This window comes from Pseudomonas sp. MDT1-17 (assembly GCF_054898105.1).
This window is the reverse complement of sequence record NZ_JBUBVM010000001.1, coordinates 802,596-917,938: the sequence shown is the minus strand read 5'-3', so window position 1 is coordinate 917,938 and position 115,343 is coordinate 802,596. Positions and strand designations below refer to the sequence as shown.

The 115,343-nt window shown below is 58.9% G+C and carries 84 protein-coding genes, 2 pseudogenes and 1 riboswitch (2 of these 87 cut by a window edge); of the genes and pseudogenes, 24 read left to right on the top strand and 62 right to left on the bottom strand.

The genetic code is table 11. The annotated features are described in order from the left end of the window. From hflC to ACYZTX_RS03980, 9 genes are all read right to left on the bottom strand, one after another. A protein-coding gene (hflC, locus tag ACYZTX_RS04020) for a protease modulator HflC (RefSeq protein ID WP_056746351.1) crosses the window boundary here: on the bottom strand, positions 1–113 show its start. Its footprint begins 757 nt before the window's first position; 113 of the gene's 870 nt are visible here — the first part of the coding sequence; its start codon is at positions 111–113; its stop codon lies beyond the left edge, outside the window. After that, positions 113–1,285, bottom strand: coding sequence for an FtsH protease activity modulator HflK (gene hflK / locus ACYZTX_RS04015; protein WP_462033049.1), 1,173 nt, complete (start codon positions 1,283–1,285; stop codon positions 113–115). Before hflK ends, hflC begins: the two co-directional genes overlap by 1 nt. Before the next feature lie 96 nt (positions 1,286–1,381). Continuing rightward, a complete protein-coding gene (gene hflX, locus ACYZTX_RS04010; RefSeq protein ID WP_462033048.1) occupies positions 1,382–2,683 on the bottom strand; it encodes a ribosome rescue GTPase HflX in 1,302 nt (433 codons plus the stop codon). A 12-nt stretch (positions 2,684–2,695) separates the two neighbouring features. Then, positions 2,696–2,956 (bottom strand): RNA chaperone Hfq, encoded by a 261-nt coding sequence (gene hfq / locus ACYZTX_RS04005; protein ID WP_007902656.1) that lies wholly within the window; start codon positions 2,954–2,956, stop codon positions 2,696–2,698. 93 nt (positions 2,957–3,049) lie between these two features. After that, positions 3,050–4,021: a tRNA (adenosine(37)-N6)-dimethylallyltransferase MiaA gene (gene miaA, locus ACYZTX_RS04000; RefSeq protein ID WP_462036983.1), complete on the bottom strand. Its 972-nt coding sequence runs from the start codon at positions 4,019–4,021 to the stop codon at positions 3,050–3,052. Beyond that, a complete protein-coding gene (gene mutL / locus ACYZTX_RS03995; RefSeq protein WP_462033047.1) occupies positions 4,021–5,931 on the bottom strand; it encodes a DNA mismatch repair endonuclease MutL in 1,911 nt (636 codons plus the stop codon). The genes miaA and mutL overlap by 1 nt, the downstream gene beginning before the upstream one ends. Next, entirely contained in the window at positions 5,928–7,355 is a 1,428-nt protein-coding gene (locus tag ACYZTX_RS03990; protein WP_462033046.1) for an N-acetylmuramoyl-L-alanine amidase, read from the bottom strand. The genes mutL and ACYZTX_RS03990 overlap by 4 nt, the downstream gene beginning before the upstream one ends. Next, on the bottom strand, positions 7,356–7,826 hold the full coding sequence (gene tsaE, locus ACYZTX_RS03985; protein ID WP_084319345.1) for a tRNA (adenosine(37)-N6)-threonylcarbamoyltransferase complex ATPase subunit type 1 TsaE: 471 nt from the start codon (positions 7,824–7,826) through the stop codon (positions 7,356–7,358). Then, positions 7,814–9,313: an NAD(P)H-hydrate dehydratase gene (locus ACYZTX_RS03980; RefSeq protein ID WP_462033045.1), complete on the bottom strand. Its 1,500-nt coding sequence runs from the start codon at positions 9,311–9,313 to the stop codon at positions 7,814–7,816. The genes tsaE and ACYZTX_RS03980 overlap by 13 nt, the downstream gene beginning before the upstream one ends. 63 nt (positions 9,314–9,376) lie before the next feature. Here ACYZTX_RS03980 and queG point away from each other — a divergent pair, with 63 nt between their 5' ends. Then, complete coding sequence (queG, locus tag ACYZTX_RS03975) at positions 9,377–10,456, top strand: tRNA epoxyqueuosine(34) reductase QueG (protein ID WP_462033044.1); 1,080 nt, start codon at positions 9,377–9,379, stop codon at positions 10,454–10,456. Between the two features lie 15 nt (positions 10,457–10,471). Here the strand turns inward: queG and ACYZTX_RS03970 are convergent, their stop codons facing one another. The 5 genes from ACYZTX_RS03970 to orn form a co-directional block, all read right to left on the bottom strand. Then, positions 10,472–15,187, bottom strand: coding sequence for an RHS repeat domain-containing protein (locus ACYZTX_RS03970; protein ID WP_462033043.1), 4,716 nt, complete (start codon positions 15,185–15,187; stop codon positions 10,472–10,474). Between the two features lie 59 nt (positions 15,188–15,246). Then, positions 15,247–16,236, bottom strand: a complete 990-nt coding sequence (locus tag ACYZTX_RS03965) for a hypothetical protein (RefSeq protein WP_462033042.1) — start codon at positions 16,234–16,236, stop codon at positions 15,247–15,249. Between the two features lie 266 nt (positions 16,237–16,502). Continuing rightward, entirely contained in the window at positions 16,503–20,531 is a 4,029-nt protein-coding gene (locus ACYZTX_RS03960) for a dermonecrotic toxin domain-containing protein (protein ID WP_462033041.1), read from the bottom strand. A gap of 105 nt (positions 20,532–20,636) precedes the next feature. Further along, positions 20,637–21,248, bottom strand: a complete 612-nt coding sequence (locus tag ACYZTX_RS03955; protein WP_462033040.1) for a trimeric intracellular cation channel family protein — start codon at positions 21,246–21,248, stop codon at positions 20,637–20,639. A 92-nt stretch (positions 21,249–21,340) separates the two neighbouring features. Then, the gene (orn, locus tag ACYZTX_RS03950; protein ID WP_008035288.1) at positions 21,341–21,883 is read right to left on the bottom strand and encodes an oligoribonuclease; all 543 of its coding nucleotides are present in this window, start codon (positions 21,881–21,883) and stop codon (positions 21,341–21,343) included. Positions 21,884–21,990: 107 nt separating this feature from the next. Between orn and rsgA the strand changes: the two genes are divergently transcribed. The 4 genes from rsgA (at position 21,991) to ACYZTX_RS03930 (ending at position 25,089) form a co-directional block, all read left to right on the top strand. Further along, a complete protein-coding gene (gene rsgA / locus ACYZTX_RS03945) occupies positions 21,991–23,022 on the top strand; it encodes a small ribosomal subunit biogenesis GTPase RsgA (protein ID WP_074873186.1) in 1,032 nt (343 codons plus the stop codon). A gap of 211 nt (positions 23,023–23,233) precedes the next feature. Further along, positions 23,234–23,641, top strand: coding sequence for a TIR domain-containing protein (locus ACYZTX_RS03940; protein WP_462033039.1), 408 nt, complete (start codon positions 23,234–23,236; stop codon positions 23,639–23,641). 3 nt (positions 23,642–23,644) lie between these two features. Then, on the top strand, positions 23,645–24,604 hold the full coding sequence (locus ACYZTX_RS03935; protein ID WP_462033038.1) for a caspase family protein: 960 nt from the start codon (positions 23,645–23,647) through the stop codon (positions 24,602–24,604). Further along, on the top strand, positions 24,604–25,089 hold the full coding sequence (locus ACYZTX_RS03930; RefSeq protein ID WP_462033037.1) for a toll/interleukin-1 receptor domain-containing protein: 486 nt from the start codon (positions 24,604–24,606) through the stop codon (positions 25,087–25,089). The genes ACYZTX_RS03935 and ACYZTX_RS03930 overlap by 1 nt, the downstream gene beginning before the upstream one ends. Before the next feature lie 228 nt (positions 25,090–25,317). Here the strand turns inward: ACYZTX_RS03930 and ACYZTX_RS03925 are convergent, their stop codons facing one another. The 5 genes and pseudogenes from ACYZTX_RS03925 to motA all read right to left on the bottom strand — a co-directional run bounded on the left by ACYZTX_RS03925 (position 25,318) and on the right by motA (position 30,078). Further along, positions 25,318–26,079: a hypothetical protein gene (locus tag ACYZTX_RS03925; protein WP_462033036.1), complete on the bottom strand. Its 762-nt coding sequence runs from the start codon at positions 26,077–26,079 to the stop codon at positions 25,318–25,320. Continuing rightward, the gene (locus tag ACYZTX_RS03920; RefSeq protein ID WP_462033035.1) at positions 26,073–27,221 is read right to left on the bottom strand and encodes a hypothetical protein; all 1,149 of its coding nucleotides are present in this window, start codon (positions 27,219–27,221) and stop codon (positions 26,073–26,075) included. Before ACYZTX_RS03920 ends, ACYZTX_RS03925 begins: the two co-directional genes overlap by 7 nt. A 296-nt stretch (positions 27,222–27,517) precedes the next feature. Next, positions 27,518–27,786 (bottom strand): annotated as a pseudogene (locus ACYZTX_RS03915) (hypothetical protein). A gap of 408 nt (positions 27,787–28,194) precedes the next feature. Continuing rightward, positions 28,195–29,223, bottom strand: coding sequence for a flagellar motor protein MotB (motB, locus tag ACYZTX_RS03910; RefSeq protein ID WP_462033034.1), 1,029 nt, complete (start codon positions 29,221–29,223; stop codon positions 28,195–28,197). Between the two features lie 3 nt (positions 29,224–29,226). Continuing rightward, positions 29,227–30,078, bottom strand: a complete 852-nt coding sequence (gene motA, locus ACYZTX_RS03905; RefSeq protein WP_462033033.1) for a flagellar motor stator protein MotA — start codon at positions 30,076–30,078, stop codon at positions 29,227–29,229. Positions 30,079–30,244: 166 nt separating this feature from the next. On the opposite strand from motA, the gene ACYZTX_RS03900 reads away from it, so the two are divergent. From ACYZTX_RS03900 to asd, 3 genes are read left to right on the top strand one after another with little or no spacing between them, the layout of a single operon-like run. After that, positions 30,245–31,783 carry an HDOD domain-containing protein gene (locus ACYZTX_RS03900; RefSeq protein WP_462033032.1) on the top strand — a complete coding sequence of 513 codons (1,539 nt, stop codon included), beginning with the start codon at positions 30,245–30,247 and terminating at the stop codon, positions 31,781–31,783. A 42-nt stretch (positions 31,784–31,825) separates the two neighbouring features. Then, on the top strand, positions 31,826–32,641 hold the full coding sequence (locus ACYZTX_RS03895) for a rhodanese-like domain-containing protein (protein WP_462033031.1): 816 nt from the start codon (positions 31,826–31,828) through the stop codon (positions 32,639–32,641). A gap of 18 nt (positions 32,642–32,659) precedes the next feature. Beyond that, positions 32,660–33,520 carry an archaetidylserine decarboxylase gene (gene asd / locus ACYZTX_RS03890; RefSeq protein WP_462033030.1) on the top strand — a complete coding sequence of 287 codons (861 nt, stop codon included), beginning with the start codon at positions 32,660–32,662 and terminating at the stop codon, positions 33,518–33,520. A gap of 55 nt (positions 33,521–33,575) precedes the next feature. Here asd and ACYZTX_RS03885 read toward each other — a convergent pair whose 3' ends face one another. Further along, positions 33,576–33,977, bottom strand: a complete 402-nt coding sequence (locus ACYZTX_RS03885) for a lectin OAA family protein (protein WP_462033029.1) — start codon at positions 33,975–33,977, stop codon at positions 33,576–33,578. Between the two features lie 200 nt (positions 33,978–34,177). On the opposite strand from ACYZTX_RS03885, the gene ACYZTX_RS03880 reads away from it, so the two are divergent. After that, the gene (locus ACYZTX_RS03880) at positions 34,178–35,956 is read left to right on the top strand and encodes a molecular chaperone (protein ID WP_462033028.1); all 1,779 of its coding nucleotides are present in this window, start codon (positions 34,178–34,180) and stop codon (positions 35,954–35,956) included. Positions 35,957–36,059: 103 nt separating this feature from the next. Here ACYZTX_RS03880 and serB read toward each other — a convergent pair whose 3' ends face one another. Then, the gene (gene serB, locus ACYZTX_RS03875) at positions 36,060–37,274 is read right to left on the bottom strand and encodes a phosphoserine phosphatase SerB (protein ID WP_008153333.1); all 1,215 of its coding nucleotides are present in this window, start codon (positions 37,272–37,274) and stop codon (positions 36,060–36,062) included. Between the two features lie 135 nt (positions 37,275–37,409). On the opposite strand from serB, the gene ACYZTX_RS03870 reads away from it, so the two are divergent. Continuing rightward, the gene (locus tag ACYZTX_RS03870; protein ID WP_462033027.1) at positions 37,410–38,939 is read left to right on the top strand and encodes an AhpA/YtjB family protein; all 1,530 of its coding nucleotides are present in this window, start codon (positions 37,410–37,412) and stop codon (positions 38,937–38,939) included. Positions 38,940–39,171: 232 nt separating this feature from the next. Here the strand turns inward: ACYZTX_RS03870 and ACYZTX_RS03865 are convergent, their stop codons facing one another. The 9 genes from ACYZTX_RS03865 to ACYZTX_RS03825 all read right to left on the bottom strand — a co-directional run bounded on the left by ACYZTX_RS03865 (position 39,172) and on the right by ACYZTX_RS03825 (position 48,585). Further along, on the bottom strand, positions 39,172–39,885 hold the full coding sequence (locus ACYZTX_RS03865; protein ID WP_462033026.1) for a PqiC family protein: 714 nt from the start codon (positions 39,883–39,885) through the stop codon (positions 39,172–39,174). A gap of 176 nt (positions 39,886–40,061) precedes the next feature. After that, entirely contained in the window at positions 40,062–42,329 is a 2,268-nt protein-coding gene (gene parC, locus ACYZTX_RS03860) for a DNA topoisomerase IV subunit A (RefSeq protein ID WP_462033025.1), read from the bottom strand. A gap of 7 nt (positions 42,330–42,336) precedes the next feature. Beyond that, entirely contained in the window at positions 42,337–42,861 is a 525-nt protein-coding gene (locus ACYZTX_RS03855; protein ID WP_462033024.1) for a retropepsin-like aspartic protease family protein, read from the bottom strand. Next, positions 42,858–43,847: an esterase-like activity of phytase family protein gene (locus ACYZTX_RS03850; RefSeq protein ID WP_462033023.1), complete on the bottom strand. Its 990-nt coding sequence runs from the start codon at positions 43,845–43,847 to the stop codon at positions 42,858–42,860. Before ACYZTX_RS03850 ends, ACYZTX_RS03855 begins: the two co-directional genes overlap by 4 nt. Next, positions 43,847–45,751 (bottom strand): DNA topoisomerase IV subunit B, encoded by a 1,905-nt coding sequence (gene parE, locus ACYZTX_RS03845; protein WP_462033022.1) that lies wholly within the window; start codon positions 45,749–45,751, stop codon positions 43,847–43,849. Before parE ends, ACYZTX_RS03850 begins: the two co-directional genes overlap by 1 nt. Before the next feature lie 54 nt (positions 45,752–45,805). Beyond that, positions 45,806–46,414, bottom strand: a complete 609-nt coding sequence (locus tag ACYZTX_RS03840; protein ID WP_462033021.1) for a YqiA/YcfP family alpha/beta fold hydrolase — start codon at positions 46,412–46,414, stop codon at positions 45,806–45,808. A 186-nt stretch (positions 46,415–46,600) separates the two neighbouring features. Further along, on the bottom strand, positions 46,601–47,416 hold the full coding sequence (gene cpdA / locus ACYZTX_RS03835; RefSeq protein ID WP_462033020.1) for a 3',5'-cyclic-AMP phosphodiesterase: 816 nt from the start codon (positions 47,414–47,416) through the stop codon (positions 46,601–46,603). Between the two features lie 108 nt (positions 47,417–47,524). Further along, entirely contained in the window at positions 47,525–47,977 is a 453-nt protein-coding gene (locus ACYZTX_RS03830; protein WP_008153350.1) for a DUF1249 domain-containing protein, read from the bottom strand. Next, positions 47,968–48,585, bottom strand: coding sequence for an NUDIX domain-containing protein (locus ACYZTX_RS03825; RefSeq protein WP_462033019.1), 618 nt, complete (start codon positions 48,583–48,585; stop codon positions 47,968–47,970). Before ACYZTX_RS03825 ends, ACYZTX_RS03830 begins: the two co-directional genes overlap by 10 nt. A gap of 229 nt (positions 48,586–48,814) precedes the next feature. Here ACYZTX_RS03825 and ACYZTX_RS03820 point away from each other — a divergent pair, with 229 nt between their 5' ends. Further along, positions 48,815–49,561: an RsiV family protein gene (locus ACYZTX_RS03820; protein WP_462033018.1), complete on the top strand. Its 747-nt coding sequence runs from the start codon at positions 48,815–48,817 to the stop codon at positions 49,559–49,561. Here the strand turns inward: ACYZTX_RS03820 and cytX are convergent. After that, positions 49,530–50,822, bottom strand: a complete 1,293-nt coding sequence (cytX, locus tag ACYZTX_RS03815; RefSeq protein WP_462033017.1) for a putative hydroxymethylpyrimidine transporter CytX — start codon at positions 50,820–50,822, stop codon at positions 49,530–49,532. The genes ACYZTX_RS03820 and cytX overlap by 32 nt on opposite strands. A 146-nt stretch (positions 50,823–50,968) precedes the next feature. Further along, positions 50,969–52,858: a phosphomethylpyrimidine synthase ThiC gene (gene thiC / locus ACYZTX_RS03810; RefSeq protein WP_462033016.1), complete on the bottom strand. Its 1,890-nt coding sequence runs from the start codon at positions 52,856–52,858 to the stop codon at positions 50,969–50,971. Positions 52,859–53,022: 164 nt separating this feature from the next. Beyond that, positions 53,023–53,128: riboswitch (TPP riboswitch) on the bottom strand. A gap of 191 nt (positions 53,129–53,319) precedes the next feature. Here thiC and ACYZTX_RS03805 point away from each other — a divergent pair. Continuing rightward, entirely contained in the window at positions 53,320–54,753 is a 1,434-nt protein-coding gene (locus tag ACYZTX_RS03805) for a TolC family outer membrane protein (protein ID WP_462033015.1), read from the top strand. Between the two features lie 117 nt (positions 54,754–54,870). Here the strand turns inward: ACYZTX_RS03805 and waaA are convergent, their stop codons facing one another. Both waaA and ACYZTX_RS03795 read right to left on the bottom strand, forming a co-directional pair. Next, positions 54,871–56,148, bottom strand: a complete 1,278-nt coding sequence (waaA, locus tag ACYZTX_RS03800; RefSeq protein WP_462033014.1) for a lipid IV(A) 3-deoxy-D-manno-octulosonic acid transferase — start codon at positions 56,146–56,148, stop codon at positions 54,871–54,873. Next, the gene (locus ACYZTX_RS03795) at positions 56,141–57,061 is read right to left on the bottom strand and encodes a LysR family transcriptional regulator (protein WP_462033013.1); all 921 of its coding nucleotides are present in this window, start codon (positions 57,059–57,061) and stop codon (positions 56,141–56,143) included. Before ACYZTX_RS03795 ends, waaA begins: the two co-directional genes overlap by 8 nt. A gap of 103 nt (positions 57,062–57,164) precedes the next feature. Between ACYZTX_RS03795 and ACYZTX_RS03790 the strand changes: the two genes are divergently transcribed. The 4 genes from ACYZTX_RS03790 to ACYZTX_RS03775 all read left to right on the top strand — a co-directional run bounded on the left by ACYZTX_RS03790 (position 57,165) and on the right by ACYZTX_RS03775 (position 60,683). Further along, positions 57,165–57,497 carry a DMT family transporter gene (locus tag ACYZTX_RS03790; RefSeq protein ID WP_008004867.1) on the top strand — a complete coding sequence of 111 codons (333 nt, stop codon included), beginning with the start codon at positions 57,165–57,167 and terminating at the stop codon, positions 57,495–57,497. A 200-nt stretch (positions 57,498–57,697) separates the two neighbouring features. Continuing rightward, on the top strand, positions 57,698–58,873 hold the full coding sequence (locus ACYZTX_RS03785; RefSeq protein WP_462033012.1) for an NAD(P)/FAD-dependent oxidoreductase: 1,176 nt from the start codon (positions 57,698–57,700) through the stop codon (positions 58,871–58,873). Continuing rightward, positions 58,870–59,682, top strand: a complete 813-nt coding sequence (locus ACYZTX_RS03780) for an aldo/keto reductase (RefSeq protein ID WP_462033011.1) — start codon at positions 58,870–58,872, stop codon at positions 59,680–59,682. The genes ACYZTX_RS03785 and ACYZTX_RS03780 overlap by 4 nt, the downstream gene beginning before the upstream one ends. A 32-nt stretch (positions 59,683–59,714) precedes the next feature. Beyond that, positions 59,715–60,683 carry a metal ABC transporter ATPase gene (locus ACYZTX_RS03775; protein WP_462033010.1) on the top strand — a complete coding sequence of 323 codons (969 nt, stop codon included), beginning with the start codon at positions 59,715–59,717 and terminating at the stop codon, positions 60,681–60,683. 119 nt (positions 60,684–60,802) lie between these two features. On the opposite strand, the gene hldE is transcribed toward ACYZTX_RS03775, so the two are convergent. Together hldE and msbA are read right to left on the bottom strand one after the other, a co-directional pair. Continuing rightward, positions 60,803–62,224, bottom strand: a complete 1,422-nt coding sequence (gene hldE, locus ACYZTX_RS03770; RefSeq protein WP_462033009.1) for a bifunctional D-glycero-beta-D-manno-heptose-7-phosphate kinase/D-glycero-beta-D-manno-heptose 1-phosphate adenylyltransferase HldE — start codon at positions 62,222–62,224, stop codon at positions 60,803–60,805. A gap of 171 nt (positions 62,225–62,395) precedes the next feature. Beyond that, positions 62,396–64,198 carry a lipid A export permease/ATP-binding protein MsbA gene (gene msbA, locus ACYZTX_RS03765; RefSeq protein WP_462033008.1) on the bottom strand — a complete coding sequence of 601 codons (1,803 nt, stop codon included), beginning with the start codon at positions 64,196–64,198 and terminating at the stop codon, positions 62,396–62,398. Between the two features lie 115 nt (positions 64,199–64,313). Here msbA and ACYZTX_RS03760 point away from each other — a divergent pair, with 115 nt between their 5' ends. Further along, positions 64,314–64,955, top strand: coding sequence for a BUD32 family EKC/KEOPS complex subunit (locus ACYZTX_RS03760; protein WP_462033007.1), 642 nt, complete (start codon positions 64,314–64,316; stop codon positions 64,953–64,955). Between the two features lie 42 nt (positions 64,956–64,997). On the opposite strand, the gene ACYZTX_RS03755 is transcribed toward ACYZTX_RS03760, so the two are convergent. From ACYZTX_RS03755 to glnE, 16 genes are all read right to left on the bottom strand, one after another. After that, on the bottom strand, positions 64,998–66,146 hold the full coding sequence (locus ACYZTX_RS03755; protein ID WP_462033006.1) for an O-antigen ligase domain-containing protein: 1,149 nt from the start codon (positions 66,144–66,146) through the stop codon (positions 64,998–65,000). A 4-nt stretch (positions 66,147–66,150) separates the two neighbouring features. After that, the gene (locus ACYZTX_RS03750) at positions 66,151–66,918 is read right to left on the bottom strand and encodes a glycosyltransferase family 2 protein (RefSeq protein ID WP_462033005.1); all 768 of its coding nucleotides are present in this window, start codon (positions 66,916–66,918) and stop codon (positions 66,151–66,153) included. A gap of 39 nt (positions 66,919–66,957) precedes the next feature. Then, positions 66,958–67,914 carry a glycosyltransferase family protein gene (locus tag ACYZTX_RS03745; protein WP_462033004.1) on the bottom strand — a complete coding sequence of 319 codons (957 nt, stop codon included), beginning with the start codon at positions 67,912–67,914 and terminating at the stop codon, positions 66,958–66,960. Next, positions 67,911–69,341, bottom strand: coding sequence for a PIG-L deacetylase family protein (locus ACYZTX_RS03740; RefSeq protein ID WP_462033003.1), 1,431 nt, complete (start codon positions 69,339–69,341; stop codon positions 67,911–67,913). Before ACYZTX_RS03740 ends, ACYZTX_RS03745 begins: the two co-directional genes overlap by 4 nt. A gap of 8 nt (positions 69,342–69,349) precedes the next feature. Further along, positions 69,350–70,246 carry an antimicrobial resistance protein Mig-14 gene (locus ACYZTX_RS03735; RefSeq protein ID WP_462033002.1) on the bottom strand — a complete coding sequence of 299 codons (897 nt, stop codon included), beginning with the start codon at positions 70,244–70,246 and terminating at the stop codon, positions 69,350–69,352. Beyond that, a complete protein-coding gene (locus ACYZTX_RS03730; protein ID WP_462033001.1) occupies positions 70,246–71,376 on the bottom strand; it encodes a glycosyltransferase in 1,131 nt (376 codons plus the stop codon). The genes ACYZTX_RS03735 and ACYZTX_RS03730 overlap by 1 nt, the downstream gene beginning before the upstream one ends. Continuing rightward, entirely contained in the window at positions 71,360–73,117 is a 1,758-nt protein-coding gene (locus ACYZTX_RS03725) for a carbamoyltransferase family protein (RefSeq protein WP_462033000.1), read from the bottom strand. The genes ACYZTX_RS03730 and ACYZTX_RS03725 overlap by 17 nt, the downstream gene beginning before the upstream one ends. A gap of 227 nt (positions 73,118–73,344) precedes the next feature. Beyond that, the gene (locus ACYZTX_RS03720) at positions 73,345–74,223 is read right to left on the bottom strand and encodes a DUF3800 domain-containing protein (protein WP_462032999.1); all 879 of its coding nucleotides are present in this window, start codon (positions 74,221–74,223) and stop codon (positions 73,345–73,347) included. Between the two features lie 208 nt (positions 74,224–74,431). After that, positions 74,432–75,883, bottom strand: a complete 1,452-nt coding sequence (locus ACYZTX_RS03715) for a lipopolysaccharide kinase InaA family protein (RefSeq protein ID WP_462032998.1) — start codon at positions 75,881–75,883, stop codon at positions 74,432–74,434. Then, positions 75,883–76,635 carry a lipopolysaccharide kinase InaA family protein gene (locus tag ACYZTX_RS03710; RefSeq protein WP_462032997.1) on the bottom strand — a complete coding sequence of 251 codons (753 nt, stop codon included), beginning with the start codon at positions 76,633–76,635 and terminating at the stop codon, positions 75,883–75,885. The genes ACYZTX_RS03715 and ACYZTX_RS03710 overlap by 1 nt, the downstream gene beginning before the upstream one ends. Next, positions 76,632–77,366 carry a lipopolysaccharide kinase InaA family protein gene (locus tag ACYZTX_RS03705; protein ID WP_462032996.1) on the bottom strand — a complete coding sequence of 245 codons (735 nt, stop codon included), beginning with the start codon at positions 77,364–77,366 and terminating at the stop codon, positions 76,632–76,634. Before ACYZTX_RS03705 ends, ACYZTX_RS03710 begins: the two co-directional genes overlap by 4 nt. Then, a complete protein-coding gene (gene rfaP / locus ACYZTX_RS03700) occupies positions 77,366–78,172 on the bottom strand; it encodes a lipopolysaccharide core heptose(I) kinase RfaP (RefSeq protein ID WP_462032995.1) in 807 nt (268 codons plus the stop codon). The genes ACYZTX_RS03705 and rfaP overlap by 1 nt, the downstream gene beginning before the upstream one ends. Beyond that, positions 78,172–79,293 carry a glycosyltransferase family 4 protein gene (locus ACYZTX_RS03695; protein ID WP_462032994.1) on the bottom strand — a complete coding sequence of 374 codons (1,122 nt, stop codon included), beginning with the start codon at positions 79,291–79,293 and terminating at the stop codon, positions 78,172–78,174. The genes rfaP and ACYZTX_RS03695 overlap by 1 nt, the downstream gene beginning before the upstream one ends. Further along, positions 79,293–80,354 (bottom strand): lipopolysaccharide heptosyltransferase I, encoded by a 1,062-nt coding sequence (gene waaC / locus ACYZTX_RS03690; RefSeq protein ID WP_462032993.1) that lies wholly within the window; start codon positions 80,352–80,354, stop codon positions 79,293–79,295. Before waaC ends, ACYZTX_RS03695 begins: the two co-directional genes overlap by 1 nt. Position 80,355: 1 nt before the next feature. Continuing rightward, complete coding sequence (waaF, locus tag ACYZTX_RS03685) at positions 80,356–81,390, bottom strand: lipopolysaccharide heptosyltransferase II (protein WP_461976400.1); 1,035 nt, start codon at positions 81,388–81,390, stop codon at positions 80,356–80,358. Positions 81,391–81,716: 326 nt separating this feature from the next. Beyond that, positions 81,717–84,656, bottom strand: coding sequence for a bifunctional [glutamate--ammonia ligase]-adenylyl-L-tyrosine phosphorylase/[glutamate--ammonia-ligase] adenylyltransferase (gene glnE / locus ACYZTX_RS03680; protein ID WP_462032992.1), 2,940 nt, complete (start codon positions 84,654–84,656; stop codon positions 81,717–81,719). A 383-nt stretch (positions 84,657–85,039) separates the two neighbouring features. On the opposite strand from glnE, the gene aceE reads away from it, so the two are divergent. The 5 genes from aceE to msrA all read left to right on the top strand — a co-directional run bounded on the left by aceE (position 85,040) and on the right by msrA (position 95,005). Further along, a complete protein-coding gene (aceE, locus tag ACYZTX_RS03675) occupies positions 85,040–87,685 on the top strand; it encodes a pyruvate dehydrogenase (acetyl-transferring), homodimeric type (protein WP_462032991.1) in 2,646 nt (881 codons plus the stop codon). 11 nt (positions 87,686–87,696) lie between these two features. Further along, complete coding sequence (gene aceF, locus ACYZTX_RS03670; protein ID WP_462032990.1) at positions 87,697–89,661, top strand: dihydrolipoyllysine-residue acetyltransferase; 1,965 nt, start codon at positions 87,697–87,699, stop codon at positions 89,659–89,661. Positions 89,662–89,931: 270 nt separating this feature from the next. Then, complete coding sequence (locus ACYZTX_RS03665; protein WP_462032989.1) at positions 89,932–91,326, top strand: alkaline phosphatase D family protein; 1,395 nt, start codon at positions 89,932–89,934, stop codon at positions 91,324–91,326. Positions 91,327–91,593: 267 nt separating this feature from the next. Continuing rightward, the gene (locus ACYZTX_RS03660) at positions 91,594–94,287 is read left to right on the top strand and encodes a sensor domain-containing phosphodiesterase (RefSeq protein WP_462032988.1); all 2,694 of its coding nucleotides are present in this window, start codon (positions 91,594–91,596) and stop codon (positions 94,285–94,287) included. Between the two features lie 70 nt (positions 94,288–94,357). Further along, positions 94,358–95,005 (top strand): peptide-methionine (S)-S-oxide reductase MsrA, encoded by a 648-nt coding sequence (gene msrA / locus ACYZTX_RS03655; RefSeq protein ID WP_462032987.1) that lies wholly within the window; start codon positions 94,358–94,360, stop codon positions 95,003–95,005. 111 nt (positions 95,006–95,116) lie between these two features. On the opposite strand, the gene ACYZTX_RS03650 is transcribed toward msrA, so the two are convergent. From ACYZTX_RS03650 to putP, 8 genes are all read right to left on the bottom strand, one after another. Further along, positions 95,117–95,953, bottom strand: coding sequence for a 23S rRNA (adenine(2030)-N(6))-methyltransferase RlmJ (locus tag ACYZTX_RS03650; protein WP_462032986.1), 837 nt, complete (start codon positions 95,951–95,953; stop codon positions 95,117–95,119). Between the two features lie 285 nt (positions 95,954–96,238). Continuing rightward, positions 96,239–96,556: a hypothetical protein gene (locus tag ACYZTX_RS03645; RefSeq protein WP_462032985.1), complete on the bottom strand. Its 318-nt coding sequence runs from the start codon at positions 96,554–96,556 to the stop codon at positions 96,239–96,241. A 360-nt stretch (positions 96,557–96,916) separates the two neighbouring features. After that, positions 96,917–97,315, bottom strand: coding sequence for a hypothetical protein (locus ACYZTX_RS03640; RefSeq protein ID WP_462032984.1), 399 nt, complete (start codon positions 97,313–97,315; stop codon positions 96,917–96,919). 50 nt (positions 97,316–97,365) lie between these two features. Continuing rightward, positions 97,366–97,782: a hypothetical protein gene (locus tag ACYZTX_RS03635; RefSeq protein ID WP_462032983.1), complete on the bottom strand. Its 417-nt coding sequence runs from the start codon at positions 97,780–97,782 to the stop codon at positions 97,366–97,368. 10 nt (positions 97,783–97,792) lie between these two features. Beyond that, positions 97,793–102,580 (bottom strand): RHS repeat-associated core domain-containing protein, encoded by a 4,788-nt coding sequence (locus tag ACYZTX_RS03630; RefSeq protein WP_462032982.1) that lies wholly within the window; start codon positions 102,578–102,580, stop codon positions 97,793–97,795. After that, the gene (locus ACYZTX_RS03625) at positions 102,580–103,317 is read right to left on the bottom strand and encodes a DUF4123 domain-containing protein (protein WP_462032981.1); all 738 of its coding nucleotides are present in this window, start codon (positions 103,315–103,317) and stop codon (positions 102,580–102,582) included. Before ACYZTX_RS03625 ends, ACYZTX_RS03630 begins: the two co-directional genes overlap by 1 nt. Further along, the gene (locus ACYZTX_RS03620; RefSeq protein ID WP_462032980.1) at positions 103,307–105,325 is read right to left on the bottom strand and encodes a type VI secretion system Vgr family protein; all 2,019 of its coding nucleotides are present in this window, start codon (positions 105,323–105,325) and stop codon (positions 103,307–103,309) included. The genes ACYZTX_RS03625 and ACYZTX_RS03620 overlap by 11 nt, the downstream gene beginning before the upstream one ends. A gap of 365 nt (positions 105,326–105,690) precedes the next feature. Continuing rightward, on the bottom strand, positions 105,691–107,175 hold the full coding sequence (gene putP, locus ACYZTX_RS03615; RefSeq protein ID WP_462032979.1) for a sodium/proline symporter PutP: 1,485 nt from the start codon (positions 107,173–107,175) through the stop codon (positions 105,691–105,693). A gap of 464 nt (positions 107,176–107,639) precedes the next feature. Here putP and putA point away from each other — a divergent pair, with 464 nt between their 5' ends. Together putA and ACYZTX_RS03605 are read left to right on the top strand one after the other, a co-directional pair. Next, entirely contained in the window at positions 107,640–111,590 is a 3,951-nt protein-coding gene (gene putA / locus ACYZTX_RS03610; RefSeq protein ID WP_462032978.1) for a trifunctional transcriptional regulator/proline dehydrogenase/L-glutamate gamma-semialdehyde dehydrogenase, read from the top strand. A 218-nt stretch (positions 111,591–111,808) separates the two neighbouring features. Continuing rightward, entirely contained in the window at positions 111,809–113,611 is a 1,803-nt protein-coding gene (locus tag ACYZTX_RS03605) for an acyl-CoA dehydrogenase (protein WP_462032977.1), read from the top strand. Between the two features lie 133 nt (positions 113,612–113,744). Here ACYZTX_RS03605 and ACYZTX_RS03600 read toward each other — a convergent pair whose 3' ends face one another. Beyond that, the gene (locus ACYZTX_RS03600; RefSeq protein WP_462036982.1) at positions 113,745–114,476 is read right to left on the bottom strand and encodes a methyl-accepting chemotaxis protein; all 732 of its coding nucleotides are present in this window, start codon (positions 114,474–114,476) and stop codon (positions 113,745–113,747) included. A gap of 135 nt (positions 114,477–114,611) precedes the next feature. Beyond that, positions 114,612–115,343 (bottom strand): annotated as a pseudogene (locus ACYZTX_RS03595) (HAMP domain-containing protein); its annotated part runs 294 nt beyond the window's last position; the annotation flags it as partial.

Below are 115,343 nucleotides of genomic sequence, written 5' to 3'. Positions count from 1 at the left end.
CCGAACTGCAGCAGCACCGCACGCTCGGTCTGAGCCACGATGTAGAAGCAGTTCCAGGCTGCGATCGCCACGACGACGCCGACAATAAGGGCGATCAGCGATTTATTGCTCATCAGCGACTCTCCCTGGTACGTGCTGGCTGTTGCTGCAGATCAGCTGCTGCACGCGCGCTCGCTTCATTGCTGGTGGCTGCCGCGCCGGTCACAGAAGTACCGGTGCTACGGCCACTCTCGACCATTTTGTCCAGCGGCAAGTACAGCAGATTGCTCTGGCCATTCTTGTTGCCGGTCACGAGAACCTTGCTGGTATTGCTGAAGACTTCCTGCATGGTGTCCAGGTACAGACGCTCGCGGGTGACTTCGGGTGCCTTGCGGTACTCGGCGACCAGCTTGGTGAAGCGATCGGCCTCACCCTTGGCGCGCGAGACGGTTTCGTCGCGGTAACCATTGGCATCTTCAAGGATGCGCTGGGCTTGGCCACGGGCTTCCGGCACGACGCCGTTGGCATAGGTTTCAGCCTGGTTGCGCGAACGCTGCTCGTCTTCACGGGCGCGGATCACGTCATCAAAGGCTTCCTGCACTTCACGCGGTGCCGCTGCGCTCTGTACGTTGACCTGAGTGACGGTGATACCGGTGCGATAGGTATCCATGAAGCGTTGCAGACGCTCCTTGATTTCGCTGGCCATCAATTCACGACCTTCGGTCAGCACCTGATCCATCGCGGTGGAACCCACCACATGGCGCAAGGCACTTTCCGTCGCGTGCTGCAGGCTGATTTCCGGCTGATCAACGCTCAGCACGAAGTCCTGCAGATTGCTGATCTTGTACTGCACGGTCAGCGGCACTTCGACGATATTCTCGTCTTCAGTCAGCATTTGACCCTGCTTGGTATAGGCACGCTCACGCGTGACGTTTTCCAGGTACTTGCGATCAAGCGGCGGGAAATAGATGTTCAGGCCAGGGCCGACGGTTTCGTAGTACTTGCCGAAGCGCAGCACCACGGCCTGCTCCTGCTCGTCGACTACGTAGACCGCGCTGTACAGCCAAACAGCCGCCAGCACGACAAGGCCGATGCCAAGAATGCCGCCGAAGCCGCCACTCTTGCCCGAACCACCGCCATCATCACCACGTTTTTTACCACCACCGAACAACCCGTTCAGGCTTTCCTGCAGCTTTCGGAAGGCCTCGTCGAGATCCGGTGGTCCCTTGCGGTCGCCGTTATTGCGGCGCTTGCCACCCCAAGGATCCTGATTATTCGAGTTGCCACCCGGCTCATTCCAAGCCATAGCGCTCTCCATCTGATAAAGCAAAGACGCACCCACGGCGCGCCGACCAATGCTACAGAATGCCTGTGACCGCGGCACAACCGCTTTCTCAGGCTTTTATTGCAAAGTGTGTTGCTCGATAAACTCCGTCGGCACAACGCCTTCACGGCTGACCAGTCGATTGAGCTCCGAGCGCGGCAATCTAACGGCCAGCAAGCTGACACCTTCTTCGTCGTGTTCTTCTTTCTGTACCACCCCCAGCTCGAAAAACTGTGCACGCAGTCGCGCAAAACGCTGAGGCAAGCGCAAGGTACCGACAAACAAATCACCGCCCAGCAACTCGGCAATGGCTTGTTCAAGCAATTCCAGACCGCTGCCATCACGCGCCGACAACCAGACCCGCTGGGGCTTGCCGTTTTCATCGCGCTGGATTTGTGGCTCAACGCCTTCAAGCAAATCGAGTTTGTTATAGACCTCGAGGATCGGCAAGTCCTGGGCACCGATCTCGCCCAGCACCACCATCACCTGTTCAATCTGCAACATGCGATCCGGTTCGGCCGCATCAATCACGTGCAACAGCAGGTCGGAGTTGCTCGACTCTTCGAGCGTAGACCGAAATGCCTCAACCAGTTTGTGGGGCAAGTGGCGTATGAAACCCACAGTGTCGGCCAGGACAATCGGCCCCAGGTCGTCCAATTCCAGACGGCGCAAGGTCGGATCCAGCGTGGCAAACAATTGGTCAGCCGCGTACACATCGGATTTCGTCACGTTATTGAAGAGCGTGGATTTACCGGCGTTGGTATACCCAACCAGAGACACGGTAGGAATGTCAGCACGCGAACGACCGCGTCGGGACTGTTCGCGCTGACTGCGCACTTTTTCCAGCCGGCCCTTGATCTGTCGCAGGCGAACCCGCAGCAAACGGCGGTCGGTTTCCAGCTGGGTTTCACCCGGGCCACGCATGCCGATACCGCCACCTTGACGCTCAAGGTGGGTCCAACCACGAACCAGCCGGGTGCTCATGTGGTCAAGCTGGGCCAGTTCGACCTGGAGCTTGCCTTCATGGGTACGGGCACGTTGGGCGAAAATATCGAGAATCAGACCGGTGCGGTCGATCACGCGACACTCGAAAACACGTTCGAGGTTACGTTCCTGACTGGGCGTGAGGATGTGATTGAAAATCACCAGATCGGCCTTTTCGGCATGGACCAGGTCGCGTAGTTCCTCGACCTTGCCGCTGCCAATCAGGAATTTGGCGGTTGGCCGATGACGCGGCACGTTAAAAAACGCAACGGTCTCGGCGCCGGCCGAATTAGCCAACTCCTGAAACTCCTGCGGATCTTCGCGCGCCTCAGGGTCCTGTCCATCCAAGTGAACGAGGATTACTCGCTCACCACCACCGTGGCGCTCAAAGAACAAAGGAGACTCCTATCAGGCGTTACCTGGCTCAGCGTCACCTGCTTCGGATTCGGTTGCGCTAGGCAGACGAATTGGACGAACCGGCACCACTGTAGAGATAGCGTGTTTGTAAACCATCTGGCTGACGGTGTTTTTCAGCAGGATAACGAACTGGTCGAAAGACTCAATCGTACCTTGCAGTTTGATCCCGTTGACCAGGTAGATGGAAACCCCCACTTTCTCTTTACGTAAAGTATTCAAGTAAGGGTCTTGTAGCGAATGCCCTTTTGACATGTGCCGCACTCCTTTAAGGATTCAATATAAAAAATAGGTAAAAAATGGCTTGTGGCCGTCACACCCCCAAGGATAGACGGCAAATGCAAGGACTCAGCTCAATATGGAGATGGTCCCCAGGTATTTCAAGGCGCGCGGCAGATTGTCGCAATCCAGGCTGTCCAACCAGTGTAAATCAGCCCAACTGCGCAGCCAGGTGAACTGGCGCTTCGCCAATTGGCGCGTGGCAATGATTCCACGCTCCTGCATCTCGGCTTGCGTCAGCTTGCCATCCAGGTAGTCCCAGACTTGTCGATAGCCTACTGCACGTATAGACGGCAACCCGGCATGCAGGTCACTTCGCTTACGCAGGGCTACGACCTCGTCAATGAATCCCTGTTCCAGCATATTCGTGAATCTTTGTTTAATTCGCTCGTGCAATACCTGACGATTTGCCGGAGCAATGGCCAAGTTCGCGACAGTATAGGGCAATTGTTGCAGTCCCGAGGCGGCTGCTTCAGTACTTTGCGCAGATTGTCGCAACCTTAGTGCAGTCATGCTCTGACCGCTAACGCGATAAACTTCCAGCGCTCGACTGAGTCGCTGCGGATCGTTCGGATGAATACGCGCGGCGGATTCCGGATCGATGACCGCCAATTGATCGTGCAGGGCTTGCCAGCCAAGGCGTGCAGCTTCTTCTTCAATCTGCGCGCGAACGTCCGGATCGGCCGCCGGCATGTCTGCCAGACCTTCAACCAAAGCCTTGTAATAGAGCATTGTGCCGCCCACCAGCAGCGGAATTTTTCCCCGCGCGGTGATCTCGGCCATGGCGTCGAGGGCATCACGACGGAAATCTGCGGCCGAATAGCTCTCTGCCGGGTCGAGAATATCAATCAAACGGTGTGGAAACTCGGCCAAAAGCGCTTTGGAAGGCTTGGCGGTGCCGATGTCCATGCCACGGTAGACCAGCGCCGAATCGACGCTGATCAGCTCGCAAGGCAAGACTTTGGTGAGTTCAATGGCCAGGTCGGTCTTGCCGGCCGCGGTCGGCCCCATCAGGAAAATCGCAGGAGGGAGCTTGTTCATCAACGACCGCGCAAGAACAGTTTGTCCAGATCGTCCAGGCCCAGTTGGGTCCAGGTCGGTCGGCCATGGTTGCATTGACCGCTGCGCTCGGTGTTTTCCATGTCGCGCAGCAGACCGTTCATTTCCGGCAGGGCCAGACGCCGATTCGCACGAATCGCGCCGTGGCAGGCCATGGTGCCGAGCAGTTCGTTCAGGTGGGCCTGAATCCGGTCACTGGTGCCGTATTCCATCAGGTCCGCCAAGACGTCGCTGACCAATCGATTGGCTTCAGCCTGCTTGAGCAGTGCCGGGATCTGCCGGATCGCCAGGGATTCCGGACCCAGACGTTGCAACTCAAAGCCCAGGCGCTGGAACCACGCGACGTGTTCTTCGGCGCAATCGGCTTCACGCTGACTGACCGCCAGGGATTCCGGCACCAGCAGCGGCTGGCCGCTCAGGCCTTCGCTGGCCATGGCGATTTTCAGGCGCTCGTACATGATCCGCTCGTGGGCGGCGTGCATGTCCACCAGCACCAGGCCCTGGGCGTTTTCCGAAAGAATGTAGATGCCTTTGAGCTGCGCCAGCGCGTAACCCAGTGGCGGAACATCGTCCTGCCCGGCTGGAAGTGCGACAGCATTCGCTTCTGGCAACGGCGCAAAGAACTCACGGTAGGCCGCCTGAGCTTCAGCCGCAGGCACACCCGACTGAGGCCGCGGCGAGTACTGATATTGATAACCGGCGCCCGCGCCCGAGCCTGCCGGCGTAATCAACGACGGCTGGGCCTGAGGCTGTTCCAGCAAGGCATTGGCCGCCAGACGCATTTCGCCCTGCGGACCGAACTCGCCAGCATCAATGCCCGAGGGTCTAACGATGGCGGTCGCCACCGGCGCGGCCAAATGATCTTCCGGCCGCACATCGCCCAAGGCGCGGTGCAGGGTGCCATAAAGGAAATCGTGAACCATGCGCCCGTCACGGAAGCGCACTTCGTGCTTGGTCGGGTGCACGTTGACGTCGACGCCCGCCGGATCGACCTCGAAAAACAGCACGAACGTCGGGTGCCGCCCGTTGAACAGCACGTCGCGATAGGCCTGGCGCACCGCGTGGGCCACCAGCTTGTCGCGTACCGCACGGCCATTCACAAAGAAATACTGCAAGTCGGCCTGACTGCGGTTGAACGTCGGCAAGCCAACCCAACCCCACAAATGCAGACCATTACGCTCGATCTCGATCGGCAGCGCCTGCTCGAGGAAACCCGAACCGCAAATCGCCGCCACACGCCGGGCACGGGCCGCGTCGTCATGGGCTTCGTGCAGGCTGAGGATGGTTTTGCCGTTGTGGCGCAAATGGAACGCCACATCGAAACGTGCCAAAGCCAGACGTTTGATCACTTCTTGCAGGTGATCGAATTCGGTTTTTTCGGTCTTGAGGAATTTGCGCCGCGCCGGGGTGTTGAAGAACAGGTCGCGCACTTCCACCGACGTGCCCACCGGATGGGCCGCCGGCTGCACGCGAGGCGCCATGTCCCGGCCTTCGGTTTCTACCTGCCAGGCCTGATCGGCCTCTTTAGTGCGCGAGGTCAGCGTCAGGCGCGCCACGGAGCTGATCGAGGCGAGTGCTTCACCGCGAAAGCCCAGGCTCATGACCTGCTCGAGGTCTTCCAGGTTGCGGATCTTGCTGGTGGCGTGACGCGCCAAAGCCAGCGGCAAGTCATCGGCGGATATGCCGCTACCATCGTCGCGAACCCGCAGCAGCTTGACGCCGCCCTGCTCCACATCGACATCGATGCGCTTGGCGCCGGAGTCGAGGCTGTTTTCCAGCAGCTCCTTGATCACCGAGGCCGGACGCTCAACCACCTCACCAGCGGCAATCTGGTTCGCCAGTCGCGGGCTGAGCAGCTCGATGCGAGCCGTGTTGGTCAGCACCTGGTTCATTCCTTGGCCGCCAGTTCAGTGCCGGGGATGGTCAAGTGCTGACCGATCTTGAGCTCATCACTCGACAGTTTGTTAGCGCTGCGCAACGTGGCCGGAGACACCTGATATCGCACGGCAATCATCGCCAGCGTCTCGCCGGGGTTGACCCGATGGTCGCGCGGACCTTGTGCGATCCCACCGGAATCACGCAGCCAGGCAATGTAGGTGCCTGGCGGTGGGTTTTGCTGGAAGAACTGGCGCACGCCGCTGCTGATCGAACGCGCCAGCGCCTGCTGGTGGTTCGCTGCAGCAAGCTTGGAAGCCTCGTTGGCGTTGGAGATGAATCCGGTTTCCACCAGGATCGATGGAATATCCGGCGACTTCAGCACCATGAACCCGGCCTGTTCTACGCGCTGCTTATGCAACGGCGTGACGCGGCCAATGTTGCTAAGAACCTTTTGGCCAACGTTAAGGCTGGACGTGAGGGATGCCGTCATCGACAAATCGAGCAGCACCCCCGCCAGCATGCGGTCCTTGTCGTCGAGGCTGACGTTGCCGGCACCGCCGATCAAGTCGGAACGGTTTTCGCTGTCGGCCAGCCAACGGGCCGTTTCCGAGGTAGCACCGCGATCAGACAGGGCGAACACCGAGGCTCCGAAAGCAGCCGCCGAAGGTGCGGCGTCGGCGTGGATCGAGACGAACAGGTCGGCGCCCTTCTTGCGGGCGATTTCGGTACGGCCGCGCAATGGGATGAAGTAGTCGCCGGTGCGGGTCAGTTCAGCGCGGAAGCCTTTCATGCCATTGACCTGACGCTGAGTTTCGCGGGCGATGGCCAGCACCACGTCTTTTTCACGCTGGCCGCGAGAGCCTGAAGCACCCGGGTCTTCGCCGCCGTGGCCGGCATCGATGACCACAATAATGTCGCGCTTGCCGGCCGGTGCGGGCGGCAGCTTCACCGCAGGTTCCACCGGCGTGACCGGTACCGGGGCTACCGTCGCAACGTTGGTCGGCGCTGGAATTGGCGCGGCGGCGGCAGCGTTATCGAACAAGTCGACCACCAGGCGATTACCGTACTGGGCGTTTGGCGCCAGGGTAAAACTTTTCGGCGTCACGGCTTTTTTCAGGTCGATGACCACCCGCAGGTCGGTCGGCGTACGTTGAGCCGAGCGCATGGCGGTGATCGGAGTGTTCGAGGAGTTGACGTTCAGCGGCGCCCCAAGAGACGCGCCATTGATGTCGATGACCAGCCGATCCGGTGCGGTCAGGGTGAAGACGCTGTGCTGGACAGGCCCTGTCAGGTCGAACACCAATCGCGTGTTGTCCGGAGCCCGCCACAGGCGAACGCTGTTGACCTTCGTCTCGGCCACAGCGTCGACGGTCACCGCCAAAAACAACAATCCTACGGCAGCTACCATCGCGCGAAAGCGCATACCTAACCCCATCATTTAATTGGATTCCAATGCCAAAGCGGCACACCACGACTCGCCACGCGAGCCCTGGGACAAAATTTTCAGCGAACGCCCGCTGTCTTGCGGGCTAATGGTAATGGTCAGGTCGGGCTTTGGCAAAAAGCCTGCACCCTTTCGGGGCCATTCGATCAGGCACAAGGCGTCATCTTCGAAGTAATCGCGGATGCCGAGGTACTCCAGCTCTTCCGGATCGACCAGTCGATAGAGGTCGAAATGGAAGGCCCGGATGTCGCCAATCTCGTAGGGTTCGACCAGGGTGAAGGTCGGACTTTTCACCGCGCCGACATGTCCCAGCCCCCGGATGATGCCCCGCGACAGCGTGGTTTTCCCCGCCCCCAGATCCCCTTCCAGAAAAATCAGACCGTGCCCTTGAGTGGTTTTTGCGATGCGCTCGCCAAATGCGGTCATCGCCTCTTCATCAGCCAGGTACAGGGTTACTTCAGACACGGTGCTTGCTCCTCCAACAACTGACGAATGGCTGGAATCAGATCACTGGCCGCCAGCCCACGGCCCATTTTACTTTGTTGCTCGCCGGCATTGGCGTGCAGCCAGACGGCGAGGCAGGCGGCGTCGAACGCCTCCATGCCTTGAGCCAGCAATGCGCCAACCAGTCCGGCCAGTACGTCGCCCAAACCGGCGGTGGCCATGGCCGGATGCCCCTGATGACACAACGCCAGGCGCCCATCAGGGCTGGCGATCAGGCTGCCGGCGCCTTTCAAAATGACTACAGCTGTGTATTTTTTGCTCAACGCGTGAGCGGCTGCAGGACGATCAGCCTGCACCTCGGCAGTCGATATTCCCAGTAGCCGCGCCGCCTCGCCAGGATGCGGTGTGATCACGCAGTCCTTGGGCAAATTCACACGCTCTTCAGCCAGCATATTTAACGCATCAGCGTCCCAGACTTGCGACAGCGGCGCATTGGCAGCCGCCGACAAAAGACTGCGCCCCCAGGAAGCCTGACCTAAGCCTGGGCCGACAACCAGCACGGAAACCTTTTGAAGCAGCCCCATCAGTTGATTGGCCGACGAAGTACCCAACACCATGGCTTCGGGAATTCTCGCCAGTGCGGCAGGAACATGTTCGCTGCGAGTTGCGACGGACACCATCCCGGCACCGCTGCGCAGGGCACTTTGCGCGCTCAGCAGGATGGCGCCGCCAAAGCCGCGATCACCACCGATTAGCAGGACGTGGCCGAATTGGCCTTTATGCGAAGTGGGAGGTCGAGCCGCCAGACGCGGCACGTTACCGGGCGTCAGGCGACGGGCAGTGGCGGCGACCCCGTTGAAAGACTCGGGGGAGGCTTGCAGATCATTGAAAACCCGTTCGCCAACCAGATCCGCAGCGTCTCCGGTGAAAAGACCCAACTTCAAACCAATGAAGGTGACGGTTAGATCAGCTCGAACGGCAGCGCCGAGCATTCGGCCGGTATCAGCGCACAACCCCGAAGGGATATCGATGGCCGCAATTGGCAGCTCACTGGCATTGATCGCCGCGATCACGCTGGCGTAAGGCTCTCGCACCTCTCCCATCAGACCGGTACCGAGCAAGGCATCCAGCACGATACCGCGCAACTCCGAATGTGCGTTCCAGGCTTGAACCGCGACACCCTCGGACACGGCCTCGGCATGGGCCAATGCCGCGTCGCCTTGTAAACGCTGGGGATCACCCGCCGCCAACACCCGCACGTGCCAGCCAGCACGTCGCGCCAGCACGGCGACCAGATAACCGTCGCCGGCGTTATTGCCGTGGCCGGCCACAACGCTTAACTCGTTCGCCGTCGGCCAATGACGGACCAGCGCGCGCCAGGTCGCCCGCGCCGCGCGCTGCATCAATTCGAAGCCCGATGTACCGGCCGCGATCAGGCTCGCATCCAGGGCTCGGACTTGCGCGGCGCTGTACAGCGCGTCGGGTAAATCATCTTTAGTCTGCGGCATGCGTCTTCGGGCTCCGATGTCTGGCAGAATTATACGCACCTCAGCTCCGGTTTCTCTCGCCTCATGCCCGCTATTACCACAGACCTGCCCGCCCTCGCCCAATCTATCAAGGACTGGGGCCGCGAGCTGGGCTTTCAGCAAGTCGGCATCAGCGGTCTGGATCTGGCCGAGCATGAACAGCACCTGGAGCGCTGGCTCGCGGCCGGCTACCACGGCGAAATGGAGTACATGGGCGCCCACGGCAGCAAACGCTCACACCCGGAAGAGCTGGTGCCCGGCACGCTACGGGTGGTTTCCCTGCGCATGGACTACCTGCCGGGCGATACCGAAATGGCCAAACGCCTGGCGCAACCTGCAAAAGCCTACGTCTCGCGCTACGCCTTGGGCCGCGACTACCACAAATTGATCCGTAAACGCGTGCAACAACTGGCGGAAAAAATCCAGGCCGTCATCGGCCCGTTTGGCTATCGCGCCTTTGTCGACAGTGCGCCGGTGCTGGAAAAAGCCATCGCTGAAAAGGCCGGCCTGGGCTGGATCGGCAAAAACACCCTGGTCCTGAATCGCAAGGCCGGCAGTTACTTCTTCCTCAGCGAACTGTTCGTCGACCTGCCGCTGCCCATTGACCCGCCTCATTCCACCGAACATTGCGGCCGCTGCACCGCATGCCTCGACATTTGCCCGACCAATGCCTTCGTCGGCCCCTATGTGCTGGACGCCCGGCGCTGCATTTCCTACCTGACCATCGAACTCAAAGGCGCGATCCCCGAAGAGTTGCGGCCGCTGATCGGCAACCGGGTGTTTGGCTGCGATGACTGCCAGATCGTCTGTCCGTGGAATCGCTTTGCCCGTCCTTCCGGTGAAAGCGATTTCAAGCCCAGGCATAATCTGGACAACGTTGAACTGGCTGAATTGTTTATGTGGAATGAGGACAAATTCCTGAGCAATACCGAAGGCTCACCGTTGCGGCGTGCCGGTTATCAGAGTTGGTTGCGAAATCTTGCCGTGGGGCTAGGAAATGCGCCTTCAACGATTCCAGTGCTGGAAGCGTTGAAGGCGCGACGGGAGTATCCGTCGGAGCTGGTGAGGGAGCACGTGGAGTGGGCGTTGCAGCAGCATGCCGGCCGGCAGACACCCACTTTGTAATTTGCGCTCCAGTAATCAGGTGTGCCCGCCGATTCCCATGATTCGCACCTCCCTATTGTCTTTGAAAATGGCGAAGGTAACTCGCTCGCTTTGGCTGATCCTTATCTGCCATTGATTGGTGCTGCCAAACTGCTTAAATTTAGGGTCGTCCAAGAGCCCAGCAGCCTCTTTGGGATGAAGTCCTGCATCCAGACCGTCTCTAAACTTTCCCCAGTTGTTCTTTGCAGTATCTGCCATAGCGTCAGCAACCGATTCGTCGCCCATGCCTGTACGTGTCCATTTCTTTGGAGCAACGCGCTCGGCACTGGCCTCGGCGTTCTGCGCCTTCGCCGCCTTTTTGGCGCCTTTGCCTTTGATGATCGACGGTGGTTTAGCCGCCTTTGCTTTTGTGGGCATATAATATTGAACCGAAGTCGCACCGGGCTTACCGATCAATCCTTTGTCGACGGCACGCAGTCCCGCCACCCTCAAACCGCTGGCCGCAGACGCAACGCCGACCGCCAGACTGGCCCACCCCAGAATCTCAGCGACCTCCGATCCAGGATCCAGGTGTTCAATAACACCGGCAGCCACACCCAGGCCCATGGAAACGAACGCTAGCGTCATGCTTGCTATTGCCAACGGCGTCGCAGCCCCCATAGTTGCTACGGTGATTACAAATCCGAGAATGGACAGTCCGATTCCGACCAAGTCTTGCCAGGCGTGGCCGGTTGGATCCACCCGGTTAATCGGATCCCCTCCACAATAGGCATAGGGATTCAATCCACCCGCGCCGAATGGGCTCATGCTGTCGGGACTCAGAAAACGCATCAGCCCAGGGCTGTACGCGCGATAGCCGTTACCCAACAGATACAAACCCGTCAACCGATCCAGTTGCTCGCCATTGAATCCCAGCAAACTGAACAGCCCGCCTTCCGCCGGTCGATGCCCATAGGGGCTGTAGGCGAAATGACGACTTTGTTGTCCCGCTACCTCCATCAGCACACTCTGTTGTTGATCGACGCCCAGCAGATGAATGGCGGCGTCAGCCCCCTTGCGTTCCTGTCCCAGCAAGATGCCCGTCGGACGTAACAAGGTGCAGGTATCAGTACCGCAAGTTTCGTTGATCACCCGACTACCTCGATAGAAGCGTTGGGTGGCGATCCCCGTCGGCTGCGACATCTCGACCAGTTGATCCCGGGCATCGTATTGGTAGCTGCGGATTACGCTGCCAACGGCGCTGGCCACTTCGGTCAGGCGCCCCAGCGCATCGTAAGCAAGTCGACGCTGCTGCTCGTCCTGAATCAAATGACCGTTGTCGTCATAGCGCAACACCACGGGCGCCGGATAGTCGGCATGACTATTGCGGATGCCCGTCAATTGGGTCGGATCGTTCGGGCTGTACTCAAATGATGCGACGTTAGTGCCGCCAGGGAAATCGGTCTGCAACGTCAGGATGTTGTCGAACGCATCAAACACGTACGTCTGCCGAATGATCTCATTGCCCTGGGCATCCAGCGGTCGCTGCGTGCCACGGCATGAATACTCGCTGAGACGGCCGCGCGAGTCATAGGCGAAAAGCTCGCTACGCAAGACTTCCTCCCCCTGCCACACAGTTTTTTGCGCCAATTTGCCTGCCAGGGTGTAGCTCGATGACAGGACGCGGGTGATGCCGCCACCGGCTTCGAACGTACGCGACACCTCACGGCCAAGATCATCGTAGGCCAGCCGGGTCACCAACGAGCCTTGACCCTCGGCCGCTTGTGTATCAATGGTCTCCAGCTGCCCCAAGGCATTGTAGGCGAACGTGGCTTTGAGCAAGCGTTGTTCGAAGGATCGCGGACGTCCCGCATCGTCGTAATCGGTTTTGTGTTCCTCCCCCAGCACGTCGGTGCAGGTGAGCGGTCGGCCGCCCATCGAGTGGGTATAGGAGACACTCTTCCCCTTCTCCTCTGCGAACTTCGATGTCTCACGCTTGAGGCGCCCGGAAGGGTAATACTCGAGCCGGGTTTCGCGATTGCCCTCGACGCAATTGATCAACTTACCGTGCCGAGGATGATAGTCATAACTGGCCTGCAGCCCGGTGGCCTGTCGCTGCTTCAGCCGCCCTAAATTACGCTCATATTGAAACTTGATCTGTTCGCCGCCTGGCCTCTTGTTCCAGGCCGGTAGACTGAAACCGGCCTCGTATCCCGCCAAGGTCATGCGCCCCCCGCAGGTGCTCTGAATCAGACGCCCTAGGCCATCAAACTGTTGCTTACCCAGCGTGCGCCCGGCCATCGTGATCTCAATCGGCAGCGATTCATGGCTGTGGTCCGCGTACTTTGTCTGCACGCGATTACCATCGGGCAGAATGCTTTGGGTAAGTCGGTTGAAGACATCATATTCATAAGCCGTACGGTTACCGAGCGGGTCAGTTTGCACAACACTGCGGCCCAGACCATCGTACTCATAAACTCGCTTGCCCTGGCTCTGGTCGGCGGTATCGAACTGTTCGACGTGGTCTGGCTTACCGAAGGCGTTGTATTGGGTAACCGTTTTGCCCATGCCTTCCTGCCAGGTTCTCTCCCGCCTGCTGACCGGGTCAAAATCACGGTGCTCGTGGCGACCATCGGGGTGAATCGTGGTTTTAACCTGCCCCCAATCATCAAAAACGAATCCTGTGATCAACACTCGCTTCTGGCCAGGCCACCAGTCAGTCACTGCTTCGCCGGTCATTTGCCCAAGCCGGTCGTACTTCGCGGCGTACACCTGGCGAAATTCACCTTCAGCCGATTGATCGACGTCCTGATCCTCGATCGCGATCACTCGTCCAAGGCCGTCGTAATAACTCTTCTTCTGTACGCCGTTGACGTCCCTGCCGAGTGTCATAGCCGCAGCGCCAGACGCTTTGGCCTGCTCATAGTGCGTACTGCTGGTGGCTTCGAATGCGCTGCCTGGGGCGACCTTCTCGCTCAACACGCGACCGAGACGGTCATAGGTGAAGACGACGTTGCCTTTATCCTCATCTTGCTCCGAAAGCTTGTACCCATTGATGGCCGAAAACCTCGTTATCGAAGTCCGACGGGTGTCGTCGAAGCCGACCTGAACCGCTTGAACATCGAGCGTCGAGTCATTGAGGGTGTATTGAAATTTGGTAGCGGATGCCTGACCGTTTTGGCTGATGGTTTGCGTTTTCAACAGGCCGTGACGCTGGGCGTCAGTTGCCGAATCGATATAGTCCAGGTGGGTCTGTGAACGCAGGATGTCACCATTAGCGGTTCGCTCATACAACGCTTGCTGCGCAAGGACCACATCACAACCCGGCGCGCCAACTTCCCCAAGCATTTCATAGCGAAGACGAAGCACTAAGGTCGCGGCATCGGCGAAACCCGTTGCAGGCTGTACGGTTCTTTGTTTCTCGAAGCGCACGAATCCCAACGGATCGGCGGGACACCCTTCGCCACCGCCGGCGGGATAGAACTCGGCCAGGGTGACAACCCCCGACGGCGCGACATGCTTGAGGAGGTTGCCCGAAGCATCGAACTCGGTTGTGGTCGTTTCCTCAAGGGATGCACGAGTCTTGCGATTCTCATAGCGCTGGATTTGCACCTTGGGCATACCGAACTGCGCGGGCTGCTGATCAAAGCGTTTGCCTGGCTCAAGGTGATATTCGATCGATTGGGACGTCACACTTTGATTGCAGGTCGTCACTTGCGAGACCAGCAAATGGTATTGGTTGTAAGTGCGTTTGATGGAACGGTGCACCTTGGCGCCATCCATCATCGTTTCAATGGAGGAATACTGATAATTCGACGAACTCTGATAAAGCGTATCGCCTTCCCGCGACCAACGGATATCGTTGTCCTTGAAGCCAAGGAAATTGGCCTCTGAAAAAGTGTAATTGGTGATTATTGCCGGCTGCTTCTGGCCCGGGAACAGGGTGTGAGAAATGACATAAGGCAGCGCCTGCACCGGCCCATCGGGGGGGAAGCGATGACCATCATCCTGGTAACTGATCAGCTCTCGGGCACCCAGAGGCGAGTTGACCTGGGTCAAGCAATCAAGGCCAGCGACCTGCTCGTAGATCAACGACCAGATGCCACCTTCCGGTAAATGAATCGACCTCACTTCATCGTTAGTCAGCTTCAACGTAAAGGTCGTTGCGCATTCCGTACCTGGATATAGATCCAGGGATATCTGCCCGGATGTGCGGGAAATACTCAGCAGCGTCCGGCTGGCATCCCGTACCGTCGACAAGACCGGCTCGCCATTGATAGCGGTGTAATCCAGCATCATCGCGGCGCCATTGGCGGCGACGATCTTCGTCGGTAGCGCCACATCACTACCGGGGTACACCTTCAACTCTTCACGCAAGCCGCTTTTGTGCACAATTTCAAAGATGCCCGGGGAGGGACGCAATACCTTGAGTGTCTCCAGCTTCAACTCATCAAATACCAGACGCGTGGACGTCTGCCTCGCCTTGTAACGCCCCCCTCCTGATAACTGGAACATGCCACTGGCCACGTCGTAACTGGTCAATGACATCGACCACCCCTTACCAAACCCGCTGTCGCCGCCCTGGAGCGGGCTGTAGAAAAGCCCGATTGGCAGGGATGGGCCATTGGCGGAACCAGAGGTTATTTCACCCAATGTCAAAGCGCAGCCGTACATCCCCGTACGAGGATCGACACCGCCAGCCAGAAACTCTTCAAAATTAAACGCATTGGAATGAATATTTGCCTGTTTGACCGTCATTTGTAATCCTTTCAAATACGACAACCTACTTGGAATCGATTAGTTCTGAACCCACATCCTGGGGAAAAACACCCTCACCCTTTACGCAGTAAAAATTCGCCCTTCTCTATATCGATCGTCACCGACAAGCGATGGGTACTACCAAACTCATCCAAAACGGTAAAAAAGAAATCTTCCAACCTGACTTGCTCGCCCGTGTATTTATAGGCAGATGGAATGCCCTTGCAAGCAACCAGCTCTCCTTCACGCTGCTTAACCGGAAGCTTAAAGCCAATAATTTCCACAGCCTTGCCCAAGACTGGCAACATGACACCGGTATAGGACTTCGGAGCCGGGTGGGACAAAACCAATCCGGTGTAGCAAAACCTCATTGGATAAATACCCGAACCTTCATACTGATCCGTATGCCAATTTACCAATTTGACCTGCAACCCATTCAAGTACAGGCCCAAGTCATATCGATACAACGTGGCACCATAAAATGCCCCTTCGATTCGTTGCCGCTTCCAGCTAAATTGATCTGCGCTATAGGTCGGAACTCGCTCTGCCACAATCACGACACTTTTATTTATCTTTGAACCGTCCGGATTAACGGTACCGTTGCTACGATAGACCCTACCCTGCACTGTCACTTCGGCGGCAATTTGCATTGTTTCTTCGTTCGAACAAGAGACCCAAAAATCAATTGGGGTACCGGTATTGTTGCCGCCCCCTGGGGCGTAAGTGGCCCCAGGCATATTGTGGGTATAACTGTTTTCAAAGGGCGCCGAGTTCCAACCCGTCAGTGGCTCACCTGTGTACACTTCCGTGCTCAACGGCTGACCATCATGATATTGAATCAGTCGTGTGGAAATGAGGTCGGGATAATACGTAAGCGGCACAGGTATTCCCGATCCGTCATCAACGGCTTCCACGAATACCCGCACCCGGACTTGCATCCTGCCGTTGGCAAAAATTCTTCTGAATTCGATACCTGGGGCTTCGAAGCGAACGTCCAGGCGCGAAACACGCAGTGATCGCTGGATGGTCGCTTCTTCTACAGTACTATTACTCGCATTATTCATAAAACTGTCCTTTGCATTGATCATTCAATTATTTATTGATTGGCCTTGCCCTGCCTGGCCAATTATTAAACGCGCAATGTCCCCAACATCGCGAGCCCTGAAAGATCAATAGCAAAAGCCACCCTCTACTTCAATAGGCCAATTTGAGCAACAAATGAAACACCTACCCCCCTCTTACAAGCAACTAGTTTCAGGTCATGTCAAGGAAATAACGCCAAACACTTTTATCGCATTTCATCTTCAAGCCCGACCAATAGCAAAACTCATCATTCATCATCGGAATCCTCACTTAAACTGTCCCTCCCGCTGTCATCTGTTTCAGTATCATCATCCGAATCACTTCCACTGACATCTTCGCCCTCTGCCTCAAAGTGAATCAATAGTTTTCTATCGAGACTGTAATTCTCGTTATATGCAGCAATACGTCCCCTGGATGATTCGCTTAGTGGATTATCAATAAAGTTATAACTGACGTTTCGCGCATCATCGAGCTCGAACAAATCATCCGGCAGTTCCACTATATGATTTCCAGTCAAATCGGCGTGACGCAGCTTTTCCAGATCAAACAAACCTTCCGGTACTCGTTTCAAATCAGTGCGACTTAGTCTGAGCGTTTCCAGATTTTTCATGTGTCCCACAAATGGAGCGACACCCAAAGGGTTGTCGTCTAAATCCAACTCTTCGAGCCCGTCCATATGCGCGAGCCCTTCCGCAGACGCTTCATCCAGTCGCAAGTTGCAATTATCCAGGTTGAGTACGACCAGTTCGCGCATACGGAAGGTTTCGACCGGAAATGCATCCAGCCGAATTCCTCTGATAGTCAGATACTTCAGGCTGGAAAAACCATTAAGAAAGTTACCCGCACGCAGATAAGGGCTGCTGTTGACCAACAGAAATTCGGAAATATGACTGAAATTTGCCGATAGTTGAGGCAGGCTGCCGATGATGTCGACTTTGGAAAAAAAGCGCTCCGTTTCGAAACGATTATTCTCTGTAAGCCGCCGACTCCAACTCGCCCGCACGACCTCAGTGAACAAAGCTCTTCGCTGTCTCTGTACGCTGGATTCTTCGAGGGTCAGAACCTTCCCTGATACCGGATGAGTTGCAGGTACGTCGGCTGTCCAGGTTTCCAGCTCATTGACCAACGTGACGTACTCGTTTTCCAGACGCGCAATGGACAGCAAGGGATCACCCGTCAATCGCTCACGACGCAGGGTCGCCACCTCCTCCTCGGACAGCGTCGGATAAAGCGCTTGAAGGCGTTGCTCGATGGAGCGCACGAGCTCCGGCACGAAATCGCCGCCCCCCAACAGGTAACCAGAACGCCCCACCGCCAGGCCCATGGGCGAGCGGGCGCCGGGCTCCAGGGGTGGTTGCTTCAGCAATACCCTGAGTTGCGAACGCGATGGCAGCGCTTGTTGTCGGATCGCCTGCTTGAGCCCGTTGCCCTGCCCCACATGCGGAAGTCCCAACGCCTGCCGTTGCGCATCCGGAAGCGCATGTATCACCGCAGCGTACAGATCGCCGAGCCCATGCAGTTCCATGCCGAAGCCATCGTGGGCTTGGTACTGTCTGCCTAGCCTGACCAGGACCTTTCGAATTGGCGCGTCAGTACGACCGATGCTGTCCAGCAATGCCCCATCAAATTGCCCGTCACGCACCTCTATGCGAATGTCAGATGACCATCCACGCAATGTTTCGAGCATGTGCAAGGCCAATTTATCGCTATCGGGACCGGCGACCGAATCCAAATAGAGCCCTTCACACGCCCGGCTGAGACGAACCTCGCGCAGGTAAAACAACGCTTCATGCGCCATTGACTGAGTCAGTCCCGGTTTGTTTTGCATGTGCACACGATCGGCCGCACTCGCATTGCGCCACAGCTCCTGGGCGATGGCTTTCGGCAGATCGGGGAAAATCCGTCGCATTTGCTGGATGGGTTTATCACTGCTCGGTTCAAACGAATCGTCAAGCGCCTTGAACAACGCGCTTCGATCCTGCTCTGCCCAACTCACCATCCTTGCCCGCAGCCGGGCGGAGCGCGCATCAATCCCTGGCAACGTGTCGCCAAACGCCGGGCTTTCACCCAGGAGTTCTTTGAGCGTCGCATCGTCCAGCGACTCCACGGCGCCTGAAACCAGATCGCCGCTGCGTAACCACCCTTGCGGCACGCTGACGCCCTGCGCCCGCAACAGTTGCGCCTGCAGCCGCGGATCTGCTTTGGTGTAGACCGCCGGATCGGAGTTTTGCATTTGCGCGATGAATGTCTGTATTCGCTGATCAAGTCTGAATCGCCGAAGGGTGTCTTCGAGTAAGGCTGGCGGACGCCGGGCATGCACGTGCATGTCACGCAGCACGGCCTCATCAATACCGCTCACCGCCAGAATGCGTGCAGCGGTGGCATCAGAGAATTCGGCAACTGAATGCCCCAGTCGGCGAAACAGCTGTGCGCCTTGCCATTCCATGGGTCGCTCGACTTCGTGCGCCCAGGCGCCGACACCGTTGTGGGTGAGTCGCGGCTGGTAGGCATCGGGCCTGTCGGGGTGACGGATGCGATAACCCTCATCGAACGCCCCGGCCTCGATTTCGTAGACTCTCCTCTCCAGCGGCAGCAACGTTGTCCCCGCGTGCCGGTGCAAACCGAGTTCGTCGGGTGGCGAATCGATCGGTAGAGGCAGCGCATGTTCGTAAACGCTCAGGTCTGGATTCCACAGGCGTTGCTTGCCTGCGCCGGCATCAACGATTTTCAGGTTTTCGATAAAGGCAGAGGGTTTGATCGCGAGCAGTTTGCCGAGCACCACGCCACCGACCGCAAACACGCTCAACTGTGCGACGTTTTCAGCAATTGACTGCAAATGAGCGGAAGCCTCGATCAATTGCCCCTCGGACCAGTCGAGAATTCCAGTGAAGGTATCGTCGAGCAATTGATACGCGGTGTAGGCCAGCATGAGTTCGCCCAGAAAAGGCACGAACGGCAGGACCACCAACGTCGCCACCTCAACAACAGTAGTGGCGACATTTTGCAGCCTGTCCCATTGCTCCCAACGGGATTTGCGATCTTCCTGCGCGGTGGACACCGCTATGGTCTGCGCATCATTGAGGATTTTGTTGAGCTTGGCTTGATACAGCCAAGTCCACACATCTCCCTGACCGCTCTGTACTTGCAGCCTGAGAATAGGGCGTGCAGTCGGAACCGTACGCCAGGCTGGACGTGGGTCGCCGGGCTCATGCTGGTGCCAGACCACCTTGCTCAGTGCATCGTTGAGCAACGTAAAAAAATTGCCGCGTTGGTCATGAGCGACAAACTGTGCAAAAAAACGCTGATACGCGGGAGCACGTAGCTGGCGCACCAGTTCTGCCGCGAACTCGCCGGTGGAAGCGTAGGCCTTCAGAGGGTGTTCAGGGTCATGGGGGACGTAGGCGATGAGCGGTACAACGTCGCTGGCGTGCTCCAGATCCGCAGCGAAAAGGACAATTCCGGTCAACGTCGCCCCGAGGATGCTCAATTGATGAAAATGCTGCGTTTTCCCGGCAAACAGCGGATTCTGCCCACCGGCGAGCAGCCCCGACAGCATGTTCCGGGCACCTTCGTCGATGTCTCCCTTCATGTGTGCAAGAAGGAGGCTGGCCCGCAATTGATCCTGCTGGCTGGTGATCACCTGATGCACCAAGCGCGTCTTGGCTGCCGCTTTTTTTGGCAACAGAAGCGCTGCAAGGCGTTGTTGGTACTGGCCGCCAATATCAAGACGACGGCACAGCGAGGCGAATGCCGCAATGGTCAAACGAGGTGTTAGCGAAAGAACATCGAACTGTCCGCTTGCAGTCGGCTCAGATATAAAACATGAAGCGCCGTCGAAGTAACCCGCTGCCGTTTCTTTGCTTTCAAAGTTGTGCAAGGCGGCTTCAAGCAGAGAAATGGTTTTGACTTCGTAACCACGAACCAGTCCTTTGGGGATATAGAGCCGCAGGCACGTTTTTCTGACATCCAGCTCAAGCCCGAACTGGCTTTTTAAAGCCTGGCGCAATAACGGTTCCGCGAATTGTTGAACATCGGCTAGGGTGGCAAGCAAATGGTCCACCGTACTTTGCGACGCCCAGCTGCGGGCGATTGCCTGCTTCAAAGCTTCATGGCTGGCGGTTGACGCTGAGCGATACCAATTGGCAATCGATGGCCGGACCTCTTTCAACGCCCGGCGCCTGGCGGCGGGAGCGCCAGTCAGCCAAGAGGGGATCTTTTCTTTTATGAAGTTTTCGTGGAATTCCCGGCGGGTTAAATCAGTTAATAATTCAGACATACAAATGACCCACAAACATTGATGAGTTCATAGGTTATTGAATAATTTACTCAACAAAATCTAAATATGTACCGCCGTTACAACTTCATTTATTGTCAGGTATTCTTACTGTTCATCGTTATAAACGAACTTCGGCATTTCCCAATGGAAACGGATCGCCAGCAAGCGCAACAGGAAGCCGCCGAACAAGGTGATCAGAATCGACTGTTCAGCGGGTAATTGCAGGTAGATACAGAGCAGATAGCACCATGCCGCGGCGAACGAGACGCTGGCATAGAGTTCGCGGCGGAAGATCAGCGGGATGTCGTTGCAGAAGATATCGCGCAGGATGCCGCCGAAAACCCCGGTGATCACGCCGCTGACAGACGCCACCAGCATGCCGTGGCCCATTTCGAGGGCGGTCATGCAGCCGATCAGGGTGAATGCCACCAGACCTACGGCGTCGAGCACCAGAAACAGCGAACGCAGATGCCGCATCCAGCGCGCAGCGAACACCGTGAACATCGCCGCCACCGAGGTCAGTACCAGGTATTCCGGGTGTTTGACCCACGTCAGCGGGTAGTGCCCGAGCAACACGTCGCGCACCGATCCCCCGCCGAGCGCTGTGATGCACGCGATCAGCACCACGCCAAACCAATCCATCCCGCGACGTCCGGCAGACAAGGCGCCAGTCATGGCTTCGGCGGTGATGGCGATCAGGTAAAGCATCAGCAACATGGTGGCGGTCCTTGCAAGAAGGCGCGCAGTCTAGCCATTTAGGGACGGCATCAAAAGAGGGCATTGCACAATCCGTGCAGCCCTCAATTCCATCAGAACTTGATGAAATGCTTGCGGTAATGCTGCAGCTCGGCGATCGATTCGCGGATGTCGTCCAGGGCCAGGTGCGTGCTGCCCTTTTTGAAGCTGTCGCGCACGTCCGGGGCCCAGCGTGCGGCCAACTCTTTCAGCGTCGAGACGTCAAGGTTGCGGTAGTGAAAGAAGCTTTCCAGGGATTTCATGTGGGTATAAAGGAAGCGGCGGTCCTGGCAGATGCTGTTGCCACAGATCGGCGACTTGCCCTTCGGCACCCATTTCTCCAGGAAGGCGATGGTTTCGGCTTCGGCTTCGGCCATGCTGATACGGCTGTCGCGCACCCGTTGGGTCAGCCCCGAGCCGCCGTGTTGACGGGTGTTCCACTCGTCCATGCCGGCGAGGATCTCGTCGCTGTGATGGATGGCGATCACCGGACCTTCGGCCAAGGTGTTCAGGTCACTGTCGGTGACAATGGTGGCCATCTCGATGATGACGTCGGTATCAGGGTTCAGACCGGTCATTTCCAGGTCGATCCAGATCAGATTCTGCGGGTTTTGCATGTGTCGGCTCCTAGGCAATGCTGCGCAGTTTAGCCTAGGCCGGTGGCCGGGCGTGCTAAACTCGCGGCCGTTTTACCTAATCGCTGCATTCTTGATACGGAACACCCATGGCCAAACGCCAACTCAATCGTCGTCAAAACTGGCGCATCGAAAAGATTCAGGGCGAGCGCGCTGCCCGCGCCGCCAAACGCGAGTCCTCGGCTGTCGAGGCACTTGAGGGTGGCGACCTGGGTCCGGAACAGACGGGCCTTGTGATCGCGCACTTCGGTGTGCAGGTCGAAGTCGAAGCCCTCGATGGCGATTTGGCCGGTCAGGTGTTCCGCTGCCACTTGCGCGCCAACCTGCCTGCGCTGGTAACCGGCGATCAGGTGGTCTGGCGTGCCGGCAACCAGGGCATCGGCGTGATCGTGGCGCAACTGCCGCGTAAAACCGAACTCTGCCGTCCGGACAGCCGTGGTCAGCTCAAGCCTGTAGCCGCCAACGTCGACATGATCGTGATTGTCTTCGCGCCGCTGCCCGAGCCTCACGCTAACTTGATCGACCGTTACCTGGTCGCCGCCGAGCACGCAGGGATTCGTCCGCTGTTGCTGCTCAACAAGTTCGACCTGATCGACGAGCAGAACGCCCCGGCGTTGAATGCCTTGCTGGCGGTTTACCGCACGCTGGGTTACCCGGTGCTGGAAGTGTCGGCGCACCACGGCAATGGCATGGAGCAATTGCAGGCACAACTGGACGGGCACATCAGCGTGTTTGTCGGCCAGTCCGGCGTCGGCAAATCTTCGTTGGTCAACACCCTGTTGCCTGAAGTCGAAGCCCGTGTCGGCCCGCTGTCCGAGTTGTCCGGCCAGGGCACTCACACCACCACCACCGCGCGGTTGTTCCACTTCCCCGGTGGCGGTGAGCTGATCGACTCCCCGGGTATCCGCGAATTCGGCCTGGGCCACGTGAGCCGCGCCGACGTCGAAGCCGGCTTCATCGAGTTCAATGACCTGATCGGCACCTGCCGCTTTCGCGACTGCAAGCACGACCGCGAGCCGGGTTGCGCCCTGCTCAAGGCCCTGGAAGAGGGTCGCGTGCAGCAGCAACGGATGAACAGCTACCGCTCGATCATCGCGAGTTTGCCGGAAACCAGCTACTAAACAGATGCGCCTACCGCCCCGACACTGAAGGGGCGGAGGGTCATCGGTTACGCCCTACAAATCCCCCCACCAATTAAACGTCAGATATTTCTGAAAGACTTGCGTGCGTCTTCTGTAAGGACGTTCTCTTTATTGGCGCCCACCTTGTGACACCCCGCCAAGTGCCTACATTCAAGCCCTCTGCGCACTCCTGCGTCTACGAGGGATATCGATGCAAACCTATCACCTGTTCATCAGCCACTCGTGGAATTACGCCCACACCCACGAAGACCTCGTGCCCCTGCTCAAAGCGCAGCCGGGTTTCGCCTTCAAGAACTTTTCGGTGCCACCGCATAATCCGATACTCGACGCGCCCACCGACAAGCAACTCGAATCTGCCATCGAAGACAAGATCCGCCCCTGCTCCGCAGTGTTAATCATGGCCGGCGTGTATTCGACGTACAGCAAGTGGATCAACAAGGAAATCGATATCGCCAAGCGCATGGGCAAGGTGATAATCGCCATCAAGCCGTTTGGCGCGGAGCGGATTTCCACGGTGGTACGCCGGGCGGCGCACGCGGAGTGTGCGTGGAACACCAACAGCATCATCAGTGCCATTCGCACTCACGCGGCGGGTTGAAACATGCGCAAGGGACTGTTCATCGGCATTAATAACTACAGCCATGTTTCGCAATTGAGTGGTTGCAACAACGACGCGATGGCCATGGCTTCGGTGCTGAAAACCGACGCAAATGGCGATCCGAATTTCAAGAACCTGGTCCTGACCTCCGCCGAGGATTATCTGAGCCGTGAAAAGCTCGAAGGGCATATCCAGGAATTGTTTTCAGGCGATTGCAGCGTTGCACTGTTGTACTTCGCCGGTCACGGCAACTTCGACGTTGATACGGACGAAGGCATGCTGATCCCCCAGGACTACAAATCCGCCAAGGATGGAATTCGCATCAGCGACATCCTGAACTGGGCGACCAACGCCGTAAAAATCAAAAACAAAGTGATTATTCTCGACTGCTGCCAGGCGGGCTCGGCGGGCGAAGTGCGGGCGCTACGCAGCGAAAGCAGCATGGTGTGCGAAGGCATGACCATCCTCACCGCGTGCAAAAAGGAAGAGCCTGCAATGGAAGGCGCCAACCACGGCGTCTTCACTGGGCTGTTGCTGCAAGCCCTGCACGGCGGCGCCGCAAACATATTGGGAAAGATTACCCCCGGCAGCCTCTATTCATTCGTCGACAACGCTCTCGACGCGTGGGAACAGCGCCCGGTGTTCAAGACCAATGTGTCGCAGTTCATTTCATTGCGAGAAGTCTCGCCGCTGATCCCCAAAGAGATTCTGCGCAAACTGCCCGACTGGTTCGAAGAGGCGGAATCAATGTTCGCCCTCGACCCCAGCTACGAACCTACCGAAGCGACATTCGACCCAGAGCACGGCGAAATCTTCTCCCAACTGCAAAAGTGCAACCGCCACAGCCTGATCGAACCGGTGGACGCCGAACACATGTACTACGCCGCCATCCATTCCAAAGGATGCCGTCTTACCGCCCTCGGCGCCTATTACCGCGAACTCGCGATCAAGGGACATTTTTGATGCCAGTGTTTATCAGCTACCGCCATAACGATCGGCCCCACGCCATCGCCATCAACACCCGTCTTATTCAGGCCAACATCAAGACCTACTTCGACGTGCTGGATCCTGAATCACAGACCACTGACGACATCACCGGGGTCATCACCCGCAATATCACCGCGTGCACGCATCTGATAGCAGTGGTTTCGGAAAAGACCGCGCTGTCGTGGTGGGTGCCATTCGAAATCGGTGAAGCGACCATCAGTAACCGACGGATCTGCTCATTCAAGACAGAGCCGGCGAAACTGCCACTGTACCTCGATAAATGGCCAAAGCTCAGCACCGACAAGGATCTGGAGTTTTTTATTGATGCCTATCGAGAAGAAGTGGCGAGCAAACGTTCAATGACGCTGGATTCGATCAACGAATCCCTTTACGGTACCTACAGACGCAATGCCGAGCAGTTCCACGACCAGCTCAAGAACCGCATCCGACGCGGTTTCTAACAGGCGCAAAAAAGCCGCGATGATCGCGGCTTTTTTTGGTCTGTTGTCTCGTCCTGAATAAGGTTTACACCTTCTGACTTCATATCAGGCAGGTGATGCTGTTGAACAGTAACTGCCCGGCCAGCACACCTTACGTCCCAAAACCTGTGTTACAGAGCCCTATTAATGGCCACATAACAGAATTTACGCACGCTACCAGCGCTAGTGATCAGTTGCAAAAAACACGAATTAATTGAGCCTGAAGGCTTCTTGAATGGTCTTGATCAAGCGGTCGCCATCCACCCCTTTGTAACCTTGAGGGTTTGACGCAAGCTCAGAGGGCACTTGGTTGAGAAATGACATCAAATCGAGAGCCATTCGTTCAGGAAGCTTAGTCATTCCTTCTGTAAGAGCGACAGAAAGTAAAATCACATCTCTGAAGTGTTTATTGATATCACGACTATCCACTCGTACGCCGTTCTCGATTTGCGCCTTCTTGTTAAGCCAGGCATGGGCTTTGAGCGGAACGAGCCTGTCGACCCCTATGTGACTGATTTCTTGGGTGTGGTCGACGCCGGCCAGGAGAAAGTTGTAATACTCATCATCAAGGATGATCGCAGAAAGGCTTGCAGCCTGGTCTTCTACGGGGATTCTGGTCATTCGGGTCGCCTCTTCGTGCTCCAGGCCATCTGGGACACGAGAAAAAAGCTCGATCTGAACTGGAAAAGATTTGTCCTCAGGATTCTGGAAACGATAGAAAACAGGGGAGCCCCCTTCACCGTCTCCATTTTGACGAATGTCATATCCGCCGTCCTTGATGAACTTCCAGAACTGCCCTACGAACTCACGATTGAGGGCCTCAACGACCAGCACGACATCCAGATCCTTGGTGGCTCGAAAAGGCTCATCCAGAAGTTCCATGGTAATGGATGCTGCCACTCCGCCAATCAGAACGTAGCTGCCCTGGTAGTCTTTGAAATACTCTCTAAACCGGTCGATGCCCACTACCATTTCACGTTCTCCATCATTTCATCCAAACACATTTGCACCCGGTCATCATGCTCATCCTTGAGACTCAGGTAGAGAGAAAATGGGTCTACAGTCCCAGTGGCTATGTTGCTATGCAGAGGGTCATAGCTCCAAAACTGGATGCAGCACGCTGCATGGTTTTGCGGCACCTCGTAATAAGGGGATGTGGTCTCAAATTTCGATTTGGCCGTCTTTGAGCCCCAAAAACCGAACTCTTCCCCATATGCCGTATCCATCTTCCAGCGGTGATCGGACTGAGCGAGCTCTCTAATGTGATCGAACCGCGCAGTTGTCATTGCGAAGCTAGGTACTTTGGGATTGGCGAGAAGGCTCATCTCTGCCAGAGCCGCCTCCCCCGCCAGCAGCATTGGGGTGTCAAACGCCTCAGGAATTGCATTTAACCAAAGCGTTTTTTTGACCGGCGTACGCATGTAGTCTTTCGCCATTTCCCAAGTCTCCTTGGGAGACAAGTGAAAAAAGATCACAGCTTCACCCATTTCCTTTCCAGGCCGAACGATGTCGAAGTCGTTCAGCTCTTTGATGGCTCTGGTGACGGTCATTTTCGCGTAGGTAAAGGACTTCTCGAACGTAGAGCGAGTGGTCAGTAGCCGGGGCTGCCACCCTTTAATCAAGAATTGAATAAGCATGGATTGGGTGGCGGGACTCAGAACCTGAGGTTTTTCCAGGCGCTGCCTATAGTATTCACGCAAATCCATTCCAAATGCAGGAAGGTAAAGCTGGTTTCCTGGCACGATGAACTGGACGCCCTTCTCGACCAGTCGCTTTCTGTCATAGCTCGGGAGCGTGTCTGTGACGAAGATCATGAGGTCGCCGGCTTCGGGCGACTTCTTCGCCAGCAGGTTGTTGATTGCCTGCATATGCTTGGCGATATCAGCAATGCTAGCTTCCCGCTGTGGACGTTCCTTCAGGATGAGGCACTTGGCGCCCAAGATTTCCGTGACGAAAAACTCGTATCGGTCACGCAGCGCATACGGAAGGATTTTGACGCTCTCCCACGGTTTTAAGCGCAGCTTCAGGCCAAGCACGCTCTCTACATAGACCTTGAGCTCGATCAGGTCACGCCTCTCATGAAGGTCGTGGTCGTAGCTGGTAAAGTCAACCATGGTCATTCTTCCGTATCACGATTTCATCACGATATCAGATGGTCTGATAGCGTGCAAAATTCCTGATATTCCATTGCGAATTTTGATATCGCTATGACGCGAGATAAGAGATTGGGATCGAGTGAGAGCGTCCACCACGCACGCGTTGGCGCATTGTTACCCGCTTGTTGAGGCTAAAAAGGTGTCCACTTAAATAGGTGGACACCATCGCCCTAAGCGTTGGAATCAAGCAGGCAGGTTGGCCAGGCTCGAGCTTAAGTGAACTGAATTGCGCGATGATCTTGGCTTTCTGATCTTCAGCGTGCAGTTTTTTCCAGCGTCCAACCCAGCACATCCAAGGCATCACAGCCGTCCTGGATCAACATGTGTGCAGCATTGGCGAATGCTCCAGGTCGTGTCCTTCGGCGTCTTTGACGCACAAGCAGGTGACGCTGTTAAGCAGATTACGCGCGGCTTTGAGTCGGTGGACGGCGGTTTCAAGAAGATCGGAAGCGCGGGCTTCGGTGTCGATGTATAGCGTCGGGCCGACGCTGAAGTTGCCTTGGAGCGGGTGGAATTTAGGCATGGCTTGAATCTCATCTGATAGGTGAAGCTCCCACCCTTTCGCGGCTAAACGAATTAGGTGGTAGCTGTGCGCGGGTTTAGCCGACCGGACAGATGACCCGGTACACCCGAAGGTGTCCCACGCACAGCCACCATAGACATGTAGTTGCCAGGCAGCAAAAAGCGCCGCGATTATACGGGCGCTTGTGCATCATCTGATACGACCGGCTAAAGTCGATCACCGATTCGTCGGCGACGGACAAACTATAGGCGAGCCTTAAGCGAAGAAAAACCCGGTTTATACGTCTCGGAGACTTCCTACACCTTTCTCGTACATGCCTCATACCTTGATTTTTACCGCCATCAGACGGATATAGATACATTCTTACAGGCACAAAAAAGCCGACATCGCTGTCGGCTTTTTTATGGGTCACTGCTTGGGTGGTTCCGCCGGTTTCGGCGCCGGGTGATCAAACAGATTCAACCGCTCACGAAGCTCATGCGCCGGCAACGGTTCTTTATCCGCCGGCAACGCGTTCGGGTCGGCCGGAGTGGCGGGCACTTCGCCCGGGCCACCCTGCCCTTGCGTCGGTTCTGGCGCCGGTTCCGCACCTTGCGAACCTTCGATGGCACGCTGGGCTTTCTTGGTCAGCACCACGATGTCGATACGGCGATTAACCGGATTGAACGGACTCTCACGATCGAACAACGCCGACGAAGCATAACCGACGACGCGCGCCACCTGCGCATCCGGATAACTGCCGGCGATCAGCGCACGACGTGCAGCGTTGGCCCGGTTGGCCGAGAGTTCCCAGTTACCAAAGTCACCGGTGCCCGTGTACGGCTTGGCATCGGTGTGGCCGCTGATGCTGATTTTGTTCGGCACTGCTTTAATGGTGTCAGCCATGGCCAGCAGGATGTCTTCGAAGTACGGTTTCAGACGGGCACTGCCGGAGTCGAACATCGGACGGTTTTCGGCGTCCACGATCTGGATGCGCAAACCGTCCGGCGTGATCTCGAACAGGATCTGGTCTTTGAATTTCTTGAGTTGCGGGTTCTCTTCGACTTTGTTCTGCAGTTCTTGCAGCAACAGCTCGAGACGTTCCTTCTCGACCTGCTCGGCCATGCCCTCAACCTGCTCGGTGTCGATGGTCACCTTGTCTGGCTGCGGCTGAGATTTCACCTCGGGGTTGAGGGTGTTCTCCGGCGCCAGGGTCGGTGAGCCGCCCAGGTCGATGATGTACGGCGTGCCGCTTTCCGAAAAGCCGACCGGGTCCTTGAAGTAACCGGCGATGGCGATTTTCTGTTCGGGTGTTGCGGTGGACAGCAGCCACAGCACCAGGAAGAACGCCATCATCGCCGTCGCGAAGTCCGCGAAGGCGATTTTCCAGGCGCCCCCGTGATGCCCGCCGGCGATGCGCTTGACGCGCTTGATGATTATCGGCTGGTTATTTTCCATGGCTTAGCGACCGCGAACCGCTTGTTCCAGCTCAGCAAAGCTAGGACGGTGCGCCGGGTACAGAACCTTGCGGCCGAACTCTACCGCCAGCGACGGCGGCATGCCGGAAGCGGAAGCGACCAGCGAGGCCTTGATGGCTTCGTAGACGTTAAGTTCTTCCTTGGCATCGTGGCCCAGGGAAGTGGCCAATGGGCCGAAGAAGCCGTAGGCGGCGAGAATACCGAAGAAGGTACCGACCAGGGCTGCACCCACGTGCAGGCCGATGGATTTCTGGTCGCCTTCGCCCAGGGAGGCCATGGTCACCACGATACCCAATACCGCCGCGACGATACCGAAACCAGGCATGGCGTCGGCAATCCCGTTTACCGCGTGGGATGGATGCTCGAGGTCTTCCTTGAGACTGTAGAGTTCCATGTCGAACAAGCCTTCAAGCTCATGGGGAGCCATGTTGCCGGAGGACATGATGCGCAGGTAATCGCAGATGAACGCGGTCATGCGCTCGTCTTTGAGCACGGCCGGGTACTTGGCGAAGATCGGGCTCGCGGAGGCATCTTCGATGTCGCCTTCGATGGCCATCATGCCTTCGCGACGGCTCTTGTTGAGGATCTCGTAGATCAGGCCCAGCACTTCCAGATAGAACGTGTGGTTGAAGCGCGAGCTGAACATGCCCAAGGACTTCTTGAGCACGTGCATGGTCATGTAACTGGGGTTGGCCTGCAGGAATGCACCGAGAGCCGCACCACCAATAATCAACACCTCGAAGGGCTGAATCAGGGCGGCAATTTTGCCGTGGGAGAGCACGTATCCGCCGAGCACGCTCGCGAATACGACGATGATGCCGATTATTTTAGCCATAGGTAGGGGAGCACTTACTGAGTCGGGTTCAAGGTCATATTCGGAAGTTAAAAAATCTCTTCTTCTACTTATCGGCAAAACTGCGCCAGACTATAGCCAGTTCAGGCGAAAAGCCAATTTGGCCCGCTCCGGGCATAGGTAATGCAGACGATGATCGCGTCCAACCATGGCTAACGAAACGAACGTTCCCACTCCAAAACCGACCACTCTCGAAGGCTGGGTCAAGCTTCTCGATGGCGTGCGCCTGCCGGTTCCGCAAGCCAGTCATGACCGTGTCTGCAAGGCCATCGCCAACAGCCGCAGCTCCCTGCGCGACATCGCCGAACTGATACAGGACAGCCCCGCGCTGGCCTTGAGCGTGATTCGCGAAGCCAACCGCCACACCCATGGCAGCATGACGGAACCTGCGGAAAACCTTGAGGTGGCGATCAATCGCCTCGGCTTGAAGCGCACCGAAGAGCTGCTCGCCCGCCTGCCCGCCGAACCTCAGTCCGACATCCCGGTTGCCCTGCGCCAGTTGCAACTGATCAGCCAGCACGCGACTCAACAGGCCAACGGTTTTTTCGCCAGTCGCCTGGCCCGGCTGTGGCAGGACATTCACTGGGGCAGCCTGCTGTTTCTTTCGCCGCTGTGGCCGATGGCGTTGACCCATCCGCAGTTGCTTGAAGAGTGGGAGCTGCGGGTCATCCATAAAGGTGAATCCGCGAGCAAAGTCGAAAAGCAATTGTTCGGCGTGCGCCTGCTGGATATCTGCCAGGCGCTGGTGGACATCTGGCGCCTGCCGATCTGGGTGCAGCAGGGTTATCGGCTGCTGCTCAACGAGCAGCGCGAGCTGGTGAAAGTGCTGCGCATCGCTCGCGACAGCGATCATCCATTACGCCAGCAGAACCGCCTCGATGACGATCCGACCCTGCGCCGCTGGCTCAATCAACCGGCCAATACGGTGCTGCTGGCCAACGGTCTGGCGCTGTCGGCACAACATGCCTGGGACAACCCTCACAGTGAACGCTGGCAGTACCTGACCAGCCTTTACCTGCAAATGCCGATGGATGCAGTTCAGCAGCAGTTGCACCAACAGGCCGCCAACAGCGCCCGCCATCATGCCATGCCAGACCTCTGGCACCCGGCCGTGTCACTGATCTGGCCGTGGGGCACGAACCGCGTCCACGCCGGTTTGCTGCCGGCCCCGGCGCCGACCGCCGAAGACCTGGCGAAGTGGCGCAGGCAGTGCGCCGAGTTGCTGGTGGAGCCGAGTCGCTTCACCAATGCCATGCACTTGACCACCTCCGCCCGGGACGCTTTGGTTGCTTGCGGCATGCGTCGGGTGATGATCCTGATGGCCGACCGCACTCACGCCAATTTGCGGGTGCACCAGACGACCGGGCTGCCAAAAGAAGCGGCTGGCCTGAATTTCGTCGTCAGCCAGAGCACCGTGCTGCAACGCCTGCTCTCGCAACAAGCCCAAGTGCGACTGACACCGGACAACAATTCGCAATTTTCGGCGCTGTTGCCGGCCAGCCTGCGCTCACAGTTCGGTGGCGAACACCTGCTGCTACGCTCACTGGTCAATAATGGCCGGGTCATCATGATTGTGGTGGCGGATCAGGGCGGCGGGCCGTTCTCGGAAATCACCGTGCAAGCCTTTGGCAAAACTGCGCAGTGCATCGAAAAGGCCCTGCATAGCTTTAGCACCCGTGGCCAATAAGGCTGCGCTACAATCCTCCCCTTTGTGCTCTGGAGACCTCACATGTCTGACTTCTCTGGCTTGGCGCTGGTCATCGAGCCGAGCGACTTGCTCGCCCGTCTCGACGCCCGCGAACTGATTCTGGTGGACCTGACCAGCAGCGCCCGCTATGCCGAAGGGCATATCCCCGGTGCGCGTTTTGTCGATCCGAAACGCACGCAACTCGGTCAGGCGCCTGCGCCGGGCCTTATGCCGCCGCACGCGGCACTCGAAGCGTTGTTCGGCGAACTGGGCCATAACAAGGACGCGGTCTACGTGGTCTATGACGACGAAGGCGGCGGTTGGGCCGGGCGCTTTATCTGGCTTCTGGATGTCATCGGCCACCGCAACTACCACTATGTCGATGGCGGCCTGCATGCCTGGCTGGCAGAAGGTTCGCCCATGTCGATCCAGATCCCGCCAGCGGTTGGCGGCCCGGTTGCGTTGACCCTGCACGACGAACCCACTGCCACCCGCGAGTACCTGCAAAGCCGTCTCGGTGCCGCCGACCTGGCGATCTGGGACGCACGCGGGCCGCTGGAGTTCTCCGGTGAGAAAGTCCTGGCGGCCAAGGCCGGGCACATTCCCGGCGCGGTCAATTTCGAATGGACCGCGGGCATGGATCAGGCGCGCCACCTGCGCATCCGCACCGACATGCCGCAGATCCTGGAAAAACTCGGGATCAGCAAAGACAAAGAAGTGATTACCCACTGCCAGACTCACCACCGTTCTGGCTTCACCTATCTGGTGGCCAAATCCCTCGGTTATCCGCGGGTCAAAGGCTACGCCGGTTCCTGGGGCGAATGGGGCAACCATCCCGATACGCCCGTAGAGATTTAAGGTTTTTAAGGACAGTTAATGAATAAGCGTTTGTTTATCCTCAGCCAATACCTGCTGCCCCATCACCTGCTGTCGCGACTGGCCGGCTGCATTGCCGAATGCCGTGTGCGCTGGTTCAAGAATGCCTTCACCGCCTGGTTCGCCAAGCGTTATCAGGTGGACATGTCGCAGGCGCTGGTCGAAGACCTGACCGCCTACGAGCACTTCAATGCGTTCTTCACTCGCGCCTTGAAGGACGGCGCCCGCCCGCTGGACGAGACGCCAGGCGCGATCCTCAGCCCGGCAGACGGCGCGGTCAGCCAACTCGGCCCGATCGAACACGGTCGCGTGTTCCAGGCCAAGGGCCACAGCTTCAGCGTGCTGGAATTGCTGGGCGGCGACGCAGCCAACGCAGCGCCGTTCATGGGCGGCGATTTCGCCACCATTTACCTGTCGCCGAAGGACTACCACCGCGTGCACATGCCGCTGGCCGGCACCCTGCGCGAGATGGTCTACATCCCGGGCCGGATTTTCTCGGTCAACCAGACCACCGCCGAAAACGTTCCGGAACTGTTCGCCCGCAACGAGCGTGTGGCGTGCATTTTCGACACCGAGCGCGGGCCAATGGCCGTGGTGCTGGTGGGTGCAATGATCGTGGCGTCGATCGAAACCGTTTGGTCCGGGCTGGTCACGCCGCCAAAACGCGAGCTGAAAACATTCCGCTACGACGAAGCTGCCCGTGCGCCAATCCATTTGGAGAAAGGTGCAGAACTGGGTCGGTTCAAACTGGGTTCGACCGCTGTCGTGCTGTTCGGGCCTGATCAAGTGAAGTGGGCTGAGGAACTGGCGGCCGGTTCGCCGGTGCAGATGGGCCAGGGCATGGGCCTGCCAAAAGCCTGATCCCTGATCCGAACCCCGCGAACGTCTTCGCGGGGCCGGACATTCGGTGGTGCCGTTACTCTATCTGTCCGCGGAAGCCTATCGGCCCTTCGTTGGCGTAGGTATTGGTGCCACTGAGGTTTTTCCCTCCATCACTGGAGGTCACGCTCAACGCCACAACGTTCTGATTATCACGGCCTCCGATGACCCATTTACCACCCGGATGCCACGGGGCATCGTTGCCGCCCCACTGATTTTCAACGTTGTACTGGTTCTGGCCCGTGCGCTGAGCCTTGAAGCCAATGGGACCTTCACCCGCATACGTCATGGTGCCGGTGAAGCTCTTCCCGCCATCGCCCGATTTGATCTCGATCGCGACAACGTTCTGGTTGTCCCGTGTGCCTAACGTCCAGTCTCCGCCCGGATGCCAGGGTGCCGAACTACCGCCCCATTGATTTGCTACTACATATCTAGACATAAACTTCATCTCCTTGAAGTTACAAAGAGACCTGCCCGGCGTAGGCAGCAGGCCGTACGACTGTGCGTATCCAGTCGCACGACTGTCAGATTAGTAGTACAACCGAATGGCACTCGACTGACAGACAAACGGTAGAAACCCATAGCTGCTACAGTCAGGTCATTCACTGCCCCTTTCCCCGGTTGGAGTTTTTCCACGGCATGAATGAGACCAGCCCCCACCTGCTGCTGCGCGCGCCCATCCCGATGCAGGCGCGCCTGTCGATCTGTGAAGCCACACCGCGCGACCTCAAGCGCTGGATCGCCAATCTGCCCAAAGCCAATATCGGCGAGACTGCTCGCCAGCTGTATCAAGGCTTAAGCGAACTCAACCAGCTACTCACGCCCAGCGACAATCGCCTGCAATTGCTCGAACTGCTGCGCCCCGAGGTGTATTACGTCTGCAAACACCTAGAGCGGCATTTCCTGCATCAGTCGATCGTCCTCGACGAGCGTTCCCGCAAGATCGCCAATCTCTGCCAGGCGCTGCAAAGTCACTTGGCCATTGGTTATAAACAGATCGTCGTGCGCATCACACCGAAATTCAGCAAGGACCGTGCGCCGCTGCTGACCCAGGCGCTGCAACGGGCGATCCACTGCCTGAACGGGCCACTGATTCGCTCGACTAAACTCTATTGCCCGGTGCCGGAAGGCCTGTGGCTGGAGCTGCATCAGCTCTACCGGATCGCCTGCACACACCGGCTCCAGCATCTCAGCCTGCGCGATGAGCTGGCCAGCCAGACGCAAAACCTGAGTATCGAACAAACATACGTGGTCGCCTTGCTGTTGGGCGCCTCGCGCTGCAACCAACTGCGCCAGAACCAGATTGCCCGGGTGGCCGAGGTGCTGGAGCCCTGGAGCCAATGGATCAAGCTGCAACCCGGCACACCGTCCACCGGACTGTTTGCCATCGCGCCCAACCTCGACACCGGTCCGCGTTACCGCGCCAAGTTCCGGGCCGAGCAGCAAGAGAGTTTGCTGGGCATCGATCCGCAGCCTCTGGTCGCGGCCATCGAAGGGCACTTGCAGAAAACCGACAGTTCATCGCCGCTACCCGTACCGTCGGAGCTGAGCCTCGACACGCTGCAACACCTCAGCGCTGCGTGGGGCCAGACTGCCGAGCGCAGCTTCCAGCGTACCGTCGGCCAAGGCACGTTGACTTTGTGCGTGGGCATGAGCGCGCTGCACTTTTATCTGGGTGGGCAACGCTCATTCAGCGACCTCCTGAAAAACCACGGCGCCCGGCCTGCACAATTTTCGGCGACGCCTGTCACAGGCAGGGAAAAGGACCAATGGCACCAAGCCTTCGACGCCGCCCCCCAAGGCACTGCGGACGCTCTGCTGCCCTACGAAGAGATCGAATACCCGCAACTGCTGAACGACGACAGCCACGAGGCATCCGACCGCAATCAGCATTTCCCGACTTATGTCCTGTCAGTGATCAATCACAGCCCCGGTGGTTACTGCCTGGCTTGGCCCGGCGCAGTGCCTGCCGAGTTACAGGCCGGTGAGATGGTCGGCATCGAGGACGCTGCCGCTCAGGGTTGGAGCATCGCGGTGGTACGCTGGATCCGCCAGGTGCGCGGCGGTGGTACGCAGATGGGCATCGAGCAGGTTGCGCCCTTCGCCGAGCCCTGCGGCCTGCAACTGGTGCGCAGCCGTGATGACCACAGCCAATACCTGCGCGGTCTGCTGCTGCCACAAATCAGCGCCATCGACCTGCCGGCCACTTTGCTCGCACCGCGTCTGCCCTTTCAGGAGGGCAACAAGATCATGATCAATACCAACGGCGAGGAACGCAGGGCCGGGCTGGATCGGCGGCTGGCGAGCACCAACAGCTTCAATCAGTTCGCTTACTGTCCACTGGAGACAGCCAAAAACGACAACGCCGCGGTGAGCGGCGCTGAGGAGAATTTTGATTCGTTGTGGAAGTCGCTTTAACCGGGGGCCACAAAAGCAAAAGATCGCAGCCTGCGGCAGCTCCTACAAAGGAATATGCGTTTCCCTGTAGGAGCTGCCGCAGGCTGCGATCTTTTGATCTTTCTTAGAGCTGCCCGTCGCGATCCCGAAAGCCCAGCAGATACAGCACGCCATCCAGCCCAAGAGTGGAAATCGCCTGCTTCGCCGACTGCTTCACCAGCGGCTTGGCACGGAACGCCACGCCCAACCCGGCAATCGCCAGCATCGGCAAATCGTTGGCGCCGTCGCCAACGGCGATGGTCTGCTCCAGACGCAAACCTTCCTTGTGCGCCAGTTCCTTCAGCAGATCCGCCTTGCGCTGCGCATCAACAATCGGCTCAACCGCCACGCCGGTGACCTTGCCGTCGACCACTTCCAGTTCGTTGGCGAACACATAGTCGATACCCAGCTTGGCCTGCAGTTGCTTGGCGAAGTAGGTGAAACCGCCCGACAGAATCGCCGTCTTGTAGCCCAGGCGCTTGAGTTCTGCGAACAGGGTTTCGGCACCTTCGGTCAGGCGCAGGGAGGCGCCGATCGAATCCAGCACGCTGACGTCCAGCCCTTTGAGCAAGGCCAGGCGCTCCTTGAAGCTGGCGCGGAAGTCCAATTCGCCGGCCATCGCCCGTTCGGTGATCGCAGACACCTGATCGCCCACACCGGCAGCCTTGGCCAGTTCGTCGATGACTTCGGCTTCAATCAGCGTCGAGTCCATGTCGAACACGGCCAGACGACGGTTGCGGCGGAACAGCGAATCTTCCTGGAAGGCGATGTCGACGTTCAGTTCTTGAGCGACGCTTAGGAATTCGGCCCGCAACGCTTGCGGATCAGCCGCTTCACCACGCACGGAAAACTCGATGCAGCCCTTGCCCTGATCGGCCGGGGTGTCCAGCGGCATGCGCCCGGACAGACGATCGATGTGGTCGATGTTCAGGCCATATTTGGCGGTGATCGAACTCACGGCCTGCAATTGCCCGGCGGTCACTTTGCGGGTCAACAGGGTCACGATGTGGCGTTTTTTGCCCTGATTGCCGACCCACTGCTGGTAATCCTCTTCGGACACCGGCGTGAAACGCACCTGCTGATCGAGCTTGTAAGCCGTGAACAGGATGTCCTTGAGCACCGACTTGCCTTGCTCGGTGTCAGGAATTTCAACCAGGATGCCGAACGACAAGGTGTCGTGGATCACCGCCTGACCAATGTCGAGAATGTTCACACCACCCTGGGCCAGAACGCCTGTAATGGCCGCAGTCAGACCCGGACGGTCGACTCCCGTGATGTTTATCAGGACGATTTCGCGCAAGGCGCACCCCCGCAAGTGGAAAAAAACCGCATTCTACCCACTTTCAGTGACCATCGGGCACCGTGAGCGCTTTGACGGTCTAGGGCCTGTCGCTATACTGCGCGTCAACTTCACGGACAAAAGAGCCGAGCTCAAGTGAACCGGCCCACGCCAGTAAAAACCGATAACTTCTTTCTGCTGATCTTCCGTGCACTGCGCCACCGCCGTGTACCGATTGCATTACGCATCGCCAGCCATAACGTAATCCTGGTCGCTCTGGCCCTGGTGATCTATGCCTGTGTGATGGGTTTGCAGTTCAAGCAGGCCATGCACGAGCAGGCGGATGCCCTGGGCGAGAGCCTGACCACGCAGACCGCCACGTCCGCCACGGAGCTGTTGGTGTCCAACGACATCCTCAGCCTCAACGTGCTGCTCAACAACCTGACCAAAAACAAGTTGGTGGCCCACGCTGCCATTTACAGCGTGGATAACCGCATCCTCGCCGAAGCCGGTCAGCGGCCCAAGCACAGCCTGTTGGGCGAAGCCGAAGGCATGTACCAGAGCAAGATCACGTTTCAGGACGTGACCGCCGGGCAACTGCGCATCAGCCTGGACATGGATCAGTTCCAGCAGCCGATGACCATCAGCCTGCAAAGCATGGGCATTTTGAGCGCGATACTGCTGGCGTTGTCCCTGGCACTGAGCCTGCGTCTGGGTCGGCACATCTCCACTCCGCTGCTGCAATTGCGGGTGTGGCTGCGCAATATCGACGAATACACCCCGGCCACCGAGCGTCAGGATGAGATCGGTGACCTGGCTCGCCAGCTGCACGCCAACTTCGCACCTGAGCCGGCCGAGCCGGAACCGGAGCCTGAACCCGAGTTCGACGACAGCGATTACGAAGACACCGACGAGCCATCCTTCGAGGTGCGCAATCTGCGTGACCCGAGTTTCGATGAAACCAAGCCTGTGGCTGGACTCAAACCTGCGCCGCGGCGCAGTGTCAGCACTGTTGAAGACGATGATGACGACGACGATGCATTTGCCGATTTGCGTGATGAATCGGCCGACGTTGCGCCTAAACCGGTAGCAAAACCGGTGATCTCGAACGTGCCACAGCACAGCGCCGTCCTGGCCGTGCAACTGGGCGCTCAAGATCAGCTGCGTCGGCTGCCCCGCACACGCCTGGAAGAACTGCTCAAACGCTACCGCGATTGCCTCGACCAGGCCGCATCGCTCTATGAGGGTGAACTGCATAGCCTGAACGATGGCAGCACGCTGATGGTGTTCCACACCGAAGACAGCGGCGACGACTACCTGACCAACGCCATCTGCTGCGGTGAGTTGTTGCGAGCTCTGGGCCATCAACTGCAGATCGAAGTTGCCGACAGCGGCATTACCCTGCAATTGCAACTGGGCCTGACCCTCGGTGACGAGCTGTTCGGCCTGACCCAGATTGATCTGCTGCTGACCGAAACCGCTCAGGATGCGCTGGCCTTGTCGCAACACAGCCGCAACCTGCTGCTGGTGGAGCGCAAGATCGGTGACGACGCACTGATCCGCCAGCGTGCGCGGATCCGCCCGATCGCAAGCCCGGAAGGCGCTTGCTGCGTAGAGCGACTGATGGAGCCTTATCCATCGATGCTCGAGCGGCAACTGGCGCGGATGCATGAACGCAGGGCGTAAATAGCCCAGTTAATAAGAAGCCCGCACACGAGTGATCGTCTGCGGGCTTTTTGTTGCCTGTCCTGACGCCTTCGCGAGCAGGCTCGCTCCCACAGGAGATCTCGGCTACCCACAAATCTCCTGTGGGAGCGAGCCTGCTCGCGAAGAGGCCACGTCAGGCACTGAAGATCTCCAACCCGCAGAAACAACAAAGCCCGCATCAATGCGGGCCTTGTGTCGAATCAATCCAGGTTTAGAACCTGAACACTTCCATATCGGTGCGGATCGGCGACGCCATCGGGATCTTCGGCTGCTTTTCCTGTTCAGCCGCCGGAGCCACAGGCTTGGCAGCCGGTTTTTTTGGCGCTTCGGCAATCGGTGGCTGATTAGCCAGCGGTTTGAGCGCTACCGACAACTGCTCGGCCAGACGCTGCAGCAATACACCCTGAGCCTGAACCTGAGCCGCCGTGCCACCGGCATGCTGTTCCTGCAGGTGAATGATGCGGTTATCGCGAACCTGGCCCCGACGGTCGATCAGACGCCATTGCGCATCAAGGATCGCCGGTTGCGATTCGCCCGAGTCCAGGCGAGTAATCGTCAGCAGCACCTGGACATCCGGCGTGAAGCCGATGGTCGCAGGCGCCAGCACAACGCGCTGGCTGTCCAGATGACCCGCTACCTGACGCAGCAATAGCTGATCGATGTCGGAAGACAAGCTACCCGCCCAACGACCGTCAAGCGATCCCTGCAGGCTGCCATCGGGCTGTCGCTGCAACAAGGTTTCGCGTTGCAGGTAATCCGCAAGCGTTACCGGGCCCAGCAAAACCGCCATGCCCGCGCTTTGCGCAGGCTGAGCCGGACTTCCACTGTCCAGTTGATACAGCGACACCGGTTGGTGAACGCTGCAACCCGCCAGGCCAAGAACGCCAGCGAGCATCAAAATAAAAGGAAGGCGCAGAGCAGTCATCGTTCCGTCCAGGTGGTTGCCACAAGGCTAACCACAGTGAAAATACTCAATAAATATGAAGAACGCTCGGCCACGCCGGCGCTTGAAAGGCCATATCATCCGTGAATATGCGTTCCGACTCCAGCGCCAATGCGTCGATCTACGCGTTAAATCGTAGATCGAGGCCTCTAGGACGCTTAATTGAGGTTTTCGACGAGCAGCGCATCTACCCTCTGAAAGCCACGTGGCAGTTTGTTACCACGACGTCCACGCTCACCTTTATAGTGTTCGAGGTCGTCTGCTTTCAGTGACAAGGTACGTTTTCCGGCCTGCAGCACCAACGTGGCGCCATCCGGCAGTACCGCGATGTCCGTGACATATTCTTCGCGACTGGCCACACGCTCACCGTTAATCCCGATGATCTTGTTGCCTTTGCCCTTACCTAATTGTGGCAGATCGCTGATCTTAAAGATCAGCAGGCGACCTTCGGTGGTCACCGAGGCCAGCCAATTGTTCTCGCGATCCGTCACCGGGCGCGGAAGAATGACCTTCGAGTTGTTCGGCAAGCTCAACAACGCCTTACCGGCCTTGTTCTTGGCCTGCAGGTCTTCACCCTTGACCACGAACCCGTAACCGGCGTCGGACGCGATCACATACAGCGAATCGTCTTCCGGCATCAGCACGCATTCGAAACTCGCCCCTGGCGGCGGCGTCAGACGACCGGTCAGTGGTTCACCCTGGCCGCGGGCCGATGGCAGCGTGTGTGCGGCCACCGAATAGCTGCGGCCGGTGGAGTCGATAAACACGGCGAACTGGTTGGAGCGACCGGGCGCCAAAGCCTTGAAACCATCCCCGGCCTTGTAGGAAAGCCCGGTGGCGTCGATTTCATGCCCCTTGGCAGAACGAACCCAGCCTTTTTCCGACAGGACGACGGTCACTTTCTCGTTCGGCAGCAGGTCGTGCTCGGTCAGGGCCTTGGCTTCGGTGCGCTCGACGATTGGCGAACGACGGTCATCGCCGTAGGTTTCGGCGTCCTTGATCAGTTCGGTGCGTACCAGTTTTTTCAGCTTGGCTTCGCTACCCAGCAGGGCTTGCAGCTTGGCCTGTTCCTTGAGCAGTTCATCCTGCTCGGCACGCAGCTTCATTTCTTCCAGTCGTGCCAACTGACGCAAACGGGTGTCGAGGATGTAGTCGGCCTGAATTTCGCTGAGAGCGAAACGTGCGATCAGGGCGGCTTTCGGGTGCTCCTCGGTGCGGATGATGTGAATCACTTCATCCAGGTTGAGGTAGGCGATCAACAAACCGTCCAACAGGTGCAGGCGACGCTCGACCTTGTCCAGACGGAATTGCAGGCGTCGACGCACGGTGTTGACGCGGAACTCCAGCCATTCCACCAGCAACGCCCGCAGGTTTTTCAGCTGCGGCTTGCCGTCCAGACCGATGATGTTGATGTTGACCCGGTAGCTCGACTCCAGCTCGGTGCTGGCGAACAGGTGCTGCATCAGCGCTTCGTGGTCAAAGTTTTTCCGCGCGCCCGGAATGATCACGATCCGGCACGGGTTTTCGTGGTCGGACTCGTCTCGCAGGTCAGCGATCTGCGGAGCCTTGGACGGCTTGGCCTGCATCATGGCCGCGATCTGCTCCAGCACCTTGGCGCCCGACACCTGATGCGGCAGCGCGGTAACGATGATGTCGCCGTCTTCAATGTGGTAAACGGCGCGCATGCGCACCGACCCCTTGCCGGTCTCGTACATTTTCAGCAGATCGGCGCGGGGCGTGATGATTTCTGCTTCGGTCGGGTAATCCGGGCCCTGGATGTGCTCGCAGAGCTGTTCGACCGTGGCTTTGGGCTCATCAAGCAAACGCACGCACGCTGTCGCGACTTCGCGCAGGTTGTGCGGCGGTACGTCGGTGGCCATGCCCACGGCGATGCCGGTGGTGCCGTTGAGCAGGATGTTCGGCAACCGCGCCGGCAACACCAGCGGCTCATCGAGGGTGCCGTCGAAGTTCGGGCCCCAGTCCGCAGTACCCTGGCCCAGTTCGCTGAGCAGCACTTCGGAATAACGCGACAGCCGCGCCTCGGTGTAACGCATGGCGGCGAAGGACTTGGGATCATCCGGCGCCCCCCAGTTACCCTGGCCGTCGACCAGCGTGTAGCGGTAACTGAACGGCTGGGCCATCAGGACCATGGCTTCGTAGCAGGCCGAATCGCCGTGCGGGTGGAATTTGCCGAGCACGTCACCGACGGTACGCGCCGACTTCTTGTGCTTGGAATCGGCGTCCAGCCCCAACTCGCTCATCGCATAGATAATGCGCCGCTGTACCGGTTTCAAGCCGTCGCCGATATGCGGCAAGGCACGGTCCATGATCACGTACATGGAGTAGTTGAGGTAGGCATTTTCGGTGAAGTCAGCCAGTGACCGGCGTTCTACACCGTCCAGGCTGAGATCAAGGGAGTCGCTCATGCGGGCCTCATTGGTTCGTTGTCTGGCGCAGCAGCATGGTGCCACCGCGCTGGGTAAATTCAAGTTTGTTCAGCGCGCTCATTCCGAGCAGCACTTGTTTGCCATCCAGGCCTGGCACGACGAGGGCGCGCACATCACGCAGCACAATGTCGCCCAGTTGCAGCCGGTCAATGCGGGTCCGATAGCCCTGGGTCAGCCCATTGGCCGTGCTCAGGGTCACCCCGAAGCCTTTTTCCAGTTTCAGCCGTTCGGCCATTTCCGCCGGGACTGACACGTCGGTCGCTCCGGTATCGAGCATGAAATCCACCGGCTGGCCGTTGATCTGGCCGCTGGCGACGAAGTGCCCCTGATTGTTGCTTGCCAGTTTCACTTCGATAAAACCTTCACCCTGCTCCGTGCTGACCACGACATTAGGGTTCTGCTGATGCGCTTCCCACTGGCCGAAAAACCGTGTGGCCAGAAACAGGGCCGCGCACCAGGCCAGCACCATCAACACTCGACCGGCGCGTTTGCCCGGTGGCTGCTGACTCATGGCTTGGCACTCCAGCCACCTTCTGGCGCGGCAAAGCGCCAGACGATCGGGCGTTTCTCGCCATCGGCGCGGGCATCGTTGTTGTTGTCGGTACCGATCCACGCTCCCTCGGCGTCGATAACCAACGCTTCGGTCAGGCCGTAGGGATCTGAATAACGGCGATGCGCCTGCAAGGCTTCATCGGCAAACGACCAGCAGCGCTCGACCTTGGCCGTCACCGAATCACGGCGGCAGATCTGGTAAGCGTTGCGTTCAAGGGTGAACAGCTTGCCGTCGAACAGCGATAGATCGGCAAAGTCCCGAGAGACCGCTTTGGCTCGGGAAAACCGCGCCGGCTGCATTTCTTTCCCCGCTTCGCTCACCAACACGCAACCCCCATCGCAATCCCAGACCGTCTGTTTGCGCTTGATCAGCAGCAACCCACGACTCTGACGCTCGGCGGCGAGCCATAACTGATCACCCGCCGGATTGATCGCCAGGCCCTCCAACAGCGCATTGAAATGCAACAGCATGCCACTGGCCCGTGCTTCGCGGACCAGCATTGGAGAGATTTTTAGCCAGGACGTCGGCCCAACGGGCGGCACCTGCAGAACCGCCGCATGGGATTCGCTGACGATGTAGCGATTACCTGCGCTGTCGCAGGCGATGCCTTCAAAATCCAGATCCCCGCCCCGGACAAACGACGCCACCCAGGTCCGAGAACGCAGCCCCCAGGGCAAACCGCTGTCTGGCACCGCAGGTACGCCGATGCCCACGGTTTCCGCCTGCCAGACGGTATCACGGGTATCGAGGCGGTAAATCTGATCATCATCGCGATCGGACACCGTCCACATATCCTTGCCACACTGGGCCAGCCCCGACAGGTTGCCGCCGCGCATACCGTCAACGGGATGCTCGGACAACAGGCGCAGTTCCGGTAGCGGTTCGGCAAACGCCGTCACCGAGGTCAGCAGTAACGCACACGCCAGGGCAAAGCCAACCCGCATCAGCCAAGAACCTCGGCCAGGTTGCCTTTGGATTCCAGCCAGGATTTACGGTCACCGGCGCGTTTCTTCGCCAGCAGCATGTCCATCATTTCTGCTGTAGCGTCGTAATCTTCAAGCGTCAGCTGCACCAGGCGCCGAGTGTTCGGGTCCATGGTGGTTTCGCGCAGCTGCGGCGGGTTCATTTCACCCAGACCTTTGAATCGTGTGACCTGCGGCTTGCCGCGTTTCTTCTCGGCCACCAGACGATCGAGAATGCCATCGCGTTCGGCTTCGTCCAGGGCGTAGTAAATCTCTTTGCCCAGGTCGATGCGGTACAGCGGCGGCATGGCGACGTAGACGTGACCGGCATCCACCAATGGGCGGAAATGCTGGACGAACAACGCGCACAGCAAGGTGGCGATGTGCAGACCGTCGGAGTCGGCGTCGGCGAGGATGCAGATCTTGCCGTAACGCAGCTGGGCGATGTCCGCCGAGCCTGGATCGACACCGATGGCCACGGCGATGTTGTGCACTTCCTGGCTGGCCAGCACTTCACTGCCGTCGACTTCCCAGGTGTTCAGAATCTTGCCGCGCAACGGCAGGATCGCTTGAAACTCTTTGTCCCGCGCCTGCTTGGCCGAACCGCCAGCGGAGTCACCTTCCACCAGGAACAGCTCGGAACGCATCGGGTCCTGCCCGGCGCAGTCAGCGAGTTTGCCCGGCAATGCCGGACCCGCAGTGATGCGCTTGCGCTCAACCTTCTTGCTGGCCTTCAGACGACGGCCGGCATTGTTGATCGCCAGTTCCGCCAGCAGCATGCCGGTTTCCGGGTTGGCGTTAAGCCACAGGCTGAAAGCATCTTTGACCACACCGGAAACGAACGCGGCCGCTTCACGGGACGACAGGCGCTCTTTGGTCTGGCCGGAGAATTGCGGCTCCTGCATCTTCATCGACAGCACGAAAGCGATGCGTTCCCAGACGTCTTCCGGCGCCAGTTTCACGCCACGAGGCAGCAGGCTGCGGAATTCGCAGAATTCGCGCATCGCGTCGAGCAAGCCCTGACGCAGACCGTTGACGTGGGTACCGCCCTGCGCCGTCGGGATCAGGTTGACGTAGCTTTCCTGAACGCTGTCGCCGCCTTCCGGCAACCACAGCAGGGCCCAATCGACCGCTTCTTTGTTACCGGCCAGGCTGCCGCAGAACGGTTCGTCCGGCAGACGCTCGAATCCGTTGACCGCGTCCACCAGATAGGAGCGCAGGCCGTCTTCGTAATGCCATTCGACTTTCTCGCCGGTGGCCTTGTCTTCAAAACTGACCAGCAGCCCCGGGCACAGAACGGCCTTGGCCTTGAGCACGTGCTTGAGGCGGCTGATGGAGAATTTCGGCGAATCAAAGTACTTCGGGTCCGGTGCGAAGAACACGCTGGTACCGGTGTTGCGCTTGCCGACGGTGCCGATCACTTCCAGTTCGGTTTGCTTGTAACCATTGGCGAAGGTCATCTGGTATTCGTTGCCGTCACGCTTGACGCGCACCCGGACTTCGTTCGACAAGGCGTTGACCACGGAAATACCTACCCCGTGCAGACCGCCGGAGAACTGGTAATTCTTGTTGGAAAACTTGCCGCCCGCGTGGAGCTTGGTGAGGATCAGCTCGACGCCCGAAACGCCTTCTTCGGCGTGGATATCCACCGGCATGCCACGGCCGTCATCGCTGACTTCCAGGGAGTGATCGGCGTGCAGGATGACCTGCACCGACGTCGCATGCCCGGCCAAGGCTTCGTCGACGCTGTTGTCGATGACTTCCTGGGCGAGGTGGTTCGGCCGACTGGTGTCGGTGTACATGCCGGGGCGTTTGCGCACCGGGTCGAGGCCCGAGAGGACTTCGATGGCGTCTGCGTTATAAGAGCTAGCGCTGGGAGTGGCCATGGGGTCTCGTCGTCCGCCTGTAAAAAGAGTGTTCTGTGAAAAAGAGGCGACGACTCACAGTGCTGTGAAATCGATCGCCTGATACAAATCTGCGCCGATACCGGCGAAACTCAGCATTGCCGGAAGTTGCTCGGCAAAACCCTGGAAACTATGGTCGCCGCCGGCCTGGATGCGCAAGGCACAGGCCCGGTAGTACTGCTGGGCGAGGCGGTAGTCCAGCGTTTCGTCGCCGGTCTGCAACCACACCTGATACCGCTGCGGGTCCTGGGGCGCCGGCACTTCCAGCTCGGCCAGGGCCGTCACGTGGTCGTGGGTCAATTCCCATGCTTCATCGGTATACAGGTTTTTCTGCGCCCCCAGATACCCGTCGAACATCCGGTGCGGGCTGACGGCAGGGTTGATCAACAGGGCCTTGAGGCCATGGCGCTCGGCCAAGTGAGTCGCATAGTAGCCGCCGAGTGAGCTGCCGACCAGCAGTGGCCGTCCCAGCTCCTCAATCGCCTTGTCTAGCTGACCGATGGCCTCACGGGGATGGTGATGCATGGCCGGAACGCGCAACTGATCGCTCAAGCCCAGACGTTCCATCACATTGATCAACTGACAGGCCTTTTTGGAGGCAGGCGCGCTGTTGAAACCGTGGATATATAGGATCGAACCGGACATTTGAGCTCCCTGTGCGTCGGGTAAAGAGGCGCAGTTTACAGGGTGTCGGGGGAATCGGGGATATCCGTGGAACTCGCGTCGTCATTGTGGACGCCTTCGCGAGCAAGCCCGCTCCCACATTGGATCTGTGATCGACGCAACTCCCCTGTGGGAGCGAGCCTGCTCGCGAAGGCCGCACCACAAAATTCAGTAACCGTCGGAACCGTAATCAACCTTGAAATCAAACCCGGTGACGCGCTCCACACCGGTTTCAATCTGACCATCCGGCAACAACCGCAACCACCGATACCCCGGCGCCTGGTCACTGACCTTGAAATCATCACTGCCCGGCTCGAACTGAATACACGTCGAAGGCGAAGCAATCAGCCGCACGCCATTGCGAACCTGGTCGATCTCTTGATGCACATGCCCCCACAAAACAGCGCGAACCTGCGGAAAACGATCGAGCACTGCAAACAGCGTCTCAGGATTACGCAACCCAATCGGCTCCATCCACGCACACCCGATCGACACCGGATGATGATGGAAGCACACCAGATGATGCCGCTCCGGCGCCTCGCTCAACGAACGGGCCAGCAACTGCAGCTGCTCATCCTGCAAATACCCCGGCACCGAACCCGGTACGGCCGAATCGAGCAACGTGACGCGCCAGTTACCGACATCCACCACCGGCTCCAGCAACGCACTCTGCACGGCCGCTTCGGCCATGATCTGCGGCTCATCATGATTGCCGGGAATCCAGCGCGCCGGCGCATCGAGCTGCCGGGTCAGGTCGCGAAACAGCTGATACGACTCCAGCGTCCCGTCCTGAGACAAATCACCGCTGGCGATGATCAGATCAATCTGCGGCTGCTGAACCCGCACCAGCTCGATGACCTTTTGCAGACTGTCACGGGTATTCATGCCCAACAACGTCCCGTCCGTCTCGGCAAACAGATGACTGTCGGAGAGTTGCACCAGCAACGCCGAATCGGCGGTGGTTAATGTGGATACGCTCGGCAAGGCGTTCTCCCAGGGCTGAATCACGGGATTGGATGAGTGCCGCAATTATGCTGGGGGACGATCAAAAGGGGAAACCTGTGAACCTGACGCAGTTCACAACTAGTGCACTCAGCGAACAACCGCGTACTCATGCCCACACGCCAGACAATGGCTGAGCCATTCACCCAGGAACATATTCAGCTGGGCCTTTTCGTCCGGCTGATGCATTGAGGCATTCGGGTAAGGATAGATGCCGCGAAAGCGTCGCGCATGTTCGGCGCTGACCACTTCGGCCATGCACGCGTCGTGATAGACCTGCACTTCCAGTTGCGGCACTGGCAGCCACGGCAGGCTGTGTTCCTGGCGCACTTGCAGGGTCGTGGTGTACGGGCAGACCTGCAGCACTTCGAGGGCCAGCACGCCGAGCATCTGGTCGCCGTGGGTCACGGCAATGCGCCGTGCCTCCGGTTCATTGCGCATGTCCGGCAGCAGTCGCATCAGACGCGCGTAGTTGGCCTCGCAGGAGGCTTGCAACCCCACAAGGTCGACCCGATAGCGATCGCGCAGTTTGTTTACGACCATAACCCCCTCACTTCAACGCGGTTCAAAGCTAACCATTGCAAGGCAATGATGCTGGCCGCGTTGGCAATTCGTCCGTCGCGTACGGCCTGCAGGGCATCTTCGAAGGCCCAGACCGTGACGCGGATATCTTCTGCTTCTTCCTCCAGCCCATGCAGCCCGCCGACCCCTGTACTGTCGCAGCGCCCCAGGTACAAATGCACGAATTCATTGCTGCCGCCCGGCGATGGAAAATATTGGGTCATCGGCCAGAGCGCCCCGAACACAAGCCCAGCTTCCTCCTGCGCTTCGCGGTGAGCAACTGCTTCCGGTTCTTCATCCTTGTCGATCAGACCGGCGACCAGTTCGATCAACCATGGATTGTCGGTTTTACCCATGGCGCCGACGCGAAACTGCTCGATCAACACCACTTCGTCACGCTGCGGATCGTAAGGCAGTACGCATACCGCATCGTGGCGAACAAACACTTCACGATTGATCTCGCGACTCATGCCCCCGGCGAACAATTCGTGGCGCAAGTGCACGCGATCGAGCTTGTAGAAGCCCTCGTAGCACTTTTCGCGCCGAACGATATCAACGGCGGTCGGAATGGCGTTGGCAAAATCAGTCATGACTATCCTCTTTACTGCAAATCCGTTACGAGGCTCCTTTTTGTTACTTGCAACCTCGACTTCGCGCCATCCTAACGCGCCTTCGGCGTTTGATGCAGCCCCTTTCCAGACAGCGGGATAGACGGCAGGGCTGTAAACAACTCTAATTAGCTTAGTGGCGAACTGATTACTCCGCTGACAGTCGAAGCGGGTAACTTTTTCGCCTTTCCCTGTTTTATGAAGGACGCCCATGTCGCTTTTTAAAATCGCCTCCGTGGCCGCAATCGCCCTGACTCTGGGCGCGTGCCAGAGCCTGTTCCAGCCCAACTACCGGACGCCGCTGGAAACCACCCGCGATGCATCGGAACAGTTGAAACCGGGCTGCACCACGCCTGATTGCCCATTGGTAAACATTGATACGCTGCGCTTCCCAGACGAACCGCAGTTGGACGGCATCCTCGAAAAACGCCTGCTGCAGATGACCCGCACCTCGCCCGACGCCCCGGTGGCGCCGACGCTGGCAGCGTATCGCGAGCAATTTTTGAGCAGTGCCGGCCCGCGCCACAGCAGTTACCTGCAAGCCAAGGTACGTGAGCAGCATGACGGCTTGGTGATCGTTGAATTCTCCAGCTACCTGGACACCGGCGGTGCGCATGGCACGCCGGGCCGCAGCTTCATCAACTACTCACGCCAGCAACACAAGGTGCTGACACTGTCGGACATGTTGGTGCCTGGCCAGGAAGAGGCATTCTGGAAAGCCGCGCAGGTAGCGCACAACAGCTGGCTGATCAGCACCAAGCTCGATCAGGAGCCGGAGTTCGTGAAGCAGTGGCCGTTCCAGAAAACCCAGAACGTGGCACTGACCTACGGCGGGGTGATCCTCAAGTACGAAGTGAGCACCATCGCGCCTTACGCGCTGGGTCACGTCGAACTGAAGATCCCTTACCCTCGCCTGAACGGCATTCTCAAGCCCGAGCTGTTTCCTGGCCGTAACTGAAGGTCCGACCCAGAATCAGCTGCAGCAGCCCTGCCAGAATCAACGCCGGCAGGGTTGCGCCGATGTCCGGATACAGATTAGCCAGCAAATGATAGGTACTCACCCCGCCCAACCAGGCGAGCAACGCCGGCCAGCGCAATGCGGCTGACGCCAGGCGAGCACCGCGCTTGCGCAGGATGAAGTGATCCACCAGCACCACGCCGAACAGCGGCGCAAACACCGAACCGATCAATAGCAGGAAGTTCTGATACTGGGCCAACGGCGCCAGGCACGCGATCAGCGTGCAGATCACGCCGATGGCCAGCGCCAGATGCTCAACCTTCAAGCGCAGCAAAATCCCACTGGAAACCGCCGCCGAGTGAATATCGGCAAAGGCATTTTCCGACTCATCCAGCAGGATCAGCAGCAGCGGAATCCCCAAACCGGCACCGGCCAATGCCAACAGCAAGGCATTCACTTCGCCGCTCGGTGCGAATGCCAGAGTGTAGGCCACGCCCAAACTCATCAACCAGAAGTTACCGATAAAGAAACCAACAGCGGTGCCGCCAAACACGTTTTTCGCACGCTTGCCGAAACGCGAGTAGTCGGCAATCAGCGGCAACCACGACAGCGGCATGGCGATGGCAATGTCGAAGCCCACGGCGAACGACATCGAACCGTCACCGGCCTGCGCCCACAACGCGGCCAGATCGGCTTTGGCGAACAGGTTCCAGGTCAGCCAGATGCACGCGGCCAGCAGCAGCCAGATGCCCCACTTGCGCAGGATCTGCCGTACGAACGTCAGCGGGCCGCTGATGGCCAGCAAGGTTGCCAAACCACCAAAGAACACGGTCCAGAGCAGCGGATTCGACAGCAGACTGCCTTCACTGAACGCCCGCGCGCCGAGCAGACTGGCGGCGTCACGCATGACGATAATTTCGAACGAGCCCCAACCGATCAGTTGCAGCAGGTTCAGCACGGCCGGCAGGCTCGCGCCTTTTGCACCGAGGCTGAGTTTGAGCGCGGCCATCGACGACAGACCGGTGTCGCTGCCGATCACGCCAACGGCAGCCAGCAACAGAACGCCAACCAAGGTGCCGAGAAAGATCGCCAGCAACGAGCCGGACAGGCCCAGACCTGGCGCGAGCAATGCACCGGTCTGCAGGACCATCAGGCCGATGCCGAGGGAGAACCACAGGGAAAACAGATCGCGGCCGCCGAAGACACGTTTGTCTGTGGGCACCGCGATATCGGGGGAATAAGTGCTGGGTTGAATGCTCAAGGTGTTATCTCAGAGGGACATTTGTTGTTTTTCGATCTTCGCGAGCAGGCTCGCTCCCACACTGGATCTGTGTCGTTCACAAATCCCTGTGGGAGCGAGCCTGCTCGCGAAAGCGGCGGTGCAGGCACCGCCGACCTCAGGTCAGATCAAACCTTCTTGTAAAGCTGACTGCCTTCCTGTTTGAACCGCTCGGCCTGTTCCGCCAATCCCTGGGCAACTTCGGCGTCGACGGTTTCGATCCGCTGGTTGGCCGCGTATTCACGGACTTCCTGGGTGATTTTCATCGAGCAGAATTTCGGCCCGCACATGGAGCAGAAATGCGCGACCTTGGCCGAATCTTTCGGCAGGGTCTCATCGTGATACGAACGCGCAGTGTCCGGATCAAGGCCCAGGTTGAACTGGTCTTCCCAACGGAATTCGAAACGCGCCTTGCTCAAGGCATTGTCGCGGATCTGCGCCCCCGGATGCCCCTTCGCCAGATCGGCGGCGTGAGCGGCGATCTTGTAGGTGATGATCCCGGTCTTCACGTCATCCTTGTTCGGCAGGCCCAAGTGTTCCTTCGGCGTCACGTAGCAGAGCATGGCGCAACCGAACCAGCCGATCATCGCCGCACCAATCCCTGAGGTAATGTGGTCGTAGCCTGGCGCGATGTCGGTGGTCAGCGGGCCGAGGGTGTAGAACGGCGCCTCGTCGCAGCATTCCAGCTGCTTGTCCATGTTCTCTTTGATCAACTGCATCGGCACGTGGCCCGGGCCTTCGATCATGCACTGCACGTCGTGCTTCCAGGCGATCTTGGTCAGCTCGCCGAGGGTTTCCAGCTCACCGAATTGTGCAGCGTCGTTGGCGTCGGCAATCGAGCCCGGACGCAGGCCATCGCCCAGCGAGAAGCTGACGTCGTAGGCCTTCATGATTTCGCAGATGTCTTCGAAATGGGTGTAGAGAAAGTTCTCTTTGTGGTGCGCCAGGCACCACTTGGCCATGATCGAGCCGCCACGGGAAACGATCCCGGTCACGCGTTTGGCGGTCAGCGGCACGTAGCGCAGCAACACGCCAGCGTGGATGGTGAAGTAGTCGACGCCCTGCTCGGCCTGTTCGATCAGCGTGTCGCGGAACAGCTCCCAGGTCAGGTCTTCGGCAGCGCCGCCGACTTTTTCCAGGGCCTGGTAGATCGGCACCGTACCGATCGGCACTGGCGAATTGCGGATGATCCACTCGCGGGTTTCGTGAATGTGTTTGCCGGTGGACAGGTCCATGACCGTGTCCGAACCCCAGCGAATGCCCCAGGTCAGTTTCGCCACTTCTTCTTCGATGGACGAACCCAGTGCGCTGTTGCCGATGTTGCCGTTGATCTTCACCAGGAAGTTACGGCCGATGATCATCGGTTCCAGTTCGGTGTGGTTGATGTTGGCCGGAATGATCGCGCGACCGCGGGCGATCTCTTCTCGGACGAATTCGGGGGTGATGATTTTCGGCACGCTGGCGCCGAAGCTGTAACCGGCGTGTTGCTGATCCAGCAGGCCAGCGGCACGAGCCACTTCAAGCTTCATGTTTTCGCGGATGGCGACGTATTCCATCTCCGCGGTGATGATGCCTTTGCGGGCGTAGTGCATCTGGCTGACGTTGGCACCGGCCTTGGCCCGGCGCGGGTTGTTCACGTGAGCGAAACGCAGCTTGGTCAGCTCCGCATCGGCAAGTCGTTCCTGGCCGAAGTTGGAACTCAGACCCGGCAGACGCTCAGTGTCGCCACGGGATTCGATCCACGGCGAACGCACATCGGCCAGGCCTTTGCGCACGTCGATGATGACGTTGGGGTCGGTGTACGGGCCCGAGGTGTCGTAGACCACCACCGGCGCATTGATCTCACCGCCGAAGTCGGTCGGGGTCACATCAAGGCTGATTTCGCGCATCGGCACGAGGATGTCCGGGCGAGTGCCCTGAACATAGATTTTTTGCGAGCGGGTAAAAGGCTGAACCGATTGCTGATCGACCTTGGCCGAGTCACTCAGGTTGGTTGCAATTTTTTGTTTTGTAGTCATCACGGGCTCTCCAGACACATCCAGGCAGTGGATTTTTTGTCGGAGCGAACCTGTAATCGAATGGACGCACGGGCGCTGGGGAAACCAGCAGTGCTGTGCTCAGTGCTCGAGGGGTGTTCGATTGTCGAACAACATCCCGGACGAAGCACAAGAGGACTCGCCGGGTGACGAGAAATCTTGTTCCCTACGCAGGCGCTAACCTGATCAGGTTCAACGGGATCCGAAATTATTCGATCTCAGCCTCATAGCAAGGCACCCCGACAAGAACCCGGCCAGTCTAGACACAACTGGCAAAGAACGCCAACACCGCGGTAACCACCATGATGAATGGCGCAATTACAGGATTGTTGCCATGCGCATGCCCAACTACACTCGCAACCCATGTCCCGCCTTGACGCTGTGCGGGCTGCACCGTACCTTTGGCGCTCAAATTATCAGCGTAATTTTTTAGGGATCGCCTCATGCTGCGCAAACTCTCACTGGCCCTTGCCGTGTCTTGTGCGTCCAACGGAATGGCCTGGGCAGCAGAAGCGCCCTTATCGACCAAGAACGACCTGGTCAGCGTGTACCAGGAAGCCAAGGACAACAACGCTGACCTCGCCGCCGCCGTCGCCCAATATGGCGCGCAGAAAGAAGTCGTGCCTCAGGCTCGCGCCGGGCTGCTGCCGAACCTCTCCGGCGGTGCCGAAGTGGCCAACGTGCGCACCTCGATTGATCAGCCCTCGGCGACTGCCAACCGTAGCGCCCATTCCTATCAGGCGACACTGGCCCAGCCACTGTTCCGCGCCGATCGCTGGTTCCAGTTCCAGGCCGCCAAGGACGTCAACGAGCAGGCCGCGCTGCAACTCTCGGCGACCGAGCAGAACCTGATCCTGCAAACCGCCAATAGCTACTTCAACGTCTTGCGAACCCAGGACAACCTGGCCTCTACCAAGGCCGAGGAAGCCGCGTTCAAGCGCCAGCTCGACCAGTCCAACGAACGCTTTGACGTCGGCCTTTCGGACAAGACCGATGTGCTGCAGTCGCAAGCCAGTTACGACACCGCACGTGCCAATCGCATCGTCGCGCAGCGCCAGGTGGATGATGCCTTCGAAGCCCTGATTACCCTGACCAACCGACAGTACAACTCGATTTGGGGCATTTCCCATACCTTGCCGATCCTGCCGCCCGCACCGAACGACGCCAAGGCTTGGGTCGATACGGCCGCCAGACAGAACCTCAATCTCCTGGCCAGCAACTACGCCGTCAGCGCCGCCGAGGAAACCCTCAAGCAGCGCAAGGCCGGCCATGCGCCAACCCTCGACGCCGTGGCGAAGTACGAGAAAGGTGACAACGACGCGCTGGGCTTCAGCAACCCGAACGCCTTCGGCCAGCCTTACGGTGGCAATGTCGAGCAAACAACGGTTGGCCTGCAACTGAACATCCCGATCTACAGCGGCGGTCTGATCAACTCCCAGGTGCGCCAGTCGTATGCACAACTGGACCAGTCCGAGCAGCAACGTGAATCCCTGCGCCGGCAAATCGTCGAGAGCACGCGCAACCTGCACCGCGCGGTGAACACCGACGTCGAGCAGGTACAGGCGCGCAAGCAATCGATCATCTCCAACCAGAGCGCGGTGGAAGCGACCGAAATCGGTTATCAGGTAGGCACACGAAACATCGTCGACGTGCTGGATGCGCAGCGTCAGCTGTACACCTCGGTGCGCGACTACAACAACACTCGCTACGACTACATCCTCGACAACCTGCGCTTGAAGCAGGCCGCCGGCACCTTGAACCCGGGGGATTTGCAGGACCTGTCGCGTTATCTCAAGGCTGATTACAACCCCGATAAAGACTTCCTTCCGCCGGACCTGGCCAAGGCAGCGGCGGAGCAGCTCAAAGCCAGACCGTAAAAAGCAAAAGATCGCAGCCTCGTTTCACTCGACAGCTCCTACAGGATGAATACAAATCCCGTGTAGGAGCTGTCGAGTGAAACGAGGCTGCGATCTTTTTATTTCAAGCGACGCGATCTAACGATCGATCAACCGCCCCAACCCATCCAGCAACCGCTGTAAAGCACCCTGATTGGTACGCATCACTTTCAGCCCCGCCTCCGCCATCCGCTGCGCATCCCGTGGCAACTCGAACAGCCGCTGCACCGCCAGCGCCAGACCTTCGGCATCTTCTACTTCCTGTAACGCCCCGGCACTGCGCAACTGCGCGGCGATTTCGAGGAAGTTAAACAGGTGCGGCCCACTCAACACCGGTTTGGCCAGAGCCGCCGGTTCCAGCAGGTTGTGCCCGCCGTTCGGTACCAGACTGCCGCCCACAAAAGCGCTGTCAGCCAAGGCATACAGAAACAGCAACTCACCCATGGTGTCGCCCACCAGCACCGAAGTCTGCGCAGTGACCGGGTTGCCAGTGGACCGACGCACCGTGGCGAAACCCTGTTGCTGACACAACTCGAACACCGAATTGAATCGCTCTGGATGACGCGGTACCAGAATCAGCAACGCATCGGGATGATTGGCCAGCAACTGGCGATGAGCCGCCAGCACTACCTCGTCTTCGCCTTCGTGGGTACTGGCAGCGATCCACACCGGACGTTCCTGGGTCTGCCATTGCATACGCAACTCGGCGGCACGCTGCAGCAGTGCCGGGTCGATGGTCAGGTCGAATTTGATCGAGCCGGTCACTTTGACCGTTTCCAGGCGCGCACCCAAATCGCGGAAGCGCTGGGCCTCGGCCTCGGTCTGCACCGCGAACAGGCTCATTTCGGCGAGCATCGGCTGAGTCAGTTTGCCGAAGCGGCCATAGCCCTTGGCCGAACGTTCGGACAGTCGCGCATTGGCCAGTGCCACGGGAATCCCGCGCCTGGCGCATTGATGGATATGGTTCGGCCAGAGCTCGGTTTCCATAATCACCGCCAGTTTCGGCTGGACCCGATCAAGGAATCGCTTCGCTGCGCACGGCAAGTCGTAAGGCAAATAGCAGTGCTGGATGCGCGGCTCATTGGCGAACAGCGCCTGGATGCGCTCCGAACCGGTCGGGGTCATGCAGGTCACGGTAATGGGCAACTGTGGATAACGTTGCAGCAAGGCGCGAATCATCGGCGCCGCGGCAATGCTTTCGCCCACCGACACCGCATGCACCCAGATACCACCGGGCTTCATCACCGGCAGTCCAAGGGAGAAACGTTCGCCAATGCGCTTGGCATACGCCGGCGCCTTGCGCGCCCGCAGCCAAAGCCGAATCGCTACCAATGGCAGCCCCAGGTAAAACAGCGCGGTATAGAGAGTTCTATTCATGGCGGCGGAGTTTATCGGTTTTTTCGCCGATCGCCTGCAAGTGCACGGCAAAACGTTCCGCCAACCAACGCGCCGCCGGCCCCAGAGGTTCATCGCGGCGCCAGACCAGTTCCACCACCAGCGCTGGCGGGGTCCATTCGCTGACCAGCTCGACCATCAAATCCTGATACGCGGGGTACTGCACCACGTGGCGCGGCAGCCAGGCCCAGCCGAGGCCGCGCACCAGCCATTCAGCCATCACGTAAAAACTGTCGGCCCGCCAGACTTGCGGGCTGGCGGGCTCGCTTCCGGGATAAACGCTGGACTGTGTAGACATCAGCAGCTGTCGATGCTGCGCCAGTTGCTGACAGTCGACCTGAGCCTGTTTCGCCAGTGGGTGGCCGACGCCGCACACCGTGACCATTTCGACGCTGCCCAACACCCGCCGCTCGAGCGCTTCGGGAATCTGGTCGTGATAAAACAGCAGCCCCAGATCGGCCCGACGCTCCACCAGTTTGCGCGCAACATCGCCCTGGGCGGCGCTGGTCAGCTGCACTTCAAGGCTGGGAAATTGCTGAGCCAGGGCTTCGAAGCTTTCGATAATCGGTTGATAGGGCATCGCCTCATCCTGAGCCACACGCAAACGCGCCTCCTGGCCGCGCATCATGGCCAGCGCCCGACCGTTAAGGCGTTCGCATTGGCGCAGCACTTCCCGCGCCTCGTCCAGCAATGCGCTGCCGGCCTCGGTGAGTTTCGGCTGGCGGCCGCTGCTGCGGTCGAACAGGCTGATGCCCAGGTCCTCTTCCAGCAGCGCAATCGAACTGCTGACCGCCGACTGCGCCTTGCGCTGATCCCGCGCCACGGCAGAAAACGAACGCTGTTCCGCTACGCTGACAAACAGCCGCAGCTGCTCCAGATTCCATTGCATATTCATGGCTCAACCCATCTTCAGAACAGATAGGTAATGACTTTACCGCATCTGGAGAATCTCTAGAATGCCGACCTCAGAAAGCAACACTTCACACGAGGATGCACCTATGACCGCTTACTACTACCTGGCCATCGCCATCTGCGCCGAAGTGATCGCCACCGTTTCGATGAAAGCGGTCAAAGGCTTCAGCACCCCACTGCCGCTGTTATTGGTCATCGTCGGCTACGGCATCGCCTTCTGGATGCTCACGCTGGTGGTGCGCAGCGTTCCGGTAGGTGTCGCTTACGCGGTGTGGGCGGGAATGGGGATCGTGATGGTCAGCGTTGCGGCGCTGTTCATTTATGGGCAGAAACTGGATGTGCCGGCGATGCTGGGGATGGCGCTCATCGTACTGGGCGTCGTAGTGATCCAACTCTTCTCCAAAACCGCCGGGCACTAAGACCTGGAATACGATCCATTGTGGGAGCGGGCTTGCTCGCGAATGCGGTGTATCAGGCAACATTTGTGTCGACTGGCACACCGCATTCGCGAGCAAGCCCGCTCCCACAAGGTTTTGCATTTGCCCTGTTGATCACCAACAAATCCCCTCTTCTTCGAGTCTGTATACTGCGTCCTCGTCTTGAACACTGAGGTCGCTGCATGCCATCCGTTATTTCCACCGACGTTCTGATTGTCGGCGCTGGTGTCGCCGGCCTCTGGCTGAATGCGCGCCTGCGCCGCCAGGGTTTTTCGACCGTGTTGGTGGAAAGCGCCAGCCTCGGCGGCGGACAGAGCGTGAAGTCCCAGGGCATCATCCACGGCGGCGCCAAGTACGCATTGCATGGCGCCCTGACCGGTGCATCGGAAGCCATCGCCGACATGCCTCGGCGCTGGCGTGAAGCCCTGGCCGGTGACGGCGAGCTGGATCTCAGCGGCGTGCGCCTGCTGTCCGAAGCCCATTACCTCTGGTCCCCCGGTACGATCGCCGGCAACCTCACCAGTTTTTTCGCCAGCAAAGCGGTGCGCGGTCGCGTCGATCAGGTCAAGGGCGAGCAACTGCCACCTGCCCTGCAAGACAAGCGCTTCAAGGGCAAGGTTTATCGTCTGGCGGAACTGGTGATCGACGTGCCAAGCCTGATTCAGCGCCTCGCGGATCTGGCGGGTGATGGTTTGCTCGCCGGTCAGAAAATCGAACCGTTGCTGGAAGGTGGTGTTCTGGTCGGCCTCAAAGTCGACGAGCGCGAGATTCGCGCCCAGCGCATCGTGCTCAGCGCCGGTGCCGGCACAGCGACGCTGCTCGAAGCACTGGGGTTGAGCCAGCCGGCCATGCAACGTCGGCCACTGCACATGATCATCGCCAAAGGCCCGGGCCTCAAACCGCTGTACGCCCACTGTCTCGGTGGCGGCACCAAACCGCGCATGACCGTCACCACCCACCCGGCGGCCGATGGCCAATGGGTCTGGTACCTGGGCGGCGATATCGCCGAAGCCGAAGGTGTCGCTCGCGAACCAGCGGCACAAATCGCCACGGCGCAGAAAGAACTCGGCCAGTTGCTGCCATGGATCGACCTGAGCACGGCGCAATGGGCGACCTTGCGAGTGGATCGCGCCGAGCCGCTGCAATCGGGGCTGACTCGCCCCGACAACGCGTTTCTTGCCGAAGAGGGTCGGTTGCTGGTCGGTTGGCCGACCAAACTGGCCCTCGCGCCGGACTTCGCCGACCGGGTGATCGCCTCCTTGCAGCGCGACGGCATCCAGCCAAGCCAATCGGCGCCACTACCCGACCTGCCAAAACCACCAATGGGCATTCCAGCCTGGGAGCAACTGCTGCCATGAGCGTAAAGACCTTGCACGACCTGCATCGCCCGCTGGGCAGCACCGGCCTGCTGGTTTCGCCACTGGGCCTGGGCACCGTAAAGCTCGGCCGTGACCAAGGCGTGAAATACCCCAACGGTTTCCAGATTCCCGATGACGACGAAGCGCGGATGCTGCTCAAACTCGCCCGCGACATGGGCATCAACCTGATCGATACCGCGCCGGCCTACGGTCGCAGCGAAGAACGCCTCGGCCCGTTGCTGCGGGGTCAGCGTCAGGATTGGGTGATCGTCAGCAAGGTCGGTGAAGAGTTTGCCGACGGCCAGTCGAGCCACGATTTCAGCGCCGCTCACACGCGATTGTCGGTGGAGCGCAGCCTGCAACGCCTGGAAACGGATTTCATCGACCTGGTGCTGGTGCACTCCGACGGCAACGACCTGGCGATCCTCAACGACAGCGAAGTCTATACGACCCTCGCGGCGCTGAAGAGCGAGGGCAAGATTCGCGGCTTCGGTTTTTCCGGCAAAACCGTCGAAGGCGGTTTGAAGGCTCTGGAACAGGGTGATTGCGCGATGGTCACCTACAATCTGAACGAGCAGAACGAGAAGCCGGTCATTGACTATGCTGCTGCTCACGGTAAAGCCATTCTGGTCAAAAAAGCCCTCGCCAGCGGCCACGTGTGCCTGAGCCCGGGCGTGGACCCTGTGCGCGCCAGCTTCGAGTTGTTGTTTGAACATCCGGGTGTTGCCAGTGCTATTGTCGGGACCATTAATCCGCTGCACCTCGCCCATAACGTTGCGACCGTTGCCCAGGTCCTACGTAGAAACTGATGCCGCCCACGCGGCCTTAAGCAGGAGCCGACATGCCGCGTACGCTCATAAGAAAGAACCCGAGCAACTTCAAGACCCTGCCGTTATTCGTCGAAGCGACTCCCGAAGGCCTGAGTTATCAAAGCGTCGGGATGCCGCTCAATTTCTCCCAGACTCTGCAACGTCGCCGCCCGGTGACGGTAGCCGACACTCAGCGGTTTTCGCTTGACCTGGCCAATCTCGGGGTCTCTGTGCGCCTGACCCTGCATTGGCAGAATCGCGACTACTGGGTGTTGGTCCGTCAGCGTCGGCAGGATCGTGGCGATGTAGTGCTCAAGCTGATCTCCGGTTATGTGCCGGCCCATGAGCTGAACCTGCCGCTGCACACGGCGATCCAGGAGATTGCCGAAGAGTGCCTGTTGGAAACGCCGGAAGGCTGGCTCGGCGGTCGCTTCAACGACACCTGGCTGCCGGCGCCCTACTCGTCCGCCCTGCATTATCGCGAGGCGTTGCCGTTTCGCCTGACGCCGCTGTCTGGTTCGGCGCGGCCAGTGCGTTGCGCCAAGATGCAGCTGATTGAACGCCCGTGGGCTTACGTGCATTTGCCGACGGCCTCGCTGCAATTGATCTATGACTTGCGCCTGGACGTGCCCAAGGAAGCCAAATCCTTGAGTTTGTTTCACGTCGACGAACGATTGGAAGGCGATCAACTGGTGGCCCGCCTCGATCGCAAACGCCCCGATCTGTATTTAATGCCACTGCAGGACGGCCAGCCGATGGCCGAGCTGTATACCTTGAAGAAAGATCAGCTGTACCCGGCGAGTACTCGCGGGTTGTACCTGGCAGAGAGTTTTGCCCAGCAGGAAGGCTGGCTGGTGCGGGACGAGCGAATTCGCTGGAAGGATTGGGTGCGGCAACAGGGTTTGAGCCCGCTGGGGAAGGATTCCGGATTAGCACGGTTGCGGGGGAAGGCGAAGCAACTGCTGAAGAAAATCGTGCCGCGTAAAAAAGTCAGCTCTTGAAAGCAAAAAATCGCAGCCTGCGGCAGCGCCCAGCGGGCGCGTAGGAGCTGCCGAAGGCTGCGATCTTTTGACGTTTCGATCGCAGAGAATCAAAAAAAGATCGCAGGCTTCGCCAGCCCCTACGATTTGCGGATCTTCTCGACAATCGCGGTGGTCGAGCTGTTTTCCACCAGCCCCAACACTTTCACCGTTCCGCCGTAAGCGGTCACGATGTCCGCGCCGACCACTTGCTCGATGCCGTAATCCCCACCCTTGACCAGTACGTCCGGCTTGACCTCGCGCAGCAGGTTTTCCGGGGTGCCTTCAGTGAAACTGATCACCCAATCCACGGCGCCCAGACCGGCCAGTACGGCCATGCGACGGTCGACGCTGTTGATCGGACGACCGGGGCCTTTCAGTCGGCTGACCGACGCATCGTCGTTGACCGCAACGATCAGACGATCACCTTGGGCTCGTGCCTGCTCGAGGTAGGTCACGTGGCCGGCATGCAAAATGTCGAAGCAGCCGTTGGTGAAGACGATCTTCTCTTTATGCGCACGCGCATCATCGACCGCCAGCAACAGCTGCTCAAGGCCCAGCACACCACGCTCCGAACCTTCCTCACGCTGGATAGCGCGACGCAGTTCCGGCGCGCTGATGGCCGCCGTACCGAGCTTGCCGACCACGATGCCCGCCGCCAGGTTGGCCAGGGCCACCGCGTGGGGCAGTTCTTCACCAGCGGCAATGGCGGCCGCCAGGGTGGAAATCACCGTGTCGCCGGCACCGGTCACATCGAACACTTCACGGGCACGGGCCGGCAAGTGCAGTGCCGGATGATCCGGACGCAGCAGAGTCATGCCGTGTTCGCCGCGGGTCACCAGCAATGCGCCGAGGTCGAGGTCGTGCATCAGCTGCGCGCCCTTGCTCACCAGCTCATGCTCATCGGCGCAGCCGCCGACGATGGTTTCGAACTCACTGAGATTCGGCGTGATCACGCTCGCACCGCGGTAGATCGAGAAATCCTTGCCCTTGGGGTCGGCCAGCACCGGAATGCCACGGGCACGGGCCGCCTGGATCAGCGCCTGATGGTTTTTCAGCGCGCCTTTGCCGTAGTCGGACAGCACCAGCACCTTGATGCCTTCGAGCAATTCGTCGACTTGCGCGCCCAACGCCAGGGCGTCGGTGGCGAAGGGTTCTTCGAAGTCGATACGCAGCAGTTGCTGGTGACGGCTCATGACCCGCAGCTTGACGATGGTCGGCTGGTGCGCGATGCGCTGGAACAACGCCCGCACGCCAGCGCCCTTGAGGCTATTGGCCAGGCTGTCGGCAGCTTCATCGTCGCCGGTCACGCCAACCAGCGAGGCTGGTGCGCCGAGGGCGGCAATGTTCAACGCAACGTTGGCGGCACCGCCCGGGCGGTCCTCGATTTGCTCGACCTTGACTACCGGTACCGGCGCCTCAGGGGAAATCCGTGAGGTACCACCATGCCAGTAACGGTCGAGCATGACATCGCCGACCACCAACACAGGGGCTTGATCGAATCGCGGCATGGACAACTTCATGGAGCAACCCACATACAAAATGAACAGGGGCGCGATATTAACACAGGGTTGGCGTGGGCTTGTGCGACGGCTGCAATGGGATGATTCGGCAGGGGTTTCTGGTCATTTATTGATCAGAAAATTGCACGCTGGATGTACGAGAGGGTGAGCCAGGCTCACCCTCTCGTCGGGTCAGGCGATTCCGGCGGTGACCGGCTCGTCCAGACCCATCGCGTGCAGGCGCGAGTAGTAGCCGTTTTGCGCCAACAGTTGAGCGTGGGTGCCGCGCTCGACGATTTCACCATGGTCCATGACCAGGATCATGTCGGCCTTCTCGATGGTCGACAACCGGTGAGCAATCACCAGCGTGGTGCGACCTTTCATGACCTGATCCAGTGCAGCCTGAATATGCCGCTCGGACTCGGTATCGAGCGCCGACGTTGCCTCGTCGAGAATCAGCAACGGTGCGTTCTTCAACAAGGCCCGGGCAATCGCCAGGCGCTGACGCTGGCCACCGGACAGCAACACGCCGTTTTCCCCGACCTGGGTGTCCAGGCCTTGCGGCATCTCCGAGATGAAGTCCATCGCGTAAGCATCCGTGGCGGCCTTTTCAATGTCGGCACGTGGTGCGCCGGCCAGGTCACCGTAAGCGATGTTGTTGGCGATGGTGTCGTTGAACAGGGTCACATGCTGCGTCACCTGCGCCACGTGCCGACGCAGATTGCGCAGACGATAATCTTCGATTTCCACGTCATCGAGCATGATGTCGCCGGTTTCGTGGTGATAGAAACGCGGAATCAGGCTGGCCAGGGTCGACTTGCCGCTGCCCGAACGACCGACCAGGGCAATCATTTGCCCCGGTGCCGCCGTGAAGCTGATGTTCTTCAGCACTTCACGATCGGTCCCAGGATAGGTGAAGCTCAGGTTGCGCACGTCCAGGTGACCGGTGACGCGATCGCGCTCGACGGTACCCTTGTCAATCTCTGGCTCGACGTCCAGTTGCTCGAAAATGCTCTCGGCACCGGCGACGCCTTTCTGGATCGTCGAACTGACTTCCGACAACTGTCGAATCGGCTTGGGCAACAGGCCCGCCGCGGTGATGTAGGCCACCAGGTCACCGGCGGTGGCATCGCCACGCAGGAACAGCACCAGGAACATCAACACCGCCATGGCGGTGTAGATCACCAGTTGCAACATGGGCGTGTAGACCGCACCGGTCTTGGTCATGCGCAATTGCTTGTCGGTGTTGCCCTGACTGGCTTCGGCGAAACGACGCTCTTCATAGCTCTCGCCGCCGAAGCTGCGCACCACGCGATAACCCTGGATGGTCTCGGAGGCCACGTGAGTCACGTCGCCCATCGCCACCTGGATTTTCTTGCTCTGCTTGCGGAATTTTTTGCTGGTGCTGCTCACCATGATCGCGATGATGGGCAGGATCGCCAGCATCACCAGGGTCAGCTTCCAGTTCATCCACAGCAGGTAAGCAAACAGGAACACCACGGTCAGGCCTTCACGAATGACCACTTTGATGGCGTCCGTGGCCGCACCGGTGACCATGGTCACGTTGAAGGTGATGCGCGAAATCAGGTGCCCGGAGTTATGGGTATCGAAATAACGGTTGGGCAATACCAGCAACTTGTTGAAAAGCTCGACACGCAAGTCGTGGACCAGCCCCAGGGATACTTTGGCCAGGTAATAGTTACCCAGGAAAGAACCCAGGCCTTGCCAGGCGGCGATCAGGATGATCAGCAGCGGCACAGCCATCAGCAACTGCAAGTCTTGCAGATAAGGAACAGTAGGGAAGAGCACCGCTTCAGGGTTGCTCAGGCCATCAACGAAATATTTGAGAATCCCGGCCAGCATGGGCTGCGTCGAGGCAAAAATCACAAAGCCGACAATACTGATGGCAAACATGCCCCAGTACGGACGCACATACGACAGCAGGCGCAGGTATATCTTCAAGCTCGACGGCGCAGGCGAATCAGGGCTGGTCATGAGAACCCGTTGTATGAGAAAAGAGCCCGCGAGTGTAACACAGGCCATTTTAGCCGCTGACCTGCGGTAACATGGCCGGCTATCCATGCCTCACGGCGCCCAACCCGGAGTATTGATGCAAGCGCTTGATCACACCCGATATCTCGCCCTGCGCGAGGGAGCACAAGTCCTTGAAGCGGATGGTTCGGGGGACAAGGTTCTGCGGTTGACGGACGGTTCAATACTCAAACTGTTTCGCCGCAAGCGCCTGCTGACATCGGCCGCATGGTATCCGTACGCCAAACGCTTTGCCGACAACTGCGATGCGTTGCGTGAACGGCACATCCCCTGCCCGTCGATCCGTCAGGTTTACCGGATCCCGAGTATCGAGCGCGATGCCGTGCACTACGATCCACTGCCGGGCCAGACCCTGCGCCAGCTACTGGATACCCAGGGCGATGCCGATCCGTTGCGCGGTCAATTGGGGGTCTTCATGGCCACTTTGCATGAGCGGGGGATTTATTTCCGCTCGGCGCACCTGGGCAACATCGTGCTCACACCCGAGCATCAGTTGGGCCTGATCGACATTGCCGACATGCGGGTGTATCGCCGTCCGTTGCGCAAGACCCTGCGGCTGCGCAACTTCAAGCATATGGTGCGTTACCCGCAAGACCGGCAATGGTTGCTTGACGGTCGCGGCGAAGTCTTCATGCACAATTATGGCCAGACCCAGAGCATCTGCTCCCCGGAAGAGCTGAGCGTCGCCCTGCAAAAATGATCTGAGCGCCTTCGCCTCCGGGGAGGAGACGAAGGCCAGGCATTACGCCAGCGCGGGTTGCCGCGCCTTCAGCACGCGAGAGAGAACCATCGCTGCGGGCAGCAGCACCAGTGGCCACAACTCGTCAGGGTTACCGATCAGCAAACTGCCATCGAAGTTCAGCATCACCAGTGCACACGCCAGGTACATACCCCACACGTCACGCAGACGCCAAGCCTGCCAAAGGGATGCGGCCATCAGCGCGACGAACAACATCAGCGAAATTCCGCCGCTGTACAGCCCCAGCGCTACGAAAATGTTGTGCGGATGCTGAATCGGCATCCAGCCATCGAGTACCTGGGCAGTGTGGAAGCCGATGCCGCAGCCCAGTGCCCAGCCGCAGTTGCGCCACTCGCCGACCATGATCTGAAAGATTTCGATGCGGTACGAATCACCTCGATTCCAGAGGGACTGATACCAGGCTTCGTTGTGCACCACCAGGAACAGCAGGCCTAAAACGACCGCGCCAATTGCCACCGCACCGCCAACCAGCCGCGGCTTGTAGTAAATGCCGTAAAGCAACCAGACGCCGAACAGGAACACAGCGCCCACAAACGCAGTGCGCGTTTGCATGACGAAGGCCACCGCGAACACTGACAGGACGATGGCCAGGCCACCTTCAATGTACTTTCGCTCCTTGAACCAGGTGGGCAGCGCCAGCGCCAACGCACAAAACAGCCAGATGCTGGCGTAGATAACGTTCTCCAGGCGTGCCGGAAGCAGCCCCACCCGGCCGCCGACGGTGAACTCACCGGTTGCCCAACCGTAGAACGCGCTACCAAAAATGTACAACGTCAGGATCCAGAACTGAGCGCGAATAAACGCTGAGCTGCGGAAAAATTGCGGATCGGTGAGGGCGCCGGCCACCATGACGAACATCAGTACATAGAAGACGTGTTTGTAGAACTGCATTTGACCTGCAATCGTAGCAGGCACCAGAAACCACAGAATGAACGCCAGCCAGCCCCATGCCAGCGGTTCCTTGAGCAAGCCAGCACCGCGCTCCTTGATCAGGAAGACCAGGCCCGGCAATGCCATCAGGACGTAGAACAGGTTATTGGTCCACTTCGACGACCAGCCCACCACAAAGCTCAACAGAAACAGACAGAGCACCGCTCCGAAATACACCATGGTGTTCTTTCCTGGCTTCATGCCGCTAAATTCCATGGAGCACCCAACCTATTGCAAGACCCGAAATAAGAGCGGCGACCAGCTTCAGCCGATCGATACGTTTACGCCGTAATTTGTTCACTCGCTCCTTCGGAACCACCACATGCTCTCCGAAGCCGGTGTGCAATACCGCGTCGTTTTCCAGAATCAACGCATAGCGATTTTCGCCAGCATACAGACGCGACAAATCTTTCTCCCCGGAAAATCCGGAGTACGGTGCATGCATCAAATAATCAGCACGACGGCGCAGCCCTGGATTAAAGGAAAAACCTTGCCACTCGGCTTTTTGCGAGCCCAATACATAGAAAGGAATGCCATGGCTGACTTTGCGCTCGTTCAGGAACACGTAAGGACTGTGAACCATCAGGTCATGATTGAAGCTGCGCAGCCACACTTGCAGCGCCTGTGGATCTTCCTCCAGCAGGCATTGGGATTCTTCGATAAACCCTTCACGGTAGAAGTCCCAGTCGTCTTCGCAGTGAAAAATCCACGACGTCTGCACCTGGGCGTAGGCGGCATCGATTGATCGCAACTGACCCAGGCGTGGGTTGTTGATGAAGAACTGGGTATGCGCCCTCCAGTGTTCCGGAATACAGGCCTCTACGGCGCTGTCGCCGGAGTCCTCAGTGATGAACACTTTACGGATGGGAGCCGTGTTGAACCGGTCAAACGTCTCGAGGGTTCGCTTCAACAGATCGAAGCGACCGCAACTAGTAATTACTACCGAAATGTCGCTAGTCTCGCTGAACAGCATTTGTTTACACCGCACCATTGGTTGTTTAATCGCCCGGCTTTACAGCCCCAGCGACAAGCGTAATTTTTCTTTCCAGCCTAGCGGGACATGCTCGCGCAGCGGCGCACGCAGGGCGTCGACAATCGAATGTCCTACAGCCCGGAACGTGTAACGTTGCTCTACCAGAGCCTGTCCGGCCAATGAAATGGTCTCGGTCAGCTGAGGGGACTCGCGTAACACCGCCAGTTTTTCCCTGAGTTCGTCGCGGGTTCGATAAAGCACGATGTTGTGCATATCGACAAACCCCAGCGCGCGATTCTCTGCTTCCCCTTGATCGTAAGCAAACAGCACACAACCACAGGCCATGGCTTCGAAATTCTTGATCATGTATTCGCCCATGCCGACGTCGGCACTCACGAAGTAACGGATCCGGCTCAACGTCTCGCAGTATTCCTCACCCGACTTGGTGCGCGTAATCAGCAGGTTCTCCACTTCGGCCACAGACTCGAGCATGGCCTTGCGTCCGGCATACGCCACGCTGTTGAGACTGCCGACGAAACCCAGCTCGATATCACGTTCACGCTGGCGGTTTTGCAACAGCGCCTGATCGTAACCCTTGGGCACGAAATGCGCGTCAAACCCTTCATCACGCAAGCGCTGGCTGACCATGAAACCCGAGCTGATCACGCGAACCCAGGGCAGCTTGCGGTAATGGGCGCTGAACTTGCCCGTGTACTTGCACGGGATGTAATTCTGGTACGCATCGTGTTCCAGAATAACCAGATTGGGCAGGGTTTGTATGAACCTCACCTGTCTGATTTCTTTTTTGAAGCGCAGGAAGAAAACAATCCTGTCATAGCGGCTCACATCGACATGCTTGCGAAAGTATCCCCGCAAGTCGTCCTGCTCCGCGCTGGTCAGCTCGCGCGTGTCGCAGTCGCAGTGCTCGGCGATACCGTCATACAGTCGATCGAGGATCGCTCGCTGCTCTTTCTGCACCAGAAACAGAACTTTCAATTGGCCTCTCTCTTTCCAGACAGCTCTTGGACCCAGAATAATTCGTGGCGTCGCACCGCTTTACGGAAGAACTCGTTTTCGCCGAAAGCCGGCCAGTGCCGGGCCGCCAGACAACGCTGTATCGCCCGGCGAAGTAGGCGCTTGAGGGGAAGTCGGGGCTGAAGGTCGTGCATCATGCCCAGCGACATAGCCTTGTGCCACTGTTTTTCGGTCGACAGACAAAGTGCCCAGGGCCGCAACGGCTCATGATTATTGATCTGTGGCGGCAATGTCACGCCCGTGCTGGCATCACCCATTGGCCAGCGATCGTTGTCGTGTAGATGATTGGCGTAATGCAACAAGGTTTCGGGCTGCCAGGCCGTACTGCTCAGTGCCTGCATCACCGCCTGCTGTGAGCATAGGTGGTCTGGGTGCGGGTCGAAACGCGGATGTGGCAAGACAATGACCTGGGGTTGGATACGCTCGATCAACTCACTCAGGTCGGCCAGAAGATTGTTCCAGGACGGTATGCCATCAACGTCACTGCCCAGGGCAAACGGATTGAACCGTCGAAAATATCGAGTATCGCCAAGCTGGGCCTCACGGGACACCGCGGCCTCGGTCGGTGCGCTCTGCATGGCGGACAATTGCAGGCAGAAATACCCCAACTGAATGCAGCGCTCCTGAGGAACGCCGCCCCACAACGGCACGCTGAGACTGTCCCAGGCGCGAAGCGAGCCTTTCAGCCGAGACGCTTCGACGCCGTTGAGCCCCATCTGCTGATAGTGCTCGGCCTCGATTTCACCGGCGGTCATGGTCACGATCCAGCTTTGACTGGCGCTGCTGTACAACCCGAATGCGGCCAACTCGGCATCGTCGGCGTGGGGCGCGATCACCATCACCCGCTGACGGCTGTAATCGGGATGCTCGAACGCCCAGAGCACCGGTTCACCGAGCAATCGGCAGAAACGCCCGCGCAGACGTAACTCACCTTGCGACAGGACGTGTGCCTGACCACTGAGGTTGAGGTAACGCAGGCCGTTCACACCACGTTCGAAGGTTTGTCGGTCCGGGTTATCCCCCCCCGACAACTCGACCACTGGATCGATAAAGCGTCCCAGCCAGGTGCTTTTGATCCGCAGCGCCAGGATCAGGGTGGCGTCGTCGACCAGCATGACGCCGTCGTCCAGGCGCAAACGCTCACCATCAAGGTGAACCTTGGGCTGTTGGGTGTACGGTGGAAAGCTGTACTGGTAATCGTCTTTGGGCGAATAAAACAAATGGTCGGCGAACCATGCCTCATGGGCAATCCAGCCCAGGACCGCGAGCACCAACGGCAGCCACCAGCTCACCAGCATGCCAATGGCAACCAATAGCACCAGCGCGATGAGCAGACCGATGCGTTTGGTGCGCCGATGGCGCTTGAGCAATTGCTGTTTGCGGTTCATGGGCTGGCTCATACGGTGAACACCGGCACGGGATTGCACCAGCGATCCTTGTATTCACGGTCGGCGCGACCGAAAGAGAAGCGCAAGGGTTTGTCCAACGCACGGGCATGCTCCCAGGCGCTTTGCGTATTGAGAAAACTCAGCACGCTGCCGGGACTGAATTCGCGGGTTTCGGGATCGACGCCGCCATTGATGTACTCGACGCTGATCCACTGGGGTGTCTCGACACGGTAGACCAGTTGAATCGCTATCGGCGCATCGTTGAGAAAAATCACCGAGCCGATCAGCAAGTCACGCAGCAACTCGATGACCTCAGCCATGCGCTCGGCCCCCGTCGCAGGAAAACCCCAGCGGCGCTGGAACAGGTCGCAATAGATCGCTGCCAGTTCACGACTGGAAAACTCGGCGACCGGCCGGACCACGCCGCCCGCCTCTTCCAGCAATCGCAATTCACGGCGCTGGTTGTAGCGAAACTTCTTCGACAGTTCTTCGGGAGTGCGGGCCATCGCCAGTTGTTCGGCCTGCAACTTGATGCCGGTGAAACGGCCTTCATTCAGCACCGACAGGTAGCGTCCACGATGACGTAGCGGCGCTTGTGCATCGGCAGCGGCTGGCAGGATTAACTCGGCATTGCCGAGGTCGAACAGGCCTTTTTTACCGCGGCGTTTGAGCACATCCTTCGACAACGCGAGGTCGCGGCCCCAGGTCGGGATCGCGGCCTTGACTTCACCGTTTTGCTCCCAGGCCAGGTAGCGCACAGGGATGTCGGCCAACTGCGCCAGCCGCTCGACCACCATGGGATGAGTGGCGACGCTGCCGCCATAACGTTGCCAGGCATCGGCATAGGTCGAGGCGTCGACTACCGCCCAGCCACGTTCGCGCCAGCCTTGAAATCGGTTGAGCATCAGCCCCTCGGTGCCAGTTCGGTAACGTGCGGCAAACGCCAGAAAGCCTCGCGCACCGCGCGGTCGGAGAAGCGCTCACGCAAGCGATCGAGCATCAGCTCGACACACTGGTGACGTTGCTGCTCGTCCATCGCGGCCAGATGTTGCAGCCCTTGAGCCAAGTGCTCGGCATCGCCCAGCGGGAACAGAATACCGACGCCCTCGACCACTTCCTTCGCCCCGCCACACGCCGTGGCGAGCAACGGCACGCCGGCAGCCATGGCTTCCAGCAGCACCATGCCGAACGGTTCATGATCAGAACTCAACGCAAACACATCAAAGGCACGGAAATAACGCCGAGCCTCAGGCACCTGACCGAGGAACAGCACGCGGTCTCCGATACCCAGCTCACGGGCCAGGGCCTTGAGGTCCTGTTCCAGTCGACCGGCACCGAGCATCACCAGTTGGCTGTTGGCCGGCAAACCCGGCAACGCCCCGGCAAAACCCTGCAGCAGGGTCGACTGATCCTTGTCCGGATGCAGCCGTCCGACGTTGCCGACAACCCAGGCATCCATCGCCAGGCCCAGGGTTTCCCGAGCTTCGCGAACTGACACCTGGCTGTCCTGCAAGGTTTGCACATCAATTCGGTTATAGAGTGTTTGAATCCGTGCAGCCGGCCATTTCGGCAGGCAACTGCGCATGTCGTCGCGCACCGCATCGGAGACCCCGAGCAGGCTCAGGCGCTTGCGGAAAACATTCGCGAAGAGTTTGCGCGTGCCGCGTTTGTAATCGTCAAACGCGTGATGCACGCCAATCACCGGCAACGACGTACCGAGCAAGGCGATATAAATAGGTTTGAAACGGTGAGCGATGCAAAAACTGAAATTGCGCGAGGCGGCGATCTTGCGCAGATCGCCGATGGCGCCCAGCTTCAGGCCACGAATGGCCTTGGAGCTGTACTCCATGAACAACACTTCATCGGAAGCACAGCCCGCGGCGACCCCACTGTCTGCGGCCCCGGTCAGGAACACCGTGGTCACTCGATAACCGGTCCCCGCGAACAGGCTGGCGTACTGCCGGGCGCAGTCCAGAAACGGCCCGTCATAGCCGTGACAGAACTGCAGCACATGGCGTTCAGCCGAGCGTGTCATATGCGTCCGCGCCCTCTTTGACCACCAGGATGTCTTCCATGATCAGATACTGTAGATCGGAACCGAAGAACATGTTCAGGGCATCCGTCGGCGAGCAGATCATCGGTTCGCCACGACGGTTGAGCGAGGTGTTCAGCGACACGCCGTTACCGGTCAGCACTTCCAGCGCCTTCATCATGTCGTAGTAGCGCGGGTTGTATTCGCGCTTGAGCACCTGGGCCCGCGACGTACCGTCTTCATGGACGACTTCCGGCACGCGGGTTTTCCACTCTTCCGCCACTTCAAAGGTGAAGGTCATGAAGGGCGCCGGATGATCGACCTTGATCATCTGCGGTGCAACGGTGTCGAGCATCGACGGGCAGAAAGGCCTCCAGCGCTCGCGGAACTTGATCTGGTGGTTAATCCGGTCAGCCACGCCGGTGGCGCTCGGGCAACCGATGATCGAACGACCACCCAAGGCGCGCGGACCGAACTCCATGCGGCCCTGGAACCAGGCCACCGGGTTGCCGTCGACCATGATTTTGGCGATGTTTTCCGGCATGTTCGTAAGCTTGCGCCACACCGGCTTGCTCGGGTGACGGGCACACGCAGCGAGCACGTCTTCGTTGGTGTAGGACGGGCCGAGGTAGACGTGCTCCATCTTCTCGACCGGCACACCACGGGCGTGGGACACGTAAGCCGCCGCACCGACCGCCGTACCGGCATCGCCGGACGCCGGCTGCACGAACAACTCTTTGACGTCGTCGCGGGCGATGATTTTCTGGTTCAGTTTGACGTTCAACGCACAGCCACCGGCGAAGGCCAGTTTGCCGGTTTCCTTGAGCACGTCGCCCAGGTAGTGGTCGATCATCTGCAGCGAGATTTTTTCGAACAGCGCTTGCATGCTCGCGGCGTAGTGGATGTACGGCTCGTCGGCGATATCGCCTTCGCGCTTCGGACCCAGCCACTCGATCAGCTTCGGCGAGAAATAGAAGCCTTTGCCTTTCTCTTTATAACGACGCAAGCCGATGACGTTGGCGTAGTCGGTGTTGATCACCAGCTCGCCGTTCTCGAACGAAGCCAGACGCGAAAAATCGTATTTGCCGGCATCGCCATACGGCGCCATGCCCATGACCTTGAACTCACCGTCGAGCATCTCGAAACCGAGGAACTCGGTGATCGCGCCGTACAGGCCGCCGAGGGAGTCCGGATCGAAGAATTCCTTGATCTTGTGGATCTTGCCGTTTTCGCCGTAACCGAAAAAGGTCGTGGCGTACTCACCCTTGCCGTCGATCCCGAGGATCGCGGTTTTCTCTTTGAAACCGGAGCAGTGATAAGCGCTGGAGGCGTGAGCCAGGTGATGCTCGACCGGTTCGATCTTGATTTTTTTCGGATCGAAACCCAATTGCTCGAGGCACCAGACAATCTTGTTGCGATAGCGCTTGTAGCGACGGTTACCCATCAGGATCGCGTCGAGCGCGCGGTCCGGGGCGTACCAGTAACGCTTGGCGTAATGCCAGCGAGCCTTGCCGAACAGGCTGATCGGCGCGAACGGAATCGCTACCACATCAACGTCGGACGGCTTGATGCCAGCCTGCTCGAGGCAGAACTTCGCCGACTCGTAAGGCATGCGGTTCTTTGCATGTTTATCGCGCACAAAGCGCTCTTCCTCAGCCGCCGCGACCAGCTTGCCGTCGATGTACAAGGCTGCGGAAGGATCATGGCTAAGGGCGCCGGACAGGCCAAGAATCGTCAATGCCACAGGGGTCTAGCCTCTTTAGTCTGCATGCAGGCGCAAGGCGCCTAAAAGATTAATGTGCCCTCGCAAAGGGCGAGTGGCAGCTAAAGGGCGGGATTATAGCTTAAAAGCTGCGGCAAACCTCTAGCGGGAAACGGCAGGCTCGCGCGTTGACAGCAGAAGGTCGCCGACATAGACTCCTGCGCAAATGGACTGGGGGATCCCGGTCGGCGCTGTAGCCTCGGTGAGTTTCACCGGGGCTTTTCGCTTTCTGAAAGTGGGAAAATTTTCAAACCCCAGTTTTCGAAACCCTCCCCCACATTATCGCGCCCCCCACTGCAATAGAACTTACGCTTGAGCACGTCAAAGGCACGATTTTCTTGTCCTGATCGCAAAACGCTCATACCGATAGGTCTTGCAACAAGATCCGCCAGCTGCAGGCCCGTGGAGTTCACTTGTTTGGTTGCAAAGACGATGTCGAACGGTAGCTGAATGCCCAATCGATTCGCGCCATCACACATGCGACGAAACTCCAGTTCAAGCTCGTTATCCTCCTTCTTCCCTCGACGCTCAAAAATCACATGAGTCAACGCATTGTGATGATTCTTTTCCTGTAGAAACTCAAAAAGCGTTTCCAGGCAAAAACCGAGGGCGACATGATAAGGATTGTGAACTGGACCTTGTTTTTCGCGAAGAGCGGCTTTGTCGATCACACAACTGATCAAAACGAAATTGCTTGCCTCGATAATGCCCGTCAACTCATCGAGAAAGGCATGCTTGTGTTGCCTGGACATGAACAGACTGGAGAAGGCGCCCTTCTCTTTTCGAATCTCCAGCTCATGCAGGCCAATCAGGTCGTGCCCCATATGATTAAATTTAAACTTCTGAAGGGCAGGAATAACTTTCTCGCAATAGTGCCTTTTATGAAAAACACAAAAGGCGAGTACAAACATTGGGTAGTTTGGATCTAGCGTTTGCATTCCATGATCGCCGCTCTCATCAACGTAAATAATGAAATCGCTGTATTTCCCTGTTGGCGGCAAGAGCTTTTTCGCCTCAACATCTGCGTCTGCTTCACTTTCGCTTTCAAAAAGAAAAAACTGTTGAGAGGGCAAGATAGGGGTCGACACGAAGCTATTCATCCTTTGTTTTTCGAGCCAAGTGCGTAGGTGTAGCACTGACACGCAGGGCTCCGTGAACTTCAGACAAGCTAGCATTGCGGCTATTCAGGGCACAGTTCATGGTCTCTGTAGATCATGTAGGACAAGTCACAGGAACTTGTCCTCTAGATCTCGGGCGGCTGGTCTGGCCTCTTCGCGAGCAGGCTCGCGAAGGGATTCAAGCAGCGCTAGAGATATCTTTGGGAAGACGCTGATCAATGACCTGATAAAGCGCACTGCTCTCAGGCCAGTTACGCATGAACCTTGCCCGATCCCGCGCATAAGCCGGGGCGAAGCTGCTGAGCGAGGCATGCTGACACATCGAATCCAGATCAATCAGCGCCCAACGATCTTGCTGCCAGAACAGGTTATGCCCCTTGAAATCCCCATGACTGATCCGCTCAAGAATCAGCTCGGCAAACAAATGATCCAACGCCAGCAATTCGGCTTCCGGCGCCTCACCGCTTTCAACATAAGGTGCAAACCGCTCGATGATGTCCGGCCCCGGCAAATACTCGGTCACCAGATAAGCCCGACTGCGCAACCAGAGAAAACGCTTCTCCAGCAACGCCAACGGCTTGGGTGTGGCGATGCCGAGAAACGCCAGGCGATTGCCTTCGCGCCAGGAATGCCAGGCACGGCTCGGGCGCCAGAAGCGTTTGAGCCAATGGGCAAAACCCTTGATGTTGTAACGTTTGATCACTAGCGTACGACCGGCCACCTCGACCTTGCCGACGCTCGCCGCGCCGCCAGTCTTGTACAGATAGCCCTGTTCGAGCAACGCATCGGCCTGCTCCAGCACCGGCAACATTGCCGCTTCTTCCTCGCGGCGAATCGCTCGCAGGCCGAACGCTCCGCGCTGGACACTGAACAGCGTGCATTCGCGGCCGACCTTGATCAGGAAGTCTTTGAGGCGCCAGCTGCGAACCTTGTTGATCTGCTTCTGCAACGCTTCCATGGGCAGAGCATGCTCGCCGTTGCTCAGCAGGTAATACACCAGCAATTCTTCGGTATAGGGTTCCAGCGTCTTGGGCAACTGGGCGAAAAATACCCCGAGGTTTTCCAAGACCTTCTGCCGTGACAGCGGCTGGCCCGGCGTTTCAGCACAGACACCGCCGCCATCGATCAGATACAACCGACCTCGCTGACGCAAAAGGTTGTCCAGATGCAGGTCTTCCTGCCAGAGCCCCTTGCGATGCATTTGGCCAATAGCGCCCAACGCCTCGGCCAGCACGGCCCCTTGCATATCCGCCAGCACCGGCAAGTGCTCGACCTGTTGCCAGGTTTCTCCCAGGCTCTCGGCGCCCTCAAGGAAATCGAACAGCAGCCAGCCACCCTCGCCCTCTTTCAGGCCGTCCACCAGCAGCTGCGGCGTGGTCAGGCCCTGATCGGCGAGCAAACGCACGCCGTCCAGCTCACGCTGAAAATGCCGTGCCGCTTTACTGCCAACCAACAACTTGGCCAGCACCGGGCGACCACGCCAGACGCCGGCACCGACATAACGTTGCCCCGGCAACACCCGCAACAGACTCAGCAACTGCAACTCGGCAGGGCCGGCGGCATCGGCCAGTGAAATATTCAGCGGCAGGCCAGGGCTGCGGCCAGCGTTTTTCAGCTCGGACAAACGCATCAGCGCGTCTCCTTGTGAGTGCGTCGCGCGGTCAGTCGCACCAACCAGCTGTCGATCAACGAGCTGTCCTGGGGTTGATCCAGATAGGCAGCCAGCAGCTCGCGCAACTGCACTTCGCTCCACTGAGGTGCCCGACGCAGCAACGGCTCCAGATCTTTCGCCCGGTCACGCAGACCAAACAGCAACGGCCGGGTCTTTTCCAGGTCGATCAGTTGGGCCAGGTAACCGTCGCCGGTGGCCTGGAGAAAAATGTGTTTGGGGTAGAAGCAACCGTGAACCTGACGCGCGCCGTGCAGGCGCCGGGCCAGTTGACCGCAGGCTTTCATAATCGCCGAATGCTGCGCCGAACTCAGGTCCGACCAGCGCTGCAACAGCGAATCCAGGTCATCCCAACCATCCAGGGCACGGGTCAGCAGAATCGCCCGAACCTCGCCGTCGACCTTGCGTTCACCGAAGAATGCCGCTTTCAACGCTGGAATCCCGAATCGCTCATAGCGACTGATATTGCGAAATTCACGGGCAAAGCTCGGCTCGCCAAAGGGCGCGTGCAAGGTGCGCATCTGGTAGTTGCTCTGGCGCTTGAGGTAGTAGCCATGACCTTCCAGATCCAGCCGAAACACGCTGCTCCAGCCACCGCGTGCGGTGTTGGGTTCGTCCACAGCGTCGAGCTGCTTGGCCCAGAGTGCGTCGAAGGTACCGAGGCCATGACGCTCAAGCAGCGCACGGTCTTCATCGGCCAGAAAATCAGTCATTCGCGTCCCTCGAAAAATCTCACCACGTGCCGGATCCGTTTTTTGTCGGCGGCATTCAGCCGATCACGCTGGCGGTATTGCAGGTAAAAGCGCAGGCGCTGGGTGGCCGACAAGTGATACTTGGCGACCTTGTCCAGACACGCCAGGTCCTTGGTGATCCGGTACTTGAGCCAGAAGCCACGCCAGAAATCACCATTGGGACAGTCGATCAAAAACAGCCGGGGCTCATCGTCGATCAGCAGGTTGCGCCACTTCAAATCGTTATGGGTGAAACGATGGTCGTGCATGGTCCGGGTATAACCCGCCAGCTGTCGGCTGACGTTGTCGACCCAGGCGCGGTCTGCCAGCTTCGGATCATGCCGTTCGGCCAGGACCGCCAGGTCTTCGGTATGCGGCAGCTCACGGGTGATCATCGCCCCGCGATCGTAAGCCGCACCGCGACGTTCCAGGCCCCAGGCCACCACTTCGGCAGTGGGAATCCCCCACTTGGCGAAGCGCTTGAGGTTCTGCCACTCGGCTTTCACCCGGGGCTTGCCCAGGTAACGGCGCAGGCCTTTGCCGGCACCCACGTAGCGTTTGACGTAATAGTTGACGCCATTGCGCTGGACGCGAATGACCTCGGACAACAGGTCGCGGGTCAGGCGCTCGCCCTGAAGCGCAAACACAGCCTCAAGACTGCCGAAATCTTCCGCCAGATCGCTGTACGCAGGCTCCAGTTTCCAACCCGGCATCAGAGCGCATCCCCGTATCGCTGTTTACGGTCGTAGAGTTTGTTCGCCTTGCCTTCCAGCCAGGCAAGCAACCCGGCTTCTTCACCCAGGATCTGGCGCAGCGGCCGCTGGAAGTAGCCCTTGAGGAAGCGCAATTTGTCACGCCGGGTCAAGCCAATGTCCAGGGCCGAAAAGTACAGCGCCGCCAGGTCCTTGTTGCGCCAGCGCTGAGTGATCGCCGGACGGGTCTGGGCGCGGTGCAAGTCGATCACCGAGAGTTTGAAATCGTCGGCCGTCACCGGTTTGTCGGTGTGCAGCAGAAAGTGGCAGATGTAGCAGTCGCGATGGTTGACTCCGGCGCGGTGCATCATGCCGGTCATGCGCGCGACCTCGGCAATCAGCGCACGCTTGAGTGTTGGCTCGGGCGGCTGCTTGACCCAGTCGATGCTGAAGTCTTCGAGGCTGACCGTGGGCGCCAGCTCTTCGGTGACGATGAACGAATGCTGGTCCGCCGGGTTGCTGCCCTTCTCGCCGTAAGCCACGGCGGTCATGGTCGGCACGCCGACTTCTTGCAGGCGCGCTATGGCCTTCCATTCCTGGCCGGCACCGAGCACCGGCAGCTTGGCCGTGAGCAGGTTCTTGAAGATCTCGCCCCAGCCAATGCCACGGTGGATCTTCACGAAAAAGCCATTGCCATTGACTTCGGTCCGCAGGGTCCGGCGCGCTTCAAGTTCGCGGTATACCTCACCCTGAAGACTCTCGACTTCGGCGAACGGGTCGCGTCCGGCCCAAAGGCTCTTGAACGGTTCAGCCAGCATCAACTTCATTAAGCGTGCTCCGCCAGAATCACATCGGCCGCGTGCTGCGGCATGCTATAGAGGTCAGCCGTCTCGGCGAAGGCCAGACCGTTGCGGCCCCAGGCCGCCCTTGCTTGAGCGTCGTTCAACATGCCGGTCAGGTACTGAGTCAGTTGCGCCTGATCGAAAGGTTCGTCCAGCACCAGACCGGCGTCGGCCTCGGCGATGTAATGGGCGTAACCACAGACCGCGCTCACCAGCACCGGCAGGCCGGCCACCAGGGCTTCGAGCAACACGGTCCCGGTGTTTTCGTTGTACGCCGGATGGATCAACAGGTCGGCGCCGAGCAGAAAACGCGGAATGTCACTGCGCCCCTTGAGGAACGTCACGTTATCGCCGAGCCCCAATGTGGCGCTCTGCATCTGGAATAACTTGGGGTCGTCCTGGCCAATTACAAACAGCCGGGTGCGTTTCTTCAGATCAGCGGGCAATGCGGCCAGTGCCTTGAGGCTGCGATCCACGCCCTTGGTCTTGAACCCTGAGCCAATTTGCACCAACAGCAGTTCATCGTCTTTCAGGTTGAATTCGCGACGAAATTCAGCACGGATCTCGGCGGCATTGGCCGGTGCGCGACGGTCTTGAGAGATGCCCGGCGGCAGCAAATGGAAGCGTTCAAGCGGCGTGTCGTAATGCTTGATGAACAGCGGCTGCTGGACTTCGGAAATCATCAGCACTTCGGTCTTGGCATCCTTGGCGAACACCGCGCGCTCGTACTCGGCGAAGTGCCGGTAGCGGCCCCAGCGACGGTACAGCGAGTTACGCAGGTTTTGCGCCTTGTCTTCGAAGCAACCGTCAGCGGCGTAGTAGACGTCCAGCCCCGGCATCTTGTTAAAGCCGATCAAGCGATCCACTGGACGCTTGGCCAGATCCGCCTCCATCCACTCGCTGAGTTTCTCGTTGCGTCGATGATTGAAGAACGCTTTGACCGGCGCCACCAACACTTCGAAGCCGGGTGGAATGTCGCCTTCCCAGATCAGCGTGTAGACGCGAATCTGGTGGCCGCGCTGCTGACATTCCAGGGCGATGCGCATGAAATCGCGCTGCAAGCCGCCAAAGGGAAAGTACTTGTACAGGACAAATGCCAATTGCATCAGCGCAGCTCCTCAGCCAGTAACAACGTGCTCAGTCGGGTCGCGACACGCTCGGGATTCAGACGCGTGAAGCACAGAGGCCACTCGCGTTTCAGGTCAAACTGACGGGCCTCTTGGGCCGTCGGTTGATAGGTGCATTTCTTTTGCAGGCACGGCGCGCAAGGGAAGTCGCTGGCCATGTGAATCTGCGACTTGCCGTAGGCACCGGTCAGGCCCGGGTTGGTCGGGCCGAACAGTGACAACGTCGGCACGTCCAGTGCGGCGGCGAGATGACCGAGGCCGGTGTCCACCGCCACGCAGGCTTGCGCGCCGGCCAGTACTTTGCCAACACCGGCCAGGTTCAGCTTGGGCAGCACTTCGACGTGCTTCATGTCCTTGGCGATGCGTTCGGCCCGGGCTTTTTCGATCGGGTTGCCCCACGCAAGTTTCACCCCGACACCGAGATAGCCGACGCGCTCGGCCAGCTCGCGCCAGTAGGCTTCAGGCCAGTGTTTGGTGTCCCACGTGGTGCCGTGCAGGAACACCACGTAAGGATTCTTGCGCGGCAGTTCCACCAGTCGTTCGACGTTCAGGCCGTAATCGCCCAAGCCTTTGGGCAGGTCGTACCCCAACGCTACCGCAAACAGCTGACGCACCCGCTCCACCGCATGTTGCCCACGCGCCACGGCCAGACGCCGGGAATAAAAGCGTGCGGCAATCGGTTCACGGGCCGAGTTTTTATCCAGCCCGGCCACCGGGGCTTTGGCATATCGGGTCAGCAACGCGCTTTTCAGCAGGCCTTGGGCATCGATCACCAGATCGTATTGTGTAGCGCGAACGCTTTGCTTGAAGCGCTTCCATTCGCCACTCTTGAGGGTCTGCCAGATGTTTTTGCGCCAGCGACGGATCGCCACGGGAATCACCTTGCCCACGGCCGGGTGCCAGGTCGGGATTTCGGCGAAGCCTTCTTCCACCACCCAGTCGAACGTGATGCCGGGGATCGCCCGTGCCGCGTCGGTCAGCGCCGGCAACGCGTGAATCACGTCGCCCAGCGAAGAAGTCTTGATCAGCAGTACCCGCAAACTATTTGACCTCGACCACAGTGCCCTGCAAACGCTGCAAGGCTTCGTTCACCGCTTGCGGCATGAGCTGGCGCAGGCAGTTGTAATGACCGAAGCGGCAGGTGCGATCGAAGCACGGACTGCATTCGATACCCAGGCGCACGATCTCGACGTGCTCGGCCAGTGGCGGCGTGAAACCCGGTGACGTCGAGCCATAGACTGCCACCAACGGACGATTCAGCGCAGCGGCGACGTGCATCAGGCCGGAGTCGTTGGACACCACCGAGTCGGCGCAGGACATCAGGTCGATGGCTTCGGCCAGGGAGGTGCCGCCGCTGAGGTTCACCGACTCCTCACGCAGACCCGGAATCAGCCGCGAGCGGATGTCTTCACCGACCGCATGATCGTTTTTCGAACCGAACAGCCAGACTTGCCAGCCTTCGCGGATCTTCGCTTCGGCCACCTTGGCATAGTGCTCGGACGGCCAGCGCTTGGACTCGCCGAACTCGGCACCGGGGCACAGCGCCAATACCGGGCGGTCGAGGGCCAGGCCGAACTTGGCCATTGCCGCCTCGCGAGTGACCGGGTCGATCTGCAGGCTCGGCCGTGGATAAGGTGTCGGCAGTTCGGCACCGGGCTCGTAAGCCAGGGCCATGAAGCGCTCGATCATTAGCGGATAACGTTCTTTATCCAGCGTGCGCACGTCATTGAGCAGGCCGTAGCGGAATTCGCCACGCCAGCCGGTGCGTTTCGGGATGCCGGCGAAGAACGGCACCAATGCCGACTTCAGGGAATTGGGCAGCAGGATCGCCTGGTCGTACTGGCCGGCCAGGGATTTGCCGATACGCCGACGCGTTGCCAGCTCCAAAGCACCGTGACCGAGCGGAAAGCTCAAGGCCTGGCGTACTTCGGGCATGCGCTCAAGAATCGGCCGGCTCCACTCGGGGGCCAGCACGTCGATTTCGCATTGCGGGTGGCGTTGCTTGAGACACTGAAAAAGTGTCTGCGCCATCACCATGTCACCGACCCAACTGGGCCCAACGATCAGAATTTTCATGTGGTTTCCAAAAACGAACCGGGGAGGCATACGCCTCCCCGCCTCGAGAATTCTACAAACACTGTAGATCTAATGTGGGAGCAAGCCTGCTCGCGAAAGGGCCGTCACATTCAACATCAACGTCGCCTGAGACTCCGCTATCGCGGGCAAGCCCGCTCCCACAGGGTTTTGCGTTCTGCCTTACTTCTGCAATTCACCGCAGATCACTGTGGGAGCGGGCTTGCCCGCGAAGGGGCCGTCTCATCCGATAAAGATGTTGCCTGACACTCCGCCTTCGCGAGCAGGCTCGCTCCCACATTGGGTATTGGTGTTTCAAATATCCGGTTTCAGCTTAGCCCCAGCTCGCGCCAGATCCGTACTACTTGCAGCCGTTCGTCCACGAACTGGTTGCCCGGTATCACCCCGGCGTCCTTCTGCAAGGCCTGCCGGTGAGCGGCTGAACGGTAGGCTTTATAGGCCTCGCGCAACAGGCTGGCGTTTTCGGCGGACATCAGCCCTTCCTCCTCCAGCCCTTCCAGAATGCGGATATTGTCCGTCCAGCGTAGTAATGACGGGTGCTTTTCGGACCACGCCAGGGCCGCGTATTGCACCATAAATTCAATATCGACGATACCTCCGGCGTCCTGCTTGAGATCGAACGGCGCCGTGGCCTCGAAGGCATTTGCCGCGGTGCCCGCCGCGGTGCTCTTGCTGCCAAGGTTATCGCGCATTTTGGCGCGCATCTCGCTGACCTCCTGGCGCAAGGTCGCAAGGTCCCGCGGCTTGCCCAATACCGCCGCGCGGACTTTCTCGAACGCCTGGCCGACGTCCCGACTGCCCACCAGCACCCGCGCCCGCACCAGCGCCTGATGTTCCCAGGTCCAGGCTTCGTTTTCCTGATACCGGGCAAACGCCCCGAGCGAACTCACCAGCAACCCCGACGCACCCGACGGACGCAGGCGCATGTCCACTTCATACAGCTGACCGGAGTTGGTCTGGGCCGTCAGCAAGTGAATGATCCGCTGCCCCAGCCGGGTGAAGAATTGCGCGCCGTCGATAGGCTTCGGCCCGTCGGTTTCCGCCTGCGGATCGCCATCGTGGATGAACACCAGGTCCAGGTCCGAACCATGCCCCAGTTCCAGACCGCCCACTTTCCCGTAACCGACAATGATGAAGCCGGGATCGCACAAAGTGCCGTCGGTACGCAGCGGCGTGCCGTATTTGGCCACGGTCTGGCGCCAGGCCAGGGCCAGCACTTGCTCGAGAATCGCTTCGGCGAGCCAGGTCAGGTAATCACTGACTTTCATCAACGGCAGGCTGCCGGCGATTTCCGAAGCGGCGACCCGCAAGCGGTGCGCCAGTTTAAAATGGCGCAGGGCTTCCATCTGTTGTTCGAGGTCGTCTTCGGGAATCCGCGTCAAACGCTCGCGCAACTCGGCGGCCAGTTCCGGCGCCAGCGGCGGCTTGAACAGCCGACCTTCATTGAGTAATTCGTCGAGCAGCAGCGGGAAGCGGGTGATCTGTTCGGCGATCCACGGGCTCGCGGCGCACAAGGTCAACAAACGTCGCAGCGCGCCGGGGTTCTCGGTCAGCAACACCAGGTACGCGGAACGACGGGCCACGGCTTCCACCAGCGGCAGCACCCGTTCCAGCACCAGATCCGGATTGGCGTGCTCCACCGCCTGAGCCAGCAATCGTGGGATAAAGGCATCAAGGCGCTCGCGCCCTAGACGTTGCATGGCGCGCAACTGGGGGCTACCGCGCAGACCGGCCAAAGCCCTCAGCGCCTTGCTGGCATCGGCGAAACCGCCCTCCTCCAACTGGCGGCAAGCAGCCTCTTCATCCTGAGCCTCTTCCCACAGCGGCAGCCATTCACCGCCGACCACCACTTCGCTCTCGGGGCCTTGCTCTTCGTCAGGATCGGCGATCACTTGGCCGAAGTGCCACGCCACACGGCCGCGCCAATACATGAGCTGTTCGTGGAAAGCGGCCCAATCGGCGAAACCCATCATAAAGGCAATGCGCGCCTGATCCTGCGCACCGTCCGGCAGCATCTGGGTCTGACGGTCGGCAATCGCCTGGATCGCATGTTCGGTGTAACGCAGGAATTCGTAACCTTCGCGCAGCTCGCTGATCACCGCCGGCGGCAGATAGCCCTGACCTTCCAGCGTGCTCAGCACTTTTAATAGAGGACGTTGCTGCAGGCTCAGGTCGCGACCGCCGTGAATCAGCTGAAACGCCTGGGCGATAAACTCGACTTCACGAATGCCACCGGAGCCGAGTTTGATATTGTCGGCCATGCCCTTGCGCCGGACTTCCTGCTGAATCAGCTGCTTCATGGTGCGCAGCGCTTCGATCGCCGAGAAGTCGAGGTAACGCCGATAAACGAACGGCCGCAGCATGTCCTGCAATTGCGCGCCGGACACTTGATCGCCGGCCACCACCCGCGACTTGATCATCGCGTAGCGTTCCCAGTCGCGCCCCTGGTCCTGGTAATACTGCTCCAGCGCGTTGAAGCTCAGCACCAATGCACCGGCCGAACCGTAAGGCCGCAGGCGCATGTCGACGCGAAATACAAAACCGTCGACGGTCATCGGGTCCAGCGCCTTGATCAGGCGCTGGCCAAGCCGAATGAAGAATTCCTGGTTATCCAGCGAGCGTTTCACACCGATAGTTTCGCCGCCCTCGGGATAGGCGAAGATCAGGTCGATGTCCGACGACAGGTTGAGCTCCACCGCGCCGAGCTTGCCCATGCCGAGGATGACCATTTGCTGCGGCTCGCCGCTGCGCCGACCGGTGGGCACGCCGAACTGCTGGCAATGCCGCGAGTACAACCACTGATAGGCCTGATCGATGCTGGCATCGGCCATGTCCGAGAGGTCGCGACAGGTCTGGATCAGATCGCTCTGGCGAGTCAGGTCGCGCCAGATGATCCGCACTTGATGGCGGGTACGTTGACGACGCAGGGCGCGACCGAGTCCATCTTCGGTTTCCACCGCATTCACCGCTGCCGCAATCTGTTCGCACAGCTCGCCGGGAGCAAAACTCCGATCCAGCTCACCGGACTGCACCAGCTCCAGCAACATCAACGGATCACGCACACTTTGTTCAATCACGAAATCGCTGGCGGCGGTGACGCGGGCAAATTGTGCCCAGCGTTCAGGCGTCCAGCCGGACAGGCCATGGTCGTCGGGAAGCACCGCGACGGCCGTACGGAACGACTGCTCGGCGCGGGGGACAAACGGCAGGAGAATGCCGGGCAGTTCGGCAAGCGAAGGGAGGCTCATGGTCTATCCTTGATCGGCGTGTAGAGGGCTGCATGTAGTGATTCGCCAGAATGCACTACGTGATCGACTGTCGAACAAAGGTTAGAAATAGCTGAAATTTCTTTATTTTTGGCAGACAGCATCAAGCTTTCACCTTTTATGGTTGGCAAAAGACCAACCTTAACGATTATTCTCACAACGCAGCTGGAGGCCACAAGCCGCTCATCTGTAGTTTTACTACTCGTATATACATTCGAAAGGCTGAAATGCCCGATGATTTGTAGTAAAACTACACGCCGCCGGAACAACCTCTCGGCAATCCAAGAATTTATATCGTCTGCCCACAAGGCCAGTCGCAAACTCAGGCAACCGATTCTGGAAGCCTTTCCGCCCTGGAGCAAGCCATGCAAGACCTCGATCCCGTCGAAACCCAGGAATGGCTGGACGCCCTGGAATCGGTTCTCGACAAAGAAGGCGAAGACCGCGCTCACTATCTGATGACCCGTATGGGCGAACTCGCAACCCGCAGCGGTTCGCAATTGCCTTACGCCATCACCACGCCATACCGCAACACGATTCCCGTTACCCACGAAGCACGCATGCCTGGCGACCTGTTCATGGAACGCCGCATTCGCTCGTTGGTTCGCTGGAACGCGATGGCCATGGTGATGCGTACGAACCTGAAAGATTCGGACCTGGGCGGTCACATCTCCAGCTTCGCCTCCAGCGCAACCCTGTATGACATCGGCTTCAACTATTTCTTCCAGGCCCCGACCGACGAACACGGCGGCGACCTGATCTACTTCCAGGGTCACACCTCGCCAGGCGTTTACGCCCGTGCGTTCATGGAAGGCCGCATCACCGAAGACCAGATGAACAACTTCCGCCAGGAAGTCGACGGCCAGGGCTTGTCGTCCTATCCGCACCCTTGGCTGATGCCTGATTTCTGGCAGTTCCCGACGGTATCCATGGGTCTGGGCCCGATCCAGGCGATCTACCAGGCACGCTTCATGAAGTACCTGGAAGCCCGTGGCTTCATCCCTGAAGGCAAGCAAAAAGTCTGGTGCTTCCTGGGCGATGGCGAGTGTGACGAGCCGGAATCCCTGGGCGCGATCTCGCTGGCTGGCCGCGAGAAACTCGACAACCTGATCTTCGTTATTAACTGCAACCTGCAGCGCCTTGATGGCCCGGTTCGCGGCAACGGCAAGATCATCCAGGAACTCGAAGGCGTGTTCCGCGGTGCTCAGTGGAACGTGACCAAAGTCATCTGGGGCCGTTTCTGGGACCCACTGTTGGCCAAAGACGTCGACGGTATCCTGCAACGCCGCATGGACGAAGTCATCGACGGCGAGTACCAGAACTACAAAGCCAAAGACGGCGCGTTCGTACGTGAACACTTCTTCAACTCGCCAGAACTCAAGGCGATGGTTGAAGACTTGTCCGACGACGAGATCTGGAAACTCAACCGTGGCGGTCACGACCCGTACAAGGTCTACGCGGCGTACCACGAAGCGGTCAACCACAAAGAACAACCGACCGTCATCCTGGCCAAGACCATCAAAGGTTATGGCACCGGTGCCGGCGAAGCGAAGAACACGGCGCACAACACCAAGAAAGTTGATGTTGAAAGCCTGAAGCTGTTCCGCGATCGTTTCGACATTCCGGTTAAAGACTCCGAGCTGGAAAACCTGCCGTTCTTCAAACCCGAAGTAGGCAGCGCCGAAGCCCGTTACCTGAGCGAACGTCGCACTGCACTGGGCGGTTTCGTGCCACAGCGTCGCGCCAAAAGCTTCGACATTCCGACCCCGCCACTGGATACCCTCAAGGCGATCCTGGATGGTTCGGGTGACCGCGAAATCTCCACCACCATGGCGTTCGTGCGCATCCTGGCGCAGTTGGTCAAGGACAAGGAAATCGGCCAACGCATCGTCCCGATCATCCCGGACGAAGCCCGTACCTTCGGTATGGAAGGCATGTTCCGTCAGTTGGGCATCTACTCTTCCGTCGGCCAGCTCTACGAGCCAGTCGATAAAGACCAGGTGATGTTCTACCGCGAAGACAAGAAGGGCCAGATCCTCGAAGAAGGCATCAACGAAGCGGGCGCCATGAGCTCCTTCATCGCTGCCGGTACTTCGTACTCCAGCCACAACCAGCCAATGCTGCCGTTCTATATCTTCTACTCGATGTTCGGCTTCCAGCGTATCGGCGACCTCGCCTGGGCCGCGGGCGACAGCCGTACCCGTGGCTTCCTGATCGGCGGCACCGCCGGCCGGACCACGCTGAACGGCGAAGGCCTGCAACACGAAGACGGTCACAGCCACATCCTGGCTGGCACCATCCCGAACTGCCGCACCTTTGATCCAACCTACGGCTACGAGCTGGCGGTGATCATTCAGGACGGCATGAAGAAGATGACCGAAGAGCAGCAGGACGTTTTCTACTACATCACCGTGATGAACGAGTCCTACCAGCAGCCAGCCATGCCGGCCGGTGTCGAGGAAGGCATCATCAAGGGCATGTACCTGCTCGAGGAAGACACCCGCGAAGCGGCGCATCACGTTCAGCTGATGGGCTCCGGCACCATCCTGCGTGAAGTGCGCGAAGCGGCGAAGATCCTGCGTGAACAGTTCAACGTCGGCGCTGACGTGTGGAGCGTTACCAGCTTCAACGAACTGCGTCGCGATGGCCTGGCCGTCGAGCGCAGCAACCGTCTGCACCCGGGTCAGAAGCCTAAACTGAGCTATGTCGAAGAGTGCCTGAACGGCCGTCAAGGTCCGGTCATCGCGTCTACCGACTACATGAAGCTGTTCGCTGAGCAAATTCGTCAGTGGGTCCCGTCCAAGGAATTCAAAGTCCTGGGCACCGACGGTTTCGGCCGCAGTGACAGCCGCAAGAAGCTGCGTCACTTCTTCGAAGTCGACCGTCATTTCGTGGTGTTGGCAGCCCTGGAAGCCTTGGCTGACCGTGGTGATATCGAACCTAAGGTGGTGTCTGAAGCCATCGCCAAGTTCGGGATCAACCCGGAAAAACGCAACCCACTGGACTGCTGAGGAGACACTCTGTGAGCGAACTCATTCGCGTACCTGACATCGGCAGCGGTGAAGGTGAAGTAATCGAACTATTTGTGAAGGTCGGCGACCGTATCGAAGCCGACCAGAGCATCCTGACGCTCGAGTCGGACAAGGCGAGCATGGAAATTCCTGCTCCCAAGGCCGGCATCGTCAAAAGCATTAAAGTGAAGCTGGGTGATCGCCTGAAAGAAGGCGACGAACTGCTGGAGCTGGAAGTCGAAGGTGCCGCTGCTGCCGCCCCTGCGGCTGCCGCTGCGCCGGCTGCCAAAGCTGAAGCAAAACCGGCTGCTGCCCCTGCTCCGGCAGCGGCTGCACCGGCCGCTGCTCCAGCTGCTGCAACCACTCAGCAAGTGCACGTGCCGGACATCGGTTCGTCGGGCAAGGCCCAGATCATCGAGATCCAGTTCAAGGTCGGCGACACCGTCAAGGCTGATCAGTCACTGATCACCCTGGAATCCGACAAGGCCAGCATGGAAATCCCTTCGCCCGCCGCTGGCGTGGTCGAAAGCATCAGCGTCAAGCTCAACGACGAAGTCGGTACCGGCGACCTGATTCTGGCGCTGAAAGTGGCAGGTGCCGCGGCACCGGCTGCGGCTGCGCCAGCTCAGGCAGCTGCTCCGGCCGCCGCCTCTCCAGCGCCAGCCGCTGCAGCCCCGGCTGCACCGGTTGCCGACAGCGTTCAGGACATTCATGTCCCGGACATCGGCTCGGCCGGCAAGGCCAAGATCATCGAAGTGCTGGTCAAGGCCGGCGATACCGTTGAAGCCGACCAGTCGCTGATCACCCTGGAATCCGACAAGGCGAGCATGGAAATTCCATCGCCTGCCGCTGGCGTGGTGGAAAGCGTTTCCATCAAGCTGGATGACGAAGTCGGTACTGGCGACCTGATCCTGAAGTTGAAAGTCAAAGGCGTTGCGCCTGCTGCTGCTCCGGCTCCAGCCGCCGCTGCTGCGCCAGCTGCCAAGGCTGAAGCGGCTCCTGCAGCCGCTGCCCCGGCACCGGCCGCACCGGCTGCGGCACCCGCCAAACCGGGTGCCAAGGTTCACGCTGGCCCGGCTGTACGCCAACTGGCTCGCGAGTTCGGCGTCGAGCTGAACGCCGTCGGCGCCAGTGGCCCGCACGGTCGCATCCTGAAAGAAGACGTGCAGGTTTACGTCAAAGCCATGATGCAAAAGGCCAAGGAAGCACCGGCCGCTGCTGGCGGCGCAACCGGCGGCGCGGGCATCCCGCCAATTCCGGTCGTGGACTTCAGCCGCTTCGGTGAAACCGAAGAAGTGCCGATGACCCGCCTGATGCAAATCGGCGCGTCGAGCCTGCACCGCAGCTGGCTGAACATTCCACACGTGACTCAGTTCGATTCGGCTGATATCACCGACCTGGAAGCGTTCCGTATCGCTCAGAAAGCCGTTGCAGAGAAGGCTGGCGTCAAGCTGACCATCCTGCCGCTGCTGCTCAAATCCTGCGCGCACCTGCTCAAGGAACTGCCGGACTTCAACAGTTCGCTGGCACCGAGCGGCAAAGCGATCATCCGCAAGAAGTACGTGAACATCGGCTTCGCGGTCGACACCCCTGAAGGCCTGCTGGTACCGGTCATCAAGAACGTCGACCAGAAGAGCCTGTTGCAACTGGCAGCCGAAGCCGCCGTACTGGCCGCCAAAGCCCGCGACAAAAAGCTCACCGCTGACGACATGCAGGGCGCCTGCTTCACCATTTCCAGCCTCGGCCACATTGGCGGCACCGGCTTCACGCCGATCGTCAACGCGCCGGAAGTGGCGATCCTCGGTGTTTCCAAGGCAACCATCCAGCCAGTCTGGGACGGCAAAGCCTTCCAGCCGAAACTGATGCTGCCGCTGTCGCTTTCCTACGATCACCGTGTGATCAACGGCGCCGCTGCTGCACGCTTCACCAAGCGTCTGAGCGACCTGCTGGCGGACATCCGCACCATCCTGCTGTAACACCGACCGGTCCTCCTTCACCGGAGGGCCTGTTGCGTTCCACGTTTTCCGAGCGCCACGCTCGTACCTCAACCCCGCCAGTTTGGCGGGGCTTTTTTTGCCTGGAAGAAAGTTTCTTCCTACATTCGTGGCTGACGCCGCCCACAACTCAAGTCCACTTTCACCCGATATTTTCTGCGCGACAGTAACTAGGCTTAGTCCAACAGATTATTGATTTAAACATCATCAGTCTCTCTTGCTTAGTTAGCATTACTTCGAATGGATTCGAACATGTTCAAACCAACTGCCGGCCCTATTATTGGCCATACCACAACTAATCACACACGCATATTCTTGCGCGGCGAACTTCAAAACAACGCGCCGGTATTCGCAGGTATTCGTTATCGCCGGCTTGGCGAAGAGCGCTGGTCCCAAGGTGTATTTGCAAAATTGACGACCGTGCGCGACATGTCCGATGTCATTGCACTCAACGATCTGGCCACCGATACCAAGTACGAATATCAGGCGGGCTGGTTCAGCCCCATGAGCCCGGTGCATACCGTAGAAACGATTCAGGAGTTGCCGCTGCAATGGCCGCGGGATATCTACCGATTTCGCACGCAATCCAGCAAAGGCACGATTCCACGGGCCTATCTCGTTGGTTCATGCCGTTACCTGCGCATGACCGCAGGCATACCGGTGGTGCCGCATCTGGGCGACCGGATTTTCGCTTCGATCACACGCCTTGCGCAGCAGGCTGAACCGCCTATCAGCGCCATGTTGATGGCCGGCGATCAAATCTACGTCGATGACTTGAACGTTATTGCTCCCGACCGGGAGTACAAGGAAATACTCAGCAAATACCGCGCGGCCTTTTCTCAACCTCATATCGGAAAGTTGATGTCCAGCGTTCCGACTTACATGATCCTCGACGACCATGAAATAGAAGACAACTGGCCTGCCAACGAGAGCAAAGCCGATGACTACTTATATAAGAACGCGATGGCGGCATACGAGTTATATCAAGCCAGCCACAGCCCAGCCCATGAACTTCTAGCCAACGGGCAAATAAGCAGAACACTGGAACAGTATGGGTATCAGTTCGCTGAAGGCGATATTGAATGGTTTGTCACCGACAGCCGAACCCGCCGCAACCTGTCGGTCGATGATCGACGCATTCTCGACGAAAAACAGGAACAGACATTGTGCAAATGGCTGATCGACAGCCCGGCCAGAGTCAAGTTCGTGGTCACCAGCGTGATGTTTTTTCCCGATCGCAAAACCCAGGGCGATGACGCCTGGAAAGCCTTCCCGGAACAGCGACTACGGCTGCTGGAGACGATTCGTACACACCGCATCAAGAACGTCTTCTTCATTTCGGGCGATGTCCACGGCTCCCTGACCAGTCGCCTGACCCACAGCGAGGACCCGGACTTCGAAGTGCACACCATCGTGTCGTCACCGCTGTGCAACAGCAAACTGCTGCCGTATGCCAAGGCATCCACTTTCATTCTCGATCAACCACTGGCGAAAACGGTCGCGGGCGACTATCGGCATGAACTGACCAGCATGGTGGTCAGCGAGGACAACTTTGCCCATCTGGTCGTTGATCAGGAGAAGGTTCAGGTCAACTATCACGATGGGGACGGCAAGCTTTTGCAGTCGGTCGGCATAGCACTTCGGTGACCCCAAAAAGATCGCAGCCTTCGGCAGCTCCTACATTGGGATGGCGTACCCCCCGTAGGAGCTGCCGAAGGCTGCGATCTTTTCGGTCAAAAACATTACTTTCGGCCCAGCGCTGGAGAAATCTTTGTCCCGGCCGACATATTCTTATAGCACTTGGCCTCCATGTCTCTTGTCAGTCAGTGTCGCAATGATGCAACCTTGCCGCAGACAACAGTAATGAGGGCGAGAGCCCGGCGCGATCAGCACATTCCAAGCGAGTTCCCCTCAATGAAAAGCCAACCCGATGCCGCCAGCCGTATGGTGGCCGAGGTAGTGACGCAGTTGCCTGTGCCCTCGCGGCTCGGCATGCTGCGTTTCGAACGGCTGAATGAACCAAGCTGGGCACTGCTGTTTCTCGATCCCAATTGCGAACGACAGTTCGGCCTGCCGGCGGTGGACCTCTGTGCTCTGGTCGACTCACCTTACGCCAGCCTGATGGAACCTGAAGCGCGCTATCAGCTGCATGACGCGGTCCAGCAGCAGCTCACCGAAAGTCCGAATTACCAGATCCGCTACACCTTGCACACCGCCGCAGGCTCCTTGAACCTGCTGGAATTGGGCGAAGCCTACAAACAACACAATCGACACCTGCTGCGCGGCTACCTGCTGGTGGTCGACGGCCTGCTCGAGGGCGAGCAACTGCTGCCGGCGCTGGACCTGGAAACCCAGAACTCTCGCCTGCAAATCGCCCTGGAACTCAATCAACGCGCCCAGCAGGAACAGCTCCTGCACCTGGACCGGGTGCGCGCCCAGCAAGACTTGATCCTGCTGCTGACCCGCCAGCGCTACCGCAGCAACAACTCCCTGCAAGAAGCCGCCGAGCTGATCACTCGCAGTGCCTGTGACATTTACCAAATCGACTGCGCCAGCCTGTGGAACCTCGAAGGTTCACTGCTCGTGCCGATTTCGGCCTATCACCGCGCCAGCCAGGAATACCAACTGCCGGAGTCGATCGACGTCAGTCACTTCCCTGATTACCTGGAAGCCTTGCACACCGGCCGCGCCATCGACGCCCATAACGCCATGCGCGACCCGCGCACACAGGAAATGGCCGAACACCTGCGCCCGCGCGATGTGAATGCGATGCTCGACGCCAGCATCCGCGTCGACGGCCAAGTGGTCGGCGTACTCTGCCTGGAGCAGACCGGTACGACCCGCGCCTGGCAATCGGACGAAATTGCTTTCGCCGGCGAACTGGCGGATCAGTTCGCTCAGGTCATCAACAACCACAACCGCCGCACTGCCACCAGCGCCCTGCACCTGTTCCAGCGTGCGGTAGAGCAAAGCGCCAACGCCTTTTTGCTGGTCAATTGCGATGGCGTGGTGGAATACGTCAACCCGAGCTTCACGGCGATCACCCAGTACAGCACCGAAGAAGTCCACGGCCAGCGGCTGTCGGAACTGCCGGCACTGGAAAACCTCAGCGAACTGCTGTTCGACGCGCCGTCGGCGCTGGCCAAGAGCAACAGCTGGCAAGGCGAGTTCAAAAGTCGCCGCAAAAACCTCGAACCCTACTGGGGTCAGTTGTCGATTTCCAAGGTCTACGGCGACAACCGTGAACTGACCCATTACATCGGCATCTACGAAGACATCACCCACACCAAGCTCGCTCAGCAGCGCATCGAGCGCCTGGCTTACACCGATAACCTGACCAACCTCGGCAACCGTCCGTCGTTTATCCGCAACCTCGATGAACGCTTCGCCCGAGACAGTGATACCCCGATCAGCCTGCTGCTGGTCGACATCGACAACTTCAAGCGAATCAACGACAGCCTCGGTCACCAGACCGGCGACAAACTGTTGATCAGCCTGGCCCGACGCCTGCGCAACAGCCTGAGCCCGAGTGGCAGCCTGGCACGGTTCGCCAGTAACGAATTCGCCGTGCTGCTGGACAACACCGACCTGCGTGCGGGCCAACAGATGGCCAGCGAATTGCTGATGACCCTCGACAAACCGATGTTCGTCGACAATCAGCTGATCAGCGTCACCGGCTCAGTGGGCCTGGCCTGCGCGCCGTTGCATGGCCGCGACCCGCAAACCCTGATGCGCAACGCCGGCCTGGCGCTGCACAAGGCCAAGGCCAACGGTAAACACCAGGTTCAGGTGTTCACCGAAGCGCTGAATGCCGAGGCCAGTTACAAACTGTTCGTCGAGAACAACCTGCGCCGCGCCCTGACCCAGAACGAGCTGGACGTTTTCTATCAGCCCAAGCTGTGCCTGCGCAGCGGTCGCCTGTTGGGGATGGAAGCCTTGCTGCGCTGGAACCACCCGGAAAAAGGCATGATCCGCCCGGACCAGTTCATCAGCGTCGCCGAAGAAACCGGGCTGATCATTCCCATCGGTAAATGGATCGCCCGCCAGGCCTGTCGCATGAGCAAAGACCTGACGGCCGCTGGCCTGGGCAATCTTCAGGTAGCAATCAACCTCTCGCCCAAGCAGTTCTCCGATCCGGACCTGGTGTCGTCCATCGCCAATATCCTCAAAGAGGAAGCGCTGCCGGCAAACCTGCTGGAACTCGAACTCACCGAAGGCCTGCTGCTGGAAGCCACCGAAGACACCCACTTGCAGCTCGATCAACTCAAGCGTCTGGGCCTGACCCTGGCCATGGATGACTTCGGCACCGGTTACTCGTCGCTCAGTTACTTGAAAAAATTCCCGATCGACATCATTAAGATTGATCGAAGCTTCATCCACGAGATCCCGGACAACCAGGACGACATGGAAATCACCTCTGCGGTGATCGCCATGGCCCACAACCTGAAACTCAAGGTCGTGGCTGAAGGCATCGAGACTGCCGAGCAGTTGGCTTTCCTGCGCCGTCACCGCTGCGACGTTGGCCAGGGCTACCTGTTCGACCGACCGATCCCTGGCGTAGAGCTGATCGAAAAGCTCAAGCGCTATCCGCGTGGCCCGATCGCCTGACAGCGGCGAAACACTCGGGCAAACTGCGTGTCTGACTTTTTACATCCCATCCTGACTGAGAGGACTGATCATGGTCTTGCGCTCGGAAATTCTGGTGAACAAAAACGTGCTCCCGACTAAAGAACAAGCTCTGCCTGGCCGCGAAACCCCAATGAACCTGCCGGAAAAACACTTCGTCCACGACGCCCCGCTGCTGGGCCCGTTCGTCACCGACGTGGATTTCGCGATCTTCGGCCTCGGATGCTTTTGGGGCGCGGAACGCAAGTTCTGGCAGCGCGAAGGTGTGGTCAGTACGGTGGTGGGTTACGCCGGTGGTTTTACGCCGAACCCGACGTATGAAGAAGTCTGCTCTGGCCTGACGGGCCACAGCGAAGTGGTTCTGGTGGTCTACGAGCCGGCAAAAGTCAGCTATGAAGCGCTGCTGAAGATGTTCTGGGAGCTGCACAACCCAACTCAGGGCATGCGTCAGGGCAATGACATCGGCACGCAGTACCGCTCGGTGATCTACGCGACCAACCCGACGCAACTGACCGCCGCCAAGCACAGCGAACAGGTGTTCCAGGCCGAACTGACCAAAGCTGGCAAAGGCACCATCACCACCGAAATCGAAGAAGCGCCGACGGTCTACTTCGCCGAGGCGTATCACCAGCAGTACCTGGCCAAGAATCCTGAAGGGTATTGCGGGATTGGCGGTACTGGCGTGACTTGCCCGATCTAAATCCAAAAAAGCAAAAGATCGCAGCCTTCGGCAGCTCCTACAGGATGTACGTCATCCCAATGTAGGAGCTGCCGAAGGCTGCGATCTTTTGATCTTGCTTGTCGGTTCGCCTTATTCGGCGATCAACCAATCCATCTGCCACCCACCCTGTGTCTGTCCCAACTTCTTGGACAACCACGGCAGCAACTCACGCAATTCCTCTTCCAGCCCCCACGGCGGATTCGCAATCGCCATCCCGGACCCGTTCAAACTGTTCGGCGTATCCAGCGGATGCACCAGCAACTCCACCCGCAACAACTTCGGCGCGCCGCTACCTGCCAGATCCTGATAAAAACGACGCAACATGCGCTGGTCCTTCACCGGATACCAGATCGCCACCACGGTTTGCCGCATCCGGCCAATCGCCTCTTTCAACGACGCCGCACAGCGCTGCATCTCATCCAGCTGCTCGAACGGCGGATCAATCAACATCACCGCCCGCTTCTCCTGCACCGGCAACATCGCACGCGGGACATGCCAGCCTTCACCCAGATGCACCTTCACCCGACGGTCGCCCGCCATATTATCTTTGAGCAACACACCGTCTTGCGGGTGTTTCTCATTGAGCATCACCCGATCCTGCGGCCGCGTCAGACGCCGCGCCAGCTCCGGGGAACCCGGGTAATAGCGCAACTGGCCATCCGGGTTCATGTCGTGCAGCACCTTCATGTAATCCGCGGTCAACGCCGGCATATCCGGCTGATCCCACAAACGCGCAATACCTTCCAGGTACTCACCGGTACGGCTCGCCTGATCACCCTGCAGGTCATACAGACCAATACCGGCGTGAGTGTCGAGATAGGCAAACGGCTGCTCCTTGCGCGACATCAAAGCGATGAGGCGGGTCAAAGTCAGGTGTTTGAACACATCGGCGTGATTGCCGGCATGGAAGGCGTGACGATAATTCATGGCTGCTCCTGCGAAGGGCGGGAAGTTTACCTTGTACGGCGGCGAACGTCAGGACCTCACAGCTGAGCGGGCAAGCTGCCACACAACCTGTAGCAGCTGGCGAAGCCTGCGTCCGGCTGCGCAGCAGTCGTAAACCCTGCTTGCACGGTGTGTCTGAAAAATCGCGAGTGCTGATTTTACGACTGCTGCGCAGCCGGACGCAGGCTTCGCCAGCGGCTACAACTCGTGCGGCTCAGCCAAAGTTGTTTGACTGAATCGCATCAGGGAAAGCGTCCGGCGTTACTCCTAAGGCCGAGCCTTCAATCGTCGCCCTAACACATCCAGCACATCACACCCATCCCGCAACGGAATGGCACAGAGCAAAGCAAAATCACTAAGAATGAAGGACTGACACTCGATCGAACCGCGCATGGACAAGTTCTCCATCACTTGGGTGACGGCGCGAATTCGGTAGCTGGCAGCGTCATACAAAACATCCAGCGGCGCTTGGGTGTCGACGAACAGGGTAGGCATGTCGTCGCAATTGCTGGTGAGTGCCATGAAGCGGCTTTGGGGATGGGGGGTTGGTTTTTCGTAGGGTGGGTCGGGGGTTAGCGTCGTCATTTTTGAAAGTCCATGGAGTACTAATTTAAAGCTACCAACGGCCTTTCCTACGGGCTTGGGTGGCAGCCGTGCACGGGAGTAGGAAACTGAGACACTCCAACTCAGCCACGTCGAAACGTGTCCCGCACACAGCCGCCGCGAACGATGTTACGGACACGATTTAAGTGCCGCAATCAATCGACAGTACTGATGCACGTTGGAGTAAGGGTTCCTACACCCTGCCACTGCATTTGCAGTGACAGCCAAAGACTATCCATGGATCTCACTCCGCACCAGTTCATGGAAACCGCTACAACCTGAAGGAAAGTTCCGACGAACTTGCCCGGAAATTTCGCTGCCAGCGATCAACGATTGGTTTCTTCACCAAGCGGATCGATCCTCCATGCTCGCTTTGAGCAGATCGCGTTTCCAAACCTCTTGCGCCAACGTGTAGACATGCTGAAGAAATTTCCGAGGGCTCTCCAATTCGTACCACTCTCCACGAGGCCAGCTTGATGCTTCGCCCTCATCTATTTCGAATAAACTTTGGAAATCATAATTTCGATCACGCAGTTTTTCCGCCAGAGATTCCACCAACACAAGCTTATGCCTATAAGAAAGACATCCGAGATCCAATGCGTACTTTTTAATCAGCTCCGCTCTATCAAACTTATTATTAGGGTCGTAAACCTCAAGCTCTACACCGAGTGTTTCTTCACGATCATATACATTAAATCGACCAATGAACCACATCAGTCCCGCATCAAACTCTTCATCCACAAAAGGACACCGCAACATTCCTTATCCCCGACCTTACCGACATAAAAGGCTCACCACGCGGACTGATCTTCGAGACTGGCTCTGTGAAGATCCTCCCTCCACTCTTCGCTTGCCAATCTGTATATATCCTCGAAGAAGCCACGCGCATCATTTATTTGAGTTTCGTCCCAGGCAACACAGGTGTTTTTATCATAATCACTTTCGAACTGAGTAGAAAAATCAAAACCTGATTGCGACAACGAATCTTCTAAGATTTTGAATAGCAAAAACCGATGCCGATAAGTCAAATGATCGAATCTCCTCAACACGAAGTTTTTTATAACCTTCTCTCTATCATGCTGCTCATTCGGATCGTAAACCCACAAGGCAGCACCTAACGTTTCTTCGCGATCAAATATAGATATTCCGCCCAACCAATAAAAAAGTGTTGGTTCAAACGGAGTATTGAATTTCGGCCACATCAACATCGCATTTCTCCTAATCTGGAAAGCCCGTGTAAGGCTTCAGACTTATCTGATCAAATCTAACCTCTGAATAATCAAGACTCTCTATATATCTTGGATTAGCTCTATCCTTCTTGTTAGGCTTGTATCCCCTACCTCCTCCAGGCATTTCCTTCCTAATGACGGGATCTCCATCTGGTGTATACCCTGTTGGCAAGGGATTCGTTCTATTCATTCTAGATACAGCATCATTTATGGCATTAAATTGCAGCAACCAGCTTTTGAACTGAGAACTAGGCCTTATCGGTTCCTTTTTTCCTTTTTTTGTTGGATGACTGCCATCAATAGATCTTTGTTTTAGCGCTTTGTCAGGTATTTCCGGATTATGTTTTGCCACGGTGTGCATGCCGTACTTTTTCTCAAACTCAATAACCCGCCGCTTAGCATTCGCTTCAGCCAACTCATCAATCCGCGCCCGCCGCTGCTCACCCGTCAGCTTCGGCAGCGGCGGCTCACCTTCATCAACCTTAGCGCCAGTCGTATCATCCGGCGCCCCACACCCTGGTTTATTCGGCGGCGGGCAATTCCCGCTCAACCCCAACGGATCAACCCACCCCGTCGGATTCGGCGTGTACTGGTACTGGTTCAGCCCGCCCGCCAACTTGATCGGGTCCGGCGTCAGGTACCGACCGACCTGCGGATCATAGTACCGATGCCGGTTGTAGTGCAGGCCGCTCTCGGCGTCGAAGTACTGTCCTTGGAAACGCAAAGGCTGATCGAGCTGCTCACCCCCACCAAACGCCAGATGCGTGACCCTGCCGTAGGCGTTGTACTTCGCTGACCAGACGATTTCGCCGCTGTAGTCCGTCAGTTCCTGCGGCGTCCCAAGGTGATCGAGTTGGTAGTAGAACGGGCAAGCCTTTTGCGGACCTTTGCCGTCGAGCATGGCCAGTGGGCGGAAGCTGCCCGGTTCGTAGACGTAGCTGCGGTAGTGCTCGCGGCTGCTTTCGGCGACGAGGTTATCGCCTTGCCAGAAGAACTCGGTGGTGTGGCCGTCGACGATTTTGGCGATGCGGCGGCCGAAGGCGTCGTAGCGGTAGCTGGCGCTGCGGCCATCGGGAGTGGTGACGCCGATCAAGCGGTGTTGGCAGTCGTAGCGGTATTCGGTGACGAGTTTTTGCGCGGTGCCGCGGCGTTCGCGGATGAGGTTGCCGAAGGCGTCGTAGTCGTAATGGCGGTCGCCTTGCAGGAGCAGGCGGTTGCCTTTGACGGTCGCGGCGCCGGGACGGTCCTGCATCAGCAGGTTGCCGGCCGGGTCGTGGGCGAAGGTTTCCGGTGGGTCGTCGCGGGTGTGGCGCACGCGGGTCAGGCGGTTGAGCGGGTCGTAGCAATAGCTGCGCTGGCCGTGGCGGCTGTCGGCGATGGTCGCCAGGTTGCCGTTGACCGCGTAGCCGTAATGGCGCATGTACAGCGGTCGGGTTTGTTGATTGATCGCGTGGGCCTGCAACCGGCCTTGTTCGTCGTAGTGATAGTGGCTGGTGAGCTGGCCTTGCTGGCGTTGTTGTTCGCGACCGAAGGCAAATTGGTGGGTGGTGAGCCGCGCGCCGTTGAGGTCGATGGCGGTCAGCGCGCCGCCCTTGGCGTGGTGATAATCGAGCTTGCAGCCGTCCGGCAGGCGCAGGCGATTGAGCTGGCCGCAGGCGTCGTAGCCGTAGCGCAGCGTGCCCCAGCCCTGGTGTTCGGTGATCAGGCGATCCTGTTGGTCGTACTCGAATTCCAGCGGATGGTCATGGCCGTCGTCGACGCTGATCAGGCGACCGAGGCTGTCGTAGCGGTATTGAACCTCGATGCCGTCGGGCAGGGTTTTGACCAACAACCTTCCCGTCGAGTCCCGCTCATACGCCGTTACCAACCGAGAGCCGTCATTACCGAACTCGGTTTTCTCCAACAGGTGGCCGTTGAGGTCGTAGGTGTACGCCGTGCGTTGGCCGTCGAATCCGCTTTCCTGTCGGATCAGGCCGTTGGCCGTGTAGTCCAGCTGATATTTTTCACCGGATTCGTTTTCGATTTCCGTGAGCAACAGCTGGGCGTTGTCGTAGCGGTACTTCAGCTGGGTGCCGTCGGCATTGATACGGCGGCTGACCAGGTGCAGGTCGTCGACGTATTCGTAACGGGTGACGCGGCCCAGCTCATCACGTTCGGCGGTGATCTTGCCGTAGGCGTTGTAACTGAACGCACGGCTGGCACCGGTAGGAAGCGTCGTCTGAATCAGTCGGCCGACGGCATCCCATTGGTACTGGGTGACGGCGCCGTGTTCGTCCTGACGGGTAATCTGCCGGCCCAATCCATCGTAGGAAAACCGCCGCTGACCACCGTCCGGCAAGGTCTCTTCGAGCAGCTGCCCTAAGGCGTTCCAGACGAACACATGCCGGCTGTTGTCCGGGTAACGGATCGACAGCATCTGACCTTTGTCGTCGTAGTGATAGTGGCTGACATGGCCGTCGGGATCGGTCGCTTCGGTGATATCGCCCTGAGCATTGCGCTGATATTTCCAGACGGCTTTACCGCGATAGCGCGCGTGCAGGAAACCGTTGCGATACTCGTAGGCCGTCGGTTCGTCTTCCGACGGAATCAGCGCAACCAGCCGTCCGACTTCGTCATAGCGGTATTCCGTGATGGCGCCGAGCGGGTCCTGCTCGGCAATCAACCGACCTTGGTCGTCGTAGGCCTTGAGGTGTTCGCCGCCATCCAGCTCGACCTTGCGCACCAGCCGCGCCCGATCGTCGTGGACGTAAATCTCTTCGCTACCGTCGATGTTGTGGACGATGACGCTGCCCTCGTCATCCCAGGCATACCGCGCGTCCATCTGCGAAAACGACGCCCAATGGCGGATGCATCGGGCCGCCTTGCCGGACCTTTCCCACTCCCAGAAGAAACTCGCCCCACCGGCCAGTTGCCGCTGGAGAATGACGTGTTGATCGTCGTAGTCGTAGCGCTCGCTTTCGTTGGCGGCGTTGGTCGCTTCGATCAGCTGACTGCGTTCGTCGTAGCGGTAACTGACCAGTGTTTGCTCGGTGTGCCAAGCTTCGTCCAGGGTCTGGGCCGGAACAAAAACCTGGTAGTCGACGGCGACCAAATGGCGGCGGTCATAGCGCAACAGCAAGGCGCGACCGACGCCGTTGTCCAGGCGTTTGATCCGGTCCTGACGGTCGCGAGTGATGCGCAGTCGATTGTTGTAGCCGTCGCTGATGCTTGTCAGTCGACCGTTGCGGAAGTGATAGAACCGCGTGTCGTCACCCGCCTGGGCGAGGATCAGTTCTTCGGGTTGATCGCCCAGGTAAATCGCTGCGCGCGAGAGGCTGTTGTGGATCGCCGGGCGTTCGCTGTTGGGTAGCGGAAAAGTCGTACGACGGTTTTCGTGATCGATCCAGATGACGTTTTCGCCATCGATTTCCAGCCGATGCGCGAGGCTGTGACTCCAGCCGAAGCCGAGGCCGCAATCGATTTCGGCGGCGCTGGTGCGATAGAGCCGGGTGAAGTCGAACGGCAGGATGCCGTCCAGCGAGCCGTCGGTCAGGGTCAGCAGTTCTTCGCCGGTGACCATCGACACCGGGCATTTGTTGGTGGCGGTTTTATCGGCGGAGTCGGCACTGTCGCCATTAGGGTTTTTCGCTTGTTCCGGGACGTCGTCGTGGTGTTCGTCTTTTTTCAGCGTGGTGTTCTTGCGGCCATTCCAGCGCAACTGCATCCGACCTTGTTTCAGGCCGGCCGCGACGCCGCGTGCAGCGACTGTTTTGTAGCGATCGACGTACTCCATGAAGTTGTTGATGATCGTGACCATCGACTTCACGAAGCCCATCGCGGCCTCATAAATCTGTGCGCTGTACTTCATCAAGCGCACCGTGAGCCAGGCAATACCAACCCCGACCACGCTCAGCACCAGGCCAATCAACAAGTCGATGACCAAGCCAACCACAACCTTGGAAATGGCTTCAGCCGAGGACCCGGCCAGCTGCGAAGGTGGCAATGCTTCGAGCCACAGCGTCGCGGTGCGCATCAGCAAACACAGTGCCGCCTCGTCGCTGGCCAGCAACATGGCTTTTTCCATCAGGTCCGGAGCGCTTTCTGCAAGCTTGGCAAGTTCGCCAGCGCTTTCACCTAGCTTCTCGGCAAAAGCGTTGGGGTCTTTCAGGATGTCGGTGAGTTCACCGATGCCATCCCAAACCGCCTCGACCGCCGCCCAACTTCCCGCGAGCATTCCATTGCCCACCGCCACCAACGAAGCTGACGCCGACTGCTGCGACCACTGCGGTTTGAAACCTTGCCACTCTTTGCGCAGCCAGCCTTCCAGCTCCTTCGTCAGGCCTTCGTAAGAGGAAAAAAGATCATTGATTTGATCTGGGGTGACTTCACTCTGGACATGCACGCGATAGAACTTGCCGGGCGTGCCCTTGAACTTTCCTTTGCCATGTTCATCGAGCGTGACCGATGTTTTTTCACCACCCTCATTGGCGATAACATCGACCTGAATATTCCCCAACGGTATGTCATAGACCGACTCGAACTTGCTCTCGATCTCCAGAATCCCACTGGCCGGACACTGCGCAACACTTGAGAAAAAGTCGTCATCACCACTGCTTACAGACTTGCTGGTATTGCCCAGTTTGATCCGCCGTTCCATGCCCACCAACGATGGCATGTCCGTAGCTCGGCTGAGCTTGTCCGCATTGCTGCTCAGGACGCCGCCGAGTTGTTGGCGATACAAACTTAGGGTGTCTTTGAAACCGTCGAGCTCCTGCTCGATACGCTCGACCTGATCCATCAGTTCAGCTCCGCTATCAGGTAGTCCACCAAGGCTGTTTTGGGCGCTTGAGGCAGGTCCGGCGTTTCCAGAAAGATCGCGACCTTGTGCCGCAATACGCTTAACGAAAACGTTTCATAAAGATCAGGGCGCTCCTCGCTCAGCCACTTCAGCAAGTTGTTGATACGGGTTGTTGCGGACTGCGCAGCAAGGTGTTTAAGCAGCGACTCAGAAACCTCCCACCACGGAAAAACCCTTGAGGTTTTCAACGCGCTGCCACCGATGTCGAGCGGCTGGCCATTGATCAAACAGCGGTCGATCACAGGCATTAACTGCTTGGTGTCAACTTCGTCAGACTGAAGGATCGACAGCAAATAACGCCCATCCCAAAAGCGGAAAAACACCGCGTTGCCGTTGGGCAAAAGGACTTGAGTGAGGCTGCGAAGATGCTCGACCAACACCTCCTGAGGGGCAGAAGAAACCGCCAGCCACCCCCAATCGCGAGACTCGGTGTTGGCGACCCACTCCAGAAACTCACTGCCAGCAGCGACGATTCCGACATAGGGCATCACCGGTTCCCACTCGGCGTAAGCGGTGTCGGCCCAAATCGGACTGGGTGCTTGAGCGGTGCTCGAACGCTGCCAGGCTTTGAAAGGTTCAGCGGTGCTTGCATTGCTGAAAATCGCGAACAATTGTTCCGATGGTTTCAGCGGTTGGCGATTGAGCCAGTCGTGGGGTGACAAGCGATCAGGCTGCACAGACACCCTCCTTGCAACGCTCGCATTCCTCACAGAACGGCGCGTCGCTTTTCAGGCTCAGAATCTGTGCAGCACTCAGCAGTGCCGCCGGAGCGGCGACGAGGTTCAACGGCGTATCCGGCAAGGACGGCGCAGCCGCCATGGCCGGCATCAACGCACCACCGACCTGAATCGGCACGCTGCTGAAGATCCCGCCCGGCCCAATGTTGATCCACTGCCCACCTGCCTGAATCGTCGCACTGACGCCGCCGTCGATCACCACTTGTTGACCGGCACTGACATGGAATTGCTGACTGGCATTCAGCGCCTGACTGGTCACGCGGATGTGCCGGTCGCCGATCACCACCAAGTGATCGTCCAGCTTCACTTCGGTCTGGCGTTGACCGTGAGTGATGCGTTGCTCGTCGGCCTTCAACTCATGGCGGGCGGTGCCGGCGACGACGATGCTGCGCTGGTTATCAACCTGCACCTGTTGATCGTTCAACACGTGCTGAGTCCAGTTTCGCTGGGCGCGCAGGTAAATTTCCTCGGCGCCTTTGCGATCCTCGATGCGCAATTCGTTGTAACCGCCGCCACCGGGACTACTTTGGCTGCGGAAAATGCTGCGGGTCTTGTCGGCGGGCAGGTCGAGCGGCACCGGTGTCGCCGCGTTTGGCAGGCAACCCATCACCAGGGGTTTATCCGCATCGGCGTCGATAAACCCGACCAGTACTTCCATGCCGACTCGCGGGATCAGCACGCTGCCGTAACGGTCGTGCGCCCAGCCGGTGGCCACGCGCAGCCAGCAACTGGAATGCTCATTGAGCTGACCGTCACGGTCCCAGGCGAGCTGAACTTTGACCCGACCGAACTCGTCGCAATGGATTTCGCTGTCCGTCGGGCCGGTGACCACGGCAGGTTGATAGCCGAGCATGCGTGGCTTTTCCGGCCCGAGCGGCGGACGAAACGAAACTTCCCACGGTATTGCCAGAAAGGTATTGCGATAGCCCTGGAAATCATCCGGGCTGTCGCTGGTGACCGACTCTTCCAGCACTTGCGGCTGGCGACCTCGGTGCTCGATTTCTGTGATCAACCACAGGTCATTCCACGCCTTACGCGGGTGCTCGGCGAGCTGTAGGAAGTGCCCGCAGACCAACGCAGATTCGTCGCCACGACCTTCGGCCTGACGGAAGTCGGCGTTGTGGCGTTCGAGTGCTCGTTGAGCCAGATGTTTGCCGTGTTCGCGATCAGTGAATTGGCCAGGAAAGTGATAGTCCTCCAGCACCGGTCGCTGTTCGCTGTCGAGGCGGCTTTCAAGTTGCAGGCGCGGTTTGCGGAAGTCGTAATCGCGACGGGTTACCGCTGTTGTCCGGGTTTCCAGCCGCACGTTGAAACGCTTGATGGCCGGCGCAGCCGCGGCCATTCCGCTACCCGGCAGGTAGAGCGTCGGCTCGGGCAGGCGAGGGAAAACCGTCTGGTCATCACCCAATACCAGCAGGTGCCCGTCGAGGCTGTGCTGAAAGTGGTAGTGAATCCCGATCTCGGCACACAGCCGCTGGATGAATGCCAGATCGCTTTCGGCGTACTGCACGCAGTACTCGCGCTCGGGATAGTCGCTGCCGAGCCGGAACTCGAAGGCATCGCGCTGAATGCCGTGGTCCTTGAGGATTTGCGCGACGATTGTCGGCACGCTTTTGTGCTGGAAAATCCGCTGATTGATGCGCTGGCCGAGGTACGCCAGTTGCGGTACGAGACTGATTTGGTAACCCGTCAGGCGTTGTCCGGAATCGCTTTGACCGACCCGAAAGATCTGACCATGAATGCCGGAACCTTGTGCATCAAAACTCAGAAATGCCTGACGATGCAGGAGGCTTTCGAGTTCGATGTCCGGCCGTTCGCTGACCAGTTCCAGGTCAAAACGGTAAGGCTGGCTGATGGCTTCCGTGCCCGTGAACTCAAGTACCTTGAGCTCATTCTGGACGCCGTCGATCGTCAACGTGAAACGCGGTTGATTGGCAGGAGCGAACATCCGATGTGTCTCTGCAGAATGAAGGCGGGCGATTCTGCATGAGCGGACAGGGGTGTTGAGGGAGGGACAGGAAAATCAGATTTGCCCTACTTTTTTAGAGATTTGTCCTTCAAAAATAAGTGTGTTTGGCTACAGACATCTCCTTCAAACCACCACCAACCACTGTGGGAGCGAGCCTGCTCGCGAATACGGTGTGTCATTCAGCATTGATGTCGACTGACACACCGCATTCGCGAGCAGGCTCGCTCCCACAGGGATTTCACAGCGTCTGGAGATTTGCGCGGTCCAAAAAAAACGGCCCGCGTCCAAAAGGAAGCGGGCCGTTTTCATGTTCAGCGAAAGGTCAGAGCATCAGCTCATCTCGATCACTTGTTCTGGCGGAAATCTGCCTCGGCAGCGGCGAAGCGCTGAAGCATGCCTTTAGTAGGCTCGCCCATTTTGCTGACGAAGTAGATCGCCAGGCTGGCGAAGATGAAACCAGGGATGATTTCGTACAGACCCAGCAGTTCGAAGTGTTTCCAGACGATCACGGTGATTGCGCCGACCAGGATGCCGGCCAGTGCGCCGTTACGGGTCATGTCTTTCCAGATCACGGAGATCAGGACAACCGGACCGAACGCAGCACCGAAACCAGCCCAGGCGTAGCTGACCAGGCCCAGTACGCGGTTTTCCGGGTTAGCGGCCATCGCGATGGCGATCAGGGCAACCAGCAGCACCATGGCGCGACCAACCCAGACCAGTTCAACCTGAGAAGCAGTTTTACGCAGGAAGGTTTTGTAGAAGTCTTCGGTCAGGGCGCTCGAGCACACCAGCAACTGGCAGCTCAGGGTGCTCATGACCGCAGCCAGAATGGCCGACAGCAGTACACCGGCGACCCATGGGTTGAACAGGATTTTGGCCAGTTCGATGAACACGCGCTCTGGGTTTTCGGTCACAGGACCGGCCAGGTCAGGGTGCGCCGAGAAGTAAGCGATACCGAAGAAACCTACAGCGACGGTGCCGCCCAGGCACAGGATCATCCAGGCCATGGAGATGCGACGTGCTTTAGCGATCGACTTGACCGAATCCGCGGCCATGAAACGCGCGAGGATGTGCGGCTGGCCGAAGTAGCCCAGGCCCCAGCCCATCAGCGAAATCACGCCGATGAACGTGGTGTTTTTCAGCATGTCGAAGTTGCTTGGATCTTGTGCTTCGATGGCCAGGAACGTGGTGTCAACGCCACCAGTAGCCAGCAACACGATGATCGGCGTCAGCAACAGGGCGAAGATCATCAACGTGGCTTGCACGGTGTCAGTCCAGCTCACTGCCAGGAAACCACCGACGAAGGTGTAGGCAATCGTCGCTGCAGCACCGGCCCACAGCGCCGTCTCGTAGGACATGCCGAAGGTGCTTTCAAACAGACGGGCACCCGCCACGATGCCAGAGGCGCAGTAGATGGTGAAGAACACCAGGATCACAACCGCCGAGATGATTCGCAGCAGGCCGCTTTTGTCTTCGAAACGGCTGGAGAAGTAATCCGGCAGGGTCAGCGCATCGCCGTTGTGCTCGGTCTGCACGCGCAGACGGCCCGCGACGAACAGCCAGTTCAGGTAAGCACCGATGATCAGGCCGATGGCGATCCAGCTTTCGGAGAGACCGGACATGTAGATAGCGCCCGGCAGGCCCATCAACAACCAGCCGCTCATGTCGGAAGCACCGGCAGAGAGTGCGGTCACGACACTGCCCAGGCTACGACCGCCCAGAATGTAGTCAGAAAGGTTATTGGTGGAGCGATAGGCCATGAAGCCGATCAGCACCATTGCTGCGATGTAGATCACGAAAGTGATCAGGGTTGGATTGCTAACGCTCATTAAGTTACGCCCTGGCTTTGTTTTTATGTAGCGGCGGTTTTTGTTAACCGCTCGCAAACGACGACGTTTGACAGACGATTATAGACCCGCGCATTTATGACTGATGTTTCCCCAGGAAAGCCATCAGCCGGTGCACCAGACTTTTGGAGTCCGGTTGCACCTTGGCCGCGAATGCTATTCAACAAAGCAAATAAGGTGCAACCAGTTTCTGGCGAATAAGTTGCACCTAGTCGGATTTATTTGCAAAACACGGTTTTTTGCTCCCTTTTAGTGCAGTCATGGCGCGTTGCTATAAGCAAAAGCACCAAGCAGGGGCGGTGCTTTCCTACCGGAATTTTTTTCCTGACGAGCTGCGTATTATTCCGTCAAAAAAAGGGTTGCACCCGGTTGCACCTCAGCTAACGCACAGCTAATCTTGCCGCAAGCTGATGCCGCGCGGTTGCGGCAAACATGAGGATAAAAATATGGCTACCACCACCCTTGGGGTCAAACTTGATGACCCGACCCGCGAGCGCCTGAAAGCAGCCGCGACCTCGATTGATCGCACGCCGCACTGGCTGATCAAGCAGGCAATTTTCAATTACCTGGAAAAACTCGAGGGTGGTGCAACCCTGACCGAGCTGAGCGGTTTGACCAAGGATTCCGACGACATCGTCGATGCGCCTCTGGATCACGCCCACCAGTGCTTCCTCGAGTTCGCCGAAAGCATCCTGCCGCAATCGGTGCTGCGCGCCTCGATCACTGCTGCTTACCGCCGCCCGGAACCTGAAGTGGTGCCAATGCTGATCGAACAGGCGCGTCTGCCTGCTGCGATGGCCGAAGCCACCAACAAGCTCGCTGCTTCGATTGCCGAGAAGCTGCGCAATCAAAAGAGCGCCGGCGGCCGTGCCGGAATTGTTCAGGGCCTGTTGCAGGAATTTTCCCTGTCGTCCCAGGAAGGCGTGGCGCTGATGTGCCTGGCCGAAGCGCTGCTGCGCATTCCGGACAAAGGCACGCGTGACGCCCTGATCCGCGACAAGATCAGTACCGGCAACTGGCACCCGCACTTGGGCAACAGCCCGTCGCTGTTCGTCAACGCTGCTACTTGGGGCTTGCTGCTGACCGGCAAACTGGTCGCCACCCACAACGAGGCCGGCCTGACGTCGTCCCTGAGCCGCATCATCGGCAAGAGCGGCGAGCCGATGATCCGCAAGGGCGTCGACATGGCCATGCGCCTGATGGGCGAGCAGTTTGTAACCGGCGAAACCATCGCCGAAGCCCTGGCCAATGCGAGCAAGTTCGAAGCCAAAGGTTTCCGCTATTCCTACGACATGCTGGGTGAAGCCGCACTCACCGAGCACGACGCCCAGAAGTACCTGGCCTCGTACGAGCAAGCCATCCATTCGATCGGCAAAGCGTCCCACGGTCGTGGGATTTATGAAGGCCCGGGCATTTCCATCAAACTCTCTGCACTGCACCCGCGTTACAGCCGTGCGCAGTACGAGCGTGTGATGGACGAGCTGTACCCGCGCCTGCTATCGCTGACCCTGCTGGCCAAGCAATACGACATCGGCCTGAACATCGACGCCGAAGAAGCCGACCGCCTCGAGCTGTCGCTGGATCTGCTGGAGCGCCTGTGCTTCGAGCCGCAACTGACCGGCTGGAACGGCATCGGTTTCGTCATCCAGGCCTACCAGAAGCGTTGCCCGTACGTGATCGACTACGTGATCGACCTGGCTCGCCGCAGCCGTCATCGCCTGATGATTCGTCTGGTGAAAGGCGCGTACTGGGACAGCGAAATCAAGCGCGCCCAGGTCGAAGGCCTGGAAGGCTATCCGGTCTACACCCGCAAGGTGTACACCGACGTTTCCTACATCGCCTGCGCCCGCAAACTGTTGTCGGTGCCGGAAGTTATCTACCCGCAATTCGCTACGCATAACGCCCACACCCTGTCGGCCATTTACCACATCGCGGGTCAGAACTATTACCCCGGTCAGTACGAGTTCCAGTGCCTGCACGGCATGGGCGAACCGCTGTACGAACAGGTTGTAGGCAAAGTTTCCGAAGGCAAGTTGAACCGTCCGTGCCGCGTGTACGCACCGGTCGGCACTCACGAAACACTGTTGGCGTACCTGGTACGTCGTCTGCTGGAAAACGGCGCGAACACCTCGTTCGTCAACCAGATAGCCGATCAATCCATCTCGATTCAGGCGCTGGTGGCCGATCCAGTGGCCAGCATCGAGCAGATGGCGACGCTGGAAGGCGGCTTCGGCCTGCCGCACCCGCGTATCCCACTGCCGCGTGATCTTTATGGTGCCGAGCGCGCCAACTCCAGCGGCATCGACATGGCCAACGAACATCGTCTGGCTTCGCTGTCCTGTGCTTTGCTGGCCACTGCTCACAACCACTGGAAAGCGGCGCCGATGCTCGGTTGCGCCTCCAGCACTGAAACCCCTGCGCCAGTCCTGAACCCGTCCGATCTGCGTGACGTGGTCGGCCATGTGCAAGAAGCCACTGTCGAAGACGTCGACAACGCGATCCAGTGCGCCCTGAACGCCGCACCGATCTGGCAGGCCACTCCGCCCGCCGAACGCGCCGCGATTCTGGAACGTGCCGCTGACTTGATGGAAGGCGAGATCCAGCCGCTGATGGGCCTGTTGGCTCGCGAAGCCGGCAAGACCTTCGCCAACGCCATCGCCGAAGTGCGTGAAGCGGTGGACTTCCTGCGTTATTACGCGGTGCAGGCTCGCAACGATTTCACCAATGACGCCCACCGCCCACTGGGTCCGGTCGTGTGCATCAGCCCGTGGAACTTCCCGCTGGCGATCTTCAGTGGCCAAGTCGCGGCAGCACTGGCCGCCGGTAACCCGGTACTGGCCAAGCCTGCGGAACAAACCCCGCTGGTGGCGGCTCAAGCCGTGCGCTTGCTGCTCGAAGCCGGGATTCCGGTAGGCGTGCTGCAATTGCTGCCGGGCCGAGGCGAAACCGTTGGCGCCCGTCTGGTCGGTGACGATCGGGTCAAAGGCGTGATGTTCACCGGTTCCACCGAGGTTGCGCGTCTGTTGCAACGCAACGTCGCCGGCCGCCTGGATGCACAGGGTCGTCCGATTCCGCTGATCGCTGAAACCGGCGGCCAGAACGCGATGATCGTCGACTCCTCGGCCCTGACCGAACAGGTTGTGATCGACGTGGTGTCGTCGGCTTTCGACAGCGCCGGTCAACGTTGCTCGGCGCTGCGCGTCTTGTGCTTGCAGGAAGATTCCGCTGACCGTGTCATCGAAATGCTCAAAGGTGCCATGGCTGAATGCCGTCTCGGCAACCCTGAGCGTCTGTCCGTGGACATCGGCCCGGTGATCGACGCCGAAGCCAAGGCAGGCATCGAGAAGCACATCCAGGCCATGCGCGACAAAGGTCGCAGTGTGTACCAGGTGGCAATCGCCAATACCGAAGAAGTCAAACGCGGCACCTTCGTGATGCCGACGTTGATCGAGCTGGAAAGCTTCGACGAACTGCAACGTGAGATCTTCGGCCCGGTGTTGCACGTGGTTCGCTACAAGCGCAAAGACATCGATCAGCTGATTGGCCAGATCAACGCTTCCGGTTACGGCCTGACGCTGGGCGTGCACACGCGCATCGACGAGACCATCGCCAAGGTGATCGACAACGTCAACGCCGGTAACGTCTATGTGAACCGCAACATTGTCGGTGCTGTGGTTGGCGTGCAGCCGTTCGGTGGAGAAGGTCTGTCGGGTACTGGCCCGAAAGCCGGCGGTCCGCTGTACATGTATCGCCTGCTGTCGACGCGTCCTACCGGTGCGATCGAACAGTCCTTCGCTCGCGGTGATGCCATCGCAGCACCGGACGTTCGTCTGCGTGATGCCATGAGCAAACCGCTGACTGCCCTGAAGGCCTGGGCCGACAGTAACAAGTTCGCTGACCTGAGCGCCCTGTGCGTGCAGTTCGCGGCGCAATCGCAAAGCGGGATCACCCGTGTACTGGCGGGCCCGACCGGCGAGCGCAACAGCTACGCCATCCTGCCGCGTGAGCACGTGCTGAGCCTGGCGGAAGTCGAAGGCGATCTGCTGACTCAACTGGCGGCGGTATTGGCTGTTGGCGGTTCGGCGGTGTGGCCGGAAGCTGACTTGAGCAAGGCATTGTTCGCACGCCTGCCGAAGGAAGTTCAGGCGCGGATCAAGCTGGTTTCCGACTGGAGCAAGGACGAAGTGGTGTTTGATGCGGTTCTGCATCATGGCCACTCCGATCAGCTGCGCGCGGTTTGCCAGCAAGTGGCCAAGCGTGCTGGCGCGATTGTCGGGGTTCATGGCTTGTCGCAAGGCGAAACCAACATTGCGCTGGAGCGCCTGGTGATTGAGCGGGCGTTGAGTGTTAACACGGCTGCGGCGGGTGGTAATGCCAGCCTGATGACTATCGGCTAAACCGCAACAAGACCGGGCACCCGCAATGGGTGTCCGGTGTTTTAGAAGCAAGATCAAAAGATCGCAGCCTTCGGCAGCTCCTACAGGGGATCGTGTTTCTCTGTAGGAGCTGCCGAAGGCTGCGATCTTTTGCTTCTCCATCACCAAGATCAATCATCCTGTTCACCCCGCCCTTGCCACGCCTAGACTCGGTCCATTCCAAAAAAAGGTAGGCCGACATGTCCGAGACGTTGCTCAGTTCCCGCAATCTGGCTTTCGAGCTGTATGAAGTCCTCGATGCCGAAGGCCTGACCCAGCGCGAGCGTTTCGCCGAGCACAACCGCGAGACCTTCGACGCTGCCATCGGCACTGCCCGCAACATCGCCGAGAAGTTCTTCGCCCCGCACAATCGCAAGGGCGACGAGAACGAGCCGCGCTACGAGAACGGTCAGGCGATTCTGATTCCGGAAGTAAAACCGGCGGTGGATGCCTTCCTCGAAGCCGGTTTCCTCAACGCGGCGCGCAGTTTCGATGCGGGAGGCATGCAACTTCCTACGCTGTTGTCCCAAGCCTGTTTCGCTCACTTCCAATCGGCCAATGCGGCGTCGACCTCTTATCCATTCCTGACCATGGGCGCGGCGAACCTGATCGAAAGCTTTGGTACAGATGAGCAGAAGCAGCGCTTCCTGCAGCCGATGATCGATGGCCGCTTCTTCGGCACCATGGCCCTGACCGAGCCGCATGCCGGCTCGTCGCTGTCGGATATTCGTACCCGCGCCGAGCCTGCGTCTGACGGCACCTATCGCCTGAAGGGCAACAAGATTTTCATTTCCGGCGGCGATCACCCGCTGTCTGAAAACATCGTGCACATGGTGCTGGCGAAGCTGCCGGACGCACCGGCCGGGGTGAAGGGTATTTCGCTGTTCATCGTGCCCAAGTTTTTGGTCAACGATGACGGCAGTCTGGGCAAACGTAACGACGTGCTGCTGGCCGGGTTGTTTCATAAAATGGGCTGGCGCGGCACCACCTCCACCGCGCTGAATTTCGGCGATAACGGCGAGTGTGTCGGCTACCTCGTGGGCAAGCCGCACCACGGCCTGAGCTACATGTTCCAGATGATGAACGAGGCGCGGATCGGCGTCGGCATGGGTGCGGTGATGCTCGGTTACGCCGGTTATCTGTATTCCCTGGAGTACGCCCGCGAACGTCCGCAAGGTCGCGTGCCGGACAGCAAGGACCCGAACACTGCGCCGGTGGCGATCATTCAGCACGCGGACGTCAAGCGCATGCTGCTGACGCAAAAGGCCTACGTCGAAGGTTCGTTCGATCTGGGGCTGTATGCGGCGCGATTATTGGACGACACCACGACCCTTGAGAGCGAAGCCGAACGCAAGCAGGCCCATGAGTTGCTGGATCTGCTGACGCCGATCGTTAAATCCTGGCCATCGGAGTTCTGCCTGAAGGCCAACGAACTGGCGATCCAGATTCTGGGCGGCCACGGCTACACCCGCGAGTATCCGGTGGAGCAGTACTACCGCGATAACCGCCTGAACCCGATCCATGAAGGCACCCACGGCATTCAGTCGCTGGACCTGTTGGGCCGCAAACTGGCGCAGAACGGTGGCGCGGGCTTGAAGCAGCTGATCCGCCTGATTGCCAACACCGCCGAGCGCGCCCAGGCATACGAAACGCTGACAGCGCTGCGTGAGCCGTTGGAGAAACTGGTGGCGCGCTTGCAAACGGTGACCATTGGCCTGCTGACGGATCTGGGCCAGGGCAAGGTCAACAGCAGCCTGGCGAACTCGGCGCTGTATTTGAAAGTGTTCGGGCACACGGTGATTGGCTGGCGCTGGCTGGAACAGGCGATTCGCGCTGAGGAAGGGTTGGCCAAGGGTAATGCGGCGGATGTGAGCTTCTATAAAGGCAAGCTACAGGCAGCGCGGTATTTTCTGACATGGGAAGTGCCGGGGTGTCACCATGAGCTGGCGATTCTTGAGGCGCGGGATGATGTGTGCCTTGGGATGCAGGATGAGTGGTTTTGATCTGACATAGATTTGTGTAACGGCCACAAAAAAGATCGCAGCCTCGTTTCCCTCGACAGCTCCTACAAAGGATCCGCGTAAACCTGTAGGAGCTGTCGAGTGAAACGAGGCTGCGATTTTTGATCTTGATCTGTTAACTCAGCTTGAACCCACCCATCTGCCGCGCCAAATCATCCGCCAACCGCTTCAGCGTCTGACAATCCTCACGACAAGCCCTGACTTCCCCGGCCGTTGCCCGGGCCAAATCGGAAATCCCCTGCACGTTGCGATTGATCTCTTCGGTCACCGCCGACTGCTCTTCCGTCGCCGTCGCCACCTGATGGTTCATGTCGCTGATCCGCTCGACCTGCCCGGTAATCGCCGTTAACGACGCCCCGGTGCGCTGGCTCGACTCAACCCCAGTGCCCGTCGCCGCCTGCCCGGAATGCATCGACGAGACCGCATTCTCCGCGCCTTGCTTGAGGCTGCCGATCATCTGCTGAATCTCATCAGTCGACGACTGCGTCCGCCGCGCCAACGTGCGCACTTCATCCGCCACTACCGCAAACCCGCGCCCCATGTCCCCGGCCCGCGCTGCTTCGATGGCCGCGTTGAGCGCGAGCAAATTGGTCTGTTCGGAGATCCCGCGAATCACCGCCAACACCTGATCAATGGACGCCACTTGAAGGGCCAGCTCACCCACCGCACTGGCAGCGAGGCCGATTTCGGCGGACATGCTTTCAATATGCCGAATCGACCCGCCCACCACTTCTCGCGCCTGCATCGCTTCATCGCGGGCAGTCTGTGAAGCCACCGCCGCATTGCCGGCGTTTTGGGCGATTTCCTGCACCGTCAGGCCCATTTCATGGACGGCGGTGGCGACCATGTCGGTCATTTCCTGCTGACGGCCGGAACGTTCGGCAGTGTTGTCCACCACCCGCGCCACCTGGCCGACGGCCGTGCGTAAACGCTCGCTGGTGGTCAGCACTTCGCCGATCATGTCGCGCTGACTTTCCAGGAACCGATTGAAACCACGCGCCAGGTCACCCAACTCATCGGCGCGACTGGAATCTAACCTGTGGGTCAAATCTCCCCCACCGCTACCGATTGCTACCAGCGCTGCTGTTACCTGACGGATCGGCCGCACCAATCCCCGGGCCAGCAACACCACCAGAGCCAGGCAAACCAGCGCCACCACCAGGCCGATGCCACTGCTCATCCACATCGCGCGGCGTGCTTCGGCGTAGATCTGCGACTGCGGCACTTCGGCCACCAGCGTCCAGCCCAGATCACGCAGCGGCAGGCTCAGCGCCAGATAATCTTCGCCATCGCGAACAAAGCTACTGTTGGTGGCAACTTTTTGACCCATCACCGCTTGTGCGGCAGTTGCACCAATTTGCTCGGCCAACGTGCGTTTGCCGCTGAATTGCGCCTCGGGATGAACCTGGATCAAACCGTCGGAACGCACGAGATAGACCTTGCCGCGCTCACCGAAGTTGAAATTGTGGATCAGCTCCGACAGCTCTTTCATGCTCAGGCCAAGCCCGGCGACGCCCACGACTTTACCGGCCTGTTCGACCTTGAGGTCGATGAACAGCGCCAATTCACCGGTCGCGGTGTCATTGTCGATATTGAGGGTGCGCGGCTGATTGCTGTCGAGAAACGAGTAGAACCAGGCGTCTTTGGGGTTGGAACGGCTGAGGGTCCGGTCCAGGCCTTTTTCAGAGAAGTAGTTGCTTGAGGCAGTGCCGAC

Excerpts from the sequence above, each read along its gene's own strand:
- hflK (WP_462033049.1), bottom strand. The coding sequence starts at position 1,285 with ATGGCTTGGAATGAGCCGGGTGGCAACTCGAATAATCAGGATCCTTGG.
- hfq (WP_007902656.1), bottom strand. The coding sequence starts at position 2,956 with ATGTCAAAAGGGCATTCGCTACAAGACCCTTACTTGAATACTTTACGT.
- miaA (WP_462036983.1), bottom strand. The coding sequence starts at position 4,021 with ATGAACAAGCTCCCTCCTGCGATTTTCCTGATGGGGCCGACCGCGGCC.
- mutL (WP_462033047.1), bottom strand. The coding sequence starts at position 5,931 with ATGAACCAGGTGCTGACCAACACGGCTCGCATCGAGCTGCTCAGCCCG.
- ACYZTX_RS03990 (WP_462033046.1), bottom strand. The coding sequence starts at position 7,355 with ATGATGGGGTTAGGTATGCGCTTTCGCGCGATGGTAGCTGCCGTAGGA.
- ACYZTX_RS03980 (WP_462033045.1), bottom strand. The coding sequence starts at position 9,313 with ATGCCGCAGACTAAAGATGATTTACCCGACGCGCTGTACAGCGCCGCG.
- queG (WP_462033044.1), top strand. The coding sequence starts at position 9,377 with ATGCCCGCTATTACCACAGACCTGCCCGCCCTCGCCCAATCTATCAAG.
- ACYZTX_RS03965 (WP_462033042.1), bottom strand. The coding sequence starts at position 16,236 with ATGAATAATGCGAGTAATAGTACTGTAGAAGAAGCGACCATCCAGCGA.
- ACYZTX_RS03960 (WP_462033041.1), bottom strand. The coding sequence starts at position 20,531 with ATGTCTGAATTATTAACTGATTTAACCCGCCGGGAATTCCACGAAAAC.
- ACYZTX_RS03955 (WP_462033040.1), bottom strand. The coding sequence starts at position 21,248 with ATGTTGCTGATGCTTTACCTGATCGCCATCACCGCCGAAGCCATGACT.
- orn (WP_008035288.1), bottom strand. The coding sequence starts at position 21,883 with ATGCAAAACCCGCAGAATCTGATCTGGATCGACCTGGAAATGACCGGT.
- rsgA (WP_074873186.1), top strand. The coding sequence starts at position 21,991 with ATGGCCAAACGCCAACTCAATCGTCGTCAAAACTGGCGCATCGAAAAG.
- ACYZTX_RS03940 (WP_462033039.1), top strand. The coding sequence starts at position 23,234 with ATGCAAACCTATCACCTGTTCATCAGCCACTCGTGGAATTACGCCCAC.
- ACYZTX_RS03935 (WP_462033038.1), top strand. The coding sequence starts at position 23,645 with ATGCGCAAGGGACTGTTCATCGGCATTAATAACTACAGCCATGTTTCG.
- ACYZTX_RS03930 (WP_462033037.1), top strand. The coding sequence starts at position 24,604 with ATGCCAGTGTTTATCAGCTACCGCCATAACGATCGGCCCCACGCCATC.
- ACYZTX_RS03925 (WP_462033036.1), bottom strand. The coding sequence starts at position 26,079 with ATGGTAGTGGGCATCGACCGGTTTAGAGAGTATTTCAAAGACTACCAG.
- ACYZTX_RS03920 (WP_462033035.1), bottom strand. The coding sequence starts at position 27,221 with ATGGTTGACTTTACCAGCTACGACCACGACCTTCATGAGAGGCGTGAC.
- motB (WP_462033034.1), bottom strand. The coding sequence starts at position 29,223 with ATGGAAAATAACCAGCCGATAATCATCAAGCGCGTCAAGCGCATCGCC.
- motA (WP_462033033.1), bottom strand. The coding sequence starts at position 30,078 with ATGGCTAAAATAATCGGCATCATCGTCGTATTCGCGAGCGTGCTCGGC.
- ACYZTX_RS03900 (WP_462033032.1), top strand. The coding sequence starts at position 30,245 with ATGGCTAACGAAACGAACGTTCCCACTCCAAAACCGACCACTCTCGAA.
- ACYZTX_RS03895 (WP_462033031.1), top strand. The coding sequence starts at position 31,826 with ATGTCTGACTTCTCTGGCTTGGCGCTGGTCATCGAGCCGAGCGACTTG.
- asd (WP_462033030.1), top strand. The coding sequence starts at position 32,660 with ATGAATAAGCGTTTGTTTATCCTCAGCCAATACCTGCTGCCCCATCAC.
- ACYZTX_RS03885 (WP_462033029.1), bottom strand. The coding sequence starts at position 33,977 with ATGTCTAGATATGTAGTAGCAAATCAATGGGGCGGTAGTTCGGCACCC.
- ACYZTX_RS03880 (WP_462033028.1), top strand. The coding sequence starts at position 34,178 with ATGAATGAGACCAGCCCCCACCTGCTGCTGCGCGCGCCCATCCCGATG.
- ACYZTX_RS03865 (WP_462033026.1), bottom strand. The coding sequence starts at position 39,885 with ATGACTGCTCTGCGCCTTCCTTTTATTTTGATGCTCGCTGGCGTTCTT.
- parC (WP_462033025.1), bottom strand. The coding sequence starts at position 42,329 with ATGAGCGACTCCCTTGATCTCAGCCTGGACGGTGTAGAACGCCGGTCA.
- ACYZTX_RS03855 (WP_462033024.1), bottom strand. The coding sequence starts at position 42,861 with ATGAGTCAGCAGCCACCGGGCAAACGCGCCGGTCGAGTGTTGATGGTG.
- ACYZTX_RS03850 (WP_462033023.1), bottom strand. The coding sequence starts at position 43,847 with ATGCGGGTTGGCTTTGCCCTGGCGTGTGCGTTACTGCTGACCTCGGTG.
- parE (WP_462033022.1), bottom strand. The coding sequence starts at position 45,751 with ATGGCCACTCCCAGCGCTAGCTCTTATAACGCAGACGCCATCGAAGTC.
- ACYZTX_RS03840 (WP_462033021.1), bottom strand. The coding sequence starts at position 46,414 with ATGTCCGGTTCGATCCTATATATCCACGGTTTCAACAGCGCGCCTGCC.
- ACYZTX_RS03830 (WP_008153350.1), bottom strand. The coding sequence starts at position 47,977 with ATGGTCGTAAACAAACTGCGCGATCGCTATCGGGTCGACCTTGTGGGG.
- ACYZTX_RS03825 (WP_462033019.1), bottom strand. The coding sequence starts at position 48,585 with ATGACTGATTTTGCCAACGCCATTCCGACCGCCGTTGATATCGTTCGG.
- ACYZTX_RS03820 (WP_462033018.1), top strand. The coding sequence starts at position 48,815 with ATGTCGCTTTTTAAAATCGCCTCCGTGGCCGCAATCGCCCTGACTCTG.
- thiC (WP_462033016.1), bottom strand. The coding sequence starts at position 52,858 with ATGACTACAAAACAAAAAATTGCAACCAACCTGAGTGACTCGGCCAAG.
- ACYZTX_RS03805 (WP_462033015.1), top strand. The coding sequence starts at position 53,320 with ATGCTGCGCAAACTCTCACTGGCCCTTGCCGTGTCTTGTGCGTCCAAC.
- waaA (WP_462033014.1), bottom strand. The coding sequence starts at position 56,148 with ATGAATAGAACTCTCTATACCGCGCTGTTTTACCTGGGGCTGCCATTG.
- ACYZTX_RS03795 (WP_462033013.1), bottom strand. The coding sequence starts at position 57,061 with ATGAATATGCAATGGAATCTGGAGCAGCTGCGGCTGTTTGTCAGCGTA.
- ACYZTX_RS03790 (WP_008004867.1), top strand. The coding sequence starts at position 57,165 with ATGACCGCTTACTACTACCTGGCCATCGCCATCTGCGCCGAAGTGATC.
- ACYZTX_RS03785 (WP_462033012.1), top strand. The coding sequence starts at position 57,698 with ATGCCATCCGTTATTTCCACCGACGTTCTGATTGTCGGCGCTGGTGTC.
- ACYZTX_RS03780 (WP_462033011.1), top strand. The coding sequence starts at position 58,870 with ATGAGCGTAAAGACCTTGCACGACCTGCATCGCCCGCTGGGCAGCACC.
- ACYZTX_RS03775 (WP_462033010.1), top strand. The coding sequence starts at position 59,715 with ATGCCGCGTACGCTCATAAGAAAGAACCCGAGCAACTTCAAGACCCTG.
- hldE (WP_462033009.1), bottom strand. The coding sequence starts at position 62,224 with ATGAAGTTGTCCATGCCGCGATTCGATCAAGCCCCTGTGTTGGTGGTC.
- msbA (WP_462033008.1), bottom strand. The coding sequence starts at position 64,198 with ATGACCAGCCCTGATTCGCCTGCGCCGTCGAGCTTGAAGATATACCTG.
- ACYZTX_RS03760 (WP_462033007.1), top strand. The coding sequence starts at position 64,314 with ATGCAAGCGCTTGATCACACCCGATATCTCGCCCTGCGCGAGGGAGCA.
- ACYZTX_RS03755 (WP_462033006.1), bottom strand. The coding sequence starts at position 66,146 with ATGAAGCCAGGAAAGAACACCATGGTGTATTTCGGAGCGGTGCTCTGT.
- ACYZTX_RS03750 (WP_462033005.1), bottom strand. The coding sequence starts at position 66,918 with ATGCTGTTCAGCGAGACTAGCGACATTTCGGTAGTAATTACTAGTTGC.
- ACYZTX_RS03740 (WP_462033003.1), bottom strand. The coding sequence starts at position 69,341 with ATGAACCGCAAACAGCAATTGCTCAAGCGCCATCGGCGCACCAAACGC.
- ACYZTX_RS03735 (WP_462033002.1), bottom strand. The coding sequence starts at position 70,246 with ATGCTCAACCGATTTCAAGGCTGGCGCGAACGTGGCTGGGCGGTAGTC.
- ACYZTX_RS03730 (WP_462033001.1), bottom strand. The coding sequence starts at position 71,376 with ATGACACGCTCGGCTGAACGCCATGTGCTGCAGTTCTGTCACGGCTAT.
- ACYZTX_RS03715 (WP_462032998.1), bottom strand. The coding sequence starts at position 75,883 with ATGCGTTTGTCCGAGCTGAAAAACGCTGGCCGCAGCCCTGGCCTGCCG.
- ACYZTX_RS03710 (WP_462032997.1), bottom strand. The coding sequence starts at position 76,635 with ATGACTGATTTTCTGGCCGATGAAGACCGTGCGCTGCTTGAGCGTCAT.
- ACYZTX_RS03705 (WP_462032996.1), bottom strand. The coding sequence starts at position 77,366 with ATGCCGGGTTGGAAACTGGAGCCTGCGTACAGCGATCTGGCGGAAGAT.
- rfaP (WP_462032995.1), bottom strand. The coding sequence starts at position 78,172 with ATGAAGTTGATGCTGGCTGAACCGTTCAAGAGCCTTTGGGCCGGACGC.
- ACYZTX_RS03695 (WP_462032994.1), bottom strand. The coding sequence starts at position 79,293 with ATGCAATTGGCATTTGTCCTGTACAAGTACTTTCCCTTTGGCGGCTTG.
- waaF (WP_461976400.1), bottom strand. The coding sequence starts at position 81,390 with ATGAAAATTCTGATCGTTGGGCCCAGTTGGGTCGGTGACATGGTGATG.
- glnE (WP_462032992.1), bottom strand. The coding sequence starts at position 84,656 with ATGAGCCTCCCTTCGCTTGCCGAACTGCCCGGCATTCTCCTGCCGTTT.
- aceE (WP_462032991.1), top strand. The coding sequence starts at position 85,040 with ATGCAAGACCTCGATCCCGTCGAAACCCAGGAATGGCTGGACGCCCTG.
- ACYZTX_RS03665 (WP_462032989.1), top strand. The coding sequence starts at position 89,932 with ATGTTCAAACCAACTGCCGGCCCTATTATTGGCCATACCACAACTAAT.
- ACYZTX_RS03660 (WP_462032988.1), top strand. The coding sequence starts at position 91,594 with ATGAAAAGCCAACCCGATGCCGCCAGCCGTATGGTGGCCGAGGTAGTG.
- msrA (WP_462032987.1), top strand. The coding sequence starts at position 94,358 with ATGGTCTTGCGCTCGGAAATTCTGGTGAACAAAAACGTGCTCCCGACT.
- ACYZTX_RS03650 (WP_462032986.1), bottom strand. The coding sequence starts at position 95,953 with ATGAATTATCGTCACGCCTTCCATGCCGGCAATCACGCCGATGTGTTC.
- ACYZTX_RS03645 (WP_462032985.1), bottom strand. The coding sequence starts at position 96,556 with ATGACGACGCTAACCCCCGACCCACCCTACGAAAAACCAACCCCCCAT.
- ACYZTX_RS03635 (WP_462032983.1), bottom strand. The coding sequence starts at position 97,782 with ATGTTGATGTGGCCGAAATTCAATACTCCGTTTGAACCAACACTTTTT.
- ACYZTX_RS03630 (WP_462032982.1), bottom strand. The coding sequence starts at position 102,580 with ATGGATCAGGTCGAGCGTATCGAGCAGGAGCTCGACGGTTTCAAAGAC.
- ACYZTX_RS03620 (WP_462032980.1), bottom strand. The coding sequence starts at position 105,325 with ATGTTCGCTCCTGCCAATCAACCGCGTTTCACGTTGACGATCGACGGC.
- putP (WP_462032979.1), bottom strand. The coding sequence starts at position 107,175 with ATGAGCGTTAGCAATCCAACCCTGATCACTTTCGTGATCTACATCGCA.
- putA (WP_462032978.1), top strand. The coding sequence starts at position 107,640 with ATGGCTACCACCACCCTTGGGGTCAAACTTGATGACCCGACCCGCGAG.
- ACYZTX_RS03605 (WP_462032977.1), top strand. The coding sequence starts at position 111,809 with ATGTCCGAGACGTTGCTCAGTTCCCGCAATCTGGCTTTCGAGCTGTAT.
- ACYZTX_RS03600 (WP_462036982.1), bottom strand. The coding sequence starts at position 114,476 with ATGGTCGCCACCGCCGTCCATGAAATGGGCCTGACGGTGCAGGAAATC.